This window comes from Massilia sp. IC2-476 (assembly GCF_020707295.1).
In the GTDB taxonomy this organism is placed as follows: Bacteria; Pseudomonadota; Gammaproteobacteria; order Burkholderiales; family Burkholderiaceae_D; genus Telluria.
This window is the reverse complement of sequence record NZ_JAJFER010000004.1, coordinates 113278-228620: the sequence shown is the minus strand read 5'-3', so window position 1 is coordinate 228620 and position 115343 is coordinate 113278. Positions and strand designations below refer to the sequence as shown.

Sequence of the window (115343 nt, the reverse complement as noted above, 5' to 3'; positions counted from 1 at the left end):
TCCCGGCCCTGTGCAGCCAGCTGTTCGGCGTGCTGGCCGGACGCGTACTGGCATCGACGCTGCCGCGCATCGAGCAGACCGTGTGGATGCTGTTCGCCGGCCTGGTGTTCCTGGGCCTCGGTTCCAGCCTGGACGCCGTGCTCATGCCGATCAATAAAAGCCTATGGACGGTGTCCTACTGCCTGTGGATGACCGGCTGGGCGCTGCTCGCCTTCGGCATGTTCTACTGGCTGCTCGACGCCAACCCGCATGCCTTCGTGCGCGAGCGCGCCGCGGTCTGGGCCAGGCCCTTCATCATCTACGGCATGAATGCGCTGTTCATCTTTGCGTTCTCCGGCTTCGTCGCCAAGATGCTCGGCTTTATCAAGCTGGACCAGCCGGACGGCAGCCAGCTCGCGCTCGGAGGCATGCTGTACGCACCGATCAAGGCGCTGCCGATCGGCCCTGCCAACACCTCGCTGTTATACGCCATCCTCTTCAACGCCTGCATGTTCGCGATCGCGTACGGCATGTGGCGCAAGCGGTGGTTCGTCAAAGTCTAGAACAACAATCAAGGAGCGGATTTGAAACCCAACCTGAAAAAACGCGCGTTCACGCTCGGCGCCCTGGGCGCGATGAGCGGCGCCCTGGCCATGGCCGGCCTGCTCACCGCCTGCGGCACGCAGCCGACCGCCCCTGGTGGCAGCATGGGCGGCGCCGACACCCCGCCGCCGGCGCCGCGCGAATTCCGCGCCGCCTGGGTCTCGACCGTGGCCAACATCGACTGGCCGACCAAGCCGGGCCTGCCTGCCGCGCAGCAGCAGGCGGAAGCGATTGCCATCCTCGACCGCGCCGTCAGCCTGAACCTGAACGCCATCGTGCTGCAGGTGCGCCCGGCGGCCGATGCGATCTATCCGTCGCCGATCGAACCCTGGACCGAGTACCTGACGGGCGCCCAGGGCAAGGCGCCTTCGCCCATGTACGACCCGCTGGCGTTCTGGGTCAAGGAAGCGCATGCGCGCGGCCTCGAGCTGCATGCCTGGTTCAACCCCTACCGTGCGCGCCACGACAATGCCCGTTCCCCGGCGGCCCCGAACCACATCACCAACACCCTCCCGCACGCGGTCAAGCGCTACGGGAAGTTCCTGTGGATGGACCCGGCCGAGGAAGCGGCGTCGAAGCAGACCATGGACGTGATCCTCGACGTGGTGCGCCGCTACGACATCGACGGCGTGCACATCGACGACTACTTCTACCCGTACCCGATCGCCGCGCCGGAAGTCGCCGGCAATGCGCAGGCGCTGGACGGCAACGGCAAGCCGGTCGCCAAGGAACTCGATTTCCCGGACGGCCCGGCCTGGGAACGCTACCTGGCGGGCGGCGGCAAGCTCGATCGCGCCTCCTGGCGCCGCGACAACGTCAACCGCCTGATCGAAGCCATGTACAAGGGCGTGCACCGCGAGAAGAGCTGGGTGCGCGTGGGCATCAGCCCCTTCGGCATGGGCCGTCCGGACCGCCGCCCGCCGGGCATCTCGGGCTTCTCGCAGTACGACAAGCTGTATGCCGATGCCGAGCTGTGGCTGGAAAAGGGCTGGGTCGACTACTTCGTGCCGCAGCTGTACTGGCCGATCGCCCAGACCGCCCAGTCCTATCCGGTGCTGCTCGATTACTGGATTTCGCAGAACCCGCAGGGCCGCCACATGTGGCCGGGCCTGTTCACCAGCCGCATCGGCGCGGCGCCGCCGACCCTGAACTACGAGCCGAAGGAGATCCTGGACCAGATCGCGCTGACGCGTGCGCGCCCGCTGTCGACCGGCCACGTCCACTTCAGCATGGCCGCGCTCACCCAGAACCGCAAGGGCATCAGCGACCAGCTGCGCGCCACCACCTACCAGGGCCAGGTGCTGGTACCTGCCACGCCCTGGCTGGGCAGCGCGGGTCCGGGCCGGCCGCAGGTTGCCGCGAAGCGCAGCAAGGACGGCGTACAGCTGTCGCTCAAGGCGGGCAAGGCCACCACGCAGTATGCGGTGTGGGCGCGCCATGGCGGCGAATGGCGCTTCTCGACCGTGCCGGCCGCGCGCGTGGACCATACCGTGCCGGACGACGCGAAGCTGGGCGCCGCCGACCTGGTGGTGGTCAGCGCGGTCGATCGCCTCGGCATCGAAGGTGCGCGCGTGCAGGCATGGCGCAAGCCTTGATATCCTAGCTTCATCCGCTTTATTCATTACACGAACGGGCCATGCATACTCCCGAACTGCAAGACCAACACCTCGGCCTCGGCATCGACGCCGGCGGCACCCAGACCCGCTGGGCCCTCGCGGCGGCCGGGGGCCGTATCGTTGCCGAAGGCACGGTGGGCGGCCTGTCCGCCCTGCAGATGGGCAGCGCCGAAGGGCGCGAAACGGTGCAGGCGACGTTTGAAGCGATCACGCGCGACGTGCTGGCGCACGGGCGTCCGCTGGCGGTGCGCGCCGGCGTGACCGGATACGGGGGCGATGGCGGCCCGCTGCAGCAAAGCCTGGGCGCGTTGCTCGGACTGGCCCCGAAAGCCATCGTGCTGAGCAACGACATCGAGATCGCCTACCTCGCCAGCTTCCGGCCGGGCGAGGGTTACCTGGTGTACTCGGGCACCGGTTCGATCGGCGCCTTCATCGACGAGCACCATGGCTTTCATCGCGCCGGCGGGCGCGGGGTGGTGCTGGACGACGGCGGCGGCGGCTTCTGGATCGCGCGCGAAGCCCTGCGCCACATCTGGCGCCGCGAGGACGAATGCCCGGGCGCCTGGGAAAGCTCGCCGATGGCGCATGCCGTGTTCCAGCACGTGGGCGGCTCGGACTGGTCGTTCTCGCGCCAGTTCATCTATGGCCGCGAACGCGGCGAAGTCGGCAAGCTGGCGATCGCGGTCGCCGCCACCGCCGAGCGCGATCCGGCCGCCGCCGCCATCCTGCGCGAGGCGGGCCACGAACTGGCGCGCCTGGCGCAAGCCCTGGTCAGCCGCTTCGGTCCGCGTCCGGTGGCGCTGGCCGGCCGCGCCGCCGAGCTGCACCCGGTGATCGTCGAAACCATGCGCGCGGCCCTGCCGCCGGATACCATCCTGAGCCAGACCGGTGTGCGCGCCCATTACGCCGCCGCGCGGCTGGCGGCAGCGGACGCCCAGCATCCCAATCCTTCACCTCCATAATGATTGCTACACCGATGAAAAACCTGCTCGTCCCCGTCATCCTGGCCCTGCTGGCCGGCTGCGCCACCGGTCCGATCGGACCGAAGATCGACACTACCTACAATGCCAAGGGCCAGTCGAGCCGTGCGCGCTTCCTGGTGCTGCACTACACGGTGTCCGATAACCCGACCTCGATCAAGATTCTGACCGAGCAACAGGTGAGCGCTCACTATCTCGTCACGAACCACACGCAGCCGGTCATCTACCGCCTGGTGGACGAGAACCGGGCCGCCTACCATGCCGGCGTGTCGAGCTGGAAGAATTTCACGCAGCTGAACAACAGCTCGATCGGCATCGAGATCGTCAACCCGGGCTTTACCGTCAACCCGGACGGCAGCCGCCTGTTCTACCCCTTCCCGCAGGCCCAGATGGATGCCCTGCTGCCGCTGCTGAAGGACATCGTCCAGCGCCATGGCATCGCGCCCGAGAACGTCCTTGGCCACAGCGACATCGCCCCGCAGCGCAAGCAGGACCCGGGTCCGCTGTTCCCGTGGGCGCGCCTGGCCCAGGAAGGCCTGGTGCTGTGGCCGGACGCGAACCGCGTCGCCCTGGTGCGTCCGATTTTCGACGCGACCCTGCCGGACGTCGCCTGGTTCCAGCGCAAGCTGGCCACCCACGGCTACGGCATCCAGCAGACCGGTGTGCTGGACCAGCAGACCCGCACCGTACTGCAGGCCTTCCAGATGAAATACCGCCCGGCCGATTTCGCCGGCAACCCGGATGCCGAAACGGCAAGCCTGCTCGAGGTATTGACCACGCCGGCGAATGCGCCACTGCCCGTCGTGACGACGCCCATGATCACCACGCCCGTGCCGCCGCTGCCGCCTGCCACCCCGCCGGCGCCGGTGGTGCCGGAAACGGCGCCCGCGCCTGCGGCTCCGGTGCCGGTTCCGACGCCGGCCGTGCCGACGCCGGTGCCGACTCCGGCCACGCCGCCCGTGGCGCCGGCGGGTCCTGTGGTGAACACGCCGTGATGGTCGCCGCAGCCGGGTTTTCCCTGTATCCTTCGCAAAATCCGCGCCGTGCGCGCGGACGTCTTGACTGAAGGATGAAGCGATGCGCCTGCGCCATATCGAAGTTTTCCACGCCATCATGCAGGTCGGCACCATCAGCGGTGCCGCCCAGGTTCTCCACATCTCGCAGCCGGCGGTGACGAAAGTCCTGCAGCATGCCGAGCTCCAGCTGGGCATGCCGCTGTTCGAGCGCGTGCGCGGCAAGCTGTATCCGAAGCCGGAAGCGCACCGCCTGTTCGCCGAGACCGAGAAGCTGAACCGCGACCTGCAGGGCATCCGCCGCCTGGCCGCCAGCCTGAAGGGCCGCGCGGTTGAAACCGTGCGCCTGGTGTCGACGCCGACCATTGCGATCAGCGTGCTGCCGCAGGCGATGACGGTATGGCGCCGCGACTTCCCGCAGGCGCGCTGCGAACTGGCTACCCACCACACCAGCGAGATCGTGAACGCGCTGCGCCTGGGTGAAGCTGACCTGGCCCTGTCGCTGCAGGACCCACGCCACCCCGGTATCGTGGCCGAGCCGATCGCGCACGGCAACCTTACCGTGATGGCGCCCGCCGGCACCTGGAGCGCGGACGAACTGGCCAAGCCTTTCACCGCCGACGGCCTGACGGGCGAACTGATCGGCCTGACCGACGGCGATCCGCTGGGCGAGATCGTGGTCGCCGCCTGCGAGGCGCAGGGCGTGCAGCCGGTCTACCACACGGTGGTGCAGACCTACCAGATCGCCCGTTCGCTGGTCGAAGCCGGGGCCGGCGTGGCCGTGCTCGATCCGTTCACCGCCGCCTCGGCCGACCCGGCCAAGGTGCAGTGCCGCCAGTGGTCGCCGGCGATGCCGGTCCACCTGTATCTGCTGAGCGCCAGCCATTCCCCCTTGTCGCACGGGGCGCGCGAGCTGGCCAACTGTATCGGCGCGACCGCGCGCGCCTGTCTCGAAAAAGCTTCTTCATGACCCTGACCGTCGCCAGCGAAGACATCGCCGGCAGCCCTGAATTCCGCCACCTCACCAGCATCGACGGGATCGCGATCGACCTGCGCTACGCGAGCCCCAACAACTTCGTCGGACGCGACCTATATTCGCCCTACGATTGCGCCTGGCTGCACGTCGATGCCGCCGCGGCGCTGGAACGCTTCGTCGCCTGGCTCAAGGAACGCCGCCCCGGCCACACCCCCCTGGTGCTGGACGCCCTGCGTCCGCAGCGCGTGCAGCAGCAGCTGTGGGATGCGTTGGAGGGCACCGGCCTGCAGATGTACCTGGCCAATCCGGCGCGCGGCTCGATCCACTCCTACGGCATGGCGCTCGACATCACCCTGCTCGATGAAACGGGGCGCGAACTCGACATGGGCACCGGTTTCGACGACATGACCGAGCTGTCGCATCCGGCGCTGGAAGAAGGCTTCCTGCGCACTGGCGAGCTCACGGAGCAGCAGCTGGCCAACCGCCGCCTGCTGCGCGAAGGCATGCTTGCCGCCGGCTTCTTCGGCATCAATACCGAATGGTGGCACTTCGATTGCGGCGACCGCGAACTGGTGCGCGCTACTTACCGCCGTGTGTTGTAAACAGCTCTACTTGGTTCCACCAGCTTGTTTACTGTCGATAATATTTACACTTGGAAAATTTGCTTTCCCTAAGTAACTGAATTAATTGATTTCTTTATGCTGGCATTTAAATTGCTTAACTAAAAGAATCAAATATTTACTAAGGGAAATAATGCGTATTTCACTCTATCCACTTACCTTGGCTGCGCTGCTTGCAAGTGCCGGCGTTTCCGCAGGCACCCTGACGACCACGCTCAGCGTCGATAACGGCTACATCGCCTACCTGTCGACCAGTGACAACCAGACTGGCTTTGCCTTCAGCAATGGCAATTTCTGGGAAACGAGCTTCACTGGCCAAGTCGTGCTGGAAGCCGGCCGTGACTATTACCTGCACATTTACGCCTATGACCAGGGCGGCCTGGCAGGCATGCTGGGCCAGTTCGCCATCAGCGACAAACGGCACTATTTCGCCAACGGCACGCAATCGCTGGTCACCAATACCGTGAACTGGAAGGGCAACAATGTCGGCTTCAATGGCGTCTACGGCAGCCTGATCGGCCAGGGCGCGAATGGCGTCACGCCCTGGAACACGCGTCCGAACATCGCCTCGAACGCCCAGTGGATCTGGGCAGGCAACGCGAACAGCAACGATGCCGCCTACTTCACTACCAAGATCACGGCAGTGCCGGAACCCGGCTCGCTTGCCCTGTTGGGCCTCGGCCTGGGCGGCCTGGCAGTCAGGCGCCGCCGCAAAGGCTGATCGCCGTTCATGCGCGCCGGCTGGACACCTGCGGCCGGCGCGGCCAGAATGCCGGTTCCCTCACCGAACGGAGCCGTTCATGCCTGTCTCTCCTGCACGCGCGCTGCGCGCGGCGCTCGCCGCCATCAGCCTGGCTCTCGCTCCGCAGCTGCATGCCCAGTCTGTCGCGTTCACCTTTGACGACGGCCCGAACCTCGCCGCTACTCCGCGCCTGTCGCCGCAGGCCCGCAATGCAGCAATGCTGGCGGCGCTGGCAAAGCACAAGGTCCAGGCTGCGCTGTTCGTGACCTGCGGCTTCGGCGCCGACCGGCCCGAAGGGCTGGCGCTGGCGCGCGCCTGGGGCCAGGGCGGCCATGCCCTCGCCAATCACACGGTGACGCATCCGGACCTGGACAGCGCCAAGGTCACGCTGGCGCAGTACCAGCAGGAAGTGCTCGATTGCGACCGCGTCGTCGCCGCGCTGCCGGGCTACCAGAAATGGTTCCGCTTCACCTACCTGCGCGAGGGGAATACGCTCGAGAAGCGCAACGGCATGCGCGCCTTCCTGCGCCAGCAGGGCTACCGCAACGGCTACGTCAGCCTCGACACCAGCGACTGGCGGCTGAACGACAAGCTGGTCCAGATGCTGGACGCGGATCCGAACGCGAACGTCGAGCCGGTCCGCCAGGCCTACCTGGCGCACATTCGCCAGCGCGCGCTGGCCTACCGCGCCCTGGCCCAGCGCCTGCAGGGGCGGGACATCCCGCAAGTGCTCCTGCTTCACCATAACCTGATCAATGCGCTGTGGCTGGACGACGTCGTCCAGCAGTTCAAGGACATGGGCTGGACCATCACGACCCCGGCCCAGGCCTATGCCGATCCGGTCTACCAGCTGATGCCGGACCGTGCGGCGCCGGGCCAGAGCCTGCTGCTATCGATGGGACGCAGCCTGGGCCTGAGTACCCAGGATCTCGGCCTGCGCCTGATGGACGACGGCGACTTCGAGATCGAGGCATTGAAGCAGCAGGGCCTTTAAATCCTGCGCGTATCCACCTCCGCGAACACCTTCACCGCCCAGTCCACGAAAACGCGCGCCTTGGCGTTCAGGTTGCGGTTGGGCGGATACATCACGTACAGCGGGTGCGCCGGCTGCGACCATTCCGGCAGCACCTGCACCAGTTCGCCGCTGTCGAGGTGGCGCTGCAGCGCAAAGCGGAAGCTCTGCGCCACGCCGAGACCCGCCAGCAGGGCGGTGACGTGGGCCGTGCTTTCGTTCACTGCCGTGCCGCCATCGGCGCCGATCTCGATGCGCTCCCCATCCCGCTCGAAACGCAGCGGGATTGTCCTGCCGCTCAGCGAGGAAAAATAGCCGAGCAGGCGGTGGTCCTGTGCGAGTTCACGGGGATGGGCGGGCAGGCCGTGCCGCGCGATATAGTCGCGGTGGGCGCAGGTGATGAAGTCCAGTTCGCAGAGCTTGCGCGCGATGAGCGAGGTCTCGGCCAGCTCACCCCCGCGGATGACGCAATCGATTCCTTCACCCACCATGTCGGCCGGGCGGTCGCTCACGCCCAGGCGCAGCTCGATGTCGGGGTAGGCGGCCTGGAAGCCGGGGAGCGCCGGGATCAGGATCAGGTTCGCGATCGAGGAACCGACGTCGACGCGCAGCCGCCCTTTCGGCATGGCGCGCGTGCGGCGCGCTTCGGCATCCATGTCTTCCAGTTCGGCCAGCAGGCGCAGCGCGCGCTCATGGTATTGCGCGCCTTCGGGCGTGACCGTGATGCGGCGCGTGGTGCGATGGATCAGGCGGGTGCCGAGGTGTTCTTCCAGGTCCTGGATGATCTTGCTGACGGTGGAGCGGGGCAGGCCGAGCTGGTCGGCCGCCCTGGTGAAATTGCCGGCTTCGGCGATCCGGACAAAGGTGCGCAGGGCGAGCAGGTGATCCATCCGATTGTGCATGTCCATGGAAGATGATTCCATCATAACCGGATTTATTCCTGCCCGTGTACAAACTACACTGGTCTCCGTCAACCAACCCAACGGAGAAAATCATGACCAAGCTCGCAAACAAGATCGCACTCGTCACCGGCGGCTCGACCGGCATCGGCCTGGCTACCGCCCAGCAGTTCGCCCTGGAGGGCGCCCACGTCTTCATCACCGGCCGCCGCCAGGCCGAGCTGGACGCCGCCGCCGAGGCCATCGGCCGCAACGTGACCGCGATCCAGGCCGATTCGACCAATCCGGCCGACCTCGACCGCCTGTTTTCCCGCATCCGCGAACAGGCCGGACGCCTGGACGTGCTGTACGTGAACGCGGGCGGCGGCGACATGCAGGCGCTGGGCAGCATCACCGAGGAGCACTACGACGCCACCTTCGACCGCAACGTCAAGGCGCTGCTGTTCACGGTGCAGAAAGCCATCCCGCTGCTCTCGACAGGCGCATCGGTGGTGCTGACCAGCTCCATTACCGGCAGCACCGGCAACGCCGCGTTCAGCGTCTACAGCGCCAGCAAGGCCGCGGTGCGCGCCTTTGCCCGCAGCTGGATCCTCGACCTGAAAGATCGCCAGATCCGCGTCAACGTGGTGAGCCCGGGCCCGGTGCGCACGCCGGGCCTGGTGGAACTGGCCGGCGACGATGCGGCCGCGCAGCAGGGACTGCTCGATGCACTGGCCAGCCAGGTGCCCTTGGGACGGGTGGCCGAGCCGGAAGAGATCGCGAAGGCGGTGCTGTTCCTGGCATCAAGCGATGCCAGCTTCGTGAACGGGACCGAGTTGTTCGTGGATGGCGGGATGGCGCAGGTTTAAGGAGCTGCAGGCGCGGCCGGCTGCTGTTGAACAGCGCCGGAACGCGCGACCCAGTCGACCAGCGCATCGAGCACGGCGCGCCCGCGCCCGTTGCCCGCCTGCTCGCTGTTCACGATCGCCACGAACACGTTCTGCACGCCGTTCGCATCCGGCACATAGCCGGCCAGCGCCACCACGTTACGCAGCGTCCCGGTCTTGAGGCGCGCACGGCCGGCGGCCGGCGTGCCCTGCAGGCGCCGGCGCAGGGTGCCGTCGATGCCGGCGATCGGCATGCTGGCCTGGAACTCGGGCATCCAGTTGCTGCGCAGGCCGGCCTGCAGCAGGTAGGCCATCTGCTGCGCCGTGATGCGTTCCGTACGCGACAGGCCCGAGCCGTTTTCCATCACCAGGCCGGTGTCGTCGATGCGGTGCGCGCGCATCCATTCGCGCACGGCGGCGTCGGCGCGCACGAAGGTCGGTTCGCCGGTGGGTGGAAGCGCGAAGCTGCCCGCCGCCGGATCCGGCTGCAGGCTGCCCAGGCTCAGGAACAGGGTGCGCGCCAGCAGGTTGTCGGAGGGCTTGTTGGTGTCGCGTACCAGTTCCGGCAGCATGCGCGAAGTGTGCTCGGCCAGCACGCGCGATTCAGGCGGCGCCGTGCCTTCCACCACCTTGCCGCTGAATTTGCCGTCCAGTTCCTTCCACTTCTGGCGGAACAGGCGCTCGATGTAGTCATTGCGGTCCAACACGTTGATGCTGTAGCTGCGTGCGCAGTCCTTCGGGAAGGTCCCGTGCAGGATCACCTGGATGCGGCCGTTCTTCTGGCGCACCGCTTCCGGCAGCTTCCAGCCGTCTTCCCATTTCGCGCAGTCGGCGTCGATCAGCGTCATATCGGAGCCGATCGACACCCGGTCGAGTTCCGGCTGCATTTCCAGCTTCAGGCGCTTGCTTGTCGAGCGCATGTCGATCTGCAGCATGTTCTTGTTGACCATGAGCGCATCGGGGATGACGTTGTAGTAGGCCTCGGGCGACTCGTCGAACGGCGGCAGGCCGACTTCCATGCGCGCCGGCTGCCACAGGCTGCGGTCCAGCACCAGGTCGCCCTCGATGCGGCGGATGCCCTGGTAGTACAGGGCGCGCAGCATGTTCTCGAGGTCCTGGCCGGACAGGTCGGCATCGGCGCCGCCCTTCAGGACCAGGTTCCCGCGCAGGACGCCCTTGTCGATCTCGCCCGTGGTGCGCAGCTCGGTACGGCCGCGGAAGGCGGGACCGAGGCGCTCCAGGCTGACCATGGTCGTCACCAGCTTCATGGTGGACGCCGGCTGCATCGGCCGGTCGGCCTGGTGCGACAGCACCGTCGTGTCGCCCTTCAGCACCAGCACCCCGAGGGCGTCTTCCGGCAGACCCTGCTGGGCCAGCGCCTGGGCTACCGGGGCGGGCAGCTGGGCGTGGACACTGAACGAGGCACAGAGCAGGGTGGCGAGGACAAGGCGGCGCAGCATGGGTATTCCTTAACCGAAGAACAGGTAAGCGACGAAGATGGCGGCGATGATGCCGATCAGGTCCGCCAGCAGGCCATAGCTGACTGCGTAGCGGGTCTTGCGGATGCCGACCGAGCCGAAATACAGGGCAATGATGTAGAAGGTGGTGTCCGAGGCACCCTGCAGGATGCTGGCCAGGCGGCCCACGAAGGAATCGACGCCGTAGGTCTTGATCGCGTCGATCATCATGGCGCGCGCGCCGCTGCCGGACAGGGACTTCATCAGGGCGGTAGGCAGCGCGCCGACGAAATCGGTCTGCAGGCCGAGCGCGCCGAAGACCCAGGCGAAGCCGTTGACGATCAGGCCCAGGATGCCGGAATTGCGCACCACGCTGATCGCGACGATCATGCCGACCAGGTAGGGGATGATCTTGATCGAGGTCTCGACACCGGCCTTGGCGCCCTCGATGAAGGTCTCGAACACATTGACCTTCTTGAGCAGGGCCCCGGTCATGAAGATGGCGATCACCGAGAACAGCACCAGGTTGGCGACCACCGTCGACACCAGCTGGATCTGCGACTTGTCGAGGAAGTAGGTGAAGCCGACCACGACGGAGCCGATCAGCGCCGCGGTGCCGCCGATCCAGGCGAAGATCACCGGATCGAGCAGGTTGATGCGCTGGCGCAGGCCGACTGCGATGATGCTGCAGATCGTCGCGGTATAGGTCGCGATCAGGGTCGGGATGAAGATGTCGGCCGGATTGGCCGCGCCCAGCACCGCGCGCTGCGCCATCACGGCCAGCGGGATGATGGTGAGGCCCGAGGTCTGGATCACCAGGAACATCAGCTGGGCATCGCTGGCCTCGTCCTTGTTGGGGTTCAGCGACTGCAGGCTTTCCATCGCCTTCAGGCCGAAGGGCGTGGCGGCGTTGTCCAGGCCGAGCATGTTGGCCGAGAAGTTCATGACCATGTGGCCGTTGGCCGGATGCTCGCGCGGCACGCCAGGGAAGATGCGCGCGAAGAAGGGCCCGATGACGTGGGCGAAGCGCTGGATGGCGCCGGCCTTTTCGCCGACGTTCATGATGCCGAGCCAGAAGGTCATGACGCCGGCCAGCGGCAGGGCGATGTCCATCACCGCCATCTTGGCCGAGTCGAAGCTGCCGTCGATGATGCGCTTGAAGATCTCGGTGTCGCCCATGAAGAGCCACTGGGCCAGCGCCGCCAGGAAGCCCACGAGGAAGAAACCGGTCCAGATGTAATTGAGTGCCATGTAGATGCCGCCGCTGAGGTCGTACGATTGTGCAGCGAGAGTATAGGCCGGGAACAAGCTGCGCAGATGAAAGAATGCGTTTGGTCCATGCGAAAAAGTTATGAGGGGTCTTTGTTTGCTCGATGGCACGAGAATCAGGGCATAATCTTTCGTCATCCACGTTGACCGGAGAAGAGACCAGATGCAGCGCCCATTTCGCCCCAGCCTGTGCAGCTTCGTGTTCGTCCTCGGCAGCATCGCCTTCCCCCATGCATCTGCGCAGGAGCCCACCACGGGCCGGGCCGAACGGGTGGCAGCGATCCTTCCCGAAATAGACAAGATGTACACGGACCTCGCCGGCAAGGAGCACCTGCCCGGCCTGGTGTACGGCGTGGTCCTCGACGGCAAGCTGGTGCATGCCCGTGCGCTCGGCCTGGCCGATGTGGAGCGCAAGATTCCGGCAACGAGTTCGACCGAATTCCGTATCGCCTCGATGACGAAAAGCTTCGTGGCGATGGCCGCGCTCAAGCTGCGTGACGAGGGCAAGCTGCGGCTCGACGACCCGGTCGCCAATCTCCTGCCCGAACTGCGCCGCGTCCAGCTGCCGACCCTTGATTCGCCCGCCCTGACGGTGCGCCAGCTGATGACGATGACCACCGGACTGCCCGAGGACAATCCCTGGGGCGACCGCCAGATGGCCCTGCCCAACGCAAAAATCGAGCAACTGGTCGGCGCCGGCCTCTCGTTCTCCAACGCTCCCGGACAGACTTTCGAGTACAGCAACCTCGGTTATATCCTGCTGGGCAAGGTGGTGAGCAAGGCATCCGGCATGCGCTTCCAGGACTACGTCACGCGCCAGATCCTGCGCCCGCTCGGCATGCATAACACGCGCTGGGAATACACGCAGGCCGCGCCGGGCAAGCTGGCGCTGGGCTACCGCTGGGACCGCGACCACTGGGAACGCGAGCCGATCCTGCCCGATGGCGACGGCGCCGCGATGGGCGGCTTGATCACGACCATGGACGACTTTGCGCGCTACGTCGCCTTCCACCTCGATGCCTGGCCGGCCCGCAACGAGCCGGAGCGCGGACCAGTGAAACGCGCCTCGGTACGCGAGATGCAGCTGCCGCACGCATTTGCCGGCCTGTCCACCCGGGCGACCCTGAGCGACATGAAAACGCCGAACCCGAACGTCAGCTTCTATGGCTACGGCCTGGTGTGGCAACGCGACAGCCGTAGCGTGGTGAGCGCCGGCCATTCGGGCGGCCTGCCGGGCTTCGGCAGCCAGTACCGTTTCGCACCGGACCATGGGGTCGGGGTGTTCGCCTTCACCAACCTGCGCTACGGGCCGGTGTACGGACCGACCGCCAAGGCGCTGGCCATGCTGGTCGAGCGCGCCGACCTGGGTCCGCGCCCGGTTCCCGTGTCGCCGATCCTGGCCACCCGCCATACCCAGGTGGCGCAACTGGTGCAGTCCTGGGACGCGTCCCAGGCGGGCGCGATCGCGGCCGAGAACCTGTTCCTCGACCGCTCGCGTGAAGACTGGATCGCGTATGCGCGCGAAAAGCTGGAACCGATCGGACGCATCACCTCGGTCGGCCCGATCAAGGCCGAAAACGGCCTGCGCGGCAGCTTCCCGCTGGTCGGCGAGCGCGGGAGGGTAGATGTCAAATTCACCCTCACCCCGGAACGCGAGCCCAAGGTACAGGAAATCGAGCTGACGCCGGTGAAGCAATAAGGAAGCCACCGCTTTCCCGCGGCGGCGGCTATGATACGCATCGTTTTCCCCGCCGCTTTCAAGCCCTCGTCATGACACGTCGCCTCGCTGCCGCCCTCCTGTTCCCCCTGCTGTGCCTTGGTAACGCGGGCGCGCAGGCGCCCGCCCAGGAAAAGGTGCTGCGCATGTTCCTGTCCACCAGCGAGACCGGGCTCGACCCGGCCGCCGCTTCGGACAACGCTACCTTGTCGCTGCTGGAAAACCTGTTCGACCCGCTGCTGCGCTACGACTACCTGGCGCGCCCGGCCAGATTGCGTCCGAACACGGCTACCGCCATGCCCGAGGTGAGCGCGGACGGCCTCACCTACACCTTCCGCATCCGCCCCGGCATCCATTTCACCCCCGACCCGGCATTCAAGGGGGTGAAACGGGAGATGACGGCCCAGGACTACGTCTACAGCATCAAGCGCCTGTACAACCCGGCCCTGAAGTCGCCGTGGGCCTATATGTTCGACGGGAAGATCCTGGGCGACGAGGTGCTGAAAAAGGAGTACGACATCGACAAGCAGGTCGCCGGCCTGCAGGCGCCCGACAGGTACACGCTGCGCATCCGCCTCAAGGCGCCGGACAACAACTTCCTGTTCTACCTCGCGACCCCGGCCACCGGCGTGGTGGCGCGCGAAGTCATCGAGGCCTACCCGGGCCAGGCCGGCAACCACCCGGTCGGCACAGGTCCCTTCATGGTGGGCGAGTGGAAGCGCAGCGACCGCATCGTCCTGCTGGCCAATCCCTATTCGACCGCCGTGTTCCATGCCGCGCCCGGCAAAGGAGAGCAGTACAGCGCCGAGGACCGGGCGATCGCCGCCGCATTGGAAGGCAAGCGCCTGCCGCGCGTGGACCGGGTCGAGGTGCGCATTGCCGAGGAATTCCAGGGCCGCATGCTGGGCTTCCTGAACGCCGAGTACGACTACCTCGAGCAGATCCCTGAATCGATGACCGACATGGTGGTGCGCGACGGGCAGCTCAAACCCGAGCTGGCCGCGCGCGGCATCGTCTTGTCGCGCTTCCCGGTGCTGCAGACCTATTACATGTGGATGAATATGAACGACCCGGTGGTCGGCGGCTACGGCAAGGACAAGGTGGCGCTGCGCCGGGCGATCTCGCTGTCGTACAACAATGCCGAGGACATCGCGCTGCTCAAGAAAGGCTTTGCGATCAAGGCCGAGTCGCCGCTGCCGCCGAATGTGCTGGGCTACGACCCGAACTACCGCAGCCCGGTGCCCTACGATCCGGTCCTGGCCAATGCGCTGCTGGACCGCCACGGCTACACCCGGCGCGACGAGGACGGGTTCCGGCGTACTCCGGACAACAAGGCCCTGACCTTGACGATGCACAGCGAAGCCACGGTCGGCGGCCGCCTGCGCGACGAGCTGTGGCGCAAGTGCCTGAACGCGATCGGCCTGCGCGTGGTCTTCAAGTCGGACAAGAAGACCGAGATCATCAAGGCCTCGCGCCTGGGCACGGTCCAGATGTTCGAAAGTAACTGGATCGCCGACTTCCCCGACGGCGACAACTTCTACCAGCTGCTCTACGGCCCGAATGCCGGGCGCGCCAATTATTCGCGCTTCAACCTGCCCGCATACAACGTACGCTACGAGCAGGCACGCCGGCTCACCGACGGCCCCGAGCGCCAAAAGCTGTATTTCGAGATGAACCAGCTGATCCACGCCTATAACCCATGGGTACCCCTGACCCACGTTTTATCGGGCGATTTGCGCCATCCGTGGTTGAAAAACTACAAACGCCACCCGGTGGAATTCACCCAATGGCGTTATCTGGATGTCGATGTTGCGCAAAGGGCACGCTCTGGTAGAGCGTCGCCCTAGATGCATACAGTTTTTCCTAAATAAAACATTCCTGTTAGTTATACTGGCCGCCGGATAATTCATTGGATAGCCGGAAATCACTCGGCCTATCCTGAATTCGCAGAATAAGGTAATGGCTAGACATTACGACAATACAAAACGGCCAGGCTTTCCTCGGTCGCCAAGGGAAAACGTTAGGAGAAACGCGTGAAGTTAAAGAAGCTCGCCCATTTGATCGCCCTGATGGGAGCGGTCAGCCCGGCACTGGCACAGAACATCCAGACCAGCGGCCCGATCCAGCGTGTGGAGATCACCGGTAGTAGCATCAAGCGCATCGCCAAGGAAGGCGCACTGCCGCTCGAGATCATCAGCGCCAAGCAGATCGAAGCACAGGGCATCGTCAGCGCCGAGCAGCTGATCGCGACCCTGAACATCAACGGCAACGGCTCCGACAACCTGGCCTCGAACGCGGACGTTACCTCGGGCGCCCAGCGCGGCAACAACGGCGCCTCCTCGGCCAACCTGCGCGGCCAGGGCGCCGACTCGACCCTGGTGCTGCTGAACGGCCGCCGCATCGCGACCCACGGCATGAAGGGTTCGGCGGTCGACCTGAACTCGATCCCGATGGCGGCGGTCGACCGCGTCGAAGTGCTGAAGGACGGCGCTTCCGCGATCTACGGCACCGACGCGATCGGCGGCGTGATCAACTTCATCCTGAAGAAGAACTACAAGGGTCTGGAAGCCCAGGGCTTCGTCGACGTCACCGAAGCGGGCGGCAGCGAGATCGGCCGCGCCTCCCTCACCGGCGGCTGGGGCGACCTGCAGACCGACGGCTGGAACGTGCTGGCTACCTTCTCGCACCGCGAGAACAAGGCCCTGCGCGGCGACCAGCGCGATTTCGTGAACACCTTCCAGCCGGACCGCGGCGTCTCGGTCGACACCCGCGGTTCGCCGCACGCCAACGTGTTCGCCACCACCGTGGGTCCGTCGCTGCTGTCGCGCACCGGCACCGGCCCAACCATCCCGGGCGGCGGCACCACCACCTATAACGGCATCAGCATCCTCGACCTGCCGGGCGGCGCTGGCTGCAACAGCATCGACGGCCAGGGCCCCTACGATGAAAAGTTGTGGAACAGTGCCGGCGCCGCCTATGGCTGCGCCTGGGACACCGGCCGCGCGGCCGTGCTGCAGCAGCCGGTCAAGAGCAGCAATGCGCTGGCGCGCGCCACCTTCCAGCGCGGCGACCACCAGTTCTTCGTCGAAGCCGTGGGCTCGAACGTCGAAGTGGCCAAGCGCTTCTCGCCGAACCAGATTTCGCCGGGCGCCACCACCTTCCCGGTCAGCTCCTGGTACCCGAGTACCGGCGCCGCCTACAACAACGTGTATAACGCGCTGGTCAAGGTGTTCCCGAGCATCTCGGCCAACTATGGCCTGCCAATCGCCTACCGCTGGCGCTGCATGGAGTGCGGCAACCGCGAGATCGTGACCGAGTCCAAAGCCGCCCGCCTGCTGGTCGGCGCCGACGGCCCGGTCAACCTGTTCGGCCGCACCTTCGACTACCGCGTCGGCGCTTCGCGCGCCTTCAGCGAGTCGGAATCGACCCTGGGCACCGGCTACAACTACACCGTCGCCCTGGCCAATGCCCTCGGCACCGGCAAGATCAACCCCTTCCTGCTGCCGGGCCAGACCCAGTCGCAGGAAGCGCTCGACCTGATCAAGAGCACTTCGGCCGAAGGCGTCGTCATGTACGGCGGCCGAACCACCCTCACCCAGGTCGACGGCGCGCTGTCGGGCGAACTGTTCAACCTGCCGGCCGGTACCGTGATGGGCGCCGTCGGCTTCGACCTGCGCCGCGAAGGGTATGAGTTCAACGGCGACAGGCGCGCAGCGGCCGCCCGTCCGGTGATCCTGAATGCACCGTTCGACGATCCGAATGCACTGGACGGCGTGCATCGCGACATCAAGGCGGTCTATGCCGAGCTGCTGATCCCGGTGATCAAGAACCTGGACGTGACGCTGGCGATCCGCCGCGACCACTACAGCGGCATCGGCGCCACCACCAACCCGAAGGTCTCGTTCCGCTACCAGCCGATCCCGCAGCTGCTGTTCCGCGGTTCGTACAACGAAGGCTTCCGCGCCCCGTCATTCAACCAGCTGTACAACGGCGTTACCGAATCGCCGTATGCCGGCAAGGACCTGGTCGATCCGGCCAAGTGCCCGACCGGCCTGGTCGATGCAACCAAGCCTGGCTGCGAATCGATAACCCCGACTATCTTCACCGGCGGTAAATCGGACCTGGGGCCGGAGACCGCGAAGCAGGGCACCGTCGGTATCGTGATCGAGCCGTTCACCTGGTTCTCGGCCAACGCCGATATCTGGGAGATCCGCAAGCAGAACACCATCGACTCGTTCAGCACGGCGACCATGGTGGCGAACTACAACCTGTTCTCGGAGCGCTTCGGGCGTGACGCGTCGGGCAACATCTTCGGTATCGACCAGCGCTGGGTCAACGCCGGCGAGCGCACCACCCGCGGCCTCGAGCTGGGCGCCCGCTTCAACGGCAAGTTCAGCACCGGCGCCATCTGGACTGCCGGCATCGACGGTTCGCGCCTGCTGGAGAAGAAGTCGCGCGCCACCACCAATGCGGAGTTCGGTCCAAGCGAAGTGGGCCGCTTCACCTTCACCGGTGACCTGGGCCTGAAGTGGAAGCACACCGCCTACGTGACCTACAAGTACGGCGACTGGAGCGGCCTGTTCCAGAACATCTACCGTTCGGGCTACGACGACCAGGTGCTGCCGGGCGTGGCCAACGGCCTGGTGAAGCCGACCAACTACAACCCGAAGGTGGATGCGTATTCGATCTACAACCTGACGGCCAGCTACACCGGCTTCAAGAACCTGACGCTGACCGCAGGCGTGAAGAACATCTTCGACGAAGATCCTCCGTTCGCGATCACCTACGACAGCAACACCGGTGCGGGCAGCAGCTGGGAACCGCGTGTGGCCGACCCGCGTGGCCGCTCGTTCAGCCTGCAGGTGACCTACAAGTTCTTCTAAGTTGACCGGCGTGGAAGGCCCGCTGTCGGGGGAGGCGCAAACCTCCACGGCGCGGGCCGTTTTTCTTTGTTACCGCCTATGAAAATCAGCCGACGCGGCTTCGGCGCTTCCGTCGCAGCCGCCATCTCCACACCCACCCTGGCCGCCGCCGCTCCCCGGCGCTCGTCGAAACGCCTCATCAAACCACCGCGCCTGCGCCCCGGCGACCTGGTCGGCCTGATCGCCCCCGGCGGCGTGGTCGACGATCGCCTGATCCAGAAATCGGTCAAGAACATCGAAGCGCTCGGCCTGCGCGTGAAAGTGGGTGCTTACCTTGGCGCCGCCTTCGGCAACTACGCAGGTTCGGTGCAGCAGCGTCTGGCCGACCTGCACGCCATGTTCGCCGACCCCGAGGTGAAGATGATCTGGCCGATCCGCGGCGGCTCCGGCTGCATCTCACTGTTGTCGCAGCTGGACTACGCCCTGATCCGCCGCAACCCCAAGATCCTGCTCGGCTACTCGGACATCACGGCGCTGCACCTGGCGATTTACAACAAGGTAGGGCTGGTGACTTTCCACGGCCCGGTGGCCTCGTCGACGCTGGAAAGCTATCCGCGCGAGCACATGATGGCGGTGCTCACCGACCCGCGGGCCAGCTACACGATCCCGATGGCGCCGGAGAACGTGGTGAAGGCGCACACCATGCCGCATTTCGGCATCCGCACCGTGACGGCAGGCGTGGCCACCGGCCCGCTCCTGGGCGGCAACCTGTCGATCGTGGCCGCACTGGCCGGCACGCCTTACGCGGCCGACTTCCGCGACAGCTTGCTGTTCCTGGAAGAGGTGGACGAGGCGCCCTATCGCCTGGACCGCTGGATGACCCAGCTCGACCTGTCGACCGGGTTTGCGAACGCGGCCGGCGTCATCGTCGGGGTGTGCGAAGACTGCGCTCCGCAGGAAGGGCGGCGCTCATTGAGCCTGGACCAGACTTTCGACCAGCACCTGCAGCCCTTGACCATCCCGGCGGTGACCGGCTACTCGATCGGCCATATCCGCCACCAGTTCACGGTGCCGATCGGCGTGCATGCGCGGCTCGATACGGCGGCGCAGACCGTGACCCTGCTCGAGGCCGCGGTGTCCTGAGCCGCTCTCAGTTCACCTTGAAGCGGAACTTCATCGGGTAGATCATTTCGCACGGCGTACCGGCGCACAGCGCCGGCTTGAAGCGCTGGATCATGGTGACCATCGCCAGGTAGCGCGCGAACTCCTGGTGCGGCACGCCAAAGGTGCTGGCGCTGGTCGGCTTGCCATCCGGGCCCACCGTGACATAGACCAGCGCGTCGCCGCGGTAGTCGTGGAAGCGCCGGTACAGCTTGGCCACGTCGTCAAAGAAAGCGCGCGTGCCCTTGAGCGGGTACGGCGGTTCGTCGCCGTCGTCGAGGGCGGGATAGGCGTTGCGGACCAGGCTCTGCTGGGGCGGCGTCAGTTCCTGCCACGACGCATCCATGGGCGCGAAACCGCTGGCGCGGTCGCGCAGCACGTTCGTGCCGGTGCGGGGATGCTCTTCCTTGAGCCCGAAGCGTTCGGCGTCGCCGGAAGATCTCGGCGCCGCGCCGAGGGCGCGTCCGTTGACGAATTCCCCGGCGTAGGTCCGGCCGCCGTTGTAGACGATCTTGCCCTGGCCGTGCATCTGGCCGCCGCGCCACTCGCCTTCGTAGCTGCCGCCCAGCGCGAACGTCGCCTTGCCGACGCCATGGCGTCGGCCCCCCTGCCACTGGCCTTCGTAGGTCGAGCCGTCTTGCGCAAGATGCGCGCCGAGGCCATGTGGCATGCCGCGCCCGACCGAGCCGAGGTACTTGCCGGCGTCGTAGGTCAGGATCGCTTCGCCCGTGACCTCGCCCTGCACCAGCGTCCCTTCCAGCCGGCGATTGCCCGCGGTTTGCGTGCGCCATTCGAGCACGCCCTTGCCGTCGGCGAAACCATCCTTGCAGCCGCCCGACCACGACACGGCATCGTCGACCGGAGGCGGGTAAAGCGGCGCGATGCGGCAGTCGGCCTTGCCGAGGTCGCCGGCGTGTGCCGAAGCACCCACTACGAGCAAGGGAAGGAAGAGGGAGCGGGCGAAAGTGGTCATCGGGCCAGTATAAGGCCGAGCGCCTGCCGGTCAATGCAGGCGGCATGAAGTGGGAGCTCAGCCCAGCCGCACGCTCATCGAGACTTCGCCCACCGATACGCCGCCAATGCGGTACAGGTCCGGCACTTCGCCGGTTTCGACGAAACCGCTGCGCACGTAGAGCGCGCGCGCCTTATGGTTCTGCGACAGCACCTCGAGGTCGACCCAGGCAAAGCCCCTGGCGCGGGCCCAGGCCAGCGCTTCCTGCACCAGGCGCGTACCGAGGCCGGCGCGGCGCACGTCGTGGCGCACGCCCATGCCGAGCAGGGTGCGGTGACTGCAGGCCGGTTCCGGGCGGGCGCGCAGGTCGATGTGGCCGGCGATGGCGCCTGCAGCGTCGATTGCGATCCAGACGTGGCGCCAGCCCGGTTGGCCGACCGGGGTCGCCATGCCCGTGGCGAAGCGCTCGCGCATCGCCGGCGGCACGCCGTCCAGGGTTGGCGCCAGCGGCTGGAACAGCACGCCCTCGCGGCCGTTCTCGGCCAGCTGGTCACCCAGGTAGGCGAACAGCGCCGGCAGGTCGCTGGTCGTGGCGGGACGGATGAGGATCACAGCGCGCGCGCGATCAGGATCTTCTGGATGTCGCTGGTGCCTTCGTAGATCTGGCACACGCGCACGTCGCGGTAGATGCGCTCGACCGGGAAGTCGGCCACGTAGCCGTAGCCGCCGAATACCTGCATGGCATTCGAGACCACGCGCTCGGCCATCTCGGAGGCGAACAGCTTGGCCATCGCGGCTTCCTTCAGGCAGGGCAGGCCCGCATCCTTCATCGCGGCCGCATGCAGGATCAGCTGGCGCGCGGCCTCGATCTGCATCGCCATCTCGGCCAGGCGGAACTGCACCGACTGGTGCTCGAAGATCGGTTTGCCGAAGCTCTCGCGTTCCTTGGCGTAGGCGAGGGCCGCTTCATGGGCTGCGCGCGCCATGCCGACCGACTGCGAGGCGATGCCAATGCGGCCGCCCTCCAGGCCCGACAGGGCGATCTTGTAGCCCATGCCTTCTTCGCCGATCAGGTTGGCGGCAGGGATGCGACAGTTGTCGAACACGATCTGCGCCGTGTCCGAGGAGTGCTGGCCCATCTTCTGTTCCAGGCCGGCGACGATGTAGCCGGGCGTGTTCGTCTCCACCCAGAAGGCGCTGATGCCCTTCTTGCCGGCGGCTTTGTCGGTGACGGCCAGGACGATGGCCACGTCGCCGTACTTGCCGCTGGTGATGAACTGCTTGCTGCCGTTGATGACGTAGTGGTCGCCGTCACGGGTGGCGGTGGTGCGCAGGGCCGAGGCATCGCTGCCGGTGTGCGGCTCGGTCAGGGCGAAGGCGCCCAGCATCTCGCCGCGCGCCAGCGGAACCAGGAATCGCTGTTTCTGCTCTTCGTTCGCGTACATCATGGCGATCGAGCACACCGGGCAGTTGTTGACCGAGATGATGGTCGAGGTGCCGCCGTCGCCGGCCGCGATTTCTTCCAGCACCAGCGCCAGCGACACGTAGTCGAGGCCCGCGCCGCCGTACTGTTCCGGCACCGCGACGCCGAAGGCGCCGAGTCCGGCCAGTTCCTTCAGCTCGTCCTTGGGGAAGTAGTGCTCGCGGTCCCAGCGTGCGGCGTTCGGGGCCAGGCGCTCCTGCGCATAGCTGCGCAGGGCGTCGCGGATCATCTGGTGTTCTTCGCTCAGAATCATGGTGTCTCGTGTTTGTTATGCGCGATGCGTTATAGGGTTACCACGGGATCGGGGTGCCGTCGTGGTCGAGGAAGGCGCCGTTGCTGGACGCGTCCAGCTTCGCCAGGGTCGCGCGCAGGTCGCGCACGCTCTGCTCGGGCGTGAGAGTCGCGCCGGAACCGCCCATGTCGGTTTGCACCCAGCCCGGGTGGAAGGCGACGCAGGTCACGCCCTGGGCGCCGTAGGTGATGGCGGCATCGGCCAGCACCGAATTGAGCGCGGCCTTGCTGGCGCGGTACAGCGTGCCCTCGGTACTGTTGCGCGCGCCGATCGAACCCATTTTGGAAGACAGCACGGCCAGCTTGCCGCGCGTGTTGGCTACCAGCGGGCCGACGATGGGAATCAGGCGCATCGCGGACAGCACGTTGGTGTGCATGACCGTGTCGAATTCGGGACCGGTCGGGAAACTCGAGCCCGAGGGGCCGTAGACGCCGGCCACCAGCCAGGCCACATCGACCTGTTCATCGTCGAGCCGCCAAGCCAGCGCGGCGATCGAGTCGGCGCTGGTGACGTCGAGCTGGTGCGCAACCGCGCCCATCTGCGACAGTGCGGTGCAATCGTCCTGCTTGCGCGCGGTGGCGATCACGCGCCAGCCCTCGGCGCGGTACTGGCGCACCATCTCGTGGCCGATGCCGCGTGAGGCGCCGAGGATCAAAGCGGTAGGCATGACAGGCTCCTTGATAAATTGTTGGCTTGACCGAGTTTTGTAGGGTGGGCGGCTTGTGATCTGGTCCACTGGACCAGATCACCCCACGCGGTCAACGCAAAGATGCTTGGCCACTCAGTATGCACTGTTTGAACGCGTGGGCGGGAGACCCGCCCACCCTACGACGGCATAACGCCGCCGATCGGCTTAGACCAGTTCGATCGCCATCGCGGTCGCTTCGCCACCGCCGATGCACAGCGAGGCCACGCCGCGCTTGCCGCCGGTGCGCTTCAGCGCGCCCAGCAGGGTGACGATGATACGCGCGCCTGAAGCGCCGATCGGGTGGCCCAGTGCGCAGGCACCGCCGTGGATGTTGACCTTGCTGTGCGGGATGTCGAGGTCGCGCATGGCGGCCATCGGCACTGCGGCGAAGGCTTCGTTGATCTCGAACAGGTCGACGTCGCCTGCCTTCCAGCCGGTCTTCTTGAACAGCTTCTGCATTGCGCCGATCGGGGCGGTGGTGAACAGGTTCGGTTCCTGGGCGTGGGTAGCGTGGCCGAGGACGCGGGCGATCGGGGTCAGGCCCAGTTCCTTGGCCTTCGATTCGCGCATCATCACCAGGGCCGCGGCGCCGTCGTTGATCGACGAGGACGAAGCGGCGGTCACGGTGCCGTCCTTCTTGAATGCGGGCTTCAGGGACGGGATCTTGTCGACCTTGGCCTTCATCGGGCCTTCATCCTTTTCGACCAGCAGTTCGCCGGTGCGGGTGGCGACCGAGACCGGCGCCACTTCCCAGTTGAACCAGCCTTCGTTGTTGGCGCTTTGCGCGCGCTTGACGGACTCGATCGCGAAGTTGTCCTGCTCTTCGCGCGAGAACTGGTAGGTGGCCACGCACTCTTCGGCGAAGGTGCCCATCGAGCGGCCTTCGCCGGTCTTCTCGTTGCGCGAGTAGGCGTCTTCCAGGCCGTCGAGCATCATGTGGTCGAACATCGGCGCGTGGCCGATGCGGTAGCCGCCGCGCGCCTTCGGAATCAGGTAGGGCGCGTTGGTCATCGATTCCATGCCGCCTGCGACGACGATGTCGGCGCTGCCGGCCACCAGCTGGTCATGGGCGAAGATCGCGGCCTGCATGGCCGAGCCACACATCTTCGACAGGGTCACGGCGCCGGTCGACAGCGGCAGGCCGGCCTTGATCAGCGCCTGGCGCGCCGGGGCCTGGCCCTGGCCGGCCATCAGGCAGTTGCCGAAGTAGACGTGCTCGACGCTACCCGCGTCGACGCCGGCGCGCTCCACCGCGGCCTTGATCGCCACCGCGCCGAGGTCGCTCGCCGACTTCGACGAAAAATCGCCCTGGAAGGCGCCCATCGGGGTACGGGCGGCGCCAACGATAACGACTGGATCATTCATTGTTCAGGTTCTCCAAAGTAGAGGGATGTGCGTGGTGGCAGAAACGAATCTGCTGGGGGTAGGGGAACACGTCGTAGACGACGCCTTCCAGAATGCGGTCCTTGTGGGATTGCCAATACGCGCGGGTCAACAGCTCCGCGTGGTGTTTCATAAAGTAGTGCCGGATCGTTCGATTTCCAAGTAGGAAACGGCCGAACTGTTCCGGAAAAACGTCGTGCCTGCCGATTGGGTACCAGGGTTCCGAAGCCATCTCGTCCTCTTCGTTGCGCGCTTCCGGAATGTCGCGGAACTGGCAGTCGGTGAGGTATTCGATCTCGTCGTAATCATAGAACACGACGCGGCCGTGGCGGGTGACGCCAAAATTCTTGTACAGCATGTCGCCCGGGAAGATGTTGGCCGCGACCAGGTCCTTGATCGCATTGCCATATTCGATCACGCCGTGCTCGATGCGTTCCTCGTCGCCCGCGGCTTGGGCGTCGGCCAGGTAGATATTCAGCGGCACCATGCGGCGCTCGATGTAGAGGTGGCGCACGATGATGCGCTCGCCTTCGACCTCGACCAGCGAAGGCGCGAACTCTTTCAGCTCGGCCAGCAGCTCTTCAGAAAAGCGCGCCAGCGGAAAGGCGACGTCCGAATACTCGAGCGTATCGGCCATGCGCCCGACGCGGTCGTGGTGCTTCACCAGCAGGTATTTTTCCTTGACCTGGGCGCGGGTGGTGTCCTTGGGCGGCGGATAGAAATCCTTGATCACCTTGAACACATAGGGGAAGGAAGGCAGCTCGAACACCAGCATCACCAGGCCGCGGATGCCGGGCGCGATGCGGAACAGGTCGGAACTGTGCTTCAGGTGCTGCAGGAAATCGCGGTAGAACAGGGTCTTGCCCTGCTTCTGCAGGCCCAGCACCGTGTAGATCTCGCTGCGCGGCTTGCGCGGCATCAGGCTGCGCAGGAACTGCACATAGGCGGATGGCACTTCCATGTCCACCAAAAAGTAGGCGCGCGTGAAGCTGAACAGCAGGGTGATGTGGTACACCTCAGTCAGCACCGTGTCCAATGCCAGCTTGCCGGTGCCGTCGTGCAGCACCGGGATCACGAAGGGGTAGTCGCGCGGGCCATTGATGGCGCGGCCCACGATGTAGGCGCCCTTGTTGCGGAAGAAGGGGCTGGACAGCACCTGCAGCTGCAGGTTCGGTTCCGCACGCTGTAAGCCGAAGGCCTCGGTCAGGCGCGCCTCGACCAGGGCCACGTCGCGATCGAGGTCGGTGAAGGGCAGGGCGAACTGGAAGTTGGTCACCACCCGGCGCAGGGCAGGGCGCAGGCCGTCGGCGGCCGGGTAATAGACGCGGTAGGTCGGCGCCGGTTCCTCGGTCTCGATGTACTCGGTGGAGATCACCGGGCGCACGAAGATGTAATCGTTATGGTAGTAGCTGCGGTGCAGGATGATGCAGCTGACCGAGTTGAAGAAGGTCTCTGCCAGCTCCGGCTGCTTGTGGCCCGCTAGCTGCCCAATGTAATGCAGCTTGGTTTCGCGCCAGACGCGGTCCGTGAGTTCTTCCGGGTCGTACGCGTCCTGCAGCACGTGGACGCATTCCTGCACCCGCTTGTCGTAGTAATCGATGCGCTCGCGCGCCGCGGCCTGCGCGGTGGCCCAGTCGGCGCCCTCGAAATGGCGCCGCGCTTCCTGGCTGGCCTGGCGGAACAGGCGGTAGTGCTTGTCGAAGCCGTCCAGGATGGTGCGCGCGATGTCGAATGCGATCTGGGAAGACAGCAGTTTGGGGAACGCTCCCTGGGTCATCGTTCGTCTCGCGCGCTATGTAGGATGGGCGGCTTCACCGCCCATTCACCGTGCTTACATCGTTTCGCCGAACAGCTCGCGGCCGATCAGCATGCGGCGGATCTCGCTGGTGCCGGCGCCGATCTCGTACAGCTTGGCGTCGCGCCACAGGCGGCCGACCGGGTATTCGTTGATGTAGCCGTTGCCGCCCAGGGTCTGGATCGCCTCGCCGGCCATCCAGGTTGCCTTCTCGGCGCTGTACAGGATGGCGCCGGCGGCGTCCTTGCGCAGCGCGCGCACCTGTTCCGGGCTGGTAGCGCGGTCGCAAGCCTGGCCGACAGCATAGACGTAGGCGCGGCAAGCCATCATGGTCGAGTACATGTCGGCGATCTTGCCCTGCATGAGCTGGAACTCGCCGATCGCCTGGCCGAACTGCTTGCGCTCGTGGATGTAGGGGACGACCACGTCCATGCAGGCCGACATGATGCCCAGCGGACCGCCGGACAGCACGGTACGTTCGAAGTCCAGGCCCGACATCAGCACGTTCACGCCCTTGCCGACGCCGCCCAGCACGTTCTCGACCGGCACTTCGCAATCCTGGAACACCAGCTCGCCCGTGTGCGAGCCGCGCATGCCCAGCTTGTCGAGCTTCTGGGCGATCGAGAAGCCCTTAAAACCTTTTTCGATCAGGAAGGCGGTCATGCCGCGCGGGCCGGCTTCCAGGTCGGTCTTGGCGTAGACCACCAGGGTGTCGGCGTCCGGGCCGTTGGTGATCCACATCTTGGTGCCGTTCAGGACGTAGCGGTCGCCCTTCAGCTCGGCCTTGAGCTTCATGCTGACGACGTCGGAGCCGGCGTTCGGCTCGGACATGGCCAGCGCGCCCACGTGCTCGCCCGAGATCAGCTTCGGCAGGTACTTGCGCTTCTGCTCTTCGCTGCCGTTGCGCTTGATCTGGTTGACGCACAGGTTCGAGTGGGCGCCGTAGGACAGGCCGACCGAGGCCGAGGCACGCGAGATTTCTTCCATGGCGACGATGTGCGCCAGGTAGCCCATGTTGGCGCCGCCGTATTCCTCGCCGACGGTGATGCCCAGCAGGCCCAGTTCGCCCATCTTTTTCCACAGGTCCATCGGGAACTGGTCGCTGCGGTCGATCTCCGCGGCGCGCGGTGCGATTTCGGCTGCCGCGAACTGTTGTACGGCTTCGCGCAGCGCGGCGATGTCTTCGCCATGGTCAAAGGTCAGGCCTGGGAGATGCAGCATGTCGTCCTCACGGTGAACGGTGGTTGAGCAGAATAGGGTGCATGATACTCGCCTCTTACGTTAACGTAAACGTCAACTAAGGGGCGAAAAAGGCGGGGAGTCGAGCCCATAAAATGGCTCAGGCCGCGTTCTTGGTTTCGGTGCTTTCCGCCAGCAGGCGCCGGCATTCTTCTTCGTGCGCGGAGATTTCTTCCAGCGCCATCTCGATGTCGGCGCGCTGCTGTTCCAGGGTCACGCGCTGGTGGGCCAGCACGCCCAGGAAGCGTTCGATCTGGGCCGCGGTATCGCGCGGCGACTCGTACATGTCGACGATGCTCTTGATTTCCGACAGGGTCAGGCCGAGGCGCTTGCCGCGCAGGGTCAGCTTCAGCCGGGTACGGTCGCGCGGCGTGTAGACGCGGTTGCGGCCGCCCACGCCTTCGCGCTTGGGGCTGAGCAGTCCCTGGTCTTCATAGAAACGGATGGCGCGGGCGGTGATGTCGAATTCGCGGGCCAGTTCGGCGATGGTGTAGGTGACCATGGAAGCTACGGGTAAAAAAGCCTGGGCAAAGGAAGCAAAACGCGACATCGCTTACAATCGATGCCTGCGCATTTCCGTTTACGTTAACGTTAACGGCATTGTAGCGCGACCGCTTGCCGACGAATACGAAAGTTTTCCATGAACCCGCTCGAAGCCCAGCTGCACTATCCATTTGGCGACACCATCCCGGCGCCGGGTATGGTCCATGAGCTGGCGCCGGGCCTGCTGTGGATCCGCATGCCGCTGCCCTTTGCGCTCGACCACATCAACCTGTGGCTGCTGAAGGACGAGGTCGAAGGACGGACGGGCTGGAGCGTGATCGACTGCGGCGCCGGTACCGAGGCCACCCGCGCCGCCTGGGAGCAGGTACTGGCAGAGGGCCTGCAGGGCGCCCCGCTGCTGCGCGTGTTCGCCACCCATTGCCATCCGGACCACGTCGGGCTGTCGGGCTGGCTGAGCGATCGCTTCGAAGCCCCGTTCTGGACCACCGCAGGTGAATTCGCCTTTGCGCGCATGATGGCGGCGGCGCTGCCCGGCGTGGACGGCCCCTCGGCCATTCCGCACTTCGAGCGTCATGGCCTGGTCGATCCGGCCATGCTCGATCAGATGCGCAGCCGCAAGAATTACTATCCGTCGCTGGTGCCGGCCGTGCCGGAAGCCTATACCCGCCTGCAGGATGGCGACACTGTCCAGGTCGGTGCTATCGGCTGGCGCGTGATCACCGGTTTCGGCCACTCGCCCGAACACGCATCTTTATACTCGGAAGAACTGAAGGTCCTGATGTCGGGCGATATGGTGCTGCCGCGCATCTCGACCAATGTCTCGGTGTTCGCGGTCGAGCCGGAAGGAAACCCGCTCGCGCTCTACCTCGACTCGCTGAAAAAGTTCACAAACTTGCCTGAAGACACTCTTGTCCTCCCATCGCACGGGAAACCCTTCCGCGGGCTGCATACGCGCATTGCGCAGCTGCATGATCACCACGCCGCGCGCCTGGCCGAGGTCCTTGCCGCCTGCGTCGAACCGCGCTCCGCGGTCGACATCGTACCCCTGATGTTCCGCCGCCAACTGGACGCCCACCAGCTCAGTTTCGCTCTAGGCGAGGCCCTGGCCCACCTGCACAAGCTGTGGCGCGACGGCATGCTGCGCCGCAGCCGTGGCAGCGACGGCATCATCCGCTTCCAGCTCGCCTGAAGGTTCCTGCACGCGTGGCCATGTTTATTAGCCACGCATAATTGTTGCATTCAATCGTGCAGCAATGTCATACTTTTTCCGATAGGATATATTTTTATCTCCCAAATGGGGTATGGCGCATCGTTTTCGAATTTGTAAAACATGCAAATTCTATTAGATAATCACATCTTTGTTACTTTTTTCAGGGTATGATTGTCCGTTGAGGCTTCTCTGCAGTAAGAAGCCGCCCACATGAATCGATAGCATCACAATGAATTCAACCAATGAACGGGAGAGCTTCAGTGAGCGCCTGCAACAGGCGCTGAAGAATGCCCACTACTCGCCCGATAGCCCGACCCGCCTCGCCAGGGAATTCAACATCCGTTTCGAAGGCCGCCCGATCACCGTCCATGCCGCGCGCAAGTGGCTGGTAGGTGAAGCCATCCCGACCCAGGAAAAGCTGCGCATGATCGCGCAATGGCTGGGCGTACCCGCCGACTGGCTGCGTTTCGGCGGCGCCGAGAACGCGGCCGCCGGCGCCGAGGCGAATGGCGGCGGCGCCCGTTTCGAGTCAGCCGATGTGAAGTTGATTGCAGATTTGCAACGCCTGGATGAGCATCACCGCCAGCTGGCACGCGAGTTCATTCGCATGCTGGTGCGCATGAATCACCAGAAACCAGAGCAAAAATAGTTTCGCATTTGCATTTTTCGTGACCTCCGGAACGCACAAATGGCCGGAGCTGGTTCATAATCAACTTGTGGCGAGCGGATCCGCCGCCACACGGTCACGTCAAGGAGCAGCTGCCGTATGCGAAACAACTACGCCAACACCGCCCAGCTCAAGGAACTGATGACCGCACCGCCGATGACGGCGGCGCGCCATGCTGAAGTGATGCGACAACGCAACGCCAAGCGGCGGATGATCGAGGAAGCGCGCGAGGCGAAGAAGGCCGACGACCCCTTCGACGGCGATAAGCGCTAGTTAAAGCCGACTTAGCCGGACTCAGGTGTCCGGCGTAGTTTTCATGCCGCCCCATCTCGGGGCGTTGGCATTGTCGAGCCCGAGCAGGTCGACCGCTCGGTCGACGGTATGCTCGACCATCTCGTCGATCGTCGCCGGACGATGATAAAAGCTCGGCAGGGGCGGGAACACGATGCCGCCCATTTCCGTCACGGCCGTCATATTGCGCAGGTGCGCCAGGTTGAACGGCGTTTCGCGCACCATCAGCACCAGCCTGCGCCTTTCCTTCAGCATCACATCCGCCGCGCGCGTGACGAGGTTGTCCGACAGCCCATGGGCGACGGCCGCCAGCGTCTTCATCGAACAGGGAGCGATGATCATGCCGTCGGTCTGGAACGAGCCGCTGGCGATCGAGGCGCCGATGTCGCGGTTGCGGTGGACGACGTGGGCCAGCGCTTCGGCATCGCGCCGCTGCAGGCCGAGTTCCTGGTGCAGGGTGAGGGAGGCGGCGTCGGAAATGACCAGGTGGGTCTCGACGCCGGGAGTCGCGTGCAGGCGCCGCAGCAGCTGCACGCCATAGACCGCGCCGGTCGCGCCGGTGATGGCGACGACGATTCGACGCGGACGCCCGGCCATTACTGGCCGTTCTTCAGCAGGGTCTGCAGTTCGCCCGATTCGTACATCTCGTTCATGATGTCCGAGCCGCCGACGAATTCACCGCGCACGTACAGCTGCGGAATGGTCGGCCAGTTCGAGTAATCCTTGATGCCCTGGCGGACTTCGGCGTCTTCCAGCACGTTGACGGTGGCGATGTTGTCGACGCCGCAGGCTTTCAGGATCTGGATGGCGCGGCCCGAGAAGCCGCATTGCGGGAACTGGGCGGTTCCTTTCATGAACAGCACGACCGGGGTGTTGGTCACGGTGTCTTTGATCCAGGTTTGAACGTCGCTCATGTGTTTGCCTTCGGTGAGAATGGATAAGATGCCGACATTTTATAAGAATTCGGCAGGGCAGGTTCGCTTCCCTTCGGACTGTGACAATCGACGCATTTTTGCCAACAAATCCTCGTTATGATGGTTCCGTGCCACTCGAACGGGAGTCATCATGACCGCTTACCGAGGCTTCGCCTCCATGCCTTCCCCCCTGTTGTGGATCATGGCCGCGTTTTTCGTGATTCCCGGCCTGTACGACGTCATCACGGGGATGTTCCACGATACGCTGGAAGACATCCTGCTGAACGTCACCCAGCTGCTGGCCGGCGCCTTCCTGCTGTACTGCGCCGTGCAGGCTTGGCGCGACCGCCGCAGCGAGCTGGCGTCGAACCGCACGACCATGGTCGGCTACGCATGCTTCGGGCTGTTCTGCCTGTGCTTCATGCTGAAGGCAGGGGCGACCGCGGTGCGCGTTTTCGCCTGAGCGCCGCATCAGCCACATACGCTTCCTCGCCCCAGATGGGCCGGACTGGTATGATCGCGCGGATCAACCTCGTCCCCGCACATCCATGGAACAAAAACCGACTCCCCGCACGCCCTCGGCCAACGCCAATTTCGTCATCGCGGCCCTGCTCGGGGTGCCCGGCCTGATCAACTTGGTCGAGGGCCTCCTTGGCCACGGCATCGGCCGGCTCATCTGCGGCATCGCCGCTCTCGCTTATGGACTGTTGCTGGCGCGCGACGGATTCGCGATCAAGAAGACGGGCCGTCCAGCCATGCCGCAGTCGCGCATGCTGGTACTCGGCTTCGTCTTCCTCAGTATCTATATGGTGGGGCTCTACCTCAAGCACGCAGGGTAAGAAGACGGCCGAGGCAGACGGAGATTTCGCTGCCCACGTACTTGCCCCAGGCCGGTGCGTCCGCATAGCCATGGCGGCGATAGAAGTCCACGGCGCGTGCGTTGATGCGGCGCGTGGATAGCCGGATTTCGCGGTATCCCAGCATGTGGGCCTGTTCTTCCAGCGCCGCCAGCAAGGGTGCGCCGGCGCTGCTCCCCGGGCGCGCATACATGCGCTTCAGTTCCGCCACGCCCGGCAGCAGCGGGCGTAGCGCGCCGCAGCCGAGCGGCCTGCCTTGCCCGTCGCGGGCGATCATGAACACCGCCTGCGGGCCGCGTACATCGTCCGGATTGAAGGACGAGGCGCCGCTGTCGCCCGTGATCCCTTGCAGCGCCGCGTCGAGTTCCGCGATCAAGGCCCGCGCGTCCGGGCTGGCCGGGTCGGCAGGCGCGATGTTCACTTCTTCATTTTGGCAAAAGCGGCCGCCATCGCGCCGCCGGCACTCGGCGCCGGACGTTCCTGGCGCTGGTGCTGGGCCAGGCGCTTGCTGTCATTGCGGTCGCCGCGCTGTTCCGGACGCGCGCCCGGCTGCGGCGCACTGTCCGACAGGCGCATGGTCAGCGCGATACGCTTGCGCTTGGCGTCCACTTCCAGCACTTTCACCTTCACCACCTGGCCGGCCTTGACCACGGTGTGCGGATCCTTCACGAAGGTGTTCGACAGCGCCGAGATGTGCACCAGGCCATCCTGGTGCACGCCGATGTCGACAAAGGCCCCGAAGGCCGCGACGTTGGTCACCACGCCCTCCAGGATCATGTCCGGGCGCAGGTCCGAGATCTCTTCCACGCCTTCCTTAAACGTCGCGGTGGTGAACTCCGGACGCGGGTCGCGGCCCGGTTTTTCCAGTTCCTTCAGGATGTCGCTCACGGTCGGCACGCCGAATTTTTCATCAGCGTACTTCGCCGGGTTGAGCGACTTGATGAGCGCACTGTCGCCGATCACCGCCTTCATGTCGCGCCTGATATCAAGCAGGATGCGCTCGACCACCGGATAGGATTCCGGGTGCACCGCCGACGCGTCCAGCGGGTTCTCGCCGTTCATCACACGCAGGAAGCCCGCGGCCTGTTCGAAGGTCTTGTCGCCCAGGCGCGGCACGCTTCTCAAGGCCGCACGCGATGTGAAGGCGCCCTTCATGTCACGGTAGGACACGATGCTCTGCGCCACGCTGGAGGACAGGCCGGAAACGCGCGCCAGCAGCGCGCTTGATGCGGTGTTCACGTCCACGCCCACCGCGTTCACGCAGTCCTCGACCACGGCATCGAGCGAGCGCGCGAGCTGGGTCTGCGACACGTCGTGCTGGTACTGGCCGACGCCGATGCTCTTCGGGTCGATCTTGACGAGTTCCGCCAGCGGGTCCTGCAGGCGGCGCGCAATCGACACCGCGCCGCGCAGCGAGACGTCGAGTTCCGGCAGTTCGCGCGACGCGAATTCGGAGGCCGAGTAGACCGAGGCGCCGGCTTCCGACACGACGATCTTGGTCAGCTTGAGCTCCGGACGCTGTTTGATGAGATCCTGGGCCAGCTTGTCGGTCTCGCGCGAGGCGGTGCCGTTGCCGATCGAGATCAGGGACACCTTGTGCTTCGCCGCCAGCTGGCCGAGCACGTGCAGGGCGCCGTCCCAGTCGTTGCGCGGCTGGTGCGGGTAGACCGTGGCGGTATCGACCACCTTGCCGGTCGGGTCCACCACCGCCACCTTCACGCCGGTGCGCAGGCCCGGGTCCAGGCCCATGGTGGCGCGCGGGCCGGCCGGTGCGGCCAGCAGCAGCGCCTTCAAATTACGGGCAAATACCCCGATCGCATCGAGTTCGGCCTTCTCGCGCAATGCGCCCATCAGCTCGGTCTCGATGTACATGAAGCTCTTCACGCGCCAGGTCCAGCGTGCGGTGTCGAGCAGCCACTTGTCGGCCGGACGGCCGGCGGACTTGATGCCGAAGGCGGCGCAGATGCGGCTCTCGCAGGGGTTGTGCGGGGCGTCCCACTTCGGTTTTTCCGGTTCCGAATCCAGACGCAGGGTCACGTCCAGCACGCCCTCGCGGCGGCCGCGCATCAATGCCAGCGCGCGGTGCGAGGGGATGGTGGACAAGGTCTCGGAATAGTCGAAGTAATCGGCGAACTTCTCGCCTTCGTCCTCTTTTCCGGCCACGACCTTCGATTCGACCACGCCGTGCTCCTGCACGTATTCGCGCAGCGACTGCAGCAGGGCCGCGTCTTCGGCGAAGCGCTCCATCAGGATCTGGCGCGCGCCGTCGAGGGCGGCCTTGGCGTCGGGCACGCCCGGGTTGGCGCCGCCGTCGGCATTGGTAAAGGCTTCGCGCAGGTAGCCTGCGGCCGCCTCGTCCGGGTTCAGGTTCGGGTCGCCGAGCAGGGCGTCGGCCAGCGGCGCCAGGCCAGCCTCGATCGCGATCTGCGCCTTGGTGCGGCGCTTCTGCTTGTAGGGCAGGTACAGGTCCTCGAGACGGGTCTTGTCTTCGGCCAGCGCGATCGACGCCAGCAGCTCCGGCGTCATCTTGTTCTGTTCCGTGATCGACGCGATGATCGCGGCGCGCCGGTCTTCGAGTTCGCGCAGGTAGCGCAGGCGCTCTTCCAGCAGGCGCAGCTGGGTGTCGTCGAGGCCACCGGTGGCTTCCTTGCGGTAGCGCGCGATGAAGGGGACGGTGGCGCCTTCGTCGAGCAGGGCGACGGCGGCTGCTACCTGGGCGGGTTTGGCGGACAGTTCGAGGGCGAGGCGTTGTTCGATGGAGGGCAGCATGGTGCGTGAACCTGGCGATTCAAAAAAGGTCAAGCGAACAATGATACGCAAACGCGGTGGATACACCAGTCTTGACAGCCGCGCGCGAACATGCGAGAACAGACGGCTGTGCGCACGACATGAAGTGAAGATGCGTGCACGCGCTTGGTGCGGGCAAGTTTTGTCCGCTACGTGCGATTCCGAACAAAACGGAAGCGTTCGTATGAAGGATAATGTTCGTTATTGTCGCTTTTAATACAGACACCTGAGGCCCATGCACACAGTCGATGATCATCGCGAGAACGCCAGCGACGCACCCGCAGCAGCACCCGCCGTCGCCCGCGCACCCGCACGCGCTCCCGCCCTGCCCGCACCGGTGGTGAGCTGGCTGCAAAGGGTCGAAGCGGCTGCGCATCCGCAGCCCAAGCTGACCGACGAGGTCGCCGATCCGAAGGCCGTGCAGTACAAGTTTGTCTACGTGATGGCCCCCACCAGCGGCGGACGCCATGTCGCCGTCTGCCTGTGCAAGGCGCGCCTGCGCCCGAACGGCGAGGTCGCCGCCGCCAGCCCGGTGAGCGAAGTGTTCTCGCTGCTGTCGGCGCCACCAGCCTATCTGGAAGGCGACGACGTCGACCTGGTGCGCTTCTTCATCGCGATGCGCAGCGGCTCGGCCCAGGGCACCAGCGCCACCGAACCGAAGGGCAAGGTCGGCGCCATCCTGCTGCAGATGCTGCTCGAGCAGGGCAAGCTACTGTGGGCGAACTCGTGGTCCGACATGGCCAATGGCCTGGTGTATCCGCTGCAGGCCGGCCCGACCCGCCTGGCCAGCCTGGCCTGGCGCGACGAAGGCCGCGTCGCCAAGCTCGGATGGTCGGTGGAACCGGCCAAGGGCGCGACCCACAGCGGCGCCGACCTGATCGACTACATGCTGCCGACCGACCCGCCATGGTATATCGACAACCTGTCGATCGGGCCGCTCGAACTGAACCGCGGCGGCATCGACATCTCGCTGGCCGAACTGCAGGCGCTGGTGGCCCAGGCCCCGACCCTCACCGGCACCGACAAGAAGCGCGTCTCGCAACTGCTGCTGGCGCACGGCCTGCAGCAGCTGATGCCGCTGCCGCAGCCGCTGACCCAGCGCCTGCGCAACGACGTCAAACCGATCCCGCACCTGCTGCTCGATTCGGTGCAGCTGGCCGACGGCGGCAGCTCGCGCTGGCACGACTTCGCGGTGCTGGCCTACGACTACGACGGCCAGCGCGTCTCCTTCGACCCGGCCCAGCGCGTGGTGCGCCAGATCGGCGACGTCACCGAGGTCATCGAGCGCGACCCGAAAGCCGAAGCCGCGGCCCTCAACCGGCTGAACGAGATCGGTTTCCGCAAGCCCGCCACCGCGCCTTTCAACGCGATGGCCGGCGCGCTGGTGCTGGACAGCCAGGCCCACTGGCTGCGCTTCGCCGAGAACGACCTCGACGCCCTGTCCGACGCCGGCTGGCACCTGCAGAAGTCGGCCAAGTACCGCTATGACGTGGTGCCGGTCGAAGACTGGTATGCCGACATCGACGAACCTGAAGAAGCAGGCAATGCCTGGTTCGAGCTGGAACTCGGCATCGTGGTGGCGCGCAAGCGCGTGCCGCTGCTGCCGGTGCTGGTGCAGCTGATCCGCAACGCGCCCGCGGACTTCGATCCCGCGGTGCTGGCCGCGCACGCCGAAGCCGACGAGATGCTGGCCACCCTGCCGGACGGCCTGCGCGTGGCGCTGCCGTGGGGCCGCCTCAAGCCCATCCTGGCGACCCTGGGTGAGCTGTACTTCAACGACAAGATCAAGGCGCGCATGCGCATGTCGACGCTCGACGCGGCGCGCCTGGAAGAACTGGCGCGCGGCCTCGAGCTGCGCTGGACCGGCGGCGAGCGCCTGCGCGAAACCGGCCGCAAGCTGAGCCAGTTCGGCGCGGTCAAGAAGGTCGAACCGCCAAAAGGCCTGCAGGCCACGCTGCGCGACTACCAGCTGGACGGCCTGTCGTGGATGCAGTTCCTGCGCGAGTATGACCTCGGCGGCATCCTGGCCGACGACATGGGCCTCGGCAAGACCGTGCAGACCCTGGCGCACATCCTCACCGAGAAGGAAGCGGGCCGCCTCACCAGCCCGGCCCTGGTGATCGCCCCGACCAGCCTGATGGCCAACTGGCAGGACGAAGCCGCGCGCTTCGCTCCGGACCTGAAGGTGCTGCTCCTGCAGGGCAAGGAGCGCATGGACCTGTTCGACCAGATCGACAGCGCCGATATCGTCCTGACCACCTACGCGCTGCTGCCGCGCGACGAAGAAAAGCTGCGCGAGCACCACTATCACCTGGTGATCCTGGACGAATCGCACTACATCAAGAACACCCGTTCCAAGGCGGCGCAGACGGCCGGCTCGCTGGACGCCAACCACCGCCTGTGCCTGTCCGGCACCCCGCTGGAAAACCACCTCGGCGAGCTGTGGTCGCAGTTCCACTTCCTGCTGCCGGGCCTGCTGGGCGACGAGAAGACCTTCAACAACCAGTTCCGCCACCCGATCGAACGCCAGGACGACACGGTGCGCCGCACCCTGCTGAGCCGCCGCATCAAGCCCTTCCTGCTGCGCCGTACCAAAGACCACGTGGCCAAGGAACTGCCGGAAAAGACCGAGATGGTGCGCCGGATCGAGCTCTCCGGTCCTCAGCGCGACCTCTACGAGACGGTGCGCCTGGCGATGGACAAGAAGGTGCGCGACGAGATCGACCGCAAGGGCGTGGCGCGCAGCCAGATCGTCATCCTGGAAGCACTGCTGAAACTGCGCCAGGTCTGCTGCGATCCGCGCCTGGTCAAGGCCATGCCGGCCAAGAAGAATGCGGCGCCGGTGTCGGCCAAGCTGGCCGACCTGATGCAGATGGTCGAAGACCTGCTGCAGGAAGGCCGCAAGATCCTGGTCTTCTCGCAGTTCACCAGCATGCTGTTCCTGATCGAGGAAGAACTGGCGGCGCGCGGCATCCATTACGCGCTGCTCACCGGCGAGACGCGCGACCGTTCGGCCCAGGTGGCCGCCTTTCAGCAGGGCGCGGTGCCGATCTTCCTGATCAGCCTGAAGGCCGGCGGCGTGGGCCTGAACCTGACCGCGGCCGACACCGTGATCCACTACGACCCATGGTGGAACCCGGCGGCCGAGAACCAGGCCACCGACCGCGCCTGGCGCATCGGCCAGGACAAGCCCGTGTTCGTGTACAAGCTGATCGCCAAAGGTACGCTGGAAGAAAAGATCCAGCAGCTGCAGATGAAGAAGTCGGAGCTGGCGCAGTCGATCCTGTCCGAAGGCGAATCGCAGAAGATGGCGCTGACGCAGGAAGACTTGCAGGCGATCTTCGCGCCGCTGGAAGACTGAGTTGTTTCGTAGGGTGGGCGGGACTTTAGTCCAGTGGACTAAAGTCCCGCCCACGCGGCGATCGGTGACCGCGTGGGCGGCTAAGCCGCCCACCCTACGGGGCCGAAAACAAAAAGGGCGACTGGCATGCCAGTCGCCCTTTTTCATTGCTGCGGAATGGATTACTTATAGAAGGCTTCGACCTTGCCCTTCAGCTTGATCAGCATCGGCTTGCCCTTGCGGTCGAGCGTGCGGCCGGCGGCGACCTTGATCCAGCCTTCGCTGATGCAATACTCTTCCACGTCGTGGCGATCCTTGTCGTTGAAGCGGATGCCGATCTCGCGCTGGAAAACGTCGCGGTTATGAAAAGGGCTGCTCGGGTCGATCGAGAGCCGGTCCGGGAGTGGGGGGAGGGTAGCGGTATCGTTCATAGACGCGAATTATCCACCAACTGTGGGCGGCGTGGCGCATTTTTCAATATCCGCGCACAGGAAGGGCCGCAAGATATGGCGGTGCCCGCTTCTATACAAAGAGGCAAAAGCAACGATATACTCGCTGACAACGTTCATTGTCCCATCCATAAGAAAGTGCCCATGGCCAGAAGTACGCCCGCCGTCCCTCCTGCGCCGCACAGCCTGGAGCAGTCCAGCCCCGGCGCGGCCGGCCTCGATGCGCACTTTCGCACGATCGCCGAGCTTGGCGGCGACATCGCATTCAGCATCGACCTCCCCGCACGCACGCTGCGCTACCTGAGCCCGGCCTTTACCGCCCTGCTGGGCCACGACGCCGGCGCGCTGCAGGCGGCCATCGGGGGCAGCGGCGCACGCCAGGCGCTGGGCGCGCTCGGCATGCATCTGGCCCAGAGTGGCGACGGCCAGCCCGGCGAGCGACATGTGCAGGAAGTCGACGCGCGCAATGCCGACGGCCATCCGATCGGACTGGAGGTGATCACGACGGTGGTGCGCAATCCCGACGGCAGCAATTCGCTGGTCGGTTTGCTGCGCGACCTGTCGCCGCAGCGCGCTCACCTGGCCGACCAGCGCCGTTTCGCCAGCATGCTGAACCACGAATTCCGCACCCCGCTGGCGACCATCGACGGCGCAATCCAGCGCCTGGAAGCGACGTCCCACGGTGCCGACGAGGCGGTACGCCAGCGCTACCGCAAGATCGCGACCGCGGTGGACCGCCTGATCGCGATGCTGGACGAGTACCTGTCGCCGGACCGCATGGCCGCGATCGGCAAGGTGCGCCAGCCGAACACGATCGCCGCGCGCGAACTGCTGGAGGCCGGCGTGCAACAGGTGCGCGCGGCCGGGCGCGATGCCCGGGTCGAGACAGAGGACATGGGGCTGGGATTGCGCGGCGAGCCCGAGGGCTTGCGCCTGGCGCTCAAGGTCCTGGTCGACAATGCCCTGCTGTTTTCCCCGGCCGGCAGCAGCGTGGCGCTGTCGGCGCGGCGCAGCGGCAGCGGGGTCGAGTTCACGGTACGCGATGAAGGCACCGGCGTGCCATCGCAAGATGCCGAGCGCATCTTCGACAAGGGCTACCGCGGCAGCAACGCCGCCGGCCTCCCGGGCAACGGCCTTGGTCTCTATATGGCGCGCTCGATCGTCGACGTCCACGGCGGCATACTACGCCTGGGAAATGCAGGCGAGGGCGAGGGCGGCGCCGAATTCAGGCTATGGCTACCCGCCCTGCATATAAGCGGACAACAACAACTTGCTTCAAGCAGTTCCAACAGTGATAATCGGAACGATCATTAACATGGCCAATCCATGACGCAGATACTGATTGTTGAAGACAATGGCGAATACGCGGACGACATGGCCGAATTCCTGCGGGAACTCGACCATGATGTCGCGATCGCCAGGACCGCGAGCGAGATGTGGGCGGCGCTGACGCGCACCCCGGCCGCGGTCGTCGTCCTCGACCTCGGCCTGCCCGACGAGGACGGTTTCAACGTCATTCCGCGCATGCGCCAGTTGTATCCCGAGATCGGCCTGCTGGTGCTGACCGGCCGCGTCGCTTTTGACCACCGCATCCTCGGCCTGCGCCTGGGCGCCGACCACTACCTCACCAAGCCGATCAAGTTCCCCGAACTGGCGGCCCATATCGAAGCCCTCGACCGCCGGGTGCGCCCGGCCGACCCGGCCCCGGCGCCGAGCAAATGGACCCTGCGCGTGAGCGCGCGCCAGCTCGAGCTGGGCGGCAAGGTGATCGACCTGACCGAAAAGGAGTGCAATTTCCTGCACCTCCTGACCATCAACACCCGTCCGGTCCCGCGCCACGTGATCGTGGCCGGCATGGGCGGCGAAGACCCGGACGCCAGCCGCCGGGTCGACATGCTGGTCTACCGCCTGCGCAAGAAAGCGCGCTCCGGCCTCGGCCAGGACCTGCCGCTGCGCAGTGCCTACGGCGAAGGCTACAGCCTCTCGGCCGGCTTCACCCTCGCCTGAGCTGCAAAGCCCTCCGCAGTCTAATTGGGGACAGAGTCAGCCATATTTTTGGCGGCCATGAGATTAATTGGGGACAGAGTCGAACTTCTCGGATAAAATGCCTGCTCGACTTTTGAGCACGCCATGGCACGCCTTCCCCGACTGATTATCCCGAACCAACCGCAGCACCTGATCCAGCGCGGCAACAACCGCCAGCCGATCTTCCATGAAGAGGAAGATTACGGGCGTTTCCTCGCCTGGCTGAAGGAAGCAGCGCGCTTCTACCAGGTGGCGGTCCATGCCTATGTGCTGATGCCGAACCACATCCACCTGCTGGCCACGCCCTCGGACAATGTCGGACTGGCGCTGATGATGCAGAAGGTGGGTCGCTTCTACGTCCCCTGGTTCAATAACAGGTACGCACGCAGCGGCGGCCTGTTCGAAGGGCGTTTCCGCACTTCGCTGGTAGACACCGAACACTATCTCCTGGCTTGCAGCCGGTATATCGAGCTCAACCCGGTGCGCAATGGCCTTACGACAGGTCCGCTCGACTACCCCTGGTCGAGCTACGCCCACCACACGGGCGTGCGCACCGATGCCCTGGTCACCGACCATCTGCTCTACTGGGGCTTGGGCAACACCCCCTTCCAGCGCGAGGCGGCGTACACCGAGCTGGTCATGCAGGGCATTCCTCAGGACGAAGTCGACTTCATCACTGCTTCCGTCCTGAAGAACCAGCCCCTGGGTTCCGACGCCTTCAAGGCCGAGCTGGAGCGCAAGACCAGGCGCCAGATCCTGCCGGCCAAGCGCGGACGACCGTTCAGAGAACCGATACCGCCGCGTTCCGAGCCCTAAGGGCCTGCGCATCCGGTCGACGGCACGATGTTTCGTGCCGTTTTTTTATTTGTTCATCGGACAGCTGATCCATAAGAATCAAGGACTTATGGGCGAGTCACGGGACTTGTCCGTCTCTTGATTCACTCTGTCCCTAATTAAATTGAAGTTCCAAAAGTTGTTAAACAATTCGACTCCGACCCTAATTATTCTTGTTGCTGTCTCTGCTGCGTTGCACTATTCTCGGTCCTCAACCCCCGATAAAGTTGTGGAGATTGCCTCATGATTGCCCAAGGTTTGTACGATCCCGCCAATGAGCACGATGCCTGCGGCGTCGGTTTCATCGCCCATATCAAGGGCAACAAGAGCCACTCGATCATCGAGCAGGGCCTGCAGATCCTGAAGAACCTGGACCACCGCGGTGCGGTCGGCGCCGACCCGCTGATGGGCGACGGCGCCGGTATCCTGATCCAGATCCCGGACCAGTACTTCCGCGACGAGATGGCCAAGCAGGGCGTCGAACTGCCGCCGCCCGGCGAGTACGGCGTCGGCATGGTGTTCCTGCCGAAGGAACACGCGTCGCGCATCGCCTGCGAACAGGAAATCGAGCGCGCCGTGCGCATCGAAGGCCAGGTCGTGCTCGGCTGGCGCAACGTGCCGGTCGACGAGACCATGCCGATGTCGCCCTTCGTGAAGAAGAAGGAACCGGTGATCCGCCAGATCTTCATCGGCCGCGGTCCGGACATCATGGTGACCGACGCGCTCGAGCGCAAGCTCTACGTCATCCGCAAATCGTCCGGCCACGCGATCCAGGCCCTGAAGCTCCTGCACGGCAAGGAGTTCTTCGTACCTTCCATGTCGGCCCGCACCATCGTCTACAAGGGCCTGCTGCTGGCCGACCAGGTCGGCGTCTACTACAAGGACCTGCAGGACCCGCGCTGCATCTCGGCCCTGGCGCTGGTGCACCAGCGCTTCTCGACCAACACCTTCCCGGAATGGCCGCTGGCCCACCCCTACCGCCTGATCGCGCACAATGGCGAGATCAACACCGTGAAGGGCAACTTCAACTGGACCCGCGCCCGCGAAGGCATGTTGAAATCCGCCGTGCTGGGCGAAGACCTGGGCAAGCTCTTCCCGCTGATTTACGAAGGCCAGTCCGACACCGCCTGCTTCGACAACGCGCTCGAACTCCTGGTGATGGCCGGCTATCCGGTGGCCCAGGCGATGATGATGATGATCCCGGAAGCCTGGGAAAACCACACGTCGATGGACGACAACCGCCGCGCCTTCTACGAATACCACGCCGCGATGATGGAACCCTGGGACGGCCCCGCCGCCATGGCCTTCACCGACGGCCGCCACATCGGCGGCACCCTCGACCGCAACGGCCTGCGCCCGGCGCGCTACGTGATCACCGAGGACGACCTGGTGGTGATGGCCTCGGAATCGGGCGTGCTGCCGATTCCCGAATCGCGCATCGTCAAGAAGTGGCGCCTCCAGCCGGGCAAGATGTTCCTGATCGACCTGGAAGCCGGCCGCATCATCGACGACAAGGAACTGAAGGACACCTACTCGAACGCCAAGCCCTATAAGGCCTGGATCAAGTCGGTGCGCATCAAGCTCAATGAAATCAAGCTGTCCGAGTCGCAGCTGCTACAACACCGCGCCAAGGATGCGCAGGGCGAGAAGGCCCCGATCGCGCTGCTGGATCGCCAGCAGGCCTTCGGCTATACCCAGGAAGACCTGAAGTTCCTGATGGCGCCGATGGCGGTGCTGGCCGAGGAAGCCACCGGCTCGATGGGCAACGATTCGCCGCTGGCGGTGATGTCGAACAAGCTCAAACCCCTGTACCACTACTTCAAGCAGCTGTTCGCCCAGGTGACCAATCCGCCGATCGACCCGATCCGCGAAAGCATGGTGATGTCGCTCGTTTCCTTCATCGGACCCAAGCCCAACCTGCTGGATACCAACAACGTCAACCCGCCGATGCGCCTGGAAGTCTCGCAGCCGATCCTCGGCTTCGACGACATGGCGCGCCTGCGCGGCATCAGCTCGCATACCGGCGGCAAGTTCAAGTCCTATGAGCTGAACATCTGCTATCCGGTCGCCTGGGGCAAGGAAGGCATCGAAGCCTCGCTCGCCTCGCTGTGCGCGGAAGCCGTCGATGCGGTCAAGTCGGGCCACAACATCCTGATCGTCTCGGACCGCAACATGTCGAGCGAACAGGTGGCGATCCCGGCGCTGCTCGCGACCTCCACCATCCACCAGCACCTGGTGGGCCGCGGCCTGCGCGCCTCCACCGGCCTGGTGGTGGAAACCGGCTCGGCGCGCGAGACCCATCACTTCGCCCTGCTGGCGGGCTACGGCGCGGAAGCCGTGCACCCTTACCTGGCGCTCGAAACCCTGGCGGACCTGGCGCACAACCTGCCGCACGAGATGGACGCCGACAAGGCGATCTACAACTATACCAAGGCGGTGGGCAAAGGCCTGATGAAGGTGATGTCCAAGATGGGCATCTCGACCTACATGTCCTACTGCGGCGCCCAGATCTTCGAGGCCGTGGGCCTGAACAAGTCGCTGGTCGACAAATACTTCCGCGGCACCTCGTCAACGGTGGAGGGCATCGGCCTGTTCGAAGTGGCGGAAGAAGCGCTGCGCCTGCATTCGCTCGCCTTCGGCAACGACCCGATCCTCGCCAACGCGCTCGACACCGGCGGCGAATACGCCTTCCGCGTGCGCGGCGAAGACCACCTGTGGACCCCGGACGCCATCGCCAAGCTGCAGCACTCAACCCGCGCCAACAACTACAGCACCTATAAAGAGTACGCCCAGATCATCAACGACCAGAGCCGCCGCCACCTGACCCTGCGTGGCCTGTTCGAGTTCAGGATCGATCCGTCGAAGGCCATCCCGCTGGAAGAAGTCGAGCCGGCCAAGGACATCGTCAAGCGTTTTGCTACCGGCGCGATGTCGCTCGGTTCGATCAGCACCGAAGCCCACGCCACGCTGGCGATCGCGATGAACCGCATCGGCGGCAAGTCGAACACCGGCGAAGGCGGCGAAGACCCGCGCCGCTACATGGGCGAGTTCAAGGGCATCAAGATCGCCAAGGGCGAGACCCTGGCCTCGATCCTGGGCTCGGACCGCGTGGTGGCCGACATCCCGCTCGAAGAAGGCGATTCGCTGCGCTCGAAGATCAAGCAGGTGGCCTCGGGCCGCTTCGGCGTCTCCGCCGAGTACCTGGCATCGGCCGATCAAATCCAGATCAAGATGGCGCAAGGCGCCAAGCCGGGCGAAGGCGGCCAGCTGCCGGGCCACAAGGTGACCGAGTACATCGCCAGCTTGCGCGTGTCGGTGCCGGGCGTGGGGCTGATCTCGCCGCCGCCGCACCACGACATTTATTCGATCGAAGACCTGGCCCAGCTGATCCACGACCTGAAGAACGCCAACCCGAACGCCTCGATCTCGGTGAAGCTGGTGTCGGAAGTCGGCATCGGCACCGTGGCCGCGGGCGTCTCGAAAGCCAAGGCCGACCACGTGGTGGTCGCCGGCCACGATGGCGGCACCGGCGCGTCACCGCTGTCCTCGGTCAAGCACGCCGGCACCCCATGGGAACTGGGCCTGGCCGAGACCCAGCAGACGCTGGTGCTCAACGGCCTGCGCAGCCGTATCCGCGTCCAGGCCGATGGCCAGATGCGCACCGGCCGCGACGTCGTGGTGGCCGCGATGCTGGGCGCCGACGAAATCGGTTTTGCGACCGCACCGCTGGTGGTGGAAGGCTGCATCATGATGCGTAAGTGCCACCTGAATACCTGCCCGGTGGGTGTGGCGACCCAGGACCCGGTCCTGCGCGCCAAGTTCCAGGGCAAGCCGGAGCACGTGGTGAACTACTTCTTCTTCGTCGCCGAAGAAGCGCGCCAGATCATGGCGCAGCTGGGCATCCGCAGCTACGACGAACTGATCGGCCGGACCGACCTGCTGGACAAGGCCAAGGCCGTCAGCCACTGGAAGGCCCAGGGCCTGGACTTCTCGAACATCTTCTACCAGCCCAAGACGGATTCGCCGCGTGCCCTGTTCCACACCGATGGCCAGGACCATGGCCTCGACCGCGCGCTGGACCACAAGCTGATCGCGCAGGCGAAGGCCGCGCTGGAGAAGGGCGAACGCGTGTCCTTCATCTCGCCGGTGAAGAACCTGAACCGGACGGTGGGGACCATGCTGTCGGGCGAAGTGGCCAAGCGCTATGGCCATGCCGGCCTGCCGGACGACACCATCCACATCCAGCTGCAGGGCACCGCCGGCCAGTCGGCGGCGGCCTTCCTGGCGGCCGGCATCACGATCGACCTGGTGGGCGAGGGCAACGACTACGTCGGCAAGGGCCTGTCGGGCGGCCGCATCATCGTGCGTCCGAACACCGAGTTCCGTGGCTGGGCAGTGGACAACATCATCGTCGGGAACACCGTGCTGTATGGCGCGATTGCCGGCGAAGCCTTCTTCAACGGCGTGGCCGGCGAACGCTTCGCGGTGCGTAACTCGGGCGCCACGGCGGTGGTCGAGGGCTGCGGCGACCACGGTTGCGAATACATGACCGGCGGTACCGTCGTGGTGCTGGGCGAGACCGGCCGCAACTTCGCGGCGGGCATGTCGGGCGGCGTCGCCTACGTGTACGACCCGAAGGGCGAGTTCGAGGCGAAGTGCAATACGGCGATGGTCAACCTGGAGCCGGTCTTGACGACCAAGCAGCAGGGCGACAAGGCAGGCTGGCACAGCCAGACCCGCGATGGCGAGCGCGAATCGGACGAGGTCATCCTGCGCCGCCTGATCGAGCGCCACTTCAAGCACACCGGCTCGACCCGCGCGCGCAACCTGCTGGACGACTGGGCCAACAGCCGCGGCAAGTTCGTCAAGGTCTTCCCGACCGATTACAAGCGGGCGCTCGAAGAGATGCACAACTCGAGCATGGAAGAGGCGAACGACAAGATCGAGCTCGCAGCTTAGCGCCTAACAATTCCCCCCCATGGCTGCGTTGCATCGTCTCGCCGTACTATCGTACTGTCTTCGACGATGCGCCTTGCCCTGGTGGTTTTGTTAGACGCTCTTAATCGGAAATAAGGAAAACAACGTGGGCAAAATTACCGGCTTCATGGAATTCGAACGGCAGGAAGAGGGTCACCTCGAACCCACCGATCGCGTCAAGAACTACAAGGAATTCGTGCTGACCCTGACCGACGGCCAGGCCAAGGTGCAGGGGGCGCGCTGCATGGATTGCGGCATCCCCTTCTGTAACACGGGCTGCCCGGTCAACAACATGATCCCGGACTGGAATGACCTGGTCTACCACGGCAACTACCGTGCGGCAGTCGAGAACCTCCATTCGACCAACAACTTCCCCGAGTTCACCGGCCGCATCTGCCCGGCGCCATGCGAATCGGCCTGCACCCTGGGCATCAACGACGACCCGGTCGGCATCAAGTCGATCGAGCGCAAGATTGCCGACGCAGGTTGGGAGCACGGCTGGATCGTGCCGCAGCCGGCGGCAAGCAAGACCGGGAAGAAGGTCGCCGTGGTCGGCTCCGGCCCCGCGGGCCTGGCCGCAGCCCAGCAGCTGGCGCGCGTGGGCCACGACGTGACCGTGTTCGAGAAGAGCGACCGCATCGGCGGCCTGCTGCGCTACGGGATCCCCGACTTTAAGATGGAGAAGGGACTGATCGACCGCCGCGTGGAGCAGATGCAGGCCGAGGGTGTGGTGTTCCGCACCAGTGTCCTGATCGGCAAGGACTTCCCGGCTACCGTCAGCAACATGGCGCGCGACACCATCTTCCCGGAAGACCTGGAAAAGGACTTCGACGCCGTCGTGCTGGCCGGCGGCGCCGAGCAGCCGCGCGACCTGCCGGTCCCGGGCCGCGAACTGAAGGGCGTGCACTTCGCAATGGATTTCCTGCCGCAGCAGAACCGGGTGAACGCCGGCGACAAGCTGAAGGACCAGATCAAGGCCACCGGCAAACACGTGGTCGTGATCGGCGGCGGCGACACCGGTTCCGACTGCGTCGGCACCTCGAACCGCCACGGCGCCGCGTCCGTGACCCAGTTCGAGCTGATGCCGATGCCGCCGGAGCACGAGAACAAGCCGCTGGTCTGGCCCTACTGGCCGACCCGCCTGCGCACCTCGTCCTCCCATGAGGAAGGCTGCCAGCGCGACTGGGCGGTGGCCACCAAGCGCCTGGAAGGCAAGGGCGGCAAGCTGGAAAAGCTGGTCGCCTGCCGCGTCGAGTGGAAGGACGGCAAGATGATCGAAGTCCCGGACTCGGAATTCGAGATGAAAGCCGACCTGGTGTTCCTGGCCATGGGCTTCGTGTCGCCGGTGCAGAACGTGCTGGACGCCTTCGGCGTGCAAAAGGATGCCCGCGGCAATGCCCGCGCCGCGACCGAGGGGGAGCGTTCCTACCAGACCTCGAAGCCGAACGTGTTCGCCGCCGGCGACATGCGCCGCGGCCAGTCGCTGGTCGTATGGGCAATCCGCGAAGGGCGACAGTGTGCCCGTGCGGTCGATGAATTCCTGATGGGAAGTTCGGTACTGCCGCGCTGACGCGGCAAACCCGGGACAAAGGCGGCTGCGGCCGCCTTTTCTTTTGGCTCGCCGGTCCGGCTGTGGATATGGACCAACAAGCAGCGGCTTTTTGACACTTACCGACACACTTATGTGCGTGCCCGCACGACCATTCGGGGGCTGATTTCTTTAGCCTAGGGTTTATTGCAGCGCATCACATGACATGCAGGTGAGCGCTGCATGAACACCAGTCACAAATTATTGCTCATCAGCATTTATTGATAGAATTCAATAAAGAGCAACATTGCTAGACATACATATCTCTGAAAAAACAAGAGCTTACACGCACAAATATCTGACCCATGGGTTAGTTTTGTTGTAATAGTACCTCGTGAAAGCGGGCCAAAATGGGGCAGCGCAAGCGAGGGTTGAGCTTTCTGCACTACAATAACGGATTACCCAAATACCAATCACGCTGTGTCGAACCTAGTCGAAATCCGCGATCTGCACTTTGCGTACGGAGAGCGTTCCATCCTGTCGAACCTCCGCATGGATTTTCCACGCGGCAAGCTCGTCGCCGTCATGGGCGGCTCGGGCTGTGGCAAGACGACCGTCCTGCGCCTGATCGGCGGCCAGATCCGCCCCCAGCGCGGTGAAGTGCGCGTGAATGGCGAAGTCGTGCACAAGCTCAATACCGAAGGCCTGTACCGCCTGCGTCGCCGCATGGGCATGCTGTTCCAGTTCGGCGCCCTGTTTACCGACCTGTCCGTATTCGACAACGTCGCCTTTCCGCTGCGCGAGCACACCGACCTGCCGGAAGAGCTGATTCGCGACCTGGTCCTCATGAAGCTGAACGCCGTCGGCCTGCGCAATGCGCACAAGCTCAAGCCTGCCGAGATCTCCGGCGGCATGGCGCGCAGGGTGGCGGTGGCGCGCGCCGTCGCGCTCGATCCGGAACTGATCATGTACGACGAGCCCTTCGCCGGCCTGGATCCGATCTCGATGGGCGTTACCGCCAACCTGATCCGCAACCTGAACGACGCCCTCGGCTCGACCTCGATCCTCGTGTCGCACGACGTGCACGAATGCTTCGCCATCGCCGACTACGTGTACTTCATGTCGGCAGGCAAAATCGTTGCCGAAGGCACGCCGGCTGAGCTGCGCGTCTCGGAAGACCCCTACGTGAAGCAGTTCGTGAACGCCGCGCCGGACGGCCCCGTGCCCTTCCACTATCCAGGCAAGTCGCTGGCCGACGACCTCGGGCTGGGAGCGCGCAAATGATTACCCGCCTCCTGGAAACCATCGGACGCAACGTACGCGAGGCCATCGCCAGCGTCGGCTTCGCCACCCGTGCCTTCTTCAACCTGCTCAGCGTTTCGCCCGGTTCGTTCAAGCGTCCGGCCCTGATCTCGGAACAGGTCCACTTCATCGGCAATTATTCGCTGGTGATCATCATCGTCTCCGGCCTGTTCGTCGGCATGGTGCTCGGGCTGCAGGGCTATTACACCCTGAACCAGTACGGCGCCGAGCAGGCGCTGGGGCAGGTGGTGGCGCTGGCGCTGGTGCGCGAGCTGGGCCCGGTCGTGACCGCGCTGCTGTTCGCCGGACGTGCCGGCACCTCGCTGACGGCCCAGATCGGCCTGATGAAAGCGGGCGAGCAGCTGTCCGCCATGGAAATGATGGCAATTAATCCGGTCCAACGTGTGCTGGCCCCGCGTTTCTGGGGCGGCGTCATTGCCATGCCGATCCTGGCGGCCATCTTCTCGGCCGTGGGCGTGTTCGGCGGCTACCTGGTCGGCGTCCAGCTGATCGGCGTCGACGAAGGCGCGTTCTGGTCGCAGATGCAGGCCGGTGTGGATGTGCGCGCTGACGTACTGAACGGTGTGCTCAAAAGCTTTATCTTCGGTGTCGCGGTCACGTTCACGGCGCTGTTCCAGGGTTACCAGACCAAGCCAACGCCGGAAGACGTGTCGCGCGCTACCACGCGCACCGTCGTCATCGCGTCGCTGCTGGTCTGGGGCCTGGACTTCATCATGACCGCTTTGATGTTTAATAAGTAATAGGGTATTCGTATGCATCGCAAAACTATCGACGTCTGGGTTGGCCTGTTTGTCCTGCTGGGCATGGCCTCGCTGCTGTTCCTGGCCCTGCAGGCAGGCAACATGAGCACGATTTCGTTCAGCAAGACCTACGCCGTGACCGGCAAGTTCGACAACATCGGCGGCCTCAAGCCGCAGGCACCGGTGAAGAGCGCCGGCGTGGTGGTCGGCCGCGTGGGGGAAATTACCTTCGACGACAAGACTTACCAGGCGCTCGTGCGCCTCGATATGGAGCCAGGCTATAAATTCCCTAAAGACAGTTCGCTCAAGATCTTGACTGCCGGCTTGTTGGGTGAGCAGTACATCGGCATCGAACCGGGTGGCGACACCAAGAACCTGGTGGATGGCGACCGCATCGCCCGTACCCAGTCGGCGACGGTGCTGGAAGACTTGATTAATCAATTTATCTATAGCAAGGCCGCTGAAGGAAAGGAAGGTAGTGAATGAAACACATGCCATATCCCCGTGTACACGGCCTGGCGGCGCTCGCCGCCGCGCTGCTGCTGACCGGCTGCGCCACCACCAATCCGCAGGATCCGCTGGAAGGCTATAACCGTACCGTGTTCCGCTTCAACGACGCGGTCGACCGTACCGTGCTGAAGCCGACGGCTACCGCTTACAAAAACGTGACGCCGAGCTTCGTGCAAACTGGTGTAGGCAACTTCTTCGGCAACCTGTCGGATGCCTGGAGCGCGGTCAACAACCTGCTGCAAGGCAAGGGCCAGGCCGGCATGGGCGACGTCACCCGTGTCGCCGTCAACTCGACCTTCGGCATCTTCGGCCTGCTCGACATCGCCTCGGAAGCCGGCATCCCGAAGCATAACGAGGATTTTGGCCAGACCCTGGGTACCTGGGGCGTCCCGAGCGGTCCCTTCTTGATGTTGCCGATCCTGGGCCCATCTACGGTGCGTGACACCGCGGCGCTGCCGGCCGACATCGGCGGCGACATCTGGAAGTACAAGGAACCGGCCAACTGGCGCAACATCGGCGCCGGCGTGCGCGTCGTCGACAAGCGCGCCCAACTGCTGGATGCCTCGAGCCTGCTGGAAGACGCCGCGCTGGACCGCTACGAGTTCATCCGCGACGGCTACATGCAGCGCCGCCAGAGCCAGGTCTACGACGGCAATGTGCCGCGCCAAGCGGATGAGGCCGACGCACCGGCCGATTCGGCCACCAGCAACGCCGAACCGGCGGCAGACCCGGCCGGCAAAGCGTCCGCTGACAAGCCGGCCGGTTCACAAACGGTTACACAACCGGTGTCATCCGAGAAGCCTTAAGAAGAGTTAACCGGGGATATGCCGCGCCGGCAATAGTACGGCGCAGCCCCACCGACAAAGGAAAACGACACATGAAACCAGTCATTCAACTGATCGCAGCCGCTACCGCCACCATCGCCTTTGCCACCTCGGCCATCGCCGCGGAAGCCCCTGACGCGCTGGTCAAGCGCATCAGCGCCGACGTCATCGACACCGTGAAGGCCGACAAGGACATCCAGGCCGGCAACCGCAACAAGATCATGGATCTCGTGAACTCCAAGATCCTGCCGCACGTCGATACCGAAAAGATGACCCAGCAGGCAGCCGGCCGCTTCTGGCGCCAGGCCACCCCGGAGCAGCAGAAGGCCCTGACCAAGGAATTCACCACCCTGCTGGTCTACACCTACTCCGGCGCGCTGTCGACCATCAAGAACGAAACCGTCGAGTTCAAGCCGATGCGCGCCGAAGCCGGCGCCACCGACGTCGAGGTGCGTTCGCAGGTGAACGTCGCCCGCGGCGAGCCGATCACCCTGAACTACCGCCTGGCCAATGGCCCGCAGGGCTGGAAGATCTACGACATCAACGTGCTGGGCGCCTGGCTGGTCGAGACCTACAAGGGCACCTTCGCCAGCCAGATCGGCAAGAGCGGCATCGATGGCCTGATCAAGAGCCTGGCCGAGCGTAACGCCCAGCTGGCATCCAAGCCGCTGAAGGCCCCGAAATAATGGCCGAAGCCAATACGATGCTCTCGCTCGATGCCTTGACCTTCCAGAGCGCCAGCGGCGCGCTGGAGCAGGGCATTGCTGCGATCGCCGCCGGCGAAACCGTGTTCGACCTCGGCGGCGTCAGCGCCGCCGACTCGTCCGGCGTGGCGGTATTGCTCGCCTGGCAGCGCCGTGCGCGCGCCGCCGGCCAGCGCCTCAGTTTCATCAACGTTCCCGAGAACGTGCAAAAGCTGGCCGCGCTGTACGGCGTGGACGGCCTGCTGTCGCAATCCTGATGCTGTTCCCTCCGGCCGGACCGTATCGGTCCTGCCGGGCGCTTCCCTCCAGGCTGAATTTCCCCGCCGGCCTCTTGCATTCTTGATTTCACCTATAATGGGCCGTTTCACCCGCACGGCCTGGCGCGCCCGCGCCATCCTCCCGAACAAGAATGACAGCGATCCAGATTAACAGCGTCGAGAAAAGCTACAAGGGCTTCAAGGCCCTGAAGGGCGTTTCCCTGACCATCGAGGAAGGCGAGTTCTTCGGCCTTCTCGGCCCCAACGGCGCCGGCAAGACCACCCTAATCTCCACCGTGGCCGGCCTGATCCGCCCGGACGTCGGCAACATCACCATCCATGGCCACGATGTGGTCACCGACTTCCGCGAAGCGCGCAAGCGCCTTGGCGTGGTGCCGCAGGAACTGGTGTTCGATCCCTTCTTCACCGTGCGCGAAACCTTGCGCCTGCAGTCGGGCTACTTCGGGATCAGGAACAACGACGCCTGGATCGACGAGGTGATGCACAATCTCGATCTCACCAACAAGGCGGACGTCAACATGCGCGCCCTCTCGGGCGGCATGAAGCGCCGCGTGCTGGTGGCCCAGGCGCTGGTGCACAAGCCGCCGGTGATCGTGCTGGACGAGCCGACCGCCGGCGTCGACGTCGAACTGCGCCAGACCCTGTGGAAGTTCATCTCGCGCCTGAACCGCGAAGGCCACACCGTGGTGCTGACCACCCACTACCTGGAAGAAGCCCAGGCCATGTGCCAGCGCGTCGCCATGCTGAAGCTCGGCGAGGTGGTGGCGCTGGATACCATGTCGGCCCTGCTGCGCCGTGTGTCCGGCTCGCAGCTCGTGGTGAACCTGAAGAGCGGCGACCTGCCCGAAGGCCTGCGCCACCTGGTCTCGCACGATGAGCACGTGAACGGCAACCGCTACACCCTGCGCGTGAACGACGTCAACGAGGTCGAGCCGATCCTGGCCGCCCTGCGCGCGCACGGCGCCGTGATCGACGAGATGCAACTGGAGCAGGCCGACCTGGAAGACATCTTCCTGCAGGTCGTGGGCGACAAACAACCGGGAGGCCCGCAATGAATCTGTTCTCCGTGGGTTTCCGCACCCTGTTCTACAAGGAGTCGCTGCGCTTCTGGAAGGTGGCGACCCAGACCATCGCGGCGCCGGTGGTCACCGCCATGCTCTACCTGCTGATCTTCGGCCACGTGCTGGACGGCCGGGTCGAGATGCTGGAAGGCGTCAGCTATACCTCCTTCCTGATTCCCGGCCTGGTGATGATGAGCGTGCTGCAGAACGCCTTCGCCAACTCGTCGTCGTCGCTGATCCAGTCCAAGATCACCGGCAACCTGGTGTTCATCCTGCTGCCGCCGCTGTCGCATGCCGAGATCCTGTCGGCCTACATCGCCGCGTCGATCCTGCGCGGGCTGGCGGTCGGCTTCGGCGTGTTCGTGATCACCGCCTGGTTCGCCCACCTGAGCTTCACGGCGCCGCTGTGGATCGTGGTGTTCGCCTTCCTGGGCGCGGCCATCCTCGGCACCATGGGCGTCATCGCCGGCATCTGGGCCGAGAAGTTCGACCAGCTGGCCGCTTTCCAGAACTTCCTGATCATGCCGGCCACCTTCCTGGCCGGGGTGTTCTATTCCATCCAAAAACTGCCGCCGTTCTGGCTCGCGGTCTCGCATTTCAACCCGTTCTTTTATATGATTGACGGGTTCCGCTATGGGTTCTTCGGCAAGTCCGACGTCTCGCCCTGGACCAGCCTGGCCATCGTGTCGGTGTTCCTGGTGGTGCTGGCGGCCATCGCGGTCAATATGCTCAAGCGCGGCTACAAGCTACGCCACTAAAGAATTCACTGGAGTCCCTCGTGTCGACAACCCCCGAACTGATCCACGGCTACATCAGCGCCGGCCTCGAATGCACCCACCTCGAGGTGGAAGGCGACGGCCAGCATTTCACCGCCGTCATCGTCTCGCCAGCCTTCGCCGGCAAGCGCCCGATCCAGCGCCACCAGCTGGTGTACGCCGCACTCGGCGACCGCATGCGCGAGGAAATCCACGCGCTGTCGATGAAAACCCTCACCCCTGACGAGTACCAAGGTTAATCTATGGATAAGCTCCAGATTGTCGGCGGCAAGCGCCTGAACGGCGAGATCCCGGTTTCCGGCGCCAAGAACGCGGCCCTGCCCATCCTGTGCGCCGGCCTGTTGACCGGCGGCGACCTCGAACTGTCGAACGTGCCGCGCCTGCACGACGTGCGCACCATCCTCAAGCTGCTCGAGCAGACCGGCCTGAAGGTGACTCAGGACGACGAGCGCGTCACCCTGAACGGTTCGAACATCACCTCGCTCGAAGCGCCCTATGAGCTGGTGAAGACCATGCGCGCCTCGATCCTGGTACTGGGACCGCTGCTGGCCCGCTTCGGCCAGGCCAAGGTCTCGCTGCCGGGCGGCTGCGCAATCGGTTCGCGCCCGGTCGACCAGCACATCAAGGGCCTGCGCCAGATGGGCGCCGAGATCACGATCGAAGGCGGCTACATCTACGCCAAGACCAACGGCAAGCTGAAGGGCGCGCGCATCCACACCGACATGATCACCGTGACCGGCACCGAGAACCTGCTGATGGCGGCGACGCTGGCGGAAGGCGAGACCGTGCTGGAAAACGCCGCGCGTGAGCCGGAAGTGACCGACCTGGCCAACCTCTTGGCGTCGATGGGCGCGAAGATCGAGGGCATCGGCACCGACCGCCTAGTGATCCAGGGCGTGGAGTCGCTGCACGGCGCCAGCCACGCGGTGATCTCGGACCGTATCGAAGCGGCGACTTTCCTGTGCGCCGTGGCGGCCACCGGCGGCGACATCGTGCTGCGCAACACCCGTACCGACATCTTCGACGTGGCACTCGACAAGCTGCGCGAGATCGGCCTGCAGCTCGACGTCGGCACGGACACCATCCGCGCCCGCATGGACGGCCGCCCGCACCCGGTGTCCTTCCGCACCACGGAATATCCGGGCTTCCCGACCGACATGCAGGCCCAGTTCATGGCCGTGAACATCCTGGCCGACGGCCCGAGCCGCGTCACCGAGACCATTTTTGAAAACCGCTTCATGCACGTGCAGGAGATGAACCGCCTGGGCGCCCAGATCTCGACCGAGGGCAATACCGCCTTCATCAAGGGTGTGGACCGCCTGGTCGGCGCGCCGGTGATGGCGACCGACCTGCGTGCCTCTGCCTCGCTGGTCATCGCCGGCATGGCGGCCGAAGGCACGACCCTGGTCGACCGCATCTACCACCTCGACCGCGGCTACGACCGCATGGAAGTGAAACTTTCGGCCGTCGGTGCCGACATCGTGCGCATCAAATAATGACTATTCCCAGTACATCCGGAGAGCCGGGCCTGATCCTGGCGCTCTCCAAGGGCCGCATCTTCGAGGACACCCTGCCGCTGCTCGCGGCGGCAGGCATCACCGTCACCGAGAATCCCGAAACCTCGCGCAAGCTGATCCTGCCGACCAACGACCCGGGCGTGCGCGTGCTGATCGTGCGCGCCAGCGACGTGCCGACCTATGTCCAGCACGGCGCGGCCGACTTCGGCGTGGCCGGCAAGGACGTGCTGCTCGAGCATGGCGGCGAAGGCCTGTACCAGCCGATCGACCTGCGCATCGCCTGCTGCCGCATGTCGGTGGCGGTGAATGCCGGCTTCGACTACGAGAACGCGGTGCGCCAGGGCGCGCGCCTGCGCGTGGCGACCAAGTTCGTCAACACCGCGCGCGAGCACTTCGCCAGCAAGGGCGTGCACGTCGACCTGATCAAGCTGTACGGCTCGATGGAACTGGCGCCCCTGGTCGGGCTGTCCGACGCCATCGTCGACGTGGTCTCGACCGGCGGCACCCTGCGCGCGAACAACCTGGTCGAAGTCGAAAAGATCATGGACATCTCCTCGCGCCTGGTGGTCAACCAGGCCGCGCTCAAGCTCAAGCGCGAGCGCCTGCAACCGATCCTCGACGCCTTCCAGCAGGCGTCGCTAGCAAAAGGCTGAAGCACATCATGGCAGTACAGATCCGCAAGCTCGATTCCACCTCACCGGATTTCAAACCGACCCTCGACGCCCTGCTGGCGTTCGAAGCGGAGACCGACGACGCCATCGAATCGAGCGTCGCGAAGATCCTGGCGGACGTGAAGCATCGCGGTGATGCTGCCGTGCTCGAATACACGAACCGTTTTGATCGCATCCCGAACGGCGGCGCCAGCTCGATGGCGGCCTTCGACGTGAAACAGGAAGAACTGGACGCCGCGTTGGCTTCGATCCCGGACCCCCAGCGCACTGCGTTGCGCACCGCGGCCGAGCGCATCCGCGTCTTCCACGAACGCCAGAAGCAGGAACTGAACGGTTTTACTTTTACCGAGCCTAACGGCACCGTGCTGGGCCAGCGCGTGACGCCGCTCGACCGCGTCGGCATCTACGTCCCGGGCGGCAAGGCGGCCTATCCGTCCTCCGTCTTGATGAACGCGATTCCCGCCAAGGTGGCCGGGGTGCAGGAAATCGTGATGGTGGTGCCGACGCCGGATGGCGTGAAGAACCAGATGGTGCTCGCAGCTGCCGCGATCGCCGGCGTGACCCGCGTGATCACCATCGGCGGCGCCCAGGCCGTCGGCGCGCTGGCCTACGGCACCGAGACCATCCCGCCCGTCGACAAGATCGTCGGCCCGGGCAACGCCTATGTGGCCGCGGCCAAGCGCCGCGTGTTCGGCGTGGTCGGCATCGACATGATCGCCGGCCCGTCGGAAATCCTGGTGCTGTGCGACGGCACGACCGATCCGGACTGGGTGGCGATGGACCTGTTCTCGCAGGCCGAACACGACGAGCTGGCCCAGGCCATCCTGCTGTGCCCCGATGCCGACTACATCGCGCGCGTGGAACAGAGCATCCACAAGCTGCTGTCCACCATGCCGCGCGCCGCGACGATCACGACTTCGCTCAGCGACCGCGGCGCCCTGGTGAAGGTGCGCGACATGGAAGAGGCTTGCGAGATCGCCAACGCCATCGCGGCCGAGCACCTGGAAATCTCGGCCGAGGACCCGCTGAAGTGGGCGGACCGGATCCGCCACGCCGGCGCCATGTTCCTGGGGCGCTTCTCGTCCGAATCGCTGGGCGACTACTGCTGCGGCCCGAACCACGTGCTGCCGACTTCGCGCACCGCGCGCTTCTCGTCGCCGCTGGGCGTCTACGATTTCCAGAAGCGTTCCTCGGTCATCCAGGTGAGCGAGCAGGGCGCCCAGACGCTCGGCAAGGTGGCGGCCGAACTGGCCTACGGCGAAGGCCTGCAGGCGCACGCCCGCAGCGCAGAGCTTCGTATCAAATCATGAGTACCTGGGTCGACCAGGTGTTCTGCGAGGATGCGCTGACGGGTTTGGCGCGCATCCCGGACGCTTCCATCGACCTGATCCTCACCGACCCGCCCTACAACCTGGGCAAGGACTATGGCAACGCGTCCGACCAGCAGAGCGTCGAGGCTTATCTTGCCTGGACCGAGGAGTGGATCGACGCCGTGCTGCCCAAGCTCAAGCCCAACGGCAGCCTGTACATCTTCCTCACCTGGCGCTTCGCGCCCGAGATCTTCGTCATGCTCAAGAAACGCATGACGATGATGAACGAGATCATCTGGGATCGCCGCGTGCCCTCGATGGGCGGCAGCGTGCGCAGCTTCTCGTCGGTGCACGACACCATCGGTTTTTTCGTGAACCGCAAGGATTACTTCTTCGACCTCGACGCCGTGCGCATCCCGTATGACGCCGAAACGAAAAAGGCGCGTTCGCGCTCGATCTTCATCGGCGCCAAGTGGTTAGAGGTGGGCTACAACCCGAAGGACGTGTGGAGCGTGTCGCGCCTGCACCGCGAACATCCGGAACGGGCCGACCATCCGACCCAGAAGCCGCTCGAGATCATCGAGCGCATGGTGAAAGCTTCCTGCCCGCCGGGCGGCATCGTGCTCGACCCCTTCATGGGCAGCGGCACCACGGCCATCGCCGCGCGCCAGGCCGGGCGCCACTTCACCGGCTTCGAACTGAACCCCGCCTACTGCGACATCATCCGCGAGCGCCTTGCCGCGCCCGAGGTCCCGGTGGCCGGAAAAAAACGCAAGGCCGCCTCAAAGAGCAGCCCCCTGAACGAGGAAACCGCATGAGCATGATCGACACGCTGATCGACAACACCATCCGCGAAGACGTCCGCAACATCGCCAGCTATTTCGTGCCGGATGCGAGCGGCTACATCAAGCTCGACGCGATGGAAAATCCCTACCAATTACCAAGCGAACTGCGCGCCGAACTGGGCCAGCGCCTGGCCGATGCCGCGCTGAACCGCTACCCGGTCGCGTCCTACGCCACCCTCAAGGGGAAGATCTGCAAAGGCCTCGGCGTTCCCGCCGGCTATGACGTCCTGCTCGGCAACGGCTCGGACGAGCTCATCTCGATCATGGCGACCGCCATCGCACGCCAGGATGGCAAGCGCGCCGTGGTGATGGCGCCGACCCCGGCCTTCGTGATGTTCGCGCGCTCGGCCCAGTTCGCGGGCGCCGACTTTGTCGGCGTGCCGGTGAAATCCGACTTCTCGCTCGACCTGCCCGCCATGCTGGCCGCGATTCAAACACACAAGCCCTCGCTGGTGTTCCTGGCCTATCCGAACAACCCGACCGGCAACCTGTACGATGAGGGCGACATGACGGCGATCATCCGCGCCCTGGGCGAGACCGGCATCGCGGTGGTGGACGAGGCTTACCAGCCCTTCGCCAAGAAGAGCTTCATGGGCCGCCTGTCGGAATTCCCGAACCTGGTCGTGATGCGCACCCTGTCCAAGCTGGGCCTGGCCGGCATCCGCCTTGGCTACCTGTCGGGCGACCCCAAACTGCTGGAGCAGTTCGAGAAGGTGCGTCCGCCCTACAACGTCAACGTGCTGACCCAGGTGGCGGCCGAATTCGCGCTCGACCACCTCGACGTGCTCGACCGCCAGGCCGAGCTGCTCAATGCCGAGCGGTCGCGCCTGGCGACCGAACTGGCGGCGCTGCCGGGAGTCGAAGTGTTTCCATCGGCCGCCAATTTCATCGCGCTGCGCGTACCGGATGCCGACAAGGCGTGTGCCGATCTGCGCGACGGAAAGGTGCTGATCAAGAATTTGGGTAAAATGGACAAGATGCTGGCCAACTGCATCCGCGTCACGGTCAGTACTCCAGAAGAAAACACTGCATTCCTGAATGCCCTGAAAGCGTCCCTATAAATAGCTGCGGCCGCATCTCCCTCTCCCGGGAGAGGCCGCACCGACGAGTACCAGCAATGACCCGCACCGCCGACATCACGCGCAATACCAACGAGACGCAGATCCGCGTCTCGATCAACCTCGACGGCACCGGCCGCCAGAAGCTCAATACCGGCGTGCCCTTCCTCGACCACATGCTCGACCAGATCGCGCGCCACGGCATGATCGACCTCGAAGTCGAAGCCGTCGGCGACCTGCACATCGACGCCCACCATACGGTCGAGGACACCGGCATCACCCTCGGCATGGCGGTGGCCAAGGCGGTGGGCGACAAGAAGGGCATGGTGCGCTACGGACACTCCTACGTGCCGCTCGACGAAGCGCTGTCGCGCGTGGTCATCGATTTCTCGGGCCGTCCCGGCCTGGAAATGCATATCCCCTGGACGCGCGCCATGATCGGCAGCTTCGACGTCGACCTGACGGGCGAATTCTTCCGCGGATTCGTGAACCACGCCGGCGTGACCCTGCACATCGACAACCTGCGCGGCGTGAACGCGCACCACCAGTGCGAAACCGTATTCAAGGCCTTCGGCCGCGCCCTGCGCATGGCGACCGCGCTGGACGAGCGCGCCGCCGGCATCATCCCTTCGACCAAAGGCAGCCTGTAAGCAGACCATGACGAACAAGATTGTGGTGGTCGATGGCCTGGGGAACCTGTGCTCGGTGGCGCAGGCGCTGCGCGCTGCCGCGCCCGAGGCCGACATCCTGGTGTCGAACCGGGCCGAAGACATCGATGCGGCCGACCGCATTGTGCTGCCGGGGCAGGGCGCGATGCGCGACTGCATGCGCAGCCTGCGCGAATCCGGCGCCGAAGACGCCCTGCTGCGCGCCGTGAAGACGCGCCCGGTGATGGGCGTGTGCGTCGGCGAGCAGATGCTGTTCGACGCGAGCGAAGAGAACGAAGGCACGCCGGGCCTGGGCCTGTTGCCGGGCCGCGTCGTGCGCTTCCAACTGGATGGAAAACTGCAGAGCGACGGCTCGCGCTTCAAGGTGCCGCAGATGGGCTGGAACCGCGTACGCCAGACCCGTGCCCATCCGCTGTGGGAAGGCGTCGAGGACGGCGCGTATTTCTACTTCGTGCACAGCTACTACGCCGCGCCCGAGAACCGTGACGACACCATCGGCGAAGCCGACTACGGCGGCATGTACACCTGCGCCGTCGCCCGCGACAACCTGGTCGCCACCCAGTTCCACCCCGAGAAGAGCGCCGCCGCCGGGCTGCGCCTGTACCGCAATTTCATCCACTGGAACCCGTGAGTTTTACTTTCAACCCGCCGTCAACCAACCGACAACGACCATGCTGCTGATCCCTGCCATCGACCTGAAAGACGGTCACTGCGTTCGCCTGAAACAGGGCGACATGGACCTCGCCACCGTGTTTTCCGAAGACCCTGCCGAAATGGCGCTGCACTGGCTGAAGAAGGGCGCGCGCCGGCTGCACCTGGTCGACCTGAACGGCGCGTTCGCGGGCAAGCCGAAGAACGAGGAAGCGATCAAGTCGATCCTGAAAACCGTGCAGGACTACGCCGAAGAGATGGGCATCGACGAGATCCCGGTCCAGCTGGGCGGCGGCATCCGCGACCTCGACACCATCGAGCGCTACCTGGACGACGGCATCACCTACATCATCGTCGGCACCGCCGCCGTGAAGAACCCGGGCTTCCTGCACGACGCCTGCGGCGCCTTCCCGGGCGCGATCATCGTCGGCCTGGACGCCAAGGACGGCAAGGTCGCGACCGACGGCTGGAGCAAGATGTCGGGCCACGAAGTCATCGACCTGGCCAAGAAATTCGAAGGCTACGGCGTCGAGTCGATCGTCTACACCGACATCGGCCGCGACGGCATGATGGCCGGCGTGAACATCGAAGCGACCGTCAAGCTGGCGCAAGCCGTGAAGATCCCGATCATCGCCTCGGGCGGCGTGCACAACCTGGCCGACGTCGAAGCGCTGTGCGCGGTGCAGGACGAAGGCATCGAGGGCGTGATCTGCGGCCGTTCGATCTACGAAGGCACGCTCGACCTGACCTCGGCGCAGGAACGTGCGGATGAACTGACCGAAGGAGCGCAAGCGTAAAGGCAACGGTGGTCACGGCCACCAGCCCTAAGACCGTCGTCCCGGGACTAGGCGTCCCCCTTGGCCGGGACCCAAGTTCTACGTGCGGTTCGACTGCTCAAGCAAATTGGATCCCGGCCTTCGCCGGGATGACGTGCATAAGCCAACGCTAGAATTCTATGCTCGCAAAACGCATCATCCCCTGCCTCGACGTCACCGGCGGCCGTGTGGTCAAGGGCGTCAACTTCACCGAGCTGCGCGATGCCGGCGACCCGGTGGAGATCGCGCGCCGCTACGACGGACAAGGCGCCGACGAGATCACCTTTCTCGACATCACCGCTTCCAGCGACGGCCGCGACCTGATCCTGCCGATCATCGAAGCCGTGGCGTCCACCGTGTTCATTCCGCTTACCGTCGGTGGCGGCGTGCGCAAGGTCGAGGACGTGCGGCGCCTGCTCAATGCCGGCGCCGACAAGGTGTCCATGAACACCTCGGCCGTCACCAACCCGCAGCTGGTGTTCGACGCCTCGCAGAAGCACGGTTCGCAGTGCATCGTGGTGGCGATCGACGCCAAGCAGGTCGCACCCGGCAAATGGGAAGTCTTTACCCATGGCGGGCGCAATGCCACCGGCCTGGATGCCGTGGAATGGGCGCAGAACATGGAACGCCTGGGCGCCGGCGAGCTGCTGCTCACCTCGATGGACCGCGACGGCACCAAGTCCGGCTTCGACCTGGGCCTGACCCGCGCCGTATCCGACGCGGTGGGCATCCCCGTGATCGCTTCCGGCGGCGTGGGCGGCTTGCAGGACCTGGCCGACGGCATCCTCGAGGGCCACGCCGACGCGGTGCTGGCCGCCAGCATCTTCCATTACGGACAGCACACGGTCGGCGAGGCCAAGCGCTTCATGCGCGAACGCGGCATCCCGATGCGCCTGGAGTGAACATGCCGACCAGTGCAAAGTGGCTGAACAAGGTGCGCTGGGACGAACACGGCCTGGTGCCGGTGATCGCCCAGGAAGCGTCGAGCGGCGACATCCTGATGTTCGCCTGGATGAACCGCGAAGCGCTGGCGAAGACGGTGGAGCTGGGCGAAGCCGTCTACTGGAGCCGTTCGCGCAAGAAGCTGTGGCACAAGGGCGAAGAGTCCGGCCACACCCAGAAGGTGCTGGAGATCCGCCTCGACTGCGACGAAGACGTCGTGCTGCTCAAGATCGAGCAGAAGGGCGGGATCGCCTGCCACACCGGGCGCCACTCCTGCTTCTTCCAAAAGCTCGACGGCGAAGACTGGCAGGCGGTGGAACCCGTGCTGCAAGACCCCGACACCATCTACTCTTCCAACAAGAAACACCCATGAGCGAAATCCTGGCCCGCGTCGCGGCCGTGATCGAGTCGCGCAAGCCCGAACAGGGCGGCGACCCTGCAACTTCCTACGTCGCCAAGCTGTTCAGCAAGGGCGACGATGCGATCCTGAAGAAGATCGGCGAGGAAGCCACCGAAACCGTGATGGCCGCCAAGGACGCGCGCGTCTCGGGCGACGCTTCCAAGGTACTGTACGAGACGGCCGACCTGTGGTTCCACACCATGGTGCTGCTGTCCCAATTCGGCCTCAGCCCGCAGCAGGTGATCGACGAACTGGCGCGGCGCGAAGGCCTGTCGGGGATCGCCGAGAAGGCAGCGCGCAAAGAGTAAGTACCCACTCATGCTTGCGGTGTGGGCGGACGGTGTCATAATCAGGCTGTCGCCGTCATACCGATGTCATGCGGCGCCGGTAGCATGCACGGGTTTTCGAATCACAAGGCTGTAAGGGAACATCCGGAGACAAGATGGACAACTGCATTTTTTGCAAGATCGTCGCGAAGCAGATCCCGGCCAGCGTCGTCTACGAAGACGACGACGTGCTGGCCTTCAAGGACATCAACCCGGCTGCCCCGGTGCACCTCCTGGTGATCCCGAAGCAGCACGTGGACACGCTTTCGGACTGCGGCATGGAGCACGCCGCGGTGCTGGGCAAGATGCTGGCGCTGGCGCCCAAGCTGGCGCAAGAGCACGGTGTTGCAGTGGAGTCCGACGGCAATGGCGGCCGCAGCGGTGGCTTCAAGACCCTGATCAACAGCGGACCGGACGGAGGGCAGGAGGTCTATCACCTGCACCTGCACGTGTACGGCGGCAAGCGCCCGTGGCGCGGTCTCGGCACCTGATGCGTTACCGGGGCTGCCCTTAACTTTTAATCGGGGCAAGATGCCCCGCATGGCGTATACTGAAACGTACGCTTTCCCGATATACAGGCGCGCAGCGCCTCGCTAGGAGATAAACATGGGTTCGATGAGTATTTGGCACTGGGTGATTGTCCTGGTCGTCGTGATGCTGATTTTTGGCACCAAGAAAATCAGCAATATCGGTGGCGACCTCGGTAAAGCCGTCAAGGGTTTCAAGGATGGCGTGAAGGGCGAGGAAGACAAGGCGCATCCGAACGCCTCGAGCACCCAGCCACCGCAGCAAGTCGCCGACAAGTCCACCATCGACGTGGAAGCCCGCGACAAAACCCGTCAATAATATCCGGGCATGATCGATCTCGGACTGTCGAAACTGGCGATCATCGGCGTTGTCGCGCTGATCGTGATCGGCCCTGAAAAGCTGCCGAAAGTGGCGCGCATGGCAGGCACCCTGTACGGGCGCGCCCAGCGCTACCTGCACGACGTCAAGTCCGAGGTCAGCCGCGAAATCGAGCTCGACGAACTGCGCAACCTGCACAAGGAAGTGCACGAGAGCGCAGCTTCATTCAAGGCCGATGTCGAGCAGTCCATGTCCAGCCATGTCGACGAGGTCGAGGCGCTGTGGGACGGCAGGGAACACGCGTCTTCTTCCACCACGTCGTCGACCCATTCCTACGTCAGCACCACCGACATCGAGCGCAAGGCGCGCGACTTCCGCCGCAAGAAACTGGTGCGCACCTCCGCCGTCCCGAGCTGGTACAAGCATCGCCACGGCGGCAAGACCCATGTGCTGTCGGGCGCCGCGCGCGTGCGCAAGTTCCGCCCCGGCTCCAGCAAATCAAAGAGTTCGTTTTTCTAAATGACCGAAGAAGCCGCAGGCGAAGAAACCTTCATTTCCCACCTCGTCGAACTGCGTGACCGCCTGGTCAAGGCGTCGATCGGGATCGCCATTGCCTGCGCAGCGCTGTTCATCTGGCCAGGACCCGCGCAGGTCTACGACCTGCTGGCCGCGCCGATGATCGCTTCGCTGCCGCCCGGCGCCAAGATGATCGCCACCGGCGTCGTCTCGCCCTTCCTGGTACCGATGAAAGTCACGCTGCTGCTGGCCTTCATCCTGTCGCTGCCCTGGGTGTTCTACCAGCTGTGGGCCTTCGTCGCGCCCGGCCTCTATGCGCACGAGAAGCGCCTGGTGCTGCCGCTGGTGATCTCGTCATCGCTGCTGTTCATTGGCGGCGTGGCCTTCTGCTACTTCTTCGTGTTCGGGCGGGTGTTCCACTTCATCGGCGAATTTGCCCCGGCCTCGATCGCGGTCACGCCAGACATCGAGAACTACCTCGACTTCGTCATGTCGATGTGCCTGGCCTTCGGCGCGACGTTTGAAGTGCCGGTGGTGGTGGTGATCCTGGTGCGCATGGGGATCGTCAGCATCGAGAAGCTGCGCGAAGTGCGCTCCTATGTGATCGTCGGCGCCTTCGTCATTGCCGCCATCGTGACGCCGCCGGACGTGGTCAGCCAGCTGGCGCTGGCCATTCCGATGTGCCTGCTCTACGAACTGGGCCTGCTGGTGGCGCCGATGTTCGCGCGCATGACCCGGGCGCCGGAAGAAACGGCCTGAGATGCCGGCCCGCGCCCATGCTGAAGGCATGAACGGCGCGCGCCGGCTACTGCACTCCTTCCAGGCGCTGGACCGCACGGCCCAATGCTATCTGGTCTTCAGCCTGCCGCTCGCCTTCGCGGTCCTGCTGATGCTTGCCGCTCCCGGCCAGGAAACGGCGCGCGAGCTGTGCTCCACCATCGCGACGGCGGGCTTCGCCGCCGGCTTCGCCCTGTGGCTGCAACCCGTCGTGCTCGGCTTTCTGCAACGGCGGCCCGGCAAGCTCGCGCTGGCCGTGATCCACGCCTTTCTCCTGCTGGTGTCGCTGGCGATCGCACGCCACGTCGTCGCGGCCGCGACCGGCCTGCCGCCCCAGGATTTCGACCTGACCGTGGGCTTTGTGGCCCTGGCCTGCTACCTGCCCGCCATGGCGCTCGCCGCCACCGTCGCGACCGGCATCGCCGCGCTCGTGTTCCAGCTCCTGTTCTTCGCCCGCAGCCTGCTGCGCAAGCCGCTGCGCGCCGTGGCCATGGCCGCCGGCCACATGACCGGCGCGCTCGCCCTCGTCAGCCTGGCCTCGCAGCTGCTGCAGGAGGCGGAACGCCAGCATCACCACCTGTATCCCGCCGTGCGCTGGATCGCCTACTACAGTGACTACCAGGCGCTGCCGCGCTATCCCGGCATCGCGCCCGGTGCGCGCGTGCGGCTGCACGAGAACGGCGTCGTCTCCACCGCGACCAGGCAGGGCGGCAGCGTGAGCATCGCGGTCGGCCGCGCCGACTGAACGCCTGAGCTGCTGTCGCCTGGTCACAACGTCACAGCGCGTCCGGTCGCGTCATGCTATGCCGCCGGGATCGTTTGGCGCTTCCTCGACATCATTGCTGGAAGTAAAGTAACAATCATGTGAAGATTGCATTGCTGTACTAGTTGGGATGTGCAGCATCCGCATACATACTGGATCAATCACATGTCGACGCCACTGTTCGCTTCCTCCCAGTCCTTCGCCATCTTCTTCAAGCTCGGCAGGGCGCTGCTGGCCTGCGCCGCCTGCGTCGTTTCCCTGTCCGTCTGCGCCGCCCCCGCGCGCGGCGATCCCTTGCCGGTCGATCCGCAACTCCGGATGGGCAAGCTGGCCAACGGCCTGAGCTACTACATCCAGAAAAACGCGACGCCGGCGCAACGCGTCGAGCTGCGCCTGGTCCTGAATGCCGGTTCGATCCTGGAGGACGACGACCAGCGCGGCGCCGCCCACTTCGTCGAACACCTGGCCTTCAACGGCAGCACCCATTTCAGAAAGCAGGAACTGAAGGCCTATCTGCAGTCGATCGGGATGCGTGCCGGCGCCGACCTGAACGCCTTCACCGGCTTCGATTCGACCTACTACATATTGCCGCTTCCGACCGACAAGCCGGAGAACCTCGGCAAAGGGCTGCTGATCCTGGAAGACTGGGCGCATGGCGTGACCATGAGCGACGAGGCCATCGAAGACGAGCGCAAGATCATTCTCGAGGAAAAGCGGCTGCGCTACGGCTACGTCAATCGGACCCGCGATGCGACACTGCCCACGCTGGCCAACGGTTCCCGGTACAAGGATCGCCTGGCGATCGGCACCGAGGAATCGATCGCCACCAACCGTCCAGAGGCGCTGCGGCGCTTCTACCGCGACTGGTACCGGCCCGACCTGATGGCGGTGATCGTGGTCGGCGACATCGACCCGGACGAGACCGAGCGGATGGTGCGCCAGCGCTTCGGCCAGTTGAAGATGCCCGCGTCGCCGCGCCCGCGCCCGCAGTTCCCCTTGCCGCCGCTCGGCGAACCCAATGCGCTGGTCTACGCCGACCGGGAGGCTCCGGGCAGCAATCTGCAGCTTGTCTACGCCACCTACCGGCGCGCGCCGTCGGCCACCGCCGGGGAATACCGCGACGGGCTGGTGCGCCGCCTGTTCGCGCAACTGATGGGCGCGCGCATGGCGCGCCAGCCCGTGCAGAATGGCTCCGCCGGCGAGATGCCGATGCCCTTCGGGGCCAACCAGCGCATGTATGCCGCCACCGCCGCGATCGGCCCGGCGGGCGTGCACCAGGCCATCGATGTCCTGGTGGGCGAAAACCAGCGCGTGCGGCAGTTCGGCTTTTCCGAGTCCGAGCTCGAGCTGGCCAAGCGCAGCTTCATGGCCAGGTACGAACACCAGTACCTGGCGCGCGACACGCGCAGCTCCAGGGCCGTGGTGGAGGACTACCAGCGCCACTTCCTGGCCGGCGAACCCCTGCTCGGCATCGAACAGGAGATCGGATACGTCCGGACCTGGGTGCCCGGCGTGACGCTGGATGAAATCAATGCCTACGCCAGGACGATCATCCCGGCAGAAGGTCCGCGTATGCTGCTCTACACCACCGGCACGGCCCAGCCGGCGCCGACCGGCGCGCAACTGCTCGCCACGGTGCAAACGGCCCTGACGGCCACCAGGCGGATGAGCGTGGACAAGGCCGTGCCCACCCAGCTGGCGGTAAAGAAACCCGAGCCCGGCGCCATCGTCGCGCAAGTCGAGGACAAGGAGCTCGGCGTCACCCGCCTGGTGCTGTCGAACGGCGTGAAGGTGGTGCTCAAGCCGACGCCGTTCAGCAAGGACAGCGTGCAGATGTCGGCTGCCCGCCCGGGGGGACAAATGCTGTTTGCCGACGCCGACAGGCATGCGCTGCGCTTCGCCGGCGCACTGAACAGCGTCATGGGCGCCGGTCCGCACAGCCAGTCCGACCTGCGCCGCATCCTCGCCGGGAAGAACCTCAGCTTCAACACCGGCATGAGCGGCTATGCCGATCATGTGCACGGAGGCGTCAACGGCGCCGACCTGGAGACGCTGCTGCAGCTGAACTACCTGGCGATGACGGCGCCGCGCCGCGACAAGGCGACATTCCGCAGCTTCGTGAATACCAATGCGGAGCTGGCGCTGACCCGGGCGAGCATGCCCGAGGCGCGCTTTGGCGATGCGCGCAACCAGGCCGTGTACGGCGGCCACCCCCGCGTCGAACTGCGGGCCCGTCCCGAAGACTATCGCGGCCTGGACATGGACCGCACGCTCGACCTGTTCCGTTCGCGCATGGACAGTGCCAAGGGCATGACCTTCTTCTTCGTCGGCGACTTCGAAGTCGACACCCTCAAGCCCTTGCTGGCGACCTGGGTCGCCACCTTGCCGGTGGGCGAGCTGCCGCTGCAGTACCGCGACCCGGGCATCCGCCAGGTGGCGGGCGTAACCAGGCGCGAATTCCGTGCCGGCACCGAACAGAAGAGCGTGGTGTCCTTCGATTTCGGCGGCGACGTCGCGTACTCCAAAGATGAATCGATGGCCTTCCTGGCGATGATCGATGTCCTGAACATCCGTATCAAAGCCGCCTTGCGCGACCACCACCAGTTGATCTACGCCGGCGAGGCGGTCGGCAAGTACGGGCGGATTCCGCGTCCGTCCTACTCGGTCTCGATCGGTCTGCCGACCGCGCCGCAGAACGTCGAGAAGCTGGAATCCACCCTGTGGGCCGAGATCGCGGAGCTGCAGGACAATGGACCGGTGCCTGCCGACCTGGACAAGGCCAAACAGGCGATGCTGCAGACCTATCGCAAATCGGTCAAGGAAAACAGCTACTGGAGGCAGCGCCTGGAAAGTGCGGAGCTGGAGGGAGACGATCCGCGCGACATCCTGACCGTGGAACGGCGCCTCGACGCGGTGACTCCGGCGCAGGTGCAGGCGGCGGCAAGACGCTTCCTCGACAGGGAGCGCTACGTGGAGATGGTGCTCAAGCCCGAAGCCTGATCGTCAATAGAACAAGCGGCCAAAAAAAAGCCGGGACAAGTGTCCCGGCATTTTTTTGCGCTGGTGCTTGGCTTACTGATTCATCAGTTCAGCAATCATCTTCACCGGCGCATTGCCATAGCCGAGGAACTGGTCGTGGAATTCCTTCAGGTTGAAGCGATCGCCCAACTGCTGGCGGCGGCGCTCGCGCAGCTCCATGATCTGCTCGTAGCCGCTGTAGTAGCTGGTCAGCTGCACCGAAGTGAGCTGCACGCGGCGCCACTTCTCGTCGGCTTCCTGGCGGGTCTGGAAGGCCTGGCGCGTCAGCAGGTCGATGGCACCCGCCTGGCCCATGCCGAGCACGTGGACGCTGTAGTCGAGGATGGTGTTGGTGACGCTGCGCAGGTTCCACTTCGAGTACATCAGCCACATCTCGGGCGCGTTGTCGCCGTAGCCGTTCTCCAGCATCATGCGCTCGCCGTAGACCGCCCAGCCCTCGACCATGGCGCCGTTCCCGAACAGCGACTTCACCAGCGAGGGCGAACGGTTCGCGTACACCAGCTGCGCGTAGTGGCCAGGGATCGCTTCGTGGATGTTCAGGATCTGCAGGATCCACTCGTTGTATTCGCGCAGGCTGCTCTCGGCCTGTTCCGGGCTCAGGCCGTCCAGCGGGGTGACGTTGTAATAAGTCTTGTCCTTCGGGCGGTAGGGGCCGGGCGCGTCGATGCTGGCACCGGCCACGCCGCGCTGGTACATCGGGGTCTCGCGCACCTCGAGCGGCTTGTCGGCGTCCAGCGTGAGCAGATTCTTCTCGGTGACGAATTTGTGCAGCGCCGGAATCTGGCGGCGGATCTCCGGCAGGAAGTTCTCGCGCGCGACGTGGCGCTCGGAGAGCTTGTTGATCATCATGCCGATCTTCTGGAAGCGGTCGCGGGGCTTGTTCACGCCCGCCATGTAGCGTGGCCACAGCTCGTCCGAGATGCTGTCCATGCGGGCCAGCAGCTCTTCGCGCGTGGCCAGCGCCTTGCGGAAGGTCTGTTCGGCGCTGCTGGAAGACTGGATCTCGAGCGCGAACTTCTGCTCGTACAGTGCCTTCCCGGCGCGGAAGGGGCGCGGCTTGCCTGCCCCATCCTGGGCGTTCTTTTCCAGCGCCGTCAGGTGGTCGACATAGGCCAGCACCGAGCTGCCCGCGTTGGCGATGCGCTGCGCGAAAATCGCCTTTTCCTGCTGGTTCAGGATCGATTCCTGGGCCGCCTTGCCGAGGTCGGCCAGCACTGCAATGGTGCCCGGCGCCTGCGCGATCGCGAGCTGGGTGTGCTCGCGGGTCGGGTTGACGATCGACGCCTGGGCCGCCTCGTAGTAGGCCGGCACGTTGGCCAGGCGCTTGAGGATGGTGCGCAGGCGCTGCGGCTTGGCCGCGTACTCGGTGCTGAGGATCAGGTCGAGCGGCTGGGCGATGTTGTACAGCGAGGGATTCCACTCGTACTCGCGCCAGGTCGTCAGGTTCCAGCGGTCCTTTTCCAGCTTGTTCACCAGCAGGGCCAGGTCGGTGCGCTGGCGCGGCGACAGCTGGCGGGTATCGAGCTTGTTGAACTTGTCCAGCCACTCGTTGGCGAAGGCGAGCTTTTTCGCACGCGTCGCGGCGTCGGGGATGGTCAGGTTGGCGGCCTGGTCGAACTTGCCGACGTAGATGCCGCCTTCCGGATCGACCCGCCACAGCGCGGTCAGGTACTGCATGCTCATCGAATCGAAGCGGCGGTCGAGGCGCTTCTCGTTCGCGTTAACGACCGGCGCGGCCGCGACCGGTGCTGCCGCCACTGCGGTGGCCGCGGCGGCGGCGGCGACCGCAGTCTTCTTGCCGGACTTCTTGACCGGCGCTTTTGCCTTGTTCGTTTTCGATTTGACCACCTTGGCGGCTTTCGCCTTGCCCTTGGCGGGCTTGGTGGTCTTGGCGCTGGCGGGGGCCAGCGCGAAACTCGCCAGCAGCACGGCCAGCGCAATCTTCGTTTTCATCATCCTGTTCGAACCCTAGGGAGTAAAAGGTCGGAGCCACGGAAGAGTAGCACCATTCAGGCCGCTTGCGGGGCGCTGAAACATTCCGACACTTAGTGTTTGCTTAATCGACGGCGCCGGAGCGGATCATCTGCTGGTGAAGGGCATTGATGGTTTCGACAGCCTGGCGCCCGCGCGCGATGTGGTGCAGGACGATCTCGCTCTCTTTGGTAAAGCGGTGCCCGATGCGCACGGTGTAGGAGCGCGTCGCCCAGCTGACGAAACCGTTGACGTAGGTGGCGTCATCCATGTCGCGCCACTTCACCCCTTGCACGCCCTTCGCCCACGGCAGCACGCCCGACACGACCCAGACGCCGACCTCGTCGTAGTACAGCTGCACGCTGCGCACCTGAAGAAACTGGTAGCCGACGATCAGGGCCGAAGCACCCAGCACGCCAGCAGCCGCCATCTCGTTCCAGTGGAAGGCCAGCGGCAGGGCGACGAAGAACAGCAGCACGGCCAGCGCAAGCACGCCGGCGTAGGCGAGCCAGGATTTGACACCGATGACACGGGCTTGCGCCGGCCTTGCCGCTTTGTCCAGTTCCATGTGGGTTATCTCATCAATAAAGCGGCATCATCACATGGAGCCCGTGCCGGAATCAAGTTCAGGACAGGCTCAGGCCCTGCTTCAGCATCATCAGCATGTCGCCGGGCGACATGCGCGCCGCCATCTCGGTGCCTTCGAGCAGGCTGTCGGCCAGGTCGCGCTTGCGACCGTGCAGTTCGACGATGCCTTCCTCGATGGTGCCGCGCGCCACCAGGCGGTAGATGGTCACGGGGCGCAGCTGGCCCATGCGGTGGGCGCGGTCCGAGGCCTGGTCTTCCACCGCCGGGTTCCACCACGGGTCCATGTGGATCACGTAGTCGGCCGCCGTCAGGTTGATGCCGACGCCGCCCGCCTTCAGGCTGATGAGGAACAGCTCGCCCTCGCCGGCCTGGAAGGCGTCGACGCGGCGCTTGCGTTCCTGCATGGGCGTGGCGCCGTCCAGGTACTGGTAGGGGATCTGCTTGCCGTCGAGGTACTTGCGGATCAGGGTCAGGTGGTCGACGAACTGGCTGAACACCAGCACCTTGTGGCGGTTCTCAAGCAGGCCGTCGACCAGGCGCGCAAAGGCGATCAGCTTGCTGCTGGCGATGCCGGCGCCCGGCGCCACCAGCTCCGGATTGCAGACCGCGCGGCGCAGCCGCATCATCTCGGCCAGGATCTCGATCGACTTCTGGCTTTCCGGCGCTTCCAGCGCGGCCAGCTTGTCGAGCGCTTCACGGCGCAGCGACTCGTACAGCGCGGTCTCTTCCTGGGTCAGTTCGACCGGCACCACGATCTCGGTGCGCGGCGGCAGTTCGGTCAGCACCTGGGCCTTGGTGCGGCGCAGGATGAAGGGCTGTGTCAGGCGGCGCAGGCGCGCCCGCGCCCCCGCTTCGGCGCGCTTGTCCTGGGCCTTTTCGATCGGTCCGGCAAAGCGCAGCTGGAACTGGTCTGCGCTGCCCAGCAGGCCCGGGTTGATGAACCTGAACAGGTTCCACAGCTCGCCCAGGTGGTTCTCCAACGGCGTGCCGGTGGCCGCCATGCGGAAGTTCCCCTGCAGCGCCATCACGGCCTGCGAACGCTTGGTGTGCATGTTCTTGATGGCCTGGGCTTCGTCGAGCACGATGCTGTGCCAGGGCTTCTTCGCGAACAGCGGCGCTTCCTGTTGCAGCAGGCCGTAGCTCGCCACCACCACGTCAAAGGGGCCGGCTTCGTCCAGCATCGTGGCCCGGTCGCCGGGCCCGAACAGCTTGAGATTCAGGGTCGGTGCGAAGCGCTGGGCTTCGGCGATCCAGTTCAGGCACACCGAAGTCGGCGCCACCACCAGGGCCGGGCCGTCCTTGGCGCGGGTGAGCAGCAGGGCCAGCGCCTGCAGGGTCTTGCCCAGTCCCATATCGTCGGCCAGGCAGGCGCCCACGCCCCAGTGGGCCAGGCGTCCCAGCCACTCGAAGCCTTCGCGCTGGTAGTCGCGCAAGTCGGCCTGCAGGGTAGAAGGCAGCGCCGGCGTAAAGGCTTCGCTGTCGGCGATACGTTTCAGGTGCTTGCGCCAGGCGTCGTCGCTGCTCACCTCTCCCGCATCGCGCGCGAGTTCCGCCAGCGAGAAGCTGGCCAGCGGATGCACGCGCAGCTCGTCGCCATTCATGGTGCCGTAGTCGGCCAGCTCCATCAGGCGGCGGTGCAGTTCGTCGCTCAGGGCAAGGTATTCGTTGTCGCCCAGGGCCACGAAGCGGCTCTTACCTTCGCGTAGGCGCTCGAGCAGCGAGCGCAGGCTCATTACACGCTGCTCGTCGACCACGATGTCGCCATTGGCCGCGAACCAGTCGCGGTCGCGCCGGATCTGGATGCGCACCGATTTCGAATTCGCGCGCTTGGACACGCGGAACTTCTCGCCTTCCGGCCAGGCCACCACCACCTTGCTTGAATCCAGGCTGCGCAGCTCGTCCACCAGCTCCAGGCATTGCAGGGGCTGGCCCAGCAGCCATTCGCCATGTTCCAGCTCTCCGTGTTCGAGCGCGTGGCAGGCGCCGATCAACTGGCGCTCGGCCTCGCGCTCCGCTTTCAGGTCGCGCCTGGCTTCGGTACGGATGCCGTTCACGTCGGCGATCACGCTTTCCGCGCCGGCGCCGGGCGAGTAATAGGCGCCATTGTCCAGCGGGCGCACCAGCACCTGCATGCTCATGCCCTGTTGATAGGGGCGCAGGTGCAGGTGCAGGCGCGGGTCGCTTGCGACCTGCTCGATGTCGCCGGGGCTGGCGCCGATGTCCGACTGCACCGTGACGATCGAGGAGATCGCGCTGATCGCGCGCAGCACGCGGCGTTCGGCTTCCACCGGCACTTCCAGTCCCTCGCCGACGATCGCCGCGATGCGGCGGTGCTCCTCGCCCACGCGCACCAGGCGCAGGCGGGTCGGGGTCTCGCGGGTGATGATCACGTCGCCGTCCTGGTCGTTCGGCGCGGGATGCAGCGAGATGGTCACCTTGCCGCCACGCGCCTTCACGTGCAGCTCGGGCTCGCCCGGCAGCAGCTCGACCCGGGTGCCGGGCGAATCCATCCAGAACAGCAGCGGGTGGCCCACCAGGGCGGCCAGCGCCTTGTCCAGCTCGAACTCGAAGCGGATGCCGGTGCTGCCGTAGTAGCGGCGGCCGGCGATGCTGGACACGGCCTGCACGTCCTGGGCGGTAAGGAAGTCCAGCTCCTGGGCGTCTTCGGCCAGGCGCTTCAGGCCGATGGCGCGGCCGCGGCTCCAGCCTCCCTGCGCGTCGCGCTTCTGCTCGCGCGGCTCCAGCTCGCGCACGCCCATGTGCTCGTCGTAGCGGATCATCCACACCAGGCGCGACTCGCGCACCACTTCGGCATTCAGGGCCGGCTGCAGGTTGATCAGGGCGTTGAGCTGGCGTTCCCAGGGCTCTTCGCGTTCGAACCAGTGGGTCAGGTCGGAGAAGCGGTGCGCACGGCGCAGTTCGCTGGCTCGCGCCTCATGGGCGACGGCGCCCGGACCGCCGATCTGGCCCAGCAGCGCGGCCAGCTGGGCCGACAGCAGGTCGAAGCCGGCCCGTTCGGATTGCGCCAGCATGTCTTCGATGTCCTGGCGCTTGCCCTGCAGTTGCGGCAGTCCGAGCCAGTGGTGCATCAGGGCGCGGAAGGTGAAGGGCTCGAGCGCCATCTCCCAGCTGCGCGAGGCCAGTACCTCGGCGTCCACGGTACCGCGCCGGATCTCTTGCAGCATGCTGAGCTGGAAGACCACGGCCGTCTCCGGGCGCTGCACCGCGCGCGTGGCGATGTCGAGCCAGGCGTCGGCCAGTTTCAGCTGCGCCGGCCCGTTGCCGCGCAGGAGGGCGGCAAGATACAGGTGGGCGCCGATGCCATCGAAAATGGCTTTGCGCTTGCCGGTCTCGCGGCGGAGCAGCTTCAGCGACTTGTCGATGTCGGGCAGGGCGGCGTCCGGGTCGTCGCGCAGCAGGGCGACCACGCTGCGCAGGAACAGCCCGGGCGCGTCAAGCACGTCGGCCAGCAGGGCGAGGGCCTCGTCGAGACGGCCGCAGAGGATGAAGTGCTCGGCCAGCGCGATGCGCAGGCCGACCGAGGCGTCTCCCTGCGCCGCATGCGCTTCGGCCACCGCGCGGATGGCAGGCGCCAGCGCCGGTTCGCGCTGCGCATGCTTCACCAGCTCGGCCAGCACGCTGTCGCGCAGGTAGGGATGGATGCGTTCGATGAGCGCGGGTGCAAAAGGGCGGGCGCAGACGTCGACCAGCGGATGCAGGTAGGCCGCTTCGTGGCAGCGCAGGCAGGCGTCCAGCAGCGGCATCACGACCGTGGCGTTCTCGCCGGCGAGCAGGGCCATGCGCAGCAGCGCCAGGCCCTGGCGGTAGCTGCGCAGGATCGGCGTGCCCTGCCAGTCGCGGCGCAGCGGCGTGACGCGTTCGTAGGCGGCCTGCAGCGCCCCGAACAGCCCCGTGTCCAGCGCATGTTCCAGCGCCGGCCAGGTGGCCGCCGGGGCGATCGCAAAGCCGCGTCCCACGACTTCCGTCACGAGCGCGAGCTCACGCAGGCGTTCGAGTTCGGCCGCCCACTGCCCCTCCGGCAGCGGCAGGCCGGCAGCCATCAGGTGTTCGAGGATGCGCTGGCGGCCCATCGGCTCGCCGCTCAATGCCAGCAGGGACAGGATGGCCTGCTCGCCCGCGTTCAGGTCGTTCAAGGTCATGCAGCGGGCAGGTTCTCGATCTCCACCGCTGGCAGTCCGGCGGGGACGGGCATGCCGAACACGCGCAGGTAGAACACCAGCTCCGCCTCCAGCGTCTTCACCACACTCTCCGCCTTGCGGAAGCCGTGGCCTTCGCCTTCCAGGGTGATGTAGGCCACCGGCACCTGGCGTGCACGCAGCGCCTCGACCATGGTTTCGGACTGCTGCGGCGGCACCACCATGTCGTCCAGGCCCTGGAAGAAGATCATCGGGCGCGTCAGCTTCTCGGTGTGGTGGATCGGCGAACGTTCGCGGTAGACCTGCTCGGCGCGTTCGGGCGGCGCGATCAGGTACTGGTTGTAGTGCGATTCGAACTTGTGCGAGTCCGCGTCCAGGCCGGCCAGGTCGGACACGCCGTAGTAACAGGCGCCGGCCTGGAACACGTCGTGGAAAGCGAGGGCGGAGAGCGTCGTCAAGCCGCCGGCGCTGCTGCCGCGCACCAGCAGGCGGCGCGGATCGGCCAGGCCCTGGCTGGCAAGGTGGCGCGCGCCCGCCACGCAGTCCTCGACATCGACCACGCCCCACTGGCCCTTGAGCAGGTCGCGGTAGGCGCGCCCGAAGCCGGTGCTGCCGCCGTAGTTCACGTCCAGCACCGCGAAGCCGCGGCTGGTCCAGAACTGGGTGGCCAGCTTCAGGGTGCTGGCTGCCATGCCGGTGGGGCCGCCGTGGCCGATGACGATCAGGGGCGGCAGTTCGCCGTCTTGCGGCGCAAAATCGGCATTCGTCGGCGGATAGTGGAAGGCGTTGGCAGTGCGGCCGTTCGCGCTTGGGTAGCTGATCGAACGGGGAACCGAGAGATAGCCGACGGGCGGCAACTGCGCGATCGAGCGCGCCAGTACCTCGTGCTGGCCGCCATCCAGGTCGATGCGCGCCAGTTCGAGCGCCACCGTCGGTGCGCCGCCCAGCAGCGCGACCGTCTGCGCGTTCACGCGCAGTTCGCGGATTTCTTCATAGGGCGTGGCGATCTCGGTCAGTTCGCCGCCGCGGAGGCGCCCCAGCTTGCTGACACCGCCTTCGATGTAGGCGCAGACAATGTCATCTTCCGCGCGGAAGCCGTAGAGCGAGCCGCCGAAGGTCCACTGCGGGCCGCCGAATTCGGCGTCGCGCGGGCACAGCGCCCCCACCACGCCGCCTTCGTACCGGTACAGATTCCACCAGCCGCTGCGGTCGGACACGAAGTGCAGCACGCCGCCCGGCGACCATTCCGGCTGGCAGATGGATTCCTGCGGGCCGCCCGCCACCAGCCGGCCATTGGCCAGCGTGCCGTCGTCCTGGATGTCGGCCAGCCACAGCTCGCTGCCTTCCCAGGGCATGCGCGGATGGTCCCAGCACAGCCAGGCCAGATGGCGCCCGTCCGGGGAGATGCGCGGCGCGGCGTAGAAGTCGTTGCCGTCCACCAGAACGGTCTCGCTGCCGTCGAAACCGATGGCGGCGATGGTGTTCTCGGGGTAGTGGCCGCCGGCGGAGTGGTCTTCGCGAACGCTGATCAAACGCCGGCGCGGTGCGTCGACCACGAAGTCGGCATAGCGCTGCCTGTTGTCTTCCGCCGTGACCGCGACCGGCTGGGCGCCGGCGTCGACGCGGTAAAGACGGCTGTCGGCATGGTTGGAGAACCATGCGCTGCCACCGGCAACGACATGGGCGCCGCCGCCGTACTCGTGCACCTTGCTGCGCACGTTGAAGGGCGCGGGCGTCAGTTCGCCCCAAGTGGAGACCAGGGTCGAGCGTCCCGCCTCGCTGGCCCGGCCTTCCAGCCAGTACACAGCGGCGCCATCGAGCATGAGCGAGGCCAGCGGCGTGGCGCCGGCCGCGACAACGGATGCGGTGATCGGGGACGTCCAGGTGCCGCACGGGGCTTGCTGTTTGCTCATGGCAGGTTCTCTCAATTGGGCAAGAAACGCATTATAAGTGCACCCCCAAAGATGCGATAATGGAGGTTTTCCCTCCGAATCCGATTGTCAGCCATGCCACAATTTGCCCCGCTTCAGAACGACACCTTCCTGCGTGCGCTGCTGCGCCAGCCGACTGACTACACCCCGGTGTGGCTGATGCGCCAGGCGGGACGCTACCTGCCGGAATACCGCGCCACGCGCCAGCAGGCCGGTTCCTTCCTGGGCCTGGCAAAGAATCCGGATTTCGCCACCGAGGTCACGCTGCAGCCGCTCGATCGCTATCCGCTGGACGCGTCGATCCTGTTCTCGGACATCCTGACCGTGCCGGACGCGATGGGCCTGGGCCTGTATTTCGCCGACGGCGAAGGCCCGAAGTTCGAGCGCCCGCTGCGCACGGAAGCGGAAGTGCGCGCCCTCCAGGTACCGGATATGGCGTCGCTCGACTATGTCTTCAAGGCGGTGACCCAGATCCGCACCGCGATCAACGGCCGCGTGCCCCTGATCGGCTTCTCGGGCAGCCCGTGGACGCTGGCCTGCTACATGGTCGAAGGCGGCGGCTCGAAAGAATTCCACACCATCAAGAAGATGATGTACGCGCGTCCCGACCTGATGCACCACATCCTGGACACCAACGCGCGCGCAGTCAGCCAGTACCTGAACGCCCAGATCGACGCCGGCGCCCAGGCCGTGATGATCTTCGACTCCTGGGGCGGGGCGTTGGCCGACGGCGCCTACCAGGAATTCTCGCTGAACTACATGCGGCAGGTGGTGAGCCAGCTGCAACGCGAGAAGGATGGCGTGCGCATCCCGGCGATCGTGTTCACCAAGGGCGGCGGCCTGTGGCTGGACGAAATGGCCGACATCGGCGCCGACGCGCTGGGCCTGGACTGGACCGTCAACCTGGGCAAGGCGCGCGCCCTGGTGGGCGACCGCGTGGCCCTGCAGGGCAATCTCGACCCGGCGATCCTGTTCGCCGCGCCGGAGCAGATCCGGGCCGAAGTGGAGCGCTCCCTGAGCGCCTATGGACAACCCTCGGCAGGCCACGGCCACGTCTTCAACCTTGGCCACGGCATTTCGCAGTTCACCCCGCCGGAATCGGTGACGGCAATGGTAGAAGCCGTGCACGACTTCAGCCGCAAACAGCGCGCGGTGTAACCCGGGTCATTGCTGCGGCTTTTCGATCGGGTCTTGTGGACCCGATCGTTGCCGCAGCAAAATCACACTTGTTCACAAGTTCGTAAAACTTCAAAATTATTCCTGTGGACATCTTTGCCGGGCATGAAAAGACGTAAATCAATGATTCTTAAACGTTTTTTTCATGAGGGACTGTGGATTTACACAGTAGGTCCGGACCTTAAGAGGTAAATTGTCCAGGCTTCCTGTCCATTGTTCACAAAGTTATCCACACTGTGACTGATGAGCTGGGAAAAGTGCTTGGTTTACGCGGACTTAGCTCAACTCTTCAAGTAAGGTCTGAAGTTTCTGGTGCACCGCAACGAGTTTTCCCCTTACACATGTGCAGTTATGCACAGCAAGGCGATTCCAGCCCGGGTTGTTAACAGGGATAACTCTTGGTTTGTAAGACACTGATTTTATTGAATAATTTTTTGTTGTCCCAGCGAATCGCGCGTTTCGAGTTGATCTAACGTAAACCTCGATCACGGTCAAGTACAGCGCTATTCACAAAGTTTTCCACAGGCTTCTGGTTCTCGGCTCCGTCACTCAAGAAGGTTGGACTTGGCACACTGCTTCCTACAGGTTGCGCTCGACACACCGCTCAACAGCTGCTTCGACTACCGCTGGTCCTGCGAACCGGGCCAGGAGCCGCTTGTCGGCCAGCTGGTGCTGGTGCCCTTCGCGCGGCGCGAAGTGGTCGGCCTGATCGTCGCGGTCAAACAGGACACCGAGGTCCCGCTCGATAAACTGAAGGACGCGATCGCCGTGCGCAGCCAGCTTGCGCCGCTGCCCGAGCGCTGGATCGCACTGGCGCAGTTCGCCGCCGACTATTACCAGCGCCCGCTGGGCGAGGTGGCGCTGCCCGGCCTGCCAAAGAACCTGCGCGTGCCCAAGACCGTGGCGCTGGACCGCGCGCTCAAAAAACTGGCAAAGGACGACAGCGCGCACGATCCGACGCCTTCCGGCATGCCGGTGCTGAACCCGGCGCAGCAGGAAGCCGCCAACAGCATCGGCGGCGCCCAGGGCTTCACTCCGCTGCTGCTGTACGGCGTCACCGGCAGCGGCAAGACCGAGGTCTACCTGCAGGCCTGCGCCCAGGTACTGGGGCGCGACCAGGACGCCCAGATCCTGATCCTGGTCCCCGAGATCAACCTGACGCCCCAGCTGGAAGGGAATATCCGCGCGCGTTTCCCCGGCGTGATGCTGGCGACCCTGCACAGCAGCCTGTCCGAGGGCGAGCGCATGCTGCACTGGCTGGCCGCGCACGAGGGCCGGGCGCGCATCGTGCTGGGCACCCGGCTGGCGATCCTGTCCTCGCTGCCGAAGCTCAAGCTGATCGTCATCGACGAGGAGCACGACCCCTCGTACAAGCAGCAGGAAGGCCTGCGCTACTCGGCGCGCGACCTGGCGGTATGGCGCGCGCACCAGTTGGGCATCCCGATCGTGCTCGGTTCGGCCACGCCTTCGCTCGAGACCTGGCACCACGCGCAGTCCGGCCGCTACCGCAAGCTGGAGCTGCGCGAGCGCGCCGTGCGCGACGCCGTGCTGCCCACCGTGAAGCTGGTCGACATGGAGCGCGACCGCCCCAAGGACGGCCTGACCGGCTCCCTGATCGCGGCGCTGCGCGGGCGCCTCGACCGCGGCGAACAGTCGCTCCTGTTCCTGAACCGGCGCGGCTATGCCCCGGTGATCTGCTGCGACGCCTGCGGCTGGATCAGCAACTGCACCCGCTGCACCGCCTTCATGGTGCTGCACCGTCCCGAGCACCGGCTGCGCTGCCACCACTGCAGCCTGGAGCTGCGCATCCCGCGCCACTGCCCGACCTGCGGCAACGTCGACCTGCAGCCGCTCGGGCGCGGCACCCAGCGCATCGAGGAAGGCCTGGCGGCGATGTTCCCGGAAGCGCGCATCCTGCGCATCGACGCCGATTCCACGCGCCTGAAAGGCAGCGCCCAGGAAGCCTTCGACAGCGTGCACCGGGGGGAGGTGGACATCCTGGTCGGCACCCAGATGGTCGCCAAGGGCCACGACTTCAAGAAGCTCACGCTGGTGGGCATCCTGAACCCCGACACCGCGCTGTTCTCGCAGGATTACCGCGCCAGCGAGCGCCTGTTCGCCCAGCTGATGCAGGTGGCGGGCAGGGCGGGGCGCGCCGGGGCGGCCTCGGAAGTGCTGGTCCAGACCCGCTATGCCAGCCACCCGCTGTACGGCGCCGTGGTGCGCCACGACTACGACCGCTTCGCCGCCAGCCTGCTGGAAGAACGCCGCCAGGCCGGACTGCCGCCCTTCATGTACCAGGCGCTGCTGCGCGCCGAGGCGCCCGAGCTGGCCACGGCGATCGCCTTCCTGGAAGCGGCGCGCGACAGCCTGGTCTTCGATGCGGTGATGATCAACGATCCGATCCCGATGACGATGACGCGCGTGCACAACGTCGACCGCGCCCAGCTGCTGGTGGAGTCGGCCTCGCGCCCGGCGCTGCAGGCTTTTCTCCGCGAATGGGTCGAGATCCTGCGCGCCATGAAGTCGCGCGTGCGCTGGTCGCTGGAAGTCGATCCGCTCGATATCTAGACATCGTGGTCATCCGTGAGTTTCGGCGCACGGATTTTTGCTAGAGTGGCAGCTCAACCGTTCCGGAGCCCCGCCTTGCCCCTGCCGATCGCACGCCGCCTGCTGCCCGCGCTGCTTGCCCTGCCCCTGGCGCAGGGGCAGGCCGCGTCGCGCGCCGCGCTCGAGGCGGTCCACGACGTCCGCATCTGGATCGACGCCCGCAATTGCGGCGCGGCCGTGGAACAGCTCAAGGCCGGCCTGAAGGCCGGCCATCCCGAGGTCGCGCTGCTGGCCGGCTCGATGTACGAACACGGCGTTTGCGTCAAGGCCAGCTGGGACAATGCGGTCACCTTCTACGTGCAGGCACACCAGGGCGGCCTGCCGGGAGCTGCCGCGCGCCTGGCGGCCGGCTATGCCGACCCGGCGCGCGGCCCGGATGCCGCGGCGGCCCTGTGGTGGAGCCTGCGCGACCGAAGCGGAGCGCGTAGCGGATCCTGCGCCGTCCCACAAGGCGTGGAACAGGACCCCGAGCGCTTTGTCGCCGAACTCAAGACCTGGGAACCTGCCAGGCTTGCGATCTGCAACTACATCATCGGCGTGCTCTGGACCATCGCGGCGGAAGTGAAGTATCCGGCACAAGCCCAGGCCTGGGGGCTGCATGGCGATGTGACGCTGCGCTTTCTCCCGGGGGTGCCGCGCATCGAAGTCAAGAAAGGCGAGACCGGGGCCTATCAGTTATACGGCTTGATCGACGGCGATGTCCTGCGCGACCGCGAGTCCATTCCAGCGCGGGACGGCTTCGAGAAATTGATGCGCGAAGTCGCCGACCGCGCCTTGCGCCGTTACCCGCAGCCTCCAGGCATCCCGGCCGATACCTCGGTCTCGGTCAAGTACGTGTTCTTCCTCGAATGAGCAAACCTTCGACTTTTCCAAGGAGCGTGGCAATGGCATACCAAGGTGGCACCCATGGCCGGCTGGCCGTTCTTCTCGCGGCGCTGCTGGCCGCGCCGGCCGCGCTGGCGACCCTGCCAACCGACGGCGAGCTGTCGGCCGCGGAAATCCGGCGCCGCATCGAGAACCGCGACTGCAGCGGCGCGGTCGAGCGACTGAAACAGGCCCTGGCGAAGAACGAGCCCGAGGCGGCGCTGATGGGCGGCTCGATGTACGAGCATGGCGTCTGCGTCAAGCGCGACTGGCAGCGCGCCATTCCGCTGTATGCGCGCGCCGTCGAGGGCGGGCAGCCGGAAGGCGCCGAACGGCTGGCGGCGGGCTTTGCCGATCCGGTCAATGGTCCGGACGCGGCCGCCGCCATCTGGTGGGCCTGGCGCGGACGCGGCTTCGACCAGTCCGAATGCGGGGTTGACGGCAAGGCGCCGGCCGACCCCGAGCGCCTGGTGGCCGAGATGGGCAAGTGGAAGCCGGAACGGCTGGCCTACTGCACTTACGTGGCGGGCGTGATGTCGACCATCTCCGCCGAGATGCGCTTCCCCGACCTGGCGCGCGGCTTCGCGGTCGGCGGCGACGTGTCGCTGCGCTTCTATCCGGCCACGCCGCGCTTCGAGCTGAAGCAGACCGGTTCGCGCGAATACGACCTGGTCGGCTACTTCGCAGTCGACCGCCTGCGCGACCGCAAGCGCAAGGCCGTCACCGGCGGCTTCGAAAAAGTGGTGGGCGAAGTGGCCGACCGGGCCCTGCGGCGCTACCCGCATCCGAAGGGGATCCCGGAAGACACCCTGATCCAGACCACCTACACCTTCGGCTACACCTTGCACAACTACTAGGCGCGGCGGCCAGTCGCCTGCCGGGTTCGGGAAAATCGCGTATCGTCTTGGTTATCCGACAAAGGAAGCAGGAGAACGCGATGAAACAACTCGACGTGGACGTCGCCATCATCGGCACCGGCACCGCCGGCATGACGGCCTACCGCGCGGCCCGGGCGCAGGGCGCGCGCACCGTGGTCATCGAAAGCAGCCATTACGGCACCACCTGCGCGCGCGTCGGCTGCATGCCGAGCAAGCTCCTGATCGCAGCCGCGGAAAGCGCGCATGCGATGCAGCACAGCGCGCCTTTTGGGGTGCATGCGGGCGAGGTGCGCATCGACGGCCGCGCCGTGATGGAACGCGTGCGCCGCGAGCGCGACCGCTTCGTCGGTTTCGTGCTGGAGAGCGTCGAATCCTTCCCCGAGGAAGACCGCCTGCGCGGCCACGCGCGCTTCACCGGGCCGCACACGCTGGTCGTCGACGACCATACCGAGATCACCGCCGCCCGCATCGTGATCGCCACCGGCTCCACCCCGCTGCGCCTGCCGGCGCTGGAGAATGTCGGTCCCGGCATCGTGACCTCCGACGACGTGTTCTACTGGGATGACTTGCCGAAGTCGGTGGCCGTGATCGGCACCGGCGTGATCGGCCTGGAACTGGGCCAGGCCCTGCACCGGCTCGGCGTGCGCGTGAAGCTGTTCGCGCGCGGCGGCAGCATCGCCCACTTGAGCGACCCGGAAGTGCTGCGCAGCGCCACCCGGGTGCTGACGGACGAACTCGACATCCAGTTCCAGTCGAAGGTGGTGGGCGCGGTGCAGGAAGGCGAGGAGGTGGCGCTCACCGTCAGCGACGCCCTGGGCGAGGAGAAGACAGAGCGCTTCCAGTACGTGCTGATGGCGGCCGGCCGCACGCCCAACGTGCACGATATCGGACTGGAGCACACGGGCCTGGAGCGCGGAGACGACGGCATCCCGTATTTCGATGCCCGCACCATGCAGTGCGGGAACAGCCACATCTTCATCGCCGGCGACGCCAACAACGAACGTCCGCTGCTGCACGACGCGGCCGACCACGGCAAGATCGCCGGCGACAATGCGGGCCGCTACCCGGACGTGCGTCCCGGCCTGCGCCGCACCGCGATCGCGGTCGCCTTTACCGAGCCGAACATCGCCACCCTGGGCGCCGGCTACCGCAGCCTGTGCGAAGGGGGCAAGCGCAAGTTTGCGGTGGGCGCGGTCTCGTTCGAGAACCAGGGCCGCAGCCGGGTCATGTTGCAGAACAAGGGGATGCTGCGGGTGTATGCGGAATTCGGCTCGCGCCGCTTCCTGGGCGCCGAGATGATCGCGCCGCGCGCCGAGCACCTGGCGCACACGCTGTCCTGGGCCTGCCAGATGCGCATGACGGTGGACCAGATGCTGGACATGCCCTTCTACCATCCGGTGATCGAGGAGGGCGTGCGCACCGCCCTGCGCGACCTGGCCCAGTGCCTGACCCGCGGCGAGAGCGAGATCGACCCGGCCGATACCGAGCCGGGTACATAAAGATTAGCTGGGCTTAACTGAATCCCGAAAAGATCAGAAAAACTTAATTCAGGTAGCTCGCATCCAGCTTGCCCTCGCCGGCCAGCTGGCGCAGGATGCGCACCGTGTCGATGTCGGCTTCCTGGTAGGCAGAGCGCTTGAAGTCGTCGTACATTTCGTTGGCCGGGTCGCTGTGCTCGCCCAGGCCGTCGTCGTAGCAGAAGCGCACCAGCAGCACGGCGCTGGTCGGCGCCTCGATCTTCATGACCAGGCTGGAAGCGGCGATCTCGCCCTGGGCCGGCACCTCGTAGCGCACTTCCTTCAGCGGCGTCAGGTGCACGACGTCGTCGATCACCAAGTCGCCGTAGCGCAGGCGGCGGCTGAAGCTGCCGCTGCTGCGTTCGCCGATGGTGCATTCGTCCAGGTGGGGCACGAACAGGGTCGGCGATTCGGCGCGCAGCACCAGCCCGCGCCACAGCTGCTCGATCGAAATGGTGTCGATCAGCGGGTTCATCGGATCGTTGATCTGGATGAGATGTTCAAATTTCATGTGCGGTGTCCAAAAAGCCTCGGCGCACGGCGCCGCAAGGGTGCGATGGTACCCGATTGTGTCTTTCCGCGCCGCGCCGGGGCGGTGTTGCAAACACGTCCATTCCGCATTTTTGCCTGCGCGTTGCCGAACTCATCGTTACAATATCCGGCCATTCTGCAGAAATCTTTCCCATGTCCAACGCACCAAAATTCGGCCTCAACGGGCCGCAAAGCGAAGCCGTGCTCTATCTCGACGGCCCATGCCTGGTGCTGGCCGGCGCCGGCTCGGGCAAGACGCGCGTCATCACGCAGAAGATCGCCTACATGATCGAGCATTGCGGCTACGATCCACGCACCATCGCCGCGCTCACCTTCACCAACAAGGCCGCGCTCGAGATGCAGGAACGCATCGGCAAGCTGCTCAAGCAGCCCAAGCAGGCCAAGCAGCTGACTGTCTCCACCTTCCACTCGCTGGGCGTCAAGATCCTGCGCCAGGAAGCGGCCGGCGTCGGCCTGAAGGACAAGTTCTCGATCATGGACAGCGACGATTGCTATACCGTCGTGTCCGACCTCGCCCTCACCACGGACAAGCAGGAAATCCGCCGCATCCAGAACGCCATCTCGTTGTGGAAGAACGGCCTGGTCGACCCGGACGACGCTATTCAAGCGGCGAAGGACGAGGACGAAGCCATGGCCGGACGCGTCTACCGCAGCTACCTGGCCACCCTGCAGGCCTACCAGGCGGTCGACTTCGACGACCTGATCCGCCTGCCGGTGGAACTGTTCCGCAACAACGAATCGATCCGCGACCGCTGGCAGCGCCGCCTGCGCTACCTGCTCATGGACGAGTACCAGGACACCAACACCTGCCAGTACGAGCTGGTGAAGCTGCTGGTGACGGGCATCGGCAAGAAGCCGATGTTCACCGCCGTGGGCGACGACGACCAGGCGATCTACGCCTGGCGCGGCGCCTCGGTGGAAAACCTGAAGACCCTGCAGACCGACTTCCCCGACCTGCGCGTCATCAAGCTGGAACAGAACTACCGCTCCACCACCCGCATCCTGCAGGCGGCCAACGCGGTCATCGGCAACAACCCGAAGCTGTTCGAGAAGTCGCTGTGGTCCGAGCACGGCCTGGGCGAGCCGATCGAGGTGCTGGGCATGCAGAGCGACGAGCAGGAAGCCGAGCAGGTTGCCATCATGATCTCGGCCGACCACTTCCAGCGCAAGAACAAGTGGACTGACTATGCCATCCTGTACCGCGGCAACCACCAGGCGCGCGTGATCGAGCAGGCCCTGCGCAAGGAGCGCATCCCCTACACCATGTCGGGCGGCCAGAGCTTCTTTGACAAGGCCGAGATCAAGGACATCATCGCCTACCTGCGCCTGATCGCGAACCAGGACGACGACCCCGCGTTCATCCGCGCCGTCACCACCCCCAAGCGCGGGGTCGGCATGGCCACGCTCGAGACCCTGGGAGAATTCTCCAAGCAGTGGAACTGCTCGCTGTTCGAGGCGGCGCGCAAGGGCGGTTTGGAGGCCAAGCTGGCCGAGCGCCAGCTGGCGCCGCTGCGCGACTTCTGCCGCTTCATGCTCGAGCTGGAAGACCGCGCCACCCGCCCGGGCCCGTCGGGCAGCGGCGACAACGCGGCCGAGGTGCTGGACGACATGATGAAGGAGATGAACTACGAGCACTACTTGTACGAGAATTTCGACGACCGCGCGGCCCAGGGCAAGTGGCAGAACGTGCTCGAGTTCACCAACTGGCTGAAGGAACGCGGCCGCGGTGGGCGCGACCGCGACGGCGAGGAAAAGAACCTGCTCGAACTGACCCAGATGGTGGCCCTGATGTCGATGCTCGAAGGCCAGGACGAGGAGCAGGATGCGGTGCGCATGTCGACCCTGCACGCGTCCAAGGGCCTGGAATACCCGCACGTGTTCCTGGTCGGGGTGGAAGAGGGCATCTTGCCGCACAAGGGCGACCCGGACGCGCCGGTCGAAGTGATCGCGGCCCGCATCCAGGAAGAGCGGCGCCTAATGTACGTGGGGATCACGCGCGCCCAGCGCACCCTGCGCCTGACCTGGTGCAAGAAACGCAAGCGTGCGGGCGAACTGGTGCATTGCGAGCCCTCGCGCTTCATCAAGGAGATGGCGCTGGACGTTGGCGACGCCCCGCCCAAGGAAAGCGAAGTGCTGAGCCCGAAGGAGCGCCTGGCCAGCCTGAAAGCCCTGCTGGCCATGCCGAAAGCATAAACGTACCAGGAATGCGTTGCGCATAAGCCTTGAAACCCTGCTAACGGTCGCGCACGATTGAAATTCTTATTTGACTTCGTCTTAATAGCAGGAAATACTTTCCGGAAACCGAGCTCATCATGGATGCTCACGTCCCACTTTACTTAGATTTCGCCCATGGCAAACGTTTCCGACCTCGAAAATACGCCCCGTTCCGGGCTGAACCACATTGACGCGCTGCTCGACAAGGGCCCTGACTGGAATTTCCTGACCACGGGCCCCGCCAACACGATCTACTACACTTTCTCGATTTCTTCGGGCAATGAAAAGGATGTGACTGGCCAGGAAGCGTTTACCCAGGCGCAGCAGATCGCCACGCGCGGCGCGTTCGACTACCTCCAGCAGCTGACCGGCATCCAGTTCGTCGAGACCGCGAACGGCGCCGGCGCCCAGCTTCACCTGGCCAACCTGGACATCGAAGGCAGCAACACGACCGGGCTGTGCAGCTGGAACGCTCCATACACCTATGGTGTTGGTAACACGCTGATCGACTACAAGCCGCAGGCCTATGTCTATCTCGACAACTTCGAATGGTACGACCAGAACCGCGACCTGGCACCGGGCGGCGTGGGTTATCAGACCCTGCTGCACGAACTGGGCCATGCGCTCGGCCTGAAGCACCCCTTCGAGGATGATGTCCACCTGCCGTTCAGCCAGGACAATACTCGTAATACCTTGATGTCCTACACCGATAGCGGCGGACCCTACAGCACCTTCAGCCCCTACGACATCGCAGCCCTGAACTGGCTGTACGGCGGCGACGGCCTGCGCGGCGCGCTCGGCATCAACTCGACCACCGGCGGCCGCTACATCACCGGCACCAGCGCGGTGGACCGCCTGACCGGCACCGCCTTCGACGACGTGCTCGCGGGTGCGGGCGGCAACGACATCATCGATGGCGGCGCCGGCGTCGACACGCTCGCTTTCGGCCGCGTGCGCGGCGAATACACCTTCAGCCAGGACGCCAGCGGCAATGTGCTGGCCAGCCACGCCAGCCTGGGCACGGTCACCATCAGCAACGTCGAGCAGTTCTCCTTCGTGGACGGCAAGTACCAGCGTGCGCAGGTGCTGAGCGACAGCACGCCGCCGGCCGTACCGAGCCTGTCGGTGACCAAGAACGCGGCCAACTTCACCTCGTACAGCAAACCGCTGTTCACCGGCCAGGCCGAAGCGAGCGCCACGGTCCGCATCTACGTGGGCGAGCGCATGGTCGCGGAAACCCAGGCCGACGCCAAGGGCCTGTATTCGGTCGTTGCCACCACCGTGTTCAACGATGGCCTGAACTATTCGGTGCGCGCCACCGCGACCGACGCCGCCGGCAACGTGTCGGCCTTCAGCGAAGCGGTCGGCTTCAATGTCGACGCCACGGCGCCGGTCAAGCCGACTTCGACGATGACCCTGGCCACGAGCAGCAACCAGCCGGTGTTCAGCGGTACCGCCGAAGCCAATTCGACGATCAAGCTGTACCGCGTCGACGGCGATCGCGCCATCGAAATCGGCCGCACCGTCACCAAGGGCGACGGCAGCTGGAAGCTCGACTCGGCAGCGCTGCCGAACGGCGTGTACAAAGCGATTGCAGCGTCCGAGGACATCGCCGGCAACGCCACCAGCGCCAGCGACTACCTGAATTTCACCATCGACAGCACGCTCAGCCAGACCGGCACCGCCCAGAACGACCGCATCACCAACCTGGGCGTCGGCAACAACGCGGTCGACGGCGCAGGCGGCAGGGATACCGTCGTGTACGCGGGCCTGAGCGAGCACTTCACGCTCAAGCGCGGCGTCTACGGCGTCACCGTGACCGACACGCTCGGCAACCTGGGGACCGACAACCTGATCAACGTCGAGCGCATCCAGTTCAACGATACCTGGAAGGCGCTCGACGTCGACGGCATCGCGGGCCAGGCCTATCGCATGTACGAAGCGGCCCTCGGCCGTGCGCCGGAAAAGGCGGGCCTGAGCTACTGGATCTGGCGCATGGAAAACGGCTCCACCATCCAGCAGGTGGCGTCCGACTTCATGAAGACGACGGAATTCGCGGGCATCTATGGCGCCAACCCGACCGATGCCCAGTTCATCCGCCAGATGTACCTGAACATCCTGGACCGTGAACCGGACGCCGGCGGCTACGTCTACTGGGAAGGCCGCATTGCCACCGGCAGCCGCGAACAGATCCTGGTCGACTTCAGCGAAAGCCCGGAGAACAAGGCCCAGGTCATCGCCGCGATCCAGGACGGCATGGACTACTCGCCCTGGGCGTGATCCAGGGCCGCTCATTGGCTGCGTACCGAAATGGCATAATGCCGGCTTTGCGCCGGGAGGCAGCCAATGAGCCATGAAGACCCGATCAACGATCGCTTCGTCGATATCGAGATCAAGCTCTCGCACCAGGAAGACCTGGTCGAGACGCTGAACCAGACCATCTACCGCCAGGAGCGCCGCATCGACCAGCTCGAAGCCATGGTCGCCGCGCTGGCCGACCACGTCCGCACCCTGCAGTCCACCCGCCAGGGGCCGGTCAACGAGAAGCCGCCCCACTACTGAGCATCATCCCCAGCCGCTTGCCCAGGCACAGCAGTGTTAGGGTCGGCGGCAGTCCCCAGGGCTGGGGAATCACCGAGGCATCGCATACGTGCAGGCCGGGCGCGGCGCGCAGTTCGCTGTCCACGCCGGCGCCGATGCGGATGCTGCCGCCCGGATGGGCGGCGAAGTGGTGGGTGACGAACACCTGCTTCGCATCCGCCTGCGCCAGGATGGCGCGCGCCATCTTGACGCCCTGGTCGAGACGCGCGCGGTCGCCCGGGCTCAGGCGCTTGTCGACCCAGCGCGGCCCGACGGCGCCGCCGATGTCGTCACGGATCTTCACCATGATGCTCAAGGTCCGCCGGTGCGCGCCCACGCGGTCGACCCGGCCCGCCTGCAGCGCAAAGGCCGTGTACATCGCGTTCGGGAGCGTCAGGTCGGCCAGTGCGATGCCTTCCTCGGGAAAGCTGGCGCCGGCCGCCATCGGCACTTCGGCGCCGCCTTCGAGGTCATCGACGCTGCCCATCACCGCCACCACCGGATCGCTGAAGAAGGGCGCGTGGCGCGGCCCCAGCCCCGACGCATGCAGCAGGCGCGGGCTGCCAATGCCGCCGCCAGCCAGCACCACGAGCGGCGCGCGTGCCGTCCGGATGGCGCCATCGCGTTTGAATTCCACCCCGGCCGCACGGCCGTCCTGCATCAGCACGCGCAGTACCCGGCTGCGGTCCATCAGCACGGCGCCGTGGCGGCAGGCCTCGTCAACGAAGTCGCGCGCGCTCCACTTGGCGCCGTAGGGGCAACCGTAGACGCAGCGCCAGCAGCCGCTGCGGCAGGCCTGCGGCCGGATCATCTTGTCGAGTTTCTGCCAGGCGAAGCCGGCGGCGCGCGCAGCAAGCATGATGCGCGCCGCCATCGGTCCGACCAGGCTGTCGGGCAGGGGCGCGAGCGGCAGCTCGGCGCGCAGGGCCGCCAGGCTGGGGGCCAGGTCGATGCCGTGGGCCGCGAACATCGCGGCCGGCGGGGCGCTGGCGGTGGCGAAATTCAGCGCCGAGCTGCCGCCCAGGGTGCTGCCCGACACCAGCAGCGAGGCATCGCGGTGCAGCCAGGCGCCGCGTCCCGGCAGCGCCATGGTGGCCATCTGCCCGATGGTGCCGGCGAGCGGCGCGGCGCTGCCCTGTTCCAGCACGAGCACGCGGGCGCCGGCCTGCGCCAGTTCGCGCGCGGTGCTGGCGCCGCCGGGGCCGGTGCCGACGACGATGGCGTCAAAGGAGGGGTCGGTGAAGGTATTCATGCGTAACGGCGCATGCTAGCACGGCGTTTTGATACATGAAGATACAAGTCGGTTACATGCCATATACATACCTTTATTGTTGTGACGATGTGTGTATAAGCCTGCTATGATCTTCGCGCAACGGCTGTCGAGTACACGCGGCAGCTCCTTCCCAAGAGTCCGTGAAAGATCTCATGAACCGACCCTACCCGCTCATCGTTGCCGCCAGCCTCGCATTCATCCAGGCATCGGCAATCGCAGCACCTGCAGCACCCGCCCTCGACGCCTCCAATCCCTTCGCCCAGCCCAGCAGCCTGCCGCTGAACTACCCGGCCTTCGACAAGATCAAGAACGAACACTTCCTGCCCGCCTACGCGGCCGGGATGGCCGAGCACCTGCGCGAGATCGATGCGATCGCCACCAACAAGGCGGCGCCGACGTTCGACAACACCATCGTCGAGATGGAGCGCGCCGGCCAGCTGCTCACGCGCGTGGCCATGACCTTCTCGAACCTGCAGACCGCCAACACCAACGACACCCTGGATGCGGTCGACCGCGAGATGTCGCCCAAGCTGGCCGCCCACAGCGACGCGATCTACCTGAATCCGGCGCTGTTCCAGCGCGTGAAGACCCTGCACGACAAGCGCGCCACCCTGAAGCTGGACGCCGAGTCGAAGCACCTGCTCGAACGCGTGTACAAGGAATTCGTGCGCGCCGGCGCCAACCTGTCCGCCGCCAACAAGGACAAGCTCAAGAAATATAACGCCGAGATCGCCTCGCTGCAGTCGGACTTTTCGCAACGCGTCCTGAAGGAAGCCAATGCCTCGGCCCTGATCGTCGATACCCGCGCCGAACTGGCCGGCTTCTCGGATGCCGAGATCAATGCCGCCGCCGCGGAAGCGGAAAAGCGCGGCCAGAAAGGCAAGTTCGCGATCGCGATCGTCAACACCAGCAGCCAGCCGGCGCTGTCCAGCCTCACCGACCGCAAGACCCGCGAGCGCCTGATGGCCGCGTCCCTGAACCGCGGCAGCCGCGGCGGCCAGTATGATTCGCGCGACCTGGTGCTCAAGCTGGTCAAGCTGCGCGCCGAACGCGCGGCGCTGCTGGGCTACCCGAGCTACGCCGCCTATTCGCAGGAACTGGAAACCGCCAAGAATCCGGCCGCCGTCAACAAGCTGCTGGCCGAACTGGCCAAGCCCGCGGTGAACAACGCGAAGAAGGAAGCGCTCGAAATCCAGAAGATCATCGACAAGGAGCGGGGCGGCTTCCAGGTCGCCGCGTACGACTGGCCGATCTACCAGGACAAGGTGCGCGCCGCGAAATACAACTTCGACGAGAACCAGCTGCGCCCCTACTTTGAACTGAACCGCGTGCTGGTGGACGGCGTGTTCTTCGCCGCCACCAAGGAATACGGCATCACCTTCAAGGAGCGCAAGGACCTGCCGGTGTACGATCCGGACGTGCGCACCTTCGATGTATTCGATCACGACGGCAAGCAGCTGGCGATCTTCATCTTCGACCCCTACGCCCGCGGCAACAAGCAGGGCGGCGCCTGGATGAACGAATACGTGTCGCAGTCTCACCTGCTGGCCAAGCGCCCGGTGGTCGGCAACCACCTGAACATTCCCAAGCCGCCACGGGGCGAGCCGACCCTGCTGACTTACGACGAAGTGCGCACCGCCTTCCACGAGTTCGGCCACGCGCTGCACGGCATGTTCTCGAACGTGAAGTACCCGCACTTCTCGGGCACCAACGTGCCGCGCGATTTCGTCGAGTATCCGTCGCAGGTCAACGAGATGTGGGCGATCTGGCCGGAAGTGCTGGCCAATTACGCGAAGCACCACCAGACCGGCGCGCCGATGCCGAAAGAGCTGCTCGACAAGGTGGTCGCCTCCAAGAAGTTCAACCAGGGCTACATGACCACCGAATACCTGGCCGCCTCGCTGCTCGACCAGCGCTGGCACCAGCTCAAGCCGTCGCAGATCCCGAGCGACGTGCTGGCCTTCGAGGCCAAGGCGCTGAAGGACGCGGGTGTCGACTTCGCCCCGGTGCCGCCGCGCTACCGCACGACCTACTTCTCGCACTCGATGAACGGCGGCTACTCGGCCGGCTACTACGCCTACCTGTGGAGCGAAAAGCTCGACGCCGATACGGTGCAGTGGTTCACGCAGAGCGGCGGCCTGTCGCGCAAGAACGGCGACCACTTCCGCAAGACCCTGCTGTCGCGCGGCGGCAGCGCCGATGCGATGGACCTGTTCCGCGACTTTCGCGGCCGCGACCCGGTCATCGAGCCGCTGCTGGAACGCCGCGGCCTCACCGGAAACTGAGCCGCTCACCCGGCTTTCCTGCGCCGCGTCCTGTGCTGCCGGGCCACAAGCCTGGCAGCACAGGACGGGCGTGTATCAACGTAGTCCAATCATTATCCGAGACACCATGAATCGTCCCCGTATGCTCCTGATCGCGGCCAGCGTCGCGATGGCCAACCTGGCCTATGCCGCACCGCTCGACGCGTCCAACCCCTTCGCCAAGCCGAGCACCCTCCAGTACGGCTACCCGGCCTTCGACAAGATCAGGGACGAGCACTTCGCGCCCGCTTTCGACGAAGGCATGCGCGAGCAGGCGCGCGAAATCGACGCCATCGCCAACAACAAGGCTGCGCCGACCTTCGAGAACACCATTGTCGCAATGGAGCGTTCGGGGCGCCTGCTGAACCGCGTTTCCTCGGTGTTTTCGGCCCTGGTTGGTTCCTACACCAACGACACCCTGCAGGCCCTGGACAAGGAACTGGCGCCCAAGCTCGCCGCCCACGGCGACGCGATCCGCCTGAATCCGAAGCTGTTCCAGCGCATCCAGACCCTGTACGCCAAGCGCGCCAAGCTGGGCCTGGACGCCGAATCGACCTACCTGATCGAGCGCTACCACAAGGACTTCGTGCGCGCCGGCGCCAAGCTCTCCAGCGCCGACAAGGACAAGCTGCGCGCGTACAACAGCAAGCTGGCGGCGCTGCAGACCCAGTTCAGCCAGAACGTGCTGAAGGAAGTGAACGCCTCGGCCTTCGTGGTCGACACCCGCGAAGAGCTGGCCGGCCTGCCGGAGAAGGCCATCGTGGCCGCCGCCGCCGAAGCGAAGAAGCGCGGCCTGGACGGCAAGTTCGTGATCCCGGTGGTGAACACTACCCAACAGGGTCCGCTGTCGCAGCTGAGCAATCGCGGCACCCGCGAGAAGCTGCTGTCGATCTCGACGGTGCGCGGTTCGCGCGGCGGTGAATTCGACAACCGCGACATCGTGCTGCAGCTGGCCAAGCTGCGCGCCGAGCGCGCCGAGCTGCTGGGCTACAGCAGCCACGCCGCCTACTCGCTGGAAGACCAGACCGCCAAGGACACCACCGCCGTCAACAGGCTGCTGTCCGACCTGGCCGCGCCCGCGGTGCGCAACGCGAAGAAGGAAGCCGCCGAGATCCAGGGAGTGATCGATGCGGAGAAGGGCAATTTCAAGGTCGCCGCGTATGACTGGAACTTCTACAGCGACAAGGTGCGCGCCGCCAAGTACGCCTTCGACGCCAACCAGTTGAAGCCGTATTTCGAACTCGACCGCGTGCTGAACGACGGCGCCTTCTTCGCCGCCAACAAGCTGTGGGGCATCACCTTCAAGCAGCGCAAGGACCTGCCGGTGTACGACGCCGACGTGCGCGTGTACGACGTCTTCGAAGAGAACGGTGCCCACCTGGCGATCTTCGTGCTGGACCCGTACGCGCGCCCGAACAAGCGCGGCGGCGCCTGGATGAGCGCCCTGGTCAGCCAGAGCACCCTGCTGGGCGACAAGCCGGTCATCACCAACAACCTGAACCTGGCCAAGCCGGCGCCGGGCGAGCCGACCCTGCTCAGCTGGGACGAGGTGCGCACCACCTTCCACGAATTCGGCCATGGCACCCACGGCTGGTTCTCGAAAGTGAAGTACCCGCGCTTCTCGGGCACCAGCGTGCCGCGCGACTATGTCGAGCTGCCTTCGCAGGTGTACGAGATGTGGATGGCCTGGCCGGAAGTGCTGGCCAATTATGCGAAGCACTACCAGACCGGCGAAGCGATGCCGAAGGAGCTGCTGGACAAGCTGCGCGCCTCGCAGCGTTTCAATGAAGGCTACCGCACCACCGAGTACCTGGCCGCGGCCGTGATCGACCAGCGCTGGCACCAGCTCGGCTCGAAGGCCATCCCGACTGACGTGAAGAGCTTCGAAGAGCAGGCCCTGAAGGAGGCCGGCCTGGACTTCGCGCCGGTCCCGCCGCGCTACAGCTCGACCTACTTCTCGCACGCCTTCTCGGGCGGCTACTCGGCCGGCTACTACAGCTACCTGTGGGCCGAGCGCCTGGATGCCGACGCCGGCGAATGGTTCAAAGAAAACGGCGGCCTGCAGCGCAAGAACGGCGACCGCTTCCGCACCATGGTGCTGTCGAAAGGCGGCACCATGGATGCGGTGCAGATGTACCGCGACTTCCGCGGTCGCGATCCGGTCATCGAGCCGCTGCTGGAACGCCGTGGTTTGAACTGAGCGTAGTCCCGGGAGTCGCCCAGGCGGCTCCCGTATAACTTTCCATAACCAAAACGAGGGCAATATGCACCGTCCACACATCTTCCTGGTTGCCGCCGCCAGCGCCGTCTCGAGCCTGGCCGCAGTTGCTGCACCCACTGCTCCGGCCTCCATGCTCGAAGCCTCTAACCCCTTCGCCAAGCCGAGCACCCTGCCATTCCAGTACCCGGCCTGGGACAAGATCAGGAACGAACACTTCGCGCCGGCCTTTGCCGAAGCGATGCGCCAGGAAGCGGCGGAGATCGAGAAGATCGCCGCTAACCGCGCCGCCCCGACGTTCGAGAACACCATCGTGGCGATGGAGCGTTCGGGCCAGCTGATGAACCGTGTCGGCGCCGCTTTCGGCACCCTGAGCGGCTCCTACACCAACGACACCCTGATCGCCCTCGCCAAGGAAAACGCACCGAAGCTGTCGGCCCACAACGATGCGATCCGCCTGAACCCGAAGCTGTACGCGCGCATCAAGTCGCTGTACGACCGCCGCACCAAGCTGGGCCTGGATGCGGAATCGCAGTACCTGATCGAGCGCTACCACACCGATTTCGTGCGCGCCGGCGCCAAGCTGTCGGATGCCGACAAGCAGAAGCTGAAGGAAATGAACGGCCAGCTGGCCGCGCTGTCGACCCAGTTCGCGCAGAACGTCCTGAAGGAAGCCAACGCCTCGGCCCTGGTGGTCGACAGCCGCGCCGAACTGGCCGGCATGTCGGACAAGCAGATCGACGCCGCCGCCGCGGAAGGCAAGAAGCGCGGCATGGACGGCAAGTTCGTGATCCCGGTGGTGAACACGACCCAGCAGGCCGGCCTGTCGGTCCTGACCAATCGCGCCACCCGCGAAAAGCTGCTGGCCGCCTCGCTCGCGCGCGGTTCGCGCGGCGGTGAATTCGATAACCGCGACGTGGTGCTGAAGATCGCCAAGCTGCGCGCAGAACGCGCCGCGCTGCTGGGCTACCCGAACCACGCCGCCTACAACCTGGAAGACCAGACCGCCAAGACCACGGGCGCCGTCAACCAGCTGCTGGCGGAATTCGCCAGGCCGGCCGTGAACAACGCGAAGAAGGAAGCCGCGGAGATCCAGAAGGTGATCGACGCCGAAGGCGGCGGCTTCAAGGCCGGCCCGCAGGACTGGGGCTATTACAGCGACAAGGTGCGCGCCGCCAAGTACGCATTCGATGCCAACCAGCTCAAGCCTTACTTCGAACTGAACCGCGTGCTGCAGGACGGCGTGTTCTTCGCGGCGAACAAGGAATTCGGCATCAGCTTCAAGGAGCGCAAGGACCTGCCGGTCTACGACCCGGATGTGCGCGTGTTCGACGTGTTCGACCACGACGGCAAGCAGCTCGCGATCTTCACCTTCGACCCGTATGCGCGTTCGACCAAGCGCGGCGGCGCCTGGGCCAATGCCTGGGTCCCGCAATCCAAGCTGCTGGGTACCAAGCCGGTCATCGCCAACAACCTGAACATCGCCAAGCCGGCCGCCGGCGAACCGACGCTGCTGACCTACGACGAAGTGCGCACCACCTTCCACGAGTTCGGCCACGCGCTGCACGGCATGTTCTCGGACGTGAAATACCCGCGCTTCTCGGGCTCGCGCGTGCCGCGCGACTACGTCGAGTTCCCGTCGCAGGTGAACGAGATGTGGATGGCCTGGCCGGAAGTGCTGGCCAACTACGCCAAGCATTACCAGACCGGCGCCCCGATGCCGAAGGAACTGCTGGACAAGGTGCAGGCTTCGCAGCAGTTCAACGAAGGCTTCCGCACCACCGAGTACCTGGCCGCTTCGCTGCTGGACCAGGCCTGGCACCAGCTGTCGCCGAACCAGATCCCGACCGACGTACTGGCCTTCGAGGCTGATGCCTTGAAGAAGGCCGGCGTCGACTTCAACCTGGTGCCGCCGCGCTACCGCACCACCTACTTCTCGCACACCTTCTCGGGCGGCTACTCGGCCGGCTACTACGGCTACCTGTGGGCCGAGAAGCTGGACGCCGACACCGTGAACTGGTTCAAGGAAAACGGTGGCCTGACCCGCAAGAACGGCGACCACTTCCGCAAGACCCTGCTGTCGCGCGGCGGTACGCTGGATGCGATGCAGATGTACCGCAACTTCAGCGGCCGCGATGCGCAGGTGCGTCCGCTGCTGGAACGCCGCGGCCTGACCGGCGAGTGATCACGCGAAGCCGGCCGTGCCATGCGGCCGGCCGGCTTCACGTAAAATCGGGGAACGATGCCTTTGGCATGGTTCCCTTTTTTTATACATGGCACAGTAAGCGATGAGTGTTCAGTCTCTCCACGGTATTACCTTAGAATCCCTGTTAACCCGTCTCGTCGATCACTACGGCTGGGATGGACTCGGCCGCCGGATCGACATCAATTGCTTCCAGAAAGACCCCAGCATCAAGTCGAGCCTGAAGTTTTTGCGCCGTACCCCATGGGCGCGCGAGCAGGTCGAGAAGCTGTATCTCGAGACCCGCTTTACCAACTAGCGAGAACGACTATGCAGAACGAGAATGATACAAACCTGAAAGCGCACCTGAAAGCCCTGCACCGCCAGTTGCAGGAAACCAGGGACGTCGACCCGGAACTGGAAACCCTGTTGCGCCAGCTCGACGGCGACATCGACCGCGCCCTGGCGCTTCGCGAAGAAAACCAGCGCGACGAGAACACCTACGGCCTGTCTTCACGCACCCAGGAGCTGGCGGCCCGCTTCAACGTGAACCACCCGACCGTCTCGGCCGGCCTGCGACAGCTCGGCAACATGCTCTCCAACATGGGGATTTAGGCTGCTGCTCATCAGCAAGTCATTGATAACTAAGCCATTTTTGGGGAGGGAGGGAGACCCGAAAATGGTTTTCCGGTACAATACCGGCCAATGAACTCCCCCCAGAACCTTTTCGCGAGCGTCCCGAAGCGCTCCAGCCGCGCTGCCGCCGCGCCTTTCCTCCCGATGACCCGCGCCGAAATGGACAAGCTCGGGTGGGATTCGTGCGACATCATCCTGGTCACCGGCGACGCCTATATCGACCACCCGAGCTTCGGGATGGCCCTGGTCGGCCGCCTGCTGGAAGCGCAGGGTTATCGCGTCGGCATCATCAGCCAGCCGGACTGGACCTCGGTCGAGCCCTTCCGCGCGCTCGGCAAGCCGAATTTGTACTGGGGAATTACCGCCGGCAACATGGACTCGATGGTCAACCGCTATACGGCTGACCGCAAGATCCGTTCCGATGACGCCTACACCCCCAACGCCGAGCCGAACAAGCGCCCGGACCGTGCCGTCACGGTCTACTGCCAGCGCGCCCGCGAAGCCTTCCCGGGCGTGCCGGTGATCGCCGGCAGCATCGAGGCTTCGCTGCGCCGCATCGCCCACTACGACTACTGGTCGGACAAGGTGCGCCGCTCGGTGCTGTTCGAGTCGAAGGCCGACCTGGTCATCTTCGGCAACGCTGAACGGGCCCTGGTGGACGTCACCCGCCGCATCGCCGCCGGCGAAAACATCAAGACCATCCGCGACCTGCGCGGCACCGCCTTCCTGGTGCCGCACGGCTGGCTGCCGGATGCGGAGTGGAGCGTGCACAACTCGACCCGCGTCGACGTGCCGGGCCGCGTCGATCCGCATCCGAACCCGTACGCGATGGCGCAGGAAGACACCACCGCCTGCGCCACCGAAAACGCCAAGCCCGAACCCGAGGTCAAGCCGATCGTCATCATGACGCGCGAAGAGCGCCAGGCCGCGGCGCGTGAAAAAGCACGCAAGACCGTGGTGCGCCTGCCGAGTTTTGAAACCGTGAGCGAAGACCCGGTGATGTACGCGCACGCCTCGCGCGTGTTCCACCTCGAGTCGAACCCGGGCAACGCGCGCGCGCTGGTGCAGCAGCACGGCGACCGCGACGTCTGGCTGAACGCCCCGCCGCTGCCGCTGGCCATGGACGAGATGGACAACGTCTACGACCTGCCGTACGCGCGCGCGCCGCACCCGAGCTACGGCAAGGCCCACATCCCGGCCTGGGAAATGATCCGTTATTCGGTCAACATCATGCGCGGCTGCTTCGGCGGCTGCACCTTCTGCTCGATCACCGAGCACGAAGGCCGCATCATCCAGAGCCGCTCGGAGCCGTCGATCCTGCGCGAGATCGAACTGATCCGCGACACGACCAAGAATTTTGCAGGCACGATCACCGACCTGGGTGGTCCGACCGCGAACATGTACCGCCTGGCCTGCAAGGACAAGAAGATCGAGGAATCCTGCCGCCGCCTGTCCTGCGTCTACCCGACCATCTGCAGCAACCTGGGCACTGACCACAGCAAGCTGATTTCGCTGTACCGCAAGGCGCGCGCGATCCCGGGCATCAAGAAGATCCTGATCGGTTCCGGCCTGCGCTACGACCTGGCCGTGCGCTCGCCCGAGTACGTGAAGGAACTGGTGACCCACCACGTGGGCGGCCTCCTGAAGATCGCGCCGGAGCACACCGAGCAGGGCACGCTGTCGAAGATGATGAAGCCGGGTATCGGCGCCTACGACGAGTTCAAGCGCCTGTTCGACAAGTACTCGATCGAGGCCGGCAAGAAGCAGTACCTGATCCCCTACTTCATCGCGGCCCACCCGGGTTCGACCGACGAGGACATGCTGAACCTGGCGCTGTGGCTGAAGAAGAACAACTTCAAGCTCGACCAGGTGCAGACCTTCACGCCGACCCCGATGGCGATGGCGACCACCATGTACCACTCGGGCAAGAACCCGCTGGCGAAGGTGACCGGGGATTCGGAAGTCGTCGAAACCGCCAAGAGCGGCAAGACGCGCAAGCTGCACAAGGCCTTCCTGCGCTATTACGATCCGGAGAACTGGCCGGTCATCCGCGAGGGCCTGCGCCGCATGGGCCGGGGTGACCTGATCGGCAATGGCGAGCGCCACTTGGTACCGGCATCCGACGAGGGCGCGTCGATGGTGAGGGAAGACCGGCGCGTGCCGGGCGGTGTACCGAAGGGCCGTACGATCGAAGTGGCGCCCAAGCGTGCCGCGCGCGGCAATGACCGGGCTCCCGCCAAGACACCGTTCGTGGCGCCGCCTTCCAAGGTGAAACCGTCGATCCTGTCGACCATCAAGACCAAGTCGAAGCGGTAGGGTGGGCGGGTCTCCCGCCCACGCGGTGATCGCGATCGAATGAAATTTCGCGACAGTACCGGTGATCGTTGAACGCGTGGGCGGCAAAGCCGCCCACCCTACGAAACCCGAGCCGCTATAAGCCCGCGTTGGGCGTCGGCGCCCCGCGCCGCTCGCGTGCGATGTCGAGGTCCACACTGGCCTGGCGCGTGCGCAACGCCCGCGCATAGCGGTGGCGCGCCCGCAGGCGCGGGTTAGTGACAAGCCGGCCCAGGGTCTCGCCCACCACCATCACCACGCCCAGCAGCGGCAGCACCAGCATCAGTCCCACCACCCCGGCCAGCGCGCCGCCCACGAAGATCATCAGGACCGTCACCAGCGGATGCACGCGGATGCTGCGGCCCAGCGTCAGCGGCATGAACACGAAGTCGTCGAGCAGGCGCACCAGCACGAACACGCCGATCGCACCATAGGCGATGAAGGGATTGTTGGGCGCGTCGGTGGAGGCCACGATCACCACCAGCACACAGCCGACCACCGAGCCCACGAAAGGCACCCAGGCCAGCACCGCCGACATCAGCCCGAGCAGCAGCGGCGAGGACACGCCGATCGTCCACAGGCCCAGCGCCAGTACCGCGGTATCGAGCACGGTGAGTTTCAGCAGGCCTTCGAAGTAGCGGCGCGCGGTCTGGTCCACTTCGTGCAGCAGGTAGAGCGCCCGTTCGAAGTAGGCGTTGGGCACGGCGCGCGCCAGGAACTTCTTGAAGCGCAGGCCGTCGCGCAGGAAGAAGAAGGTGAGGAAGGGCGCCAGCAGCAGCGAGGGCACCCAGGTTGCCAGCGCCACCAGGATCTCGCCCAGGTGCTTCTCGGCGAAGTTGTCGGTGAGATTGCGGAACACCGTGTTCACGGTCGAGGTCAGGTGCATCTCGGCCAGCAGCGGGAACTTCTTTTCCAGCAGGGCCGTCGTGTTGTGCACGAAGGCGATCCCGCCGTCGAGGTACAGGCCGATCGTCTGTTCCCACGATTCTTCCTCCGGCCCGCGGCTCCAGGAGAAGGCCGCGGTCAGGGCCAGCGTGAGGAAGGCGAAGAACAGCAGGCAGACCAGCATCGCGGCGCTGTTCCTGCCATAGCCAGCGCGCACCAGGCGCTGCATCGGCCCGACCAGGATGTAGTGCAGCACGCCGCCGAAGATGAAGGGCAGGGCCAGCCACAGCATCTGCTGCACGACCAGCAGCAGCAGGCAGGTAGCGGCGATGATGCCGGTCCAGACGACCGGCCCGGCGCGCTCGCTGCGGTTCATAGGGCTTCCAGCTGGGGACGGCCGGTGCCCATCCATTCGCGCAGGCGCAGGCCGATGTGGCGCGCCAGCGCCAGCGAAATCTTGTAGCCGATCACGGCATCGGTTTCCAGCAGGCCGAGGAAGTCGGCGCGGAAGAACACCGCCATCTCGCAGGGCTCGACGGCGCGCGCCTGGGCGTTGCGCGGCGAGTTGTCGAGCAGGGCCAGGTCGCCGAAGAAGCTGCCGGGTTCGAGCTCGGCCACGACCTGGTTGCTGCCCTGGTGCAGCTTGTTGATCACCACCCGGCCGCTCATGATCAGGTACAGCGCCTGGCCTTCCTCGCCCTCGTCGAACACGATCTCATCGGTCAGGTAGCGGCGCTCGTGCAGCAGGCCGTCGACGATTTTCAGTTCCAAGGGTGTCAGCGCCGAAAACAGCGAGGTGTTCTTCAGCCGGTGCAGGCGCGGCGACATCTTGGGCGGCTTGAGGAAACCGAAAATCACGATTGCTCCAGAATGGTGCGTTGGTATGTTGTCGGATGATTATCCGCTATCAGGTGCTGCTGTGCATCAAAAACTGTGTCAGAGAAGTGTCTCGACGAGAAGTGTTGCGCTTTGCGCAATGTTGCCGACTTGTCTGTTCAATTGTGCGGACTTGCTTCTACAAAACCGTGTACTATAATTCTCTACGGCAATATATATTAATAATATAACATGGTTGTGCTTCTTTTATGTGGCTGCATCCAAGGGACAGGTAGTGATCGATATCCATTCTTTTCTGCTGGCGCTTGGCATCGGCAATATTGCGTTTGCCGTGCTGATGGCGGGTTATACGCACGGCGCCGCGCCCAGCCCGGGGCTGCGCCTGTGGATGTGGGCGCGCTTCGGCATCGGCATGTGCCAGCTGCTGGGCTGGTGCCGTCCCTTCCTCGATGTGCCGGTGCTGAACGGCATCGAGGGCGCGGGCTGGGTGCTCGCCGTCTCGCTGGAGGTCGCGGCCTACTGCATTTTCTTCGGCTTCGAGCGCTGGCGCCGCGTGCTGCTGCCGATGGCGGCGCTGGCGCTGGCCATCGTGCTGGCTGCCGGCAGCGCCGGCGCGCCGGTGCCTTACCTGACGGCGCTGGTGGCGGCCATGGTCGCCCTGTTCGCGGCGGCGATGGCCTGGATCCTGCTGCGCCCGCGCCGTCGCGCCTCGCTGCTGCAGCGGATCATCGGCCTGAACGACGCCCTGTTCGCGGTCTCGGTGGCGCTGTGGGCGGCGAGCTGCCTGAGCAGCGATGTCCCGCTCGGCCAGCGCACCGCCCAGGAGACGGCCTACCTGGCCGGCTACCTGCTCATGATCGTCAACGGCTTCGGCTTCCTCTTGCTGTGCAAGGAGAAGGACGACGCCGAGATGGCGCGCCTGGCCACCACCGACAGCCTGACCGGCCTGCCGAACCGCCACGCCTTCCTCGAACGCGCCGAGCATGCGCGCCAGGCCGCGCTGCGCCAGCGCCAGCCGCTGGCGCTGGCCATGATGGACATCGACCATTTCAAGCAGATCAACGACCGCTTCGGGCATGCCACCGGCGACGAAGCGCTGGCCGTGTTCGCGCACACCCTGCGCGCGACCCTGCGTGCGCATGAGACCGTGGGACGGCTGGGCGGGGAAGAGTTTGCGATGGTGCTGCCGGGGACGGACTTGTCCGGAGCCCTGCAGGCGGCGGAGCGGCTGCGGCTGGCGGTGCGCGAAGCGACGGTGATCACCAGCGGTGCGGCGTACACGATGACGGTCAGTGTCGGGGTGGTGGTGCTGGATCCGAACGAGACGCTGGGGATGGCGTTGGCGCGGGCGGATCATGCGCTGTATGCGGCGAAGAGTGGGGGGAGGGATCGGGTGGAGGTGGGGCACCCACAACAACGCCGGGCGTAGGGTGGTCGGCTCCGCCGACCGCGCGTTCGACTTGTGTTTGAATAGACGGGCAAAGCTGCAAAGACTGAAGTGCAAATAAAAATGGTCCGCTTGTGCGGACCATTTTTATTTGAGGTGTTCAAAGCGGACGGGGCTCGCCGACGTTCCGCCGGCCGCGGATTGCCTTGCAAGGCAATCCCTTCGAGCCCGTGGCCCGTGTCTGTCCGCAGGGACAGACACTCTGACCGCTGAACGAAAAAAGGGTCCGACGAATCGGACCCTTCCTCTTATATTGGCGGAGCGGACGGGGCTCGAACCCGCGACCCCCGGCGTGACAGGCCGGTATTCTAACCAACTGAACTACCGCTCCGTTTACTCTGATCATTACTTCGATCAACCATCCGATGTGCTTTGGTGGGCGCTGAGAGGCTCGAACTCCCGACCTAATCCTTGTAAGGGATCCGCTCTACCAACTGAGCTAAGCGCCCGATACTTTCATCAGAGGTTTCTGTCTGACGCTTGTCATTGCGTCCGAAGAGGCCCGAATTATAGAGGCTGGAATTCGAGGTGTGCAAGGGTTTTTGAAAAAAATTTGAAAAGGCCTGTTTTCAAGTGCTGGCCACCCCCTGCTGCTGCACCTGTTCAAGGCGATGATGGCTGCGAAGTGGAAATCCTGTAAAGGTGTTGTAAAAAGACTCAACTGTTCCGTTTCTGCTTGCAAGTGCATGTATTCATCACTGACAATACGCGCTTTGCTAAACCGGCAAGCTTAAGACATCGCCAAGATGCACTGCCGGCAGGCGGAACATACCGCCGCGCTGACCGGCCGCCATGGCCGCAGCGGAGATAAGAGAGAACGGGGACATCGGTTCTTTTATCAATCATTAGGAAAGACTTCCATGATCAAGATGTCCAAGCTGCACCAGGCCGTGCTCGGCACCCTGGCGCTGGCAGCAGTCATGCCTGCCCAGGCGCAAACCGTCGCCAACGATGCACCGGAACTGCAGAGCGTCACCGTGACCGCGCAGCGCCGCACCGAAAACATCCGCGAAGTACCGGTGTCCGTCACCGCGCTCAAGGGCGACAAGCTGGACGTCCTGATCTCCGGCGGCGAAGACATTCGCCTGCTGGCCGGCAAGGTGCCGAGCCTGAACGTCGAATCCTCCAACGGCCGTACCTTCCCGCGCTTCTACATCCGCGGTTACGGCAATACCGATTTCAATACCTTCGCCTCGCAGCCGGTCTCGCTGGTGTACGACGAGGTGGTGCAGGAAAACCCGATCCTGAAAGGCTTCCCGATCTTCGACCTGGCCAGCGTCGAAGTGCTGCGCGGCCCGCAGGGCACCCTGTTCGGCCGCAACACCCCGGCCGGCGTGGTCAAGTTCGAATCCGAGCGTCCGAAGCTGGGCAAGACCGAAGGCTATGTCAACGCCTCGATCGCGACCCACGAGACCGCCAACCTGGAAGGCGCGGTCAACGTGCCGCTGTCGGACAAGTGGGCAATGCGCGTGTCGGCCGTCGGCCAGCACCGCGACGACTACGTCGAGAACTTCGCCGACGTGGCGATGACGCAGAAGCGCAATGAACTCGACGGCTACAACGAGCACGCCGAGCGCGTCCAGTTCCTGTACCAGCCGGACAGCAACTTCAATGCACTGCTGAACCTGCACCAGCGCAATACCAACGGCAGCGCCCGTCTGTTCCGCGCCAACCTGATCCAGAAGGGCACGAACAAGATCGTCCCGGGCTACGACCTCGACCGGATCGTCACCAACGCCGAGAACTTCCAGAGCCTGAAGACCAACGGCGCCAACCTGCGCCTGTCCTGGGACTTCGGCAATTTCCGCCTGTTCTCGATCACCGGCTACGAACACGTCAGCGACTACTACAGCCGCGGCGACATCGACGGCGGCACCCCGGCCGGCCCGGGCTTCATTCCCTTCCAGGTCCAGACCGGCGGCTACATCACCGACCTCGACCAGTACACCCAGGAATTCCGCGTCGAATCGAAGAGCGCCGGTCCGCTGAACTGGCAGGCCGGCCTGTACTTCTTTGACGAAGACGCCACCGGCGGCAGCGACAACTTCAACGATGCCGGCGCGCGCACTTCGCGCCTGGTCAGCAATCAGAAGAACGAAGCCTGGGCGGCATTCGCCTCGGTCAACTACACCATCACCCCGGACTGGACCGTCCGCGGCGGCCTGCGCTACACCAAGGACGAGAAGGAATTCCGCACCCTGGTGAACGAGAACGTGGCCCAGATCGGCCCGCGCTCGGTGGAAACCAGCCAGGACAAGGTCAACTGGGACCTGTCGGCCAGCTACAAGCTGAGCCCGAACGTCAACGTGTACGGCCGCGTCGCCACCGGCTTCCGCGCCCCGAGCATTGCCGCCGCCTCGGCCGCGGTGCCGATCACGGTCGCCGGTTCGGAAACCATCACCTCGTATGAGCTGGGCCTGAAGGCCGACCTGTTCGAGCGCCGCGCGCGCACCTCGTTCTCGGTCTACGACTACACCGTCAAGGACCAGCAGCTGACCGTGGTGGGCGGCAATTCGAACGTCAACCGCCTGATCAACGCCGACCGCACCAAGGGCAAGGGCGCCGAATTCGACTTCGAAGCGGCCCTCAGCACCGCCCTGCGCGTGAGCGCCGGCGCGAGCTACAACTACACCCAGATCCGCGATGCCAGCCTGTCGGTGAACAAGTGCGCCCAGTGCACCGTGACCGATCCGCTGAACGCCGCCGGCCGTGTCGTCATCAACGGCAACGCGCTGCCGCAGGCGCCGCGCTGGACCGTCAACGCCACCGCCCGCTACGGCATTCCGGTCGCGGATGGCGAGCTGTACTTCTTTACCGACTGGGCCTACCGCAGCAAGATCAACTTCTTCCTGTACGAGGCGACCGAGTTCACCGGCGCCCCGCTGACGGAAGGCGGCGTGCGTCTGGGCTATATCTTCGGTAACGGCAAGTACGAAGTGGCCGCCTTCGGCCGCAACGTGCTCGACCAGCGCCGCATCACCGGCGCCATCGACTTCAACAACCTGACCGGCTTCACCAACGAGCCGCGCCAGTGGGGTGTGCAGTTCAAGGGCAACTTCTGAGCTGCCGCAACACGATGACGAAGGCCGCGCTTGCGCGGCCTTTTTTTATGCCTCATGGCGCGATTTCAAGCGAGCTCTACATTAACCATCGGGAAAGCAGTTTGAGGTATGTCAACACAATTGTGGCATACGTTATTTGCCAAAATTAACGTTTCGCCGAAGAAAACATGTTTTTGACCTATTGGTTATCTTGAGTGTTGTTAATACGCTGAAATTGTCTCCAATTGTCACGCACACGCTCTTCCTTTCATATTACGCTGCTTTTCGCCGCATCCAGACGGCACCGGCAATGACCGGAAATCAACGACACAGGTGAGGAACATTTCACTTGACGGAAAACATCACACTAAGGAAGAAACATGAAGCAAACGCATTCGATTCATCCTGCAATGTTGAAGATGTGCGCTGCAATCTCGCTCGCATTCGTGGCCGTTACGGCCGGTGCGGCCGAGCAGAAATTTGTCATCGATACTGACCGTATCATCGTGAAGTACAAGGATTCGGCGCCGGCCGCCAAGGGCCTGGCCCGTGCTGCCGTCGTGACCGCCGACCGCAAGGCCAAGCTGGACCGCGCCGGCCAGGAATTCGGCATGCTGGTCAGCCAGAGCCACACCATCTCGACCGGCGCCCACGTGTTCAAGCTGAACGGCCGCAAGCACCTCGACGAGGTCAAGAAGCTGGCCGCCGAAATGATGGCGCGCGACCCGAGCATCGAGTACGCCGAGCCGGACCGCATCATGACCCACATGGCGACCGCGAACGACCCGTACTACGCCCAGCAGTGGCACTACACCGATACCACTGGCGGCCTGCGCCTGCCGGCCGCCTGGGACAAGTCGACCGGGACCGGCGTGGTCGTGGCCGTGATCGATACCGGCTACCGCCCGCACGCCGACCTGAGCGGCCAGATCCTGCAGGGCTATGACTTCATCAGCACCGCCGCCATCGGCAACGACGGCAACGGCCGCGACAGCGACGCGAGCGACCCGGGCGACTGGGTGGCCGCCAATGAATGCGGCGCAGGTTCGCCGGCATCGGGCTCGAGCTGGCACGGCACCCACGTGGCCGGCACCGTTGCCGCCCGCACCAACAACAGCCTGGGCGTGGCCGGCGTCGCCTACAACGCCAAGATCGTGCCGGTGCGCGTGCTCGGCAAGTGCGGCGGCTATACCTCGGACATCGCCGACGCCATCACCTGGTCGTCGGGCGGCACCGTGAGCGGCGCGCCGGCCAATGCCAACAAGGCCAAGGTGCTGAACCTGTCGCTGGGCGGTACCGGCGCCTGCGACGCCACCACCCAGAACGCGATCAATGGCGCCCGTTCGCGCGGTTCCGTGGTCGTGGTCGCCGCCGGCAACGACAACATGAACGTCAGCAACGCCAGCCCGGCGAACTGCTCCGGCGTCATCGCCGTTGCCGCGACCGGCAAGACCGGCGGCCGTGCCTCCTACTCGAACTACGGCACCCTGGTCGACGTCGCAGCCCCGGGCGGCGACGGCAGCTACAGCGTGATCTCGACCCTGAACTCGGGCAGCTCGACGCCGGGCTCGGACAACTACGCCGGCTACCAGGGCACCTCGATGGCCACCCCGCACGTGGCCGGCGTCGCGGCCCTGATGTTCGCGGCCAAGTCGACCCTGACCCCGGACCAGGTGGAAAGCATGCTGAAGTCCACCGCGCGCGCCTTCCCGGCGACCTGCTCGGGCTGCGGCACCGGCATCGTGGACGCCACCGCCGCGGTGAACGCCGCGATCGGCGGCACCACTACGCCGCCGACCACGACCATCAACGAAACCGAGTCGAACAACTCGCTGGCCGCCGCCAACCTGGTCTCGACCAGCGGCACCACCGTGAACGGCACCATGTCGAGCTCGACTGATACGGATTACTTCCGTGTCGATCTGCCGGCCGGCAGGACCCTGAGCGCGACGATGACGCCGAACTCGAGCTCGGACTACGACCTGTACGTCTACAACAGCTCGGGCACGCTGCTCAGCCGTAGCGAAAACGGTACCGGTTCGGTCGACAGCGTGAGCTCCGCCAACACCGGCACCACGACCGCCAGCCGTTACGTGCGCGTCGTGTACTACAGCGGCAGCACCGGTAGCGCAGGCAGCTACAACGTGAAGCTGAGCTGGTAAGGCTCAGGACGAAGCGGCGCGCCTCCCCTGCGTCGCCTTCATCCGGGAACGCGCGGCATGTCCGCGCGTTCTTTTTTGACGTCTCGCAAGAAAAAACGGATACTGTATGGAATGACAGTAGTCGGCTCCGCCGTCCATGTGAATCCTCCCCTTCGTAAAATCATCCACTGCGATTGCGACTGCTTCTATGCGTCGGTCGAGATGCGCGACGATCCTTCGCTGCGCGGGCGTCCGCTCGCGGTCGGCGGACGTCCCGACCAGCGCGGCGTGATCGCCACCTGCAACTACGAGGCGCGCCGCTACGGCATCCATTCGGCCATGGCCACCGCCCAGGCCATGAAGCTGTGCCCGCAGCTGCTGGTGATCCCGCCGGCGATGGAGAAATACCGTATCGCTTCACGCCAGATCATGGACATCTACCAGGATTACACCGAGCTGGTGGAGCCGCTCTCGCTCGACGAAGCCTATCTCGACGTTACCGATTCGCCGCACTGCAAGGGCAGCGCCACCCTGATCGCACAGGAGATCCGCCAGCGCATCTTCGACACCGTCGGCATCACCGCCTCGGCCGGCGTGGCGCCCAACAAGTTCGTGGCCAAGATCGCCAGCGACTGGAACAAGCCGGACGGCCTGTTCCTGGTGCGCCCGGAGGAGGTGGACGCCTTCGTTGCCGCGCTGCCGGTGAAGAAGCTGTATGGCGTGGGCAAGGTGACGGCCGAGAAGATGCACCGGCTCGGCCTGCAGACCTGCGGCGACATGCGCAACTGGAGCATCGAGCGGCTGACGGAACACTTCGGCAGCTTCGGCTACCGCCTGTACAAGCTGTGCCGCGGCATCGATGAACGCGAAGTGAATACCTCGCGCGAGCGCAAGTCGATCAGCACCGAAGAGACCTATACGCCGGACGTGCCGGACCTCGATGCCTGCCTGCGGCTGCTGCCCGATCTTCACGAACACCTGCTCGGCCGCATCAAGCGCAACGGCGCCGAAAAGTTCATCCACAAGCTCTTCGTGAAGATCAAGTTCTCGAACTTCCAGCAGACGACGGTCGAGTGTGTTGGCTATGCGCCACATATTCCGACCTATGCGCGCCTGATGGAGACCGGCTGGGCGCGCCACAGCCGCCCGGTGCGCCTGCTGGGCGTGGGCGTGCGCCTGGGCGATACCGAGACCGTGGAACAGCTGCGCCTGTTCGACGACACGATGCCGCCGGCGATCGTCGAGGTCGTTGGCGACTCGACAACAAGTTAACTTTTTCCCCCATCTGCCGGTCGAAATTTCCATGCGGCAGCGTAGAATGTCGTTCCCCAGAATTTTGAAAACAATCGGATAACAAGCGTATGTGGTTCAAGAATCTCCAGATTTATCGCCTGCCCGCCCCCTGGGCATTCAACCCGGAACAAATGGAAGAAGCACTGCAGTCGCAGGCCTTCACGCCCGCCAGCAGCAATGAACTGCTGCGCCAGGGCTGGGATTCGCCACGCGGCAACGGCAAGCTGGTACACGTCGTCAACAAGCAGATGCTGATGATGCTGGGCAACGAGAAGAAGTTGCTGCCGAGCTCGGTCATCAACCAGGTCGCCAAGGCCAAGGCCGCCGAGCTGGAAGAACAGCAGGGCTTCCCGCCGGGCAAGAAAGCGATGAAAGACCTGAAGGAACGCGTGGCCGACGAACTGCTGCCGCGCGCCTTCTCGATCCGCAGCAACGTCTGGGTCTGGATCGACCCGGTCAATGGCTGGCTGGTGGTCGATGCCGCCAGCCCGGCAAAGGCGGACGACGTCATCAAGATGCTGCTCAAGGCCGTGGACCGCATGCCGCTGGAATCGCTGCGCGTGCAAAAATCGCCGGTGGCCGTAATGACCGGCTGGCTGGAAGCCGATGAGGCGCCATATGGCTTCACCATCGACCAGGACACCGAACTGCGCGCCACCGGCGAAAGCCGCGCCGCCGTGCGCTACGTGAAGCACACCCTGGAACCGGACGACATCCGCCGCCACATCGCGGCCGGCAAGCAGTGCACCCGCCTGGCCATGACCTGGAACGAGCGCATCAGCTTCGTGCTGACCGAGTCGCTGGCCATCAAGAGCATCAAGCCGCTGGACGTGATCAAGGAAGGCGAAGCGGTGACCTACAGCGACGACGAGCGTTTCGACAACGACATCACGCTGATGACGGGCGAGCTGGCCAAGCTGCTGGCGGACGTCGTCGAAGCGCTGGGCGGCGAAGCCAAAGCGTAATCACCGCGTGGGCGGGAGACCCGCCCACCCTACGAGCAGACGACACCCGTAGGGTGGGCGGGTCTCCCGCCCACGCGTTCAAACAGTGCTCGCGTCACGCACTGCTTATTTCGCCCCCGCCATCTCCTCGCTGGTCGACGGCTCATCCCCCTGTTCCGGCTTGCCGCTCGAGTAAGTCGGCCCCTGCCGGTTCTGGTGCGGCGCCGGCTTGCCCGGTAGCGGATCCAGGGCCTTTGCCTTCTCCAGGTCGATGCCGGCCACTTCCGCCACGCGGCGGCCGTAGTCTTCGTCGCAGTGCCACAGGTGCCACACCATGCGCAGCTGGATCGGTTCCGGGCACTTCTTCAGGTCGCCACCCACGTTGTTCACCAGGTCGTCGCGCTCCCAGTCCTCGAAGCTACGGTAGCGCGTGCCGGCCTGGGCGTAGTCGTCCATCGTGCGGGTGGTCTGGTAGCGGCCCAGGTGGCCCTCGACCCACTGGTTGTATTCCTTTTCCGGCTTCGGCGCTTCGCTGTAGCCGCCCATCAGGCTCGGCTCGTAGTTGATGTGCTTGTCCTCGCCGCGGCCGTCCACGTAGAAGGTCATCTGGCCATCACGCTGGTTGGTGCGCGCCGTGGCGCCCTGCTGCGGCTGGTTGATCGGCAGCTGCAGGTAGTTCGGGCCTACGCGGTAGCGCTGGGTGTCGGAATAGGAGAGGGTGCGGCCCTGCAGCATCTTGTCGTCCGAGAAGTCGATGCCGTCCACCAGCACCCCGGTGCCGAAGGCGGACTGCTCGGTTTCCGCGAACACGTTGTCCGGGTTCTTGTTGAGCACGATGCGGCCCACCGGCAGCAGCGGGAACTGGTCTTCCGGCCAGCGCTTGGTGTCGTCCAGCGGGTCGAAGTCGAGTTCCGGATGCTCGCCGTCGCTCATGATCTGCACGCAGAATTCCCATTCCGGGAACTCGCCGCGTTCGATCGCCTCATACAGGTCGCGCGTGGCGTGGCTGGTGTCCTGGGCCTGGATCTCGGCTGCCTGTTGCGACGTGAGGTTGCGCACGCCCTGTTTCGGCTCGAAGTGGAATTTCACCAGATGGGCCACGCCCTGGTCGTTGACCAGTTTATAGGTGTTCACACCCGAGCCTTCCATCTCGCGGTAGGTGGCCGGGATGCCCCACGGGCTCTTGACCCAGGTGACCATGTGCAGGGCTTCCGGATGGCTGCAGATGAAGTCGTAGAAGCGCCAGGGTTCCTGCTGGTTCGTCACCGGGTCCGGCTTGAAGGCGTGGATCATGTCCGGGAACTTGATCGCGTCGCGGATGAAGAAGACTTTCAGATTGTTGCCCACCAGGTCCCAGTTGCCGTCGACGGTCTTGAACTTGATGGCGAAGCCGCGCGGGTCGCGCGCGGTCTCGGGCGACTCCTTGGCGCCGATCACGGTCGAGAAGCGCACGAAGATCGGGGTCTGTACTCCCACCTCGTTGAGCACGCGGGCGCGGGTGTATTTGCTGGCCGGTTCGCCGCCGATGGTGCCGTAGGGCTCGAAGTAGCCATGGGCGCCGGTGCCGCGCGCGTGCACCACCCGTTCTGGGATGCGCTCTCGGTCGAAGTGGGTGATCTTTTCGATGAACTGGTAATTCTCGAGCGTGGCCGGACCACGCTCGCCCACCGAGCGCAGCGACTGGTTGTCGCGGACCGGGTGGCCCTGGCGCGTGGTCAGGAAGGGACGCTGCTCGTTCATTGCTCTCTCCTCATACGGATTCGATTGAGAGGGCAGTATAGGGAGGCGGGCACACGGGCAGCGCGCGCCTGCCCGCGAGAAATTACAGCTGCTGGAACACGCCGGCGCTGCGGTTCTTGGTGACGTTATCCCACGGGAACACCTGCCCATTCATGGCGACATACACGCCGGCCGGCAGCGTCTGCGCGACGCCGCAGGCAAAGCCCAGGTTGAACAGCGCGTCCGAGTTGGCGATCTCGTAGGGGATCATGGCGCCGGTCAGCACGATGGTCTGGCCGAGCTCTGCTGCCCCCAGCACGGCCGCGGTTTCGCGCATGGTGTCGGTGCCGTGGATGATGACGATGGCCTTCTCTTTTGCTGCCTGGCAGGAAGCCAGCACGCGCTGGCGGTCCGGGTCCTGCATGTCGAGCGAGTCGAGCAGCGGCAGCACTTCGAGCTCGACGGGAATCGTCATGCGCGAGCGCGCGATCACGGCCGGCAGGTGGCTTTCCGCAAAGCCGAGTACGCCATTGAGTTCATTGTAGTGTTTGTCGAAAGTGCCGCCGGTAGCGATGATTCGCAAAGTCATGTTGGTTTGTCCACGTGCAGAAAAAAGGTGGGTAATGATAGCCGCAAACGGTAGTGTATCTGTATGTGACTGCGCTAGAATCGTTCGGATCGGATGAGTAGACTACTCCCTCTCTCTTCTTCACTTGTTCCCATGAAAGCCGTCGCACCAGGCACCGTCATCTTCCACCGCCATCGAGGCTATGGCGTGATCACCCACGTCAACCTGCTGACCGGGTGGATCTCGGCGCGCTTCGGCAACGAGCAGCGCACCCTCGACCTCAACCTGTCGAGCGACGAGGTGCAGCATGCCGATGGCGAGCCGATCCTGTTCCGCCGCACGCCACCGGACCGCATGCCGCACGCGCGCCTGATGGCCGTGGTGCGCGAGCTGCACAAGGCGGGCTACCAGAAGCTCTACCTGTACTCCTGGCCCAAACCCTCCGGCCTGCACTGGCGCTGGCACCTGTTCACCGGTCCGCGCACCTGGATGCAGCGCACCTGGCGCGAAGGCTGGTATGGCTCGGGCGCGGACTACAACAACAATCCCGTGATGGGCTGGGGCGATACGCCGGGCGCGAGCACGGACGAGCTGATCCACGCGCTGGCGAAGTTCGACCCGCAGGGCCTGGCCCAGGCGCTGGGCCGCGACGAAGACCACACGGCCTGGTTCGACCAGGTCTGCGACCTGCTGTTGCCGGGCTATATGTACAGCCTCAACATGGAGCGTCCCGCGGGCGGCGGCCTGGTCGAGGCGCCGCCGGTGCCGGTGGTGCCGGTGCGGGCAGGATTGCAGCCGTATTCCGGGCCGGCCATCGGCTGGCCGCCCGGCTGGGCGGGGCTGTGGACCGGCACCCATGTGATGCCGGTGCGTAAGCCCAGCTTCAGCGGCCTGCCCGAGCTGAAGCAGGAAAGCTAGCGCTTTCCGAGCGCTTCCGGGTTCAGGATGTTGTCCGGCGTTCCCGCCGCGAAGCGCACCACGTTCTCGAACGCCGTCTGGAAATAAATCTCGTAGCTGTCCTGCTCCACATAGCCCAGGTGCGGCGTCGCCAGCACCGTCGGGATGCGCAGCAGCGGTGAATCGGGCCGGAGCGGTTCATTGGTGAACACATCCAGCGCCGCATAACCCGGCCGTCCC

The 115343-nt window shown here is 65.2% G+C and carries 96 protein-coding genes, 2 tRNA genes and 1 pseudogene (2 of these 99 only partly in view); 70 read left to right on the top strand and 29 right to left on the bottom strand.

All coding sequences use genetic code 11. From position 1 onward, the window contains the following. The 8 genes and pseudogenes from LK539_RS12950 to LK539_RS12915 all read left to right on the top strand — a co-directional run. Window positions 1–542, top strand: the 3' portion of a protein-coding gene (locus tag LK539_RS12950) for an acyltransferase family protein (RefSeq protein ID WP_227801333.1). It extends 601 nt beyond the left edge of the window; 542 of the gene's 1143 nt are visible here — the last part of the coding sequence; the start codon falls outside the window, past its left edge; it ends in the stop codon at window positions 540–542. Window positions 543–563: 21 nt separating this feature from the next. Further along, a complete protein-coding gene (locus tag LK539_RS12945; RefSeq protein ID WP_373889541.1) occupies window positions 564–2177 on the top strand; it encodes a glycoside hydrolase family 10 protein in 1614 nt (537 codons plus the stop codon). Window positions 2178–2218: 41 nt separating this feature from the next. After that, complete coding sequence (locus LK539_RS12940) at window positions 2219–3160, top strand: N-acetylglucosamine kinase (protein ID WP_227801332.1); 942 nt, start codon at window positions 2219–2221, stop codon at window positions 3158–3160. A gap of 14 nt (window positions 3161–3174) precedes the next feature. After that, window positions 3175–3954, top strand: a pseudogene (locus tag LK539_RS12935) (N-acetylmuramoyl-L-alanine amidase); the annotation flags it as partial. A gap of 301 nt (window positions 3955–4255) precedes the next feature. Further along, entirely contained in the window at window positions 4256–5161 is a 906-nt protein-coding gene (locus tag LK539_RS12930) for a LysR family transcriptional regulator (RefSeq protein ID WP_227801331.1), read from the top strand. Next, entirely contained in the window at window positions 5158–5769 is a 612-nt protein-coding gene (locus tag LK539_RS12925) for a M15 family metallopeptidase (RefSeq protein WP_227801330.1), read from the top strand. Before LK539_RS12930 ends, LK539_RS12925 begins: the two co-directional genes overlap by 4 nt. A gap of 151 nt (window positions 5770–5920) precedes the next feature. Next, the gene (locus LK539_RS12920) at window positions 5921–6508 is read left to right on the top strand and encodes a PEP-CTERM sorting domain-containing protein (RefSeq protein ID WP_227801329.1); all 588 of its coding nucleotides are present in this window, start codon (window positions 5921–5923) and stop codon (window positions 6506–6508) included. Between the two features lie 79 nt (window positions 6509–6587). After that, window positions 6588–7523, top strand: coding sequence for a polysaccharide deacetylase family protein (locus tag LK539_RS12915; protein WP_227801328.1), 936 nt, complete (start codon window positions 6588–6590; stop codon window positions 7521–7523). Here LK539_RS12915 and LK539_RS12910 read toward each other — a convergent pair. Continuing rightward, a complete protein-coding gene (locus LK539_RS12910; RefSeq protein ID WP_307729104.1) occupies window positions 7520–8449 on the bottom strand; it encodes a LysR family transcriptional regulator in 930 nt (309 codons plus the stop codon). The two genes, LK539_RS12915 and LK539_RS12910, sit on opposite strands and share 4 nt — an antisense overlap. An 83-nt stretch (window positions 8450–8532) precedes the next feature. Here LK539_RS12910 and LK539_RS12905 point away from each other — a divergent pair, with 83 nt between their 5' ends. Further along, the gene (locus tag LK539_RS12905; RefSeq protein ID WP_227801630.1) at window positions 8533–9288 is read left to right on the top strand and encodes an SDR family oxidoreductase; all 756 of its coding nucleotides are present in this window, start codon (window positions 8533–8535) and stop codon (window positions 9286–9288) included. Here LK539_RS12905 and dacB read toward each other — a convergent pair. After that, entirely contained in the window at window positions 9285–10766 is a 1482-nt protein-coding gene (gene dacB, locus LK539_RS12900; RefSeq protein WP_227801327.1) for a D-alanyl-D-alanine carboxypeptidase/D-alanyl-D-alanine-endopeptidase, read from the bottom strand. The genes LK539_RS12905 and dacB overlap by 4 nt on opposite strands. Window positions 10767–10775: 9 nt before the next feature. Next, window positions 10776–12014: a nucleoside recognition domain-containing protein gene (locus LK539_RS12895; RefSeq protein WP_227801326.1), complete on the bottom strand. Its 1239-nt coding sequence runs from the start codon at window positions 12012–12014 to the stop codon at window positions 10776–10778. A gap of 181 nt (window positions 12015–12195) precedes the next feature. Here LK539_RS12895 and LK539_RS12890 point away from each other — a divergent pair, with 181 nt between their 5' ends. From LK539_RS12890 to LK539_RS12875, 4 genes are all read left to right on the top strand, one after another. Beyond that, complete coding sequence (locus tag LK539_RS12890) at window positions 12196–13731, top strand: serine hydrolase (protein WP_227801325.1); 1536 nt, start codon at window positions 12196–12198, stop codon at window positions 13729–13731. Window positions 13732–13802: 71 nt separating this feature from the next. After that, a complete protein-coding gene (locus tag LK539_RS12885; protein ID WP_227801324.1) occupies window positions 13803–15596 on the top strand; it encodes an ABC transporter substrate-binding protein in 1794 nt (597 codons plus the stop codon). Between the two features lie 186 nt (window positions 15597–15782). Further along, complete coding sequence (locus LK539_RS12880) at window positions 15783–18632, top strand: TonB-dependent receptor domain-containing protein (RefSeq protein ID WP_227801323.1); 2850 nt, start codon at window positions 15783–15785, stop codon at window positions 18630–18632. Between the two features lie 78 nt (window positions 18633–18710). After that, entirely contained in the window at window positions 18711–19754 is a 1044-nt protein-coding gene (locus LK539_RS12875) for an LD-carboxypeptidase (RefSeq protein ID WP_227801322.1), read from the top strand. Window positions 19755–19761: 7 nt separating this feature from the next. On the opposite strand, the gene LK539_RS12870 is transcribed toward LK539_RS12875, so the two are convergent. From LK539_RS12870 to LK539_RS12835, 8 genes are all read right to left on the bottom strand, one after another. Then, on the bottom strand, window positions 19762–20745 hold the full coding sequence (locus tag LK539_RS12870) for an MORN repeat-containing protein (RefSeq protein ID WP_227801321.1): 984 nt from the start codon (window positions 20743–20745) through the stop codon (window positions 19762–19764). Window positions 20746–20802: 57 nt separating this feature from the next. Next, window positions 20803–21336: a GNAT family N-acetyltransferase gene (locus tag LK539_RS12865; protein ID WP_227801320.1), complete on the bottom strand. Its 534-nt coding sequence runs from the start codon at window positions 21334–21336 to the stop codon at window positions 20803–20805. Then, window positions 21333–22460, bottom strand: a complete 1128-nt coding sequence (locus LK539_RS12860) for an acyl-CoA dehydrogenase family protein (RefSeq protein WP_227801319.1) — start codon at window positions 22458–22460, stop codon at window positions 21333–21335. The genes LK539_RS12865 and LK539_RS12860 overlap by 4 nt, the downstream gene beginning before the upstream one ends. Window positions 22461–22497: 37 nt before the next feature. Beyond that, window positions 22498–23166: an SDR family oxidoreductase gene (locus tag LK539_RS12855; protein WP_227801318.1), complete on the bottom strand. Its 669-nt coding sequence runs from the start codon at window positions 23164–23166 to the stop codon at window positions 22498–22500. A 186-nt stretch (window positions 23167–23352) separates the two neighbouring features. Continuing rightward, window positions 23353–24552, bottom strand: a complete 1200-nt coding sequence (locus tag LK539_RS12850; RefSeq protein WP_227801317.1) for an acetyl-CoA C-acyltransferase — start codon at window positions 24550–24552, stop codon at window positions 23353–23355. Continuing rightward, entirely contained in the window at window positions 24545–26347 is a 1803-nt protein-coding gene (gene aceK, locus LK539_RS12845; protein WP_227801316.1) for a bifunctional isocitrate dehydrogenase kinase/phosphatase, read from the bottom strand. Before aceK ends, LK539_RS12850 begins: the two co-directional genes overlap by 8 nt. Before the next feature lie 54 nt (window positions 26348–26401). Then, window positions 26402–27586, bottom strand: a complete 1185-nt coding sequence (locus LK539_RS12840) for an isovaleryl-CoA dehydrogenase (RefSeq protein WP_227801315.1) — start codon at window positions 27584–27586, stop codon at window positions 26402–26404. 118 nt (window positions 27587–27704) lie between these two features. Next, window positions 27705–28106, bottom strand: a complete 402-nt coding sequence (locus tag LK539_RS12835; RefSeq protein WP_227801314.1) for a MerR family DNA-binding transcriptional regulator — start codon at window positions 28104–28106, stop codon at window positions 27705–27707. Window positions 28107–28244: 138 nt separating this feature from the next. On the opposite strand from LK539_RS12835, the gene LK539_RS12830 reads away from it, so the two are divergent. The 3 genes from LK539_RS12830 to LK539_RS12820 all read left to right on the top strand — a co-directional run bounded on the left by LK539_RS12830 (window position 28245) and on the right by LK539_RS12820 (window position 30258). After that, entirely contained in the window at window positions 28245–29297 is a 1053-nt protein-coding gene (locus LK539_RS12830) for an MBL fold metallo-hydrolase (RefSeq protein WP_227801313.1), read from the top strand. A gap of 250 nt (window positions 29298–29547) precedes the next feature. After that, window positions 29548–29967: a hypothetical protein gene (locus LK539_RS12825; RefSeq protein ID WP_159699706.1), complete on the top strand. Its 420-nt coding sequence runs from the start codon at window positions 29548–29550 to the stop codon at window positions 29965–29967. Between the two features lie 117 nt (window positions 29968–30084). Further along, complete coding sequence (locus LK539_RS12820; RefSeq protein ID WP_201303300.1) at window positions 30085–30258, top strand: hypothetical protein; 174 nt, start codon at window positions 30085–30087, stop codon at window positions 30256–30258. Window positions 30259–30279: 21 nt separating this feature from the next. Here the strand turns inward: LK539_RS12820 and LK539_RS12815 are convergent, their stop codons facing one another. Both LK539_RS12815 and grxD read right to left on the bottom strand, forming a co-directional pair. Beyond that, on the bottom strand, window positions 30280–30873 hold the full coding sequence (locus LK539_RS12815) for a UbiX family flavin prenyltransferase (protein WP_227801312.1): 594 nt from the start codon (window positions 30871–30873) through the stop codon (window positions 30280–30282). Next, window positions 30873–31190: a Grx4 family monothiol glutaredoxin gene (gene grxD, locus LK539_RS12810; protein ID WP_227801311.1), complete on the bottom strand. Its 318-nt coding sequence runs from the start codon at window positions 31188–31190 to the stop codon at window positions 30873–30875. Before grxD ends, LK539_RS12815 begins: the two co-directional genes overlap by 1 nt. 151 nt (window positions 31191–31341) lie before the next feature. Between grxD and LK539_RS12805 the strand changes: the two genes are divergently transcribed. Together LK539_RS12805 and LK539_RS12800 are read left to right on the top strand one after the other, a co-directional pair. Then, window positions 31342–31653 carry a hypothetical protein gene (locus tag LK539_RS12805; RefSeq protein WP_227801310.1) on the top strand — a complete coding sequence of 104 codons (312 nt, stop codon included), beginning with the start codon at window positions 31342–31344 and terminating at the stop codon, window positions 31651–31653. An 85-nt stretch (window positions 31654–31738) separates the two neighbouring features. Beyond that, a complete protein-coding gene (locus tag LK539_RS12800) occupies window positions 31739–32029 on the top strand; it encodes a hypothetical protein (protein WP_227801309.1) in 291 nt (96 codons plus the stop codon). Here the strand turns inward: LK539_RS12800 and LK539_RS12795 are convergent. Both LK539_RS12795 and LK539_RS12790 read right to left on the bottom strand, forming a co-directional pair. Then, a complete protein-coding gene (locus LK539_RS12795) occupies window positions 32013–32468 on the bottom strand; it encodes a GNAT family N-acetyltransferase (protein WP_227801308.1) in 456 nt (151 codons plus the stop codon). The two genes, LK539_RS12800 and LK539_RS12795, sit on opposite strands and share 17 nt — an antisense overlap. Continuing rightward, window positions 32465–34816 carry a Tex family protein gene (locus tag LK539_RS12790; RefSeq protein WP_227801307.1) on the bottom strand — a complete coding sequence of 784 codons (2352 nt, stop codon included), beginning with the start codon at window positions 34814–34816 and terminating at the stop codon, window positions 32465–32467. Before LK539_RS12790 ends, LK539_RS12795 begins: the two co-directional genes overlap by 4 nt. Before the next feature lie 253 nt (window positions 34817–35069). Between LK539_RS12790 and LK539_RS12785 the strand changes: the two genes are divergently transcribed. Then, entirely contained in the window at window positions 35070–38195 is a 3126-nt protein-coding gene (locus LK539_RS12785; RefSeq protein WP_227801306.1) for a DEAD/DEAH box helicase, read from the top strand. Window positions 38196–38356: 161 nt separating this feature from the next. Here LK539_RS12785 and LK539_RS12780 read toward each other — a convergent pair whose 3' ends face one another. Next, the gene (locus LK539_RS12780; protein ID WP_159699730.1) at window positions 38357–38605 is read right to left on the bottom strand and encodes a DUF3297 family protein; all 249 of its coding nucleotides are present in this window, start codon (window positions 38603–38605) and stop codon (window positions 38357–38359) included. A 162-nt stretch (window positions 38606–38767) separates the two neighbouring features. On the opposite strand from LK539_RS12780, the gene LK539_RS12775 reads away from it, so the two are divergent. The 31 genes from LK539_RS12775 (at window position 38768) to LK539_RS12625 (ending at window position 69308) form a co-directional block, all read left to right on the top strand. Next, complete coding sequence (locus LK539_RS12775; protein ID WP_227801305.1) at window positions 38768–39937, top strand: sensor histidine kinase KdpD; 1170 nt, start codon at window positions 38768–38770, stop codon at window positions 39935–39937. A 12-nt stretch (window positions 39938–39949) separates the two neighbouring features. Further along, window positions 39950–40630 (top strand): response regulator transcription factor, encoded by a 681-nt coding sequence (locus LK539_RS12770; RefSeq protein WP_227801304.1) that lies wholly within the window; start codon window positions 39950–39952, stop codon window positions 40628–40630. Window positions 40631–40753: 123 nt separating this feature from the next. Beyond that, entirely contained in the window at window positions 40754–41464 is a 711-nt protein-coding gene (locus LK539_RS12765; RefSeq protein ID WP_227801303.1) for a transposase, read from the top strand. Window positions 41465–41725: 261 nt separating this feature from the next. Then, complete coding sequence (locus tag LK539_RS12760; protein WP_227801302.1) at window positions 41726–46441, top strand: glutamate synthase-related protein; 4716 nt, start codon at window positions 41726–41728, stop codon at window positions 46439–46441. 124 nt (window positions 46442–46565) lie between these two features. Then, window positions 46566–48029: a glutamate synthase small subunit gene (locus LK539_RS12755; RefSeq protein WP_227801301.1), complete on the top strand. Its 1464-nt coding sequence runs from the start codon at window positions 46566–46568 to the stop codon at window positions 48027–48029. A gap of 438 nt (window positions 48030–48467) precedes the next feature. Next, window positions 48468–49271: an ATP-binding cassette domain-containing protein gene (locus tag LK539_RS12750; protein ID WP_227801300.1), complete on the top strand. Its 804-nt coding sequence runs from the start codon at window positions 48468–48470 to the stop codon at window positions 49269–49271. Continuing rightward, window positions 49268–50050: a lipid asymmetry maintenance ABC transporter permease subunit MlaE gene (gene mlaE, locus LK539_RS12745; protein WP_227801299.1), complete on the top strand. Its 783-nt coding sequence runs from the start codon at window positions 49268–49270 to the stop codon at window positions 50048–50050. The genes LK539_RS12750 and mlaE overlap by 4 nt, the downstream gene beginning before the upstream one ends. A 12-nt stretch (window positions 50051–50062) precedes the next feature. After that, window positions 50063–50536 (top strand): outer membrane lipid asymmetry maintenance protein MlaD, encoded by a 474-nt coding sequence (gene mlaD, locus LK539_RS12740; protein ID WP_227801298.1) that lies wholly within the window; start codon window positions 50063–50065, stop codon window positions 50534–50536. After that, entirely contained in the window at window positions 50533–51366 is an 834-nt protein-coding gene (locus tag LK539_RS12735) for a VacJ family lipoprotein (RefSeq protein ID WP_227801297.1), read from the top strand. Before mlaD ends, LK539_RS12735 begins: the two co-directional genes overlap by 4 nt. A 71-nt stretch (window positions 51367–51437) precedes the next feature. Next, complete coding sequence (locus LK539_RS12730; RefSeq protein ID WP_227801296.1) at window positions 51438–52070, top strand: phospholipid-binding protein MlaC; 633 nt, start codon at window positions 51438–51440, stop codon at window positions 52068–52070. Beyond that, window positions 52070–52345, top strand: a complete 276-nt coding sequence (locus LK539_RS12725; RefSeq protein ID WP_227801295.1) for a lipid asymmetry maintenance protein MlaB — start codon at window positions 52070–52072, stop codon at window positions 52343–52345. Before LK539_RS12730 ends, LK539_RS12725 begins: the two co-directional genes overlap by 1 nt. Window positions 52346–52497: 152 nt before the next feature. Beyond that, window positions 52498–53421, top strand: coding sequence for an ABC transporter ATP-binding protein (locus tag LK539_RS12720; RefSeq protein ID WP_227801294.1), 924 nt, complete (start codon window positions 52498–52500; stop codon window positions 53419–53421). Further along, window positions 53418–54185 (top strand): ABC transporter permease, encoded by a 768-nt coding sequence (locus tag LK539_RS12715; protein ID WP_227801293.1) that lies wholly within the window; start codon window positions 53418–53420, stop codon window positions 54183–54185. The genes LK539_RS12720 and LK539_RS12715 overlap by 4 nt, the downstream gene beginning before the upstream one ends. Window positions 54186–54205: 20 nt before the next feature. Further along, window positions 54206–54442, top strand: coding sequence for a BolA/IbaG family iron-sulfur metabolism protein (locus tag LK539_RS12710; RefSeq protein WP_227801292.1), 237 nt, complete (start codon window positions 54206–54208; stop codon window positions 54440–54442). Between the two features lie 3 nt (window positions 54443–54445). Further along, on the top strand, window positions 54446–55699 hold the full coding sequence (murA, locus tag LK539_RS12705) for a UDP-N-acetylglucosamine 1-carboxyvinyltransferase (RefSeq protein ID WP_227801291.1): 1254 nt from the start codon (window positions 54446–54448) through the stop codon (window positions 55697–55699). Next, window positions 55699–56373, top strand: coding sequence for an ATP phosphoribosyltransferase (hisG, locus tag LK539_RS12700; protein WP_227801290.1), 675 nt, complete (start codon window positions 55699–55701; stop codon window positions 56371–56373). Before murA ends, hisG begins: the two co-directional genes overlap by 1 nt. Window positions 56374–56381: 8 nt before the next feature. Then, complete coding sequence (gene hisD, locus LK539_RS12695; RefSeq protein WP_227801289.1) at window positions 56382–57701, top strand: histidinol dehydrogenase; 1320 nt, start codon at window positions 56382–56384, stop codon at window positions 57699–57701. Next, window positions 57698–58519 carry a site-specific DNA-methyltransferase gene (locus tag LK539_RS12690; protein WP_227801288.1) on the top strand — a complete coding sequence of 274 codons (822 nt, stop codon included), beginning with the start codon at window positions 57698–57700 and terminating at the stop codon, window positions 58517–58519. The genes hisD and LK539_RS12690 overlap by 4 nt, the downstream gene beginning before the upstream one ends. After that, window positions 58516–59607 carry a histidinol-phosphate transaminase gene (gene hisC, locus LK539_RS12685; protein WP_227801287.1) on the top strand — a complete coding sequence of 364 codons (1092 nt, stop codon included), beginning with the start codon at window positions 58516–58518 and terminating at the stop codon, window positions 59605–59607. Before LK539_RS12690 ends, hisC begins: the two co-directional genes overlap by 4 nt. Window positions 59608–59663: 56 nt before the next feature. Then, complete coding sequence (gene hisB, locus LK539_RS12680) at window positions 59664–60254, top strand: imidazoleglycerol-phosphate dehydratase HisB (protein WP_227801286.1); 591 nt, start codon at window positions 59664–59666, stop codon at window positions 60252–60254. A 7-nt stretch (window positions 60255–60261) separates the two neighbouring features. Further along, the gene (gene hisH / locus LK539_RS12675) at window positions 60262–60903 is read left to right on the top strand and encodes an imidazole glycerol phosphate synthase subunit HisH (protein WP_227801285.1); all 642 of its coding nucleotides are present in this window, start codon (window positions 60262–60264) and stop codon (window positions 60901–60903) included. Window positions 60904–60943: 40 nt separating this feature from the next. After that, a complete protein-coding gene (gene hisA, locus LK539_RS12670; protein ID WP_227801284.1) occupies window positions 60944–61720 on the top strand; it encodes a 1-(5-phosphoribosyl)-5-[(5-phosphoribosylamino)methylideneamino]imidazole-4-carboxamide isomerase in 777 nt (258 codons plus the stop codon). A gap of 158 nt (window positions 61721–61878) precedes the next feature. Then, on the top strand, window positions 61879–62640 hold the full coding sequence (hisF, locus tag LK539_RS12665; RefSeq protein ID WP_227801283.1) for an imidazole glycerol phosphate synthase subunit HisF: 762 nt from the start codon (window positions 61879–61881) through the stop codon (window positions 62638–62640). A 2-nt stretch (window positions 62641–62642) separates the two neighbouring features. After that, window positions 62643–63053: a phosphoribosyl-AMP cyclohydrolase gene (gene hisI, locus LK539_RS12660; RefSeq protein WP_227801282.1), complete on the top strand. Its 411-nt coding sequence runs from the start codon at window positions 62643–62645 to the stop codon at window positions 63051–63053. Further along, a complete protein-coding gene (locus LK539_RS12655) occupies window positions 63050–63388 on the top strand; it encodes a phosphoribosyl-ATP diphosphatase (RefSeq protein ID WP_227801281.1) in 339 nt (112 codons plus the stop codon). Before hisI ends, LK539_RS12655 begins: the two co-directional genes overlap by 4 nt. Before the next feature lie 134 nt (window positions 63389–63522). Continuing rightward, window positions 63523–63897 carry a histidine triad nucleotide-binding protein gene (locus tag LK539_RS12650; protein ID WP_227801280.1) on the top strand — a complete coding sequence of 125 codons (375 nt, stop codon included), beginning with the start codon at window positions 63523–63525 and terminating at the stop codon, window positions 63895–63897. Window positions 63898–64012: 115 nt separating this feature from the next. Then, entirely contained in the window at window positions 64013–64252 is a 240-nt protein-coding gene (tatA, locus tag LK539_RS12645; RefSeq protein ID WP_227801279.1) for a Sec-independent protein translocase subunit TatA, read from the top strand. Window positions 64253–64261: 9 nt separating this feature from the next. After that, a complete protein-coding gene (gene tatB / locus LK539_RS12640) occupies window positions 64262–64771 on the top strand; it encodes a Sec-independent protein translocase protein TatB (RefSeq protein ID WP_227801278.1) in 510 nt (169 codons plus the stop codon). Continuing rightward, complete coding sequence (tatC, locus tag LK539_RS12635) at window positions 64772–65527, top strand: twin-arginine translocase subunit TatC (RefSeq protein ID WP_227801277.1); 756 nt, start codon at window positions 64772–64774, stop codon at window positions 65525–65527. It begins immediately after the preceding gene. A gap of 130 nt (window positions 65528–65657) precedes the next feature. Next, entirely contained in the window at window positions 65658–66290 is a 633-nt protein-coding gene (locus tag LK539_RS12630; RefSeq protein WP_227801276.1) for a hypothetical protein, read from the top strand. A 183-nt stretch (window positions 66291–66473) separates the two neighbouring features. Next, the gene (locus LK539_RS12625) at window positions 66474–69308 is read left to right on the top strand and encodes a pitrilysin family protein (RefSeq protein ID WP_227801275.1); all 2835 of its coding nucleotides are present in this window, start codon (window positions 66474–66476) and stop codon (window positions 69306–69308) included. A 72-nt stretch (window positions 69309–69380) separates the two neighbouring features. Here the strand turns inward: LK539_RS12625 and LK539_RS12620 are convergent, their stop codons facing one another. The 4 genes from LK539_RS12620 to LK539_RS12605 form a co-directional block, all read right to left on the bottom strand. Beyond that, a complete protein-coding gene (locus tag LK539_RS12620; protein ID WP_227801274.1) occupies window positions 69381–71303 on the bottom strand; it encodes a DUF885 domain-containing protein in 1923 nt (640 codons plus the stop codon). 100 nt (window positions 71304–71403) lie between these two features. Further along, window positions 71404–71886, bottom strand: a complete 483-nt coding sequence (locus tag LK539_RS12615; protein ID WP_227801273.1) for a hypothetical protein — start codon at window positions 71884–71886, stop codon at window positions 71404–71406. Between the two features lie 58 nt (window positions 71887–71944). Further along, entirely contained in the window at window positions 71945–76066 is a 4122-nt protein-coding gene (locus LK539_RS12610) for a DEAD/DEAH box helicase (RefSeq protein ID WP_227801272.1), read from the bottom strand. Further along, entirely contained in the window at window positions 76063–77976 is a 1914-nt protein-coding gene (locus LK539_RS12605; RefSeq protein WP_227801271.1) for a prolyl oligopeptidase family serine peptidase, read from the bottom strand. The genes LK539_RS12610 and LK539_RS12605 overlap by 4 nt, the downstream gene beginning before the upstream one ends. Window positions 77977–78069: 93 nt before the next feature. On the opposite strand from LK539_RS12605, the gene hemE reads away from it, so the two are divergent. The 5 genes from hemE (at window position 78070) to LK539_RS12580 (ending at window position 85021) form a co-directional block, all read left to right on the top strand. After that, entirely contained in the window at window positions 78070–79152 is a 1083-nt protein-coding gene (gene hemE, locus LK539_RS12600; RefSeq protein ID WP_227801270.1) for a uroporphyrinogen decarboxylase, read from the top strand. A 582-nt stretch (window positions 79153–79734) separates the two neighbouring features. Further along, window positions 79735–81741, top strand: a complete 2007-nt coding sequence (locus LK539_RS12595; RefSeq protein ID WP_227801269.1) for a primosomal protein N' — start codon at window positions 79735–79737, stop codon at window positions 81739–81741. Between the two features lie 75 nt (window positions 81742–81816). Next, window positions 81817–82632, top strand: coding sequence for a hypothetical protein (locus LK539_RS12590; protein WP_227801268.1), 816 nt, complete (start codon window positions 81817–81819; stop codon window positions 82630–82632). A gap of 32 nt (window positions 82633–82664) precedes the next feature. Continuing rightward, window positions 82665–83501: a hypothetical protein gene (locus LK539_RS12585; protein ID WP_227801267.1), complete on the top strand. Its 837-nt coding sequence runs from the start codon at window positions 82665–82667 to the stop codon at window positions 83499–83501. An 80-nt stretch (window positions 83502–83581) separates the two neighbouring features. Further along, a complete protein-coding gene (locus LK539_RS12580; protein WP_227801266.1) occupies window positions 83582–85021 on the top strand; it encodes a dihydrolipoyl dehydrogenase in 1440 nt (479 codons plus the stop codon). A 43-nt stretch (window positions 85022–85064) separates the two neighbouring features. On the opposite strand, the gene LK539_RS12575 is transcribed toward LK539_RS12580, so the two are convergent. Beyond that, window positions 85065–85550 carry an SRPBCC family protein gene (locus LK539_RS12575; protein ID WP_227801265.1) on the bottom strand — a complete coding sequence of 162 codons (486 nt, stop codon included), beginning with the start codon at window positions 85548–85550 and terminating at the stop codon, window positions 85065–85067. Between the two features lie 173 nt (window positions 85551–85723). Between LK539_RS12575 and LK539_RS12570 the strand changes: the two genes are divergently transcribed. The 3 genes from LK539_RS12570 to LK539_RS12560 all read left to right on the top strand — a co-directional run bounded on the left by LK539_RS12570 (window position 85724) and on the right by LK539_RS12560 (window position 90367). Then, window positions 85724–87784, top strand: a complete 2061-nt coding sequence (locus LK539_RS12570; RefSeq protein WP_227801264.1) for a UvrD-helicase domain-containing protein — start codon at window positions 85724–85726, stop codon at window positions 87782–87784. Between the two features lie 156 nt (window positions 87785–87940). Next, window positions 87941–90085 (top strand): DUF4214 domain-containing protein, encoded by a 2145-nt coding sequence (locus tag LK539_RS12565; RefSeq protein WP_227801263.1) that lies wholly within the window; start codon window positions 87941–87943, stop codon window positions 90083–90085. A 66-nt stretch (window positions 90086–90151) separates the two neighbouring features. After that, window positions 90152–90367 carry a SlyX family protein gene (locus LK539_RS12560; RefSeq protein WP_227801262.1) on the top strand — a complete coding sequence of 72 codons (216 nt, stop codon included), beginning with the start codon at window positions 90152–90154 and terminating at the stop codon, window positions 90365–90367. On the opposite strand, the gene LK539_RS12555 is transcribed toward LK539_RS12560, so the two are convergent. Next, window positions 90342–91637, bottom strand: coding sequence for an FAD-dependent oxidoreductase (locus LK539_RS12555; RefSeq protein WP_227801261.1), 1296 nt, complete (start codon window positions 91635–91637; stop codon window positions 90342–90344). The two genes, LK539_RS12560 and LK539_RS12555, sit on opposite strands and share 26 nt — an antisense overlap. Before the next feature lie 173 nt (window positions 91638–91810). On the opposite strand from LK539_RS12555, the gene LK539_RS12550 reads away from it, so the two are divergent. From LK539_RS12550 to LK539_RS12525, 6 genes are all read left to right on the top strand, one after another. Continuing rightward, entirely contained in the window at window positions 91811–93943 is a 2133-nt protein-coding gene (locus LK539_RS12550; RefSeq protein WP_227801260.1) for a M3 family metallopeptidase, read from the top strand. A gap of 106 nt (window positions 93944–94049) precedes the next feature. Then, window positions 94050–96161 carry a M3 family metallopeptidase gene (locus tag LK539_RS12545; protein WP_227801259.1) on the top strand — a complete coding sequence of 704 codons (2112 nt, stop codon included), beginning with the start codon at window positions 94050–94052 and terminating at the stop codon, window positions 96159–96161. A 64-nt stretch (window positions 96162–96225) separates the two neighbouring features. Next, on the top strand, window positions 96226–98364 hold the full coding sequence (locus tag LK539_RS12540) for a M3 family metallopeptidase (RefSeq protein WP_227801258.1): 2139 nt from the start codon (window positions 96226–96228) through the stop codon (window positions 98362–98364). Window positions 98365–98467: 103 nt separating this feature from the next. Next, a complete protein-coding gene (locus LK539_RS12535; RefSeq protein ID WP_227801257.1) occupies window positions 98468–98680 on the top strand; it encodes a VF530 family DNA-binding protein in 213 nt (70 codons plus the stop codon). 11 nt (window positions 98681–98691) lie between these two features. After that, the gene (locus LK539_RS12530; protein WP_227801256.1) at window positions 98692–98976 is read left to right on the top strand and encodes a DUF4404 family protein; all 285 of its coding nucleotides are present in this window, start codon (window positions 98692–98694) and stop codon (window positions 98974–98976) included. Window positions 98977–99141: 165 nt separating this feature from the next. Then, window positions 99142–101313: a YgiQ family radical SAM protein gene (locus LK539_RS12525; RefSeq protein ID WP_373889543.1), complete on the top strand. Its 2172-nt coding sequence runs from the start codon at window positions 99142–99144 to the stop codon at window positions 101311–101313. Between the two features lie 115 nt (window positions 101314–101428). Here LK539_RS12525 and LK539_RS12520 read toward each other — a convergent pair whose 3' ends face one another. After that, complete coding sequence (locus LK539_RS12520; RefSeq protein WP_227801254.1) at window positions 101429–102592, bottom strand: AI-2E family transporter; 1164 nt, start codon at window positions 102590–102592, stop codon at window positions 101429–101431. Continuing rightward, window positions 102589–103074: a cyclic nucleotide-binding domain-containing protein gene (locus tag LK539_RS12515; RefSeq protein ID WP_227801253.1), complete on the bottom strand. Its 486-nt coding sequence runs from the start codon at window positions 103072–103074 to the stop codon at window positions 102589–102591. Before LK539_RS12515 ends, LK539_RS12520 begins: the two co-directional genes overlap by 4 nt. Before the next feature lie 253 nt (window positions 103075–103327). Between LK539_RS12515 and LK539_RS12510 the strand changes: the two genes are divergently transcribed. Then, window positions 103328–104482, top strand: coding sequence for a diguanylate cyclase (locus tag LK539_RS12510; RefSeq protein WP_227801252.1), 1155 nt, complete (start codon window positions 103328–103330; stop codon window positions 104480–104482). Window positions 104483–104754: 272 nt separating this feature from the next. Here LK539_RS12510 and LK539_RS12505 read toward each other — a convergent pair. Both LK539_RS12505 and LK539_RS12500 read right to left on the bottom strand, forming a co-directional pair. Further along, window positions 104755–104831 (bottom strand) — tRNA-Asp (locus LK539_RS12505). Between the two features lie 42 nt (window positions 104832–104873). Beyond that, window positions 104874–104949: transfer RNA gene (locus tag LK539_RS12500), tRNA-Val, on the bottom strand. Window positions 104950–105360: 411 nt separating this feature from the next. Between LK539_RS12500 and LK539_RS12495 the strand changes: the two genes are divergently transcribed. The 4 genes from LK539_RS12495 to LK539_RS12480 all read left to right on the top strand — a co-directional run bounded on the left by LK539_RS12495 (window position 105361) and on the right by LK539_RS12480 (window position 111940). Continuing rightward, window positions 105361–107562, top strand: a complete 2202-nt coding sequence (locus LK539_RS12495) for a TonB-dependent receptor (RefSeq protein ID WP_227801251.1) — start codon at window positions 105361–105363, stop codon at window positions 107560–107562. 359 nt (window positions 107563–107921) lie between these two features. Beyond that, the gene (locus LK539_RS12490; protein WP_227801250.1) at window positions 107922–109703 is read left to right on the top strand and encodes a S8 family peptidase; all 1782 of its coding nucleotides are present in this window, start codon (window positions 107922–107924) and stop codon (window positions 109701–109703) included. A gap of 111 nt (window positions 109704–109814) precedes the next feature. Continuing rightward, window positions 109815–110954: a DNA polymerase IV gene (dinB, locus tag LK539_RS12485; RefSeq protein ID WP_227801249.1), complete on the top strand. Its 1140-nt coding sequence runs from the start codon at window positions 109815–109817 to the stop codon at window positions 110952–110954. Window positions 110955–111043: 89 nt separating this feature from the next. Further along, window positions 111044–111940: a recombination-associated protein RdgC gene (locus LK539_RS12480; protein WP_227801248.1), complete on the top strand. Its 897-nt coding sequence runs from the start codon at window positions 111044–111046 to the stop codon at window positions 111938–111940. Window positions 111941–112045: 105 nt separating this feature from the next. Here LK539_RS12480 and LK539_RS12475 read toward each other — a convergent pair whose 3' ends face one another. Together LK539_RS12475 and LK539_RS12470 are read right to left on the bottom strand one after the other, a co-directional pair. Then, window positions 112046–113659, bottom strand: coding sequence for a catalase (locus LK539_RS12475; protein WP_227801247.1), 1614 nt, complete (start codon window positions 113657–113659; stop codon window positions 112046–112048). Between the two features lie 82 nt (window positions 113660–113741). Next, entirely contained in the window at window positions 113742–114227 is a 486-nt protein-coding gene (locus LK539_RS12470; RefSeq protein WP_227801246.1) for an asparaginase domain-containing protein, read from the bottom strand. Window positions 114228–114359: 132 nt separating this feature from the next. Between LK539_RS12470 and LK539_RS12465 the strand changes: the two genes are divergently transcribed. Further along, window positions 114360–115124 carry an L-asparaginase gene (locus LK539_RS12465; protein ID WP_227801245.1) on the top strand — a complete coding sequence of 255 codons (765 nt, stop codon included), beginning with the start codon at window positions 114360–114362 and terminating at the stop codon, window positions 115122–115124. Here LK539_RS12465 and LK539_RS12460 read toward each other — a convergent pair. Further along, on the bottom strand, window positions 115121–115343 hold the 3' end of the coding sequence (locus tag LK539_RS12460) for a D-2-hydroxyacid dehydrogenase family protein (protein WP_227801244.1). It continues 770 nt past the right edge of the window; the window shows 223 of its 993 coding nt (coding positions 771–993); the start codon falls outside the window, past its right edge; its stop codon occupies window positions 115121–115123. The two genes, LK539_RS12465 and LK539_RS12460, sit on opposite strands and share 4 nt — an antisense overlap.

Bases quoted from the DNA above. Each gene is read 5' to 3' on its own strand.
- LK539_RS12940 (WP_227801332.1), top strand. From the start codon at position 2,219: ATGCATACTCCCGAACTGCAAGACCAACACCTCGGCCTCGGCATCGAC.
- LK539_RS12930 (WP_227801331.1), top strand. From the start codon at position 4,256: ATGCGCCTGCGCCATATCGAAGTTTTCCACGCCATCATGCAGGTCGGC.
- LK539_RS12925 (WP_227801330.1), top strand. From the start codon at position 5,158: ATGACCCTGACCGTCGCCAGCGAAGACATCGCCGGCAGCCCTGAATTC.
- LK539_RS12920 (WP_227801329.1), top strand. From the start codon at position 5,921: ATGCGTATTTCACTCTATCCACTTACCTTGGCTGCGCTGCTTGCAAGT.
- LK539_RS12915 (WP_227801328.1), top strand. From the start codon at position 6,588: ATGCCTGTCTCTCCTGCACGCGCGCTGCGCGCGGCGCTCGCCGCCATC.
- LK539_RS12910 (WP_307729104.1), bottom strand. From the start codon at position 8,449: ATGGACATGCACAATCGGATGGATCACCTGCTCGCCCTGCGCACCTTT.
- dacB (WP_227801327.1), bottom strand. From the start codon at position 10,766: ATGCTGCGCCGCCTTGTCCTCGCCACCCTGCTCTGTGCCTCGTTCAGT.
- LK539_RS12895 (WP_227801326.1), bottom strand. From the start codon at position 12,014: ATGGCACTCAATTACATCTGGACCGGTTTCTTCCTCGTGGGCTTCCTG.
- LK539_RS12890 (WP_227801325.1), top strand. From the start codon at position 12,196: ATGCAGCGCCCATTTCGCCCCAGCCTGTGCAGCTTCGTGTTCGTCCTC.
- LK539_RS12885 (WP_227801324.1), top strand. From the start codon at position 13,803: ATGACACGTCGCCTCGCTGCCGCCCTCCTGTTCCCCCTGCTGTGCCTT.
- LK539_RS12875 (WP_227801322.1), top strand. From the start codon at position 18,711: ATGAAAATCAGCCGACGCGGCTTCGGCGCTTCCGTCGCAGCCGCCATC.
- LK539_RS12870 (WP_227801321.1), bottom strand. From the start codon at position 20,745: ATGACCACTTTCGCCCGCTCCCTCTTCCTTCCCTTGCTCGTAGTGGGT.
- LK539_RS12860 (WP_227801319.1), bottom strand. From the start codon at position 22,460: ATGATTCTGAGCGAAGAACACCAGATGATCCGCGACGCCCTGCGCAGC.
- LK539_RS12855 (WP_227801318.1), bottom strand. From the start codon at position 23,166: ATGCCTACCGCTTTGATCCTCGGCGCCTCACGCGGCATCGGCCACGAG.
- LK539_RS12850 (WP_227801317.1), bottom strand. From the start codon at position 24,552: ATGAATGATCCAGTCGTTATCGTTGGCGCCGCCCGTACCCCGATGGGC.
- aceK (WP_227801316.1), bottom strand. From the start codon at position 26,347: ATGACCCAGGGAGCGTTCCCCAAACTGCTGTCTTCCCAGATCGCATTC.
- LK539_RS12840 (WP_227801315.1), bottom strand. From the start codon at position 27,586: ATGCTGCATCTCCCAGGCCTGACCTTTGACCATGGCGAAGACATCGCC.
- LK539_RS12835 (WP_227801314.1), bottom strand. From the start codon at position 28,106: ATGGTCACCTACACCATCGCCGAACTGGCCCGCGAATTCGACATCACC.
- LK539_RS12830 (WP_227801313.1), top strand. From the start codon at position 28,245: ATGAACCCGCTCGAAGCCCAGCTGCACTATCCATTTGGCGACACCATC.
- LK539_RS12825 (WP_159699706.1), top strand. From the start codon at position 29,548: ATGAATTCAACCAATGAACGGGAGAGCTTCAGTGAGCGCCTGCAACAG.
- LK539_RS12820 (WP_201303300.1), top strand. From the start codon at position 30,085: ATGCGAAACAACTACGCCAACACCGCCCAGCTCAAGGAACTGATGACC.
- LK539_RS12815 (WP_227801312.1), bottom strand. From the start codon at position 30,873: ATGGCCGGGCGTCCGCGTCGAATCGTCGTCGCCATCACCGGCGCGACC.
- grxD (WP_227801311.1), bottom strand. From the start codon at position 31,190: ATGAGCGACGTTCAAACCTGGATCAAAGACACCGTGACCAACACCCCG.
- LK539_RS12805 (WP_227801310.1), top strand. From the start codon at position 31,342: ATGACCGCTTACCGAGGCTTCGCCTCCATGCCTTCCCCCCTGTTGTGG.
- LK539_RS12800 (WP_227801309.1), top strand. From the start codon at position 31,739: ATGGAACAAAAACCGACTCCCCGCACGCCCTCGGCCAACGCCAATTTC.
- LK539_RS12790 (WP_227801307.1), bottom strand. From the start codon at position 34,816: ATGCTGCCCTCCATCGAACAACGCCTCGCCCTCGAACTGTCCGCCAAA.
- LK539_RS12785 (WP_227801306.1), top strand. From the start codon at position 35,070: ATGCACACAGTCGATGATCATCGCGAGAACGCCAGCGACGCACCCGCA.
- LK539_RS12780 (WP_159699730.1), bottom strand. From the start codon at position 38,605: ATGAACGATACCGCTACCCTCCCCCCACTCCCGGACCGGCTCTCGATC.
- LK539_RS12775 (WP_227801305.1), top strand. From the start codon at position 38,768: ATGGCCAGAAGTACGCCCGCCGTCCCTCCTGCGCCGCACAGCCTGGAG.
- LK539_RS12770 (WP_227801304.1), top strand. From the start codon at position 39,950: ATGACGCAGATACTGATTGTTGAAGACAATGGCGAATACGCGGACGAC.
- LK539_RS12765 (WP_227801303.1), top strand. From the start codon at position 40,754: ATGGCACGCCTTCCCCGACTGATTATCCCGAACCAACCGCAGCACCTG.
- LK539_RS12760 (WP_227801302.1), top strand. From the start codon at position 41,726: ATGATTGCCCAAGGTTTGTACGATCCCGCCAATGAGCACGATGCCTGC.
- mlaE (WP_227801299.1), top strand. From the start codon at position 49,268: ATGATTACCCGCCTCCTGGAAACCATCGGACGCAACGTACGCGAGGCC.
- mlaD (WP_227801298.1), top strand. From the start codon at position 50,063: ATGCATCGCAAAACTATCGACGTCTGGGTTGGCCTGTTTGTCCTGCTG.
- LK539_RS12735 (WP_227801297.1), top strand. From the start codon at position 50,533: ATGAAACACATGCCATATCCCCGTGTACACGGCCTGGCGGCGCTCGCC.
- LK539_RS12730 (WP_227801296.1), top strand. From the start codon at position 51,438: ATGAAACCAGTCATTCAACTGATCGCAGCCGCTACCGCCACCATCGCC.
- LK539_RS12725 (WP_227801295.1), top strand. From the start codon at position 52,070: ATGGCCGAAGCCAATACGATGCTCTCGCTCGATGCCTTGACCTTCCAG.
- LK539_RS12720 (WP_227801294.1), top strand. From the start codon at position 52,498: ATGACAGCGATCCAGATTAACAGCGTCGAGAAAAGCTACAAGGGCTTC.
- LK539_RS12715 (WP_227801293.1), top strand. From the start codon at position 53,418: ATGAATCTGTTCTCCGTGGGTTTCCGCACCCTGTTCTACAAGGAGTCG.
- murA (WP_227801291.1), top strand. From the start codon at position 54,446: ATGGATAAGCTCCAGATTGTCGGCGGCAAGCGCCTGAACGGCGAGATC.
- hisG (WP_227801290.1), top strand. From the start codon at position 55,699: ATGACTATTCCCAGTACATCCGGAGAGCCGGGCCTGATCCTGGCGCTC.
- hisD (WP_227801289.1), top strand. From the start codon at position 56,382: ATGGCAGTACAGATCCGCAAGCTCGATTCCACCTCACCGGATTTCAAA.
- LK539_RS12690 (WP_227801288.1), top strand. From the start codon at position 57,698: ATGAGTACCTGGGTCGACCAGGTGTTCTGCGAGGATGCGCTGACGGGT.
- hisC (WP_227801287.1), top strand. From the start codon at position 58,516: ATGAGCATGATCGACACGCTGATCGACAACACCATCCGCGAAGACGTC.
- hisB (WP_227801286.1), top strand. From the start codon at position 59,664: ATGACCCGCACCGCCGACATCACGCGCAATACCAACGAGACGCAGATC.
- hisH (WP_227801285.1), top strand. From the start codon at position 60,262: ATGACGAACAAGATTGTGGTGGTCGATGGCCTGGGGAACCTGTGCTCG.
- hisA (WP_227801284.1), top strand. From the start codon at position 60,944: ATGCTGCTGATCCCTGCCATCGACCTGAAAGACGGTCACTGCGTTCGC.
- hisF (WP_227801283.1), top strand. From the start codon at position 61,879: ATGCTCGCAAAACGCATCATCCCCTGCCTCGACGTCACCGGCGGCCGT.
- hisI (WP_227801282.1), top strand. From the start codon at position 62,643: ATGCCGACCAGTGCAAAGTGGCTGAACAAGGTGCGCTGGGACGAACAC.
- LK539_RS12655 (WP_227801281.1), top strand. From the start codon at position 63,050: ATGAGCGAAATCCTGGCCCGCGTCGCGGCCGTGATCGAGTCGCGCAAG.
- LK539_RS12650 (WP_227801280.1), top strand. From the start codon at position 63,523: ATGGACAACTGCATTTTTTGCAAGATCGTCGCGAAGCAGATCCCGGCC.
- tatA (WP_227801279.1), top strand. From the start codon at position 64,013: ATGGGTTCGATGAGTATTTGGCACTGGGTGATTGTCCTGGTCGTCGTG.
- tatB (WP_227801278.1), top strand. From the start codon at position 64,262: ATGATCGATCTCGGACTGTCGAAACTGGCGATCATCGGCGTTGTCGCG.
- tatC (WP_227801277.1), top strand. From the start codon at position 64,772: ATGACCGAAGAAGCCGCAGGCGAAGAAACCTTCATTTCCCACCTCGTC.
- LK539_RS12630 (WP_227801276.1), top strand. From the start codon at position 65,658: ATGCTTGCCGCTCCCGGCCAGGAAACGGCGCGCGAGCTGTGCTCCACC.
- LK539_RS12625 (WP_227801275.1), top strand. From the start codon at position 66,474: ATGTCGACGCCACTGTTCGCTTCCTCCCAGTCCTTCGCCATCTTCTTC.
- LK539_RS12620 (WP_227801274.1), bottom strand. From the start codon at position 71,303: ATGATGAAAACGAAGATTGCGCTGGCCGTGCTGCTGGCGAGTTTCGCG.
- LK539_RS12615 (WP_227801273.1), bottom strand. From the start codon at position 71,886: ATGGAACTGGACAAAGCGGCAAGGCCGGCGCAAGCCCGTGTCATCGGT.
- LK539_RS12610 (WP_227801272.1), bottom strand. From the start codon at position 76,066: ATGACCTTGAACGACCTGAACGCGGGCGAGCAGGCCATCCTGTCCCTG.
- LK539_RS12605 (WP_227801271.1), bottom strand. From the start codon at position 77,976: ATGAGCAAACAGCAAGCCCCGTGCGGCACCTGGACGTCCCCGATCACC.
- hemE (WP_227801270.1), top strand. From the start codon at position 78,070: ATGCCACAATTTGCCCCGCTTCAGAACGACACCTTCCTGCGTGCGCTG.
- LK539_RS12585 (WP_227801267.1), top strand. From the start codon at position 82,665: ATGGCATACCAAGGTGGCACCCATGGCCGGCTGGCCGTTCTTCTCGCG.
- LK539_RS12580 (WP_227801266.1), top strand. From the start codon at position 83,582: ATGAAACAACTCGACGTGGACGTCGCCATCATCGGCACCGGCACCGCC.
- LK539_RS12575 (WP_227801265.1), bottom strand. From the start codon at position 85,550: ATGAAATTTGAACATCTCATCCAGATCAACGATCCGATGAACCCGCTG.
- LK539_RS12570 (WP_227801264.1), top strand. From the start codon at position 85,724: ATGTCCAACGCACCAAAATTCGGCCTCAACGGGCCGCAAAGCGAAGCC.
- LK539_RS12565 (WP_227801263.1), top strand. From the start codon at position 87,941: ATGGCAAACGTTTCCGACCTCGAAAATACGCCCCGTTCCGGGCTGAAC.
- LK539_RS12560 (WP_227801262.1), top strand. From the start codon at position 90,152: ATGAGCCATGAAGACCCGATCAACGATCGCTTCGTCGATATCGAGATC.
- LK539_RS12555 (WP_227801261.1), bottom strand. From the start codon at position 91,637: ATGAATACCTTCACCGACCCCTCCTTTGACGCCATCGTCGTCGGCACC.
- LK539_RS12550 (WP_227801260.1), top strand. From the start codon at position 91,811: ATGAACCGACCCTACCCGCTCATCGTTGCCGCCAGCCTCGCATTCATC.
- LK539_RS12545 (WP_227801259.1), top strand. From the start codon at position 94,050: ATGAATCGTCCCCGTATGCTCCTGATCGCGGCCAGCGTCGCGATGGCC.
- LK539_RS12540 (WP_227801258.1), top strand. From the start codon at position 96,226: ATGCACCGTCCACACATCTTCCTGGTTGCCGCCGCCAGCGCCGTCTCG.
- LK539_RS12535 (WP_227801257.1), top strand. From the start codon at position 98,468: ATGAGTGTTCAGTCTCTCCACGGTATTACCTTAGAATCCCTGTTAACC.
- LK539_RS12530 (WP_227801256.1), top strand. From the start codon at position 98,692: ATGCAGAACGAGAATGATACAAACCTGAAAGCGCACCTGAAAGCCCTG.
- LK539_RS12525 (WP_373889543.1), top strand. From the start codon at position 99,142: ATGACCCGCGCCGAAATGGACAAGCTCGGGTGGGATTCGTGCGACATC.
- LK539_RS12520 (WP_227801254.1), bottom strand. From the start codon at position 102,592: ATGAACCGCAGCGAGCGCGCCGGGCCGGTCGTCTGGACCGGCATCATC.
- LK539_RS12495 (WP_227801251.1), top strand. From the start codon at position 105,361: ATGATCAAGATGTCCAAGCTGCACCAGGCCGTGCTCGGCACCCTGGCG.
- LK539_RS12490 (WP_227801250.1), top strand. From the start codon at position 107,922: ATGAAGCAAACGCATTCGATTCATCCTGCAATGTTGAAGATGTGCGCT.
- dinB (WP_227801249.1), top strand. From the start codon at position 109,815: ATGACAGTAGTCGGCTCCGCCGTCCATGTGAATCCTCCCCTTCGTAAA.
- LK539_RS12480 (WP_227801248.1), top strand. From the start codon at position 111,044: ATGTGGTTCAAGAATCTCCAGATTTATCGCCTGCCCGCCCCCTGGGCA.
- LK539_RS12475 (WP_227801247.1), bottom strand. From the start codon at position 113,659: ATGAACGAGCAGCGTCCCTTCCTGACCACGCGCCAGGGCCACCCGGTC.
- LK539_RS12470 (WP_227801246.1), bottom strand. From the start codon at position 114,227: ATGACTTTGCGAATCATCGCTACCGGCGGCACTTTCGACAAACACTAC.
- LK539_RS12465 (WP_227801245.1), top strand. From the start codon at position 114,360: ATGAAAGCCGTCGCACCAGGCACCGTCATCTTCCACCGCCATCGAGGC.